The sequence below is a fragment of the Wolbachia endosymbiont (group A) of Pogonocherus hispidulus genome (assembly GCF_964028195.1).
Lineage (GTDB): Bacteria > Pseudomonadota > Alphaproteobacteria > Rickettsiales > Anaplasmataceae > Wolbachia.
Genome location: NZ_OZ034750.1, coordinates 1,210,373 through 1,325,715 on the forward strand (window position 1 = coordinate 1,210,373; position 115,343 = coordinate 1,325,715).

At 35.1% G+C, this 115,343-nt stretch carries 93 protein-coding genes, 2 tRNA genes and 18 pseudogenes (2 of these 113 running past the window's edge); 69 read left to right on the forward strand and 44 right to left on the reverse strand.

Annotated features, from left to right (window positions below; genetic code table 11):
- The 3 genes in view from yidC to nusB are tightly spaced (each overlapping or abutting the next) and all read left to right on the forward strand, a layout consistent with a single transcriptional unit that may run on beyond the window.
- Nucleotides 1–1,611, forward strand: partial view of a membrane protein insertase YidC gene (gene yidC, locus ABWU58_RS05890; protein WP_353282880.1) — the 3' portion only. The gene continues 99 nt to the left of window position 1, outside the view; only the last 1,611 of its 1,710 coding nucleotides appear in the window; its start codon lies off the left edge, out of view; it ends in the stop codon at nucleotides 1,609–1,611.
- Nucleotides 1,589–2,017, forward strand: coding sequence for a 6,7-dimethyl-8-ribityllumazine synthase (locus ABWU58_RS05895; protein ID WP_353282881.1), 429 nt, complete (start codon nucleotides 1,589–1,591; stop codon nucleotides 2,015–2,017). Before yidC ends, ABWU58_RS05895 begins: the two co-directional genes overlap by 23 nt.
- Nucleotides 2,017–2,484 (forward strand): transcription antitermination factor NusB, encoded by a 468-nt coding sequence (nusB, locus tag ABWU58_RS05900; protein ID WP_353282882.1) that lies wholly within the window; start codon nucleotides 2,017–2,019, stop codon nucleotides 2,482–2,484. Before ABWU58_RS05895 ends, nusB begins: the two co-directional genes overlap by 1 nt.
- Nucleotides 2,485–2,545: 61 nt before the next feature.
- On the opposite strand, the pseudogene tnpC (ABWU58_RS05905) reads toward nusB, so the two are convergent.
- The 11 genes and pseudogenes from tnpC (ABWU58_RS05905) to ABWU58_RS05955 all read right to left on the reverse strand — a co-directional run bounded on the left by tnpC (ABWU58_RS05905) (nucleotide 2,546) and on the right by ABWU58_RS05955 (nucleotide 12,907).
- A pseudogene (gene tnpC, locus ABWU58_RS05905) lies at nucleotides 2,546–3,906 on the reverse strand (IS66 family transposase).
- Nucleotides 3,907–4,116: 210 nt separating this feature from the next.
- Nucleotides 4,117–4,189, reverse strand: a tRNA-Met gene (locus ABWU58_RS05910).
- A complete protein-coding gene (gene purB / locus ABWU58_RS05915; protein WP_353282883.1) occupies nucleotides 4,189–5,481 on the reverse strand; it encodes an adenylosuccinate lyase in 1,293 nt (430 codons plus the stop codon). The genes ABWU58_RS05910 and purB overlap by 1 nt, the downstream gene beginning before the upstream one ends.
- Complete coding sequence (locus tag ABWU58_RS05920) at nucleotides 5,478–5,711, reverse strand: hypothetical protein (RefSeq protein ID WP_353282884.1); 234 nt, start codon at nucleotides 5,709–5,711, stop codon at nucleotides 5,478–5,480. The genes purB and ABWU58_RS05920 overlap by 4 nt, the downstream gene beginning before the upstream one ends.
- On the reverse strand, nucleotides 5,708–5,905 hold the full coding sequence (locus ABWU58_RS05925) for a hypothetical protein (protein WP_353282885.1): 198 nt from the start codon (nucleotides 5,903–5,905) through the stop codon (nucleotides 5,708–5,710). The genes ABWU58_RS05920 and ABWU58_RS05925 overlap by 4 nt, the downstream gene beginning before the upstream one ends.
- Nucleotides 5,906–5,943: 38 nt before the next feature.
- Nucleotides 5,944–6,501: a 50S ribosomal protein L9 gene (gene rplI, locus ABWU58_RS05930; RefSeq protein ID WP_353282886.1), complete on the reverse strand. Its 558-nt coding sequence runs from the start codon at nucleotides 6,499–6,501 to the stop codon at nucleotides 5,944–5,946.
- A gap of 7 nt (nucleotides 6,502–6,508) precedes the next feature.
- On the reverse strand, nucleotides 6,509–6,784 hold the full coding sequence (gene rpsR, locus ABWU58_RS05935; protein ID WP_253302586.1) for a 30S ribosomal protein S18: 276 nt from the start codon (nucleotides 6,782–6,784) through the stop codon (nucleotides 6,509–6,511).
- On the reverse strand, nucleotides 6,784–7,566 hold the full coding sequence (gene rpsF / locus ABWU58_RS05940) for a 30S ribosomal protein S6 (protein ID WP_064125329.1): 783 nt from the start codon (nucleotides 7,564–7,566) through the stop codon (nucleotides 6,784–6,786). Before rpsF ends, rpsR begins: the two co-directional genes overlap by 1 nt.
- A gap of 48 nt (nucleotides 7,567–7,614) precedes the next feature.
- Nucleotides 7,615–10,944: a DNA polymerase III subunit alpha gene (dnaE, locus tag ABWU58_RS05945; RefSeq protein WP_353283731.1), complete on the reverse strand. Its 3,330-nt coding sequence runs from the start codon at nucleotides 10,942–10,944 to the stop codon at nucleotides 7,615–7,617.
- 557 nt (nucleotides 10,945–11,501) lie between these two features.
- Nucleotides 11,502–11,702 carry a WPE palindromic element domain-containing protein gene (locus ABWU58_RS05950; RefSeq protein WP_353282887.1) on the reverse strand — a complete coding sequence of 67 codons (201 nt, stop codon included), beginning with the start codon at nucleotides 11,700–11,702 and terminating at the stop codon, nucleotides 11,502–11,504.
- A gap of 38 nt (nucleotides 11,703–11,740) precedes the next feature.
- Nucleotides 11,741–12,907 carry an aspartate kinase gene (locus ABWU58_RS05955; protein WP_353282888.1) on the reverse strand — a complete coding sequence of 389 codons (1,167 nt, stop codon included), beginning with the start codon at nucleotides 12,905–12,907 and terminating at the stop codon, nucleotides 11,741–11,743.
- Nucleotides 12,908–13,020: 113 nt separating this feature from the next.
- On the opposite strand from ABWU58_RS05955, the pseudogene ABWU58_RS05960 reads away from it, so the two are divergent.
- The 3 genes and pseudogenes from ABWU58_RS05960 to ABWU58_RS05970 all read left to right on the forward strand — a co-directional run.
- Nucleotides 13,021–13,247: pseudogene (locus ABWU58_RS05960) on the forward strand (transposase); the annotation flags it as partial.
- Nucleotides 13,204–13,422: a hypothetical protein gene (locus tag ABWU58_RS05965; RefSeq protein WP_353283751.1), complete on the forward strand. Its 219-nt coding sequence runs from the start codon at nucleotides 13,204–13,206 to the stop codon at nucleotides 13,420–13,422. The pseudogene ABWU58_RS05960 and the gene ABWU58_RS05965, both read left to right, overlap by 44 nt.
- 62 nt (nucleotides 13,423–13,484) lie before the next feature.
- Nucleotides 13,485–14,483 carry a pyruvate dehydrogenase complex E1 component subunit beta gene (locus tag ABWU58_RS05970; protein ID WP_353282889.1) on the forward strand — a complete coding sequence of 333 codons (999 nt, stop codon included), beginning with the start codon at nucleotides 13,485–13,487 and terminating at the stop codon, nucleotides 14,481–14,483.
- A 5-nt stretch (nucleotides 14,484–14,488) separates the two neighbouring features.
- On the opposite strand, the gene ABWU58_RS05975 is transcribed toward ABWU58_RS05970, so the two are convergent.
- A complete protein-coding gene (locus tag ABWU58_RS05975) occupies nucleotides 14,489–14,842 on the reverse strand; it encodes a TrbC/VirB2 family protein (RefSeq protein WP_353282890.1) in 354 nt (117 codons plus the stop codon).
- Between the two features lie 299 nt (nucleotides 14,843–15,141).
- Here ABWU58_RS05975 and ABWU58_RS05980 point away from each other — a divergent pair.
- Nucleotides 15,142–15,531: pseudogene (locus ABWU58_RS05980) on the forward strand (transposase DNA-binding-containing protein); the annotation flags it as partial.
- A 212-nt stretch (nucleotides 15,532–15,743) separates the two neighbouring features.
- Nucleotides 15,744–16,715 carry an IS110 family transposase gene (locus ABWU58_RS05985; RefSeq protein ID WP_353282680.1) on the forward strand — a complete coding sequence of 324 codons (972 nt, stop codon included), beginning with the start codon at nucleotides 15,744–15,746 and terminating at the stop codon, nucleotides 16,713–16,715.
- Nucleotides 16,716–16,834: 119 nt separating this feature from the next.
- Here the strand turns inward: ABWU58_RS05985 and ABWU58_RS05990 are convergent, their stop codons facing one another.
- On the reverse strand, nucleotides 16,835–18,259 hold the full coding sequence (locus ABWU58_RS05990) for an SWIM zinc finger family protein (protein ID WP_353282891.1): 1,425 nt from the start codon (nucleotides 18,257–18,259) through the stop codon (nucleotides 16,835–16,837).
- 258 nt (nucleotides 18,260–18,517) lie between these two features.
- On the opposite strand from ABWU58_RS05990, the gene ABWU58_RS05995 reads away from it, so the two are divergent.
- The 9 genes and pseudogenes from ABWU58_RS05995 to ABWU58_RS06035 all read left to right on the forward strand — a co-directional run.
- A complete protein-coding gene (locus tag ABWU58_RS05995) occupies nucleotides 18,518–18,985 on the forward strand; it encodes a crossover junction endodeoxyribonuclease RuvC (RefSeq protein WP_353282892.1) in 468 nt (155 codons plus the stop codon).
- Nucleotides 18,986–19,088: 103 nt separating this feature from the next.
- Nucleotides 19,089–20,309 (forward strand): DNA modification methylase, encoded by a 1,221-nt coding sequence (locus tag ABWU58_RS06000; RefSeq protein WP_353282893.1) that lies wholly within the window; start codon nucleotides 19,089–19,091, stop codon nucleotides 20,307–20,309.
- 35 nt (nucleotides 20,310–20,344) lie between these two features.
- Nucleotides 20,345–20,833, forward strand: coding sequence for a hypothetical protein (locus ABWU58_RS06005; RefSeq protein ID WP_353282894.1), 489 nt, complete (start codon nucleotides 20,345–20,347; stop codon nucleotides 20,831–20,833).
- Nucleotides 20,833–22,314 carry an ankyrin repeat domain-containing protein gene (locus ABWU58_RS06010; protein WP_264336607.1) on the forward strand — a complete coding sequence of 494 codons (1,482 nt, stop codon included), beginning with the start codon at nucleotides 20,833–20,835 and terminating at the stop codon, nucleotides 22,312–22,314. The genes ABWU58_RS06005 and ABWU58_RS06010 overlap by 1 nt, the downstream gene beginning before the upstream one ends.
- Nucleotides 22,311–24,134 (forward strand): phage terminase large subunit family protein, encoded by a 1,824-nt coding sequence (locus ABWU58_RS06015; RefSeq protein ID WP_353282895.1) that lies wholly within the window; start codon nucleotides 22,311–22,313, stop codon nucleotides 24,132–24,134. The genes ABWU58_RS06010 and ABWU58_RS06015 overlap by 4 nt, the downstream gene beginning before the upstream one ends.
- 3 nt (nucleotides 24,135–24,137) lie before the next feature.
- Nucleotides 24,138–24,362, forward strand: a complete 225-nt coding sequence (locus ABWU58_RS06020) for a gpW family head-tail joining protein (protein WP_353282896.1) — start codon at nucleotides 24,138–24,140, stop codon at nucleotides 24,360–24,362.
- 1 nt (nucleotide 24,363) lies between these two features.
- Nucleotides 24,364–25,008 carry a glycoside hydrolase family 25 protein gene (locus ABWU58_RS06025; protein ID WP_019078866.1) on the forward strand — a complete coding sequence of 215 codons (645 nt, stop codon included), beginning with the start codon at nucleotides 24,364–24,366 and terminating at the stop codon, nucleotides 25,006–25,008.
- Nucleotides 25,005–25,586 (forward strand): annotated as a pseudogene (locus tag ABWU58_RS06030) (phage portal protein); the annotation flags it as partial. The gene ABWU58_RS06025 and the pseudogene ABWU58_RS06030, both read left to right, overlap by 4 nt.
- Before the next feature lie 157 nt (nucleotides 25,587–25,743).
- Nucleotides 25,744–26,124 (forward strand): annotated as a pseudogene (locus tag ABWU58_RS06035) (phage portal protein); the annotation flags it as partial.
- 249 nt (nucleotides 26,125–26,373) lie between these two features.
- Here ABWU58_RS06035 and ABWU58_RS06040 read toward each other — a convergent pair.
- Nucleotides 26,374–27,396, reverse strand: coding sequence for an IS110 family transposase (locus ABWU58_RS06040; RefSeq protein ID WP_353282736.1), 1,023 nt, complete (start codon nucleotides 27,394–27,396; stop codon nucleotides 26,374–26,376).
- 217 nt (nucleotides 27,397–27,613) lie between these two features.
- On the opposite strand from ABWU58_RS06040, the pseudogene ABWU58_RS06045 reads away from it, so the two are divergent.
- Nucleotides 27,614–28,657: pseudogene (locus ABWU58_RS06045) on the forward strand (phage portal protein); the annotation flags it as partial.
- 199 nt (nucleotides 28,658–28,856) lie between these two features.
- Here ABWU58_RS06045 and ABWU58_RS06050 read toward each other — a convergent pair.
- A complete protein-coding gene (locus tag ABWU58_RS06050; protein WP_353282897.1) occupies nucleotides 28,857–29,828 on the reverse strand; it encodes an IS110 family transposase in 972 nt (323 codons plus the stop codon).
- Between the two features lie 219 nt (nucleotides 29,829–30,047).
- Here ABWU58_RS06050 and ABWU58_RS06055 point away from each other — a divergent pair.
- The 19 genes and pseudogenes from ABWU58_RS06055 to ABWU58_RS06145 form a co-directional block, all read left to right on the forward strand.
- A pseudogene (locus tag ABWU58_RS06055) lies at nucleotides 30,048–30,878 on the forward strand (phage portal protein); the annotation flags it as partial.
- 14 nt (nucleotides 30,879–30,892) lie between these two features.
- Nucleotides 30,893–31,363 (forward strand): annotated as a pseudogene (locus ABWU58_RS06060) (S49 family peptidase); the annotation flags it as partial.
- 313 nt (nucleotides 31,364–31,676) lie between these two features.
- Nucleotides 31,677–33,350, forward strand: a complete 1,674-nt coding sequence (locus ABWU58_RS06065) for a recombinase family protein (protein WP_353282898.1) — start codon at nucleotides 31,677–31,679, stop codon at nucleotides 33,348–33,350.
- Nucleotides 33,313–33,912 (forward strand): annotated as a pseudogene (locus ABWU58_RS06070) (S49 family peptidase); the annotation flags it as partial. The gene ABWU58_RS06065 and the pseudogene ABWU58_RS06070, both read left to right, overlap by 38 nt.
- A 75-nt stretch (nucleotides 33,913–33,987) precedes the next feature.
- A complete protein-coding gene (locus ABWU58_RS06075) occupies nucleotides 33,988–34,359 on the forward strand; it encodes a head decoration protein (RefSeq protein WP_353282899.1) in 372 nt (123 codons plus the stop codon).
- Nucleotides 34,360–34,384: 25 nt separating this feature from the next.
- Nucleotides 34,385–35,389 carry a major capsid protein gene (locus tag ABWU58_RS06080; RefSeq protein WP_353282900.1) on the forward strand — a complete coding sequence of 335 codons (1,005 nt, stop codon included), beginning with the start codon at nucleotides 34,385–34,387 and terminating at the stop codon, nucleotides 35,387–35,389.
- A 96-nt stretch (nucleotides 35,390–35,485) separates the two neighbouring features.
- Nucleotides 35,486–35,800, forward strand: a complete 315-nt coding sequence (locus tag ABWU58_RS06085; protein WP_353282901.1) for a hypothetical protein — start codon at nucleotides 35,486–35,488, stop codon at nucleotides 35,798–35,800.
- Complete coding sequence (locus ABWU58_RS06090; protein WP_353282902.1) at nucleotides 35,785–36,291, forward strand: phage tail protein; 507 nt, start codon at nucleotides 35,785–35,787, stop codon at nucleotides 36,289–36,291. The genes ABWU58_RS06085 and ABWU58_RS06090 overlap by 16 nt, the downstream gene beginning before the upstream one ends.
- Entirely contained in the window at nucleotides 36,288–36,761 is a 474-nt protein-coding gene (locus ABWU58_RS06095) for a hypothetical protein (protein ID WP_253303090.1), read from the forward strand. The genes ABWU58_RS06090 and ABWU58_RS06095 overlap by 4 nt, the downstream gene beginning before the upstream one ends.
- Nucleotides 36,748–37,212 carry a phage baseplate assembly protein V gene (locus tag ABWU58_RS06100; RefSeq protein WP_353280102.1) on the forward strand — a complete coding sequence of 155 codons (465 nt, stop codon included), beginning with the start codon at nucleotides 36,748–36,750 and terminating at the stop codon, nucleotides 37,210–37,212. The genes ABWU58_RS06095 and ABWU58_RS06100 overlap by 14 nt, the downstream gene beginning before the upstream one ends.
- The gene (locus tag ABWU58_RS06105) at nucleotides 37,212–37,466 is read left to right on the forward strand and encodes a PAAR domain-containing protein (RefSeq protein WP_063630987.1); all 255 of its coding nucleotides are present in this window, start codon (nucleotides 37,212–37,214) and stop codon (nucleotides 37,464–37,466) included. The genes ABWU58_RS06100 and ABWU58_RS06105 overlap by 1 nt, the downstream gene beginning before the upstream one ends.
- On the forward strand, nucleotides 37,450–38,541 hold the full coding sequence (locus tag ABWU58_RS06110; RefSeq protein ID WP_353282903.1) for a YhcG family protein: 1,092 nt from the start codon (nucleotides 37,450–37,452) through the stop codon (nucleotides 38,539–38,541). The genes ABWU58_RS06105 and ABWU58_RS06110 overlap by 17 nt, the downstream gene beginning before the upstream one ends.
- Nucleotides 38,542–38,548: 7 nt before the next feature.
- Complete coding sequence (locus ABWU58_RS06115; RefSeq protein ID WP_353278945.1) at nucleotides 38,549–38,884, forward strand: GPW/gp25 family protein; 336 nt, start codon at nucleotides 38,549–38,551, stop codon at nucleotides 38,882–38,884.
- 2 nt (nucleotides 38,885–38,886) lie between these two features.
- Entirely contained in the window at nucleotides 38,887–39,678 is a 792-nt protein-coding gene (locus tag ABWU58_RS06120; RefSeq protein WP_353282904.1) for a baseplate J/gp47 family protein, read from the forward strand.
- Nucleotides 39,678–40,838, forward strand: a complete 1,161-nt coding sequence (locus tag ABWU58_RS06125; protein WP_353282905.1) for a phage tail protein — start codon at nucleotides 39,678–39,680, stop codon at nucleotides 40,836–40,838. Before ABWU58_RS06120 ends, ABWU58_RS06125 begins: the two co-directional genes overlap by 1 nt.
- 167 nt (nucleotides 40,839–41,005) lie before the next feature.
- A complete protein-coding gene (locus ABWU58_RS06130; RefSeq protein ID WP_353282906.1) occupies nucleotides 41,006–41,719 on the forward strand; it encodes an ankyrin repeat domain-containing protein in 714 nt (237 codons plus the stop codon).
- A 31-nt stretch (nucleotides 41,720–41,750) separates the two neighbouring features.
- Nucleotides 41,751–42,239: an ankyrin repeat domain-containing protein gene (locus ABWU58_RS06135; protein ID WP_353282907.1), complete on the forward strand. Its 489-nt coding sequence runs from the start codon at nucleotides 41,751–41,753 to the stop codon at nucleotides 42,237–42,239.
- Nucleotides 42,240–42,243: 4 nt separating this feature from the next.
- Entirely contained in the window at nucleotides 42,244–42,684 is a 441-nt protein-coding gene (locus ABWU58_RS06140; protein WP_353282908.1) for a DUF2924 domain-containing protein, read from the forward strand.
- The gene (locus ABWU58_RS06145; RefSeq protein WP_353282909.1) at nucleotides 42,677–44,161 is read left to right on the forward strand and encodes a recombinase family protein; all 1,485 of its coding nucleotides are present in this window, start codon (nucleotides 42,677–42,679) and stop codon (nucleotides 44,159–44,161) included. The genes ABWU58_RS06140 and ABWU58_RS06145 overlap by 8 nt, the downstream gene beginning before the upstream one ends.
- A 463-nt stretch (nucleotides 44,162–44,624) precedes the next feature.
- Here ABWU58_RS06145 and ABWU58_RS06150 read toward each other — a convergent pair whose 3' ends face one another.
- Nucleotides 44,625–47,543 carry an ankyrin repeat domain-containing protein gene (locus ABWU58_RS06150; protein ID WP_353282910.1) on the reverse strand — a complete coding sequence of 973 codons (2,919 nt, stop codon included), beginning with the start codon at nucleotides 47,541–47,543 and terminating at the stop codon, nucleotides 44,625–44,627.
- Between the two features lie 949 nt (nucleotides 47,544–48,492).
- Between ABWU58_RS06150 and ABWU58_RS06155 the strand changes: the two genes are divergently transcribed.
- Nucleotides 48,493–49,749 (forward strand): hypothetical protein, encoded by a 1,257-nt coding sequence (locus ABWU58_RS06155; protein WP_353282911.1) that lies wholly within the window; start codon nucleotides 48,493–48,495, stop codon nucleotides 49,747–49,749.
- A gap of 190 nt (nucleotides 49,750–49,939) precedes the next feature.
- Nucleotides 49,940–59,116: an ankyrin repeat domain-containing protein gene (locus tag ABWU58_RS06160; RefSeq protein WP_353282912.1), complete on the forward strand. Its 9,177-nt coding sequence runs from the start codon at nucleotides 49,940–49,942 to the stop codon at nucleotides 59,114–59,116.
- A gap of 361 nt (nucleotides 59,117–59,477) precedes the next feature.
- Here the strand turns inward: ABWU58_RS06160 and ABWU58_RS06165 are convergent, their stop codons facing one another.
- The 3 genes from ABWU58_RS06165 to ABWU58_RS06175 form a co-directional block, all read right to left on the reverse strand.
- Nucleotides 59,478–60,374, reverse strand: coding sequence for an Rpn family recombination-promoting nuclease/putative transposase (locus tag ABWU58_RS06165; RefSeq protein ID WP_353282913.1), 897 nt, complete (start codon nucleotides 60,372–60,374; stop codon nucleotides 59,478–59,480).
- 94 nt (nucleotides 60,375–60,468) lie between these two features.
- Nucleotides 60,469–61,716, reverse strand: a complete 1,248-nt coding sequence (gene ltrA / locus ABWU58_RS06170; RefSeq protein ID WP_353282914.1) for a group II intron reverse transcriptase/maturase — start codon at nucleotides 61,714–61,716, stop codon at nucleotides 60,469–60,471.
- Between the two features lie 43 nt (nucleotides 61,717–61,759).
- A complete protein-coding gene (locus ABWU58_RS06175) occupies nucleotides 61,760–61,909 on the reverse strand; it encodes a hypothetical protein (RefSeq protein ID WP_353282915.1) in 150 nt (49 codons plus the stop codon).
- Between the two features lie 437 nt (nucleotides 61,910–62,346).
- Between ABWU58_RS06175 and ABWU58_RS06180 the strand changes: the two are divergent.
- The 9 genes and pseudogenes from ABWU58_RS06180 to ABWU58_RS06220 all read left to right on the forward strand — a co-directional run.
- Nucleotides 62,347–62,478: pseudogene (locus ABWU58_RS06180) on the forward strand (XRE family transcriptional regulator); the annotation flags it as partial.
- Nucleotides 62,479–62,887: 409 nt separating this feature from the next.
- Nucleotides 62,888–62,941 (forward strand): annotated as a pseudogene (locus tag ABWU58_RS06185) (hypothetical protein); the annotation flags it as partial.
- The gene (locus ABWU58_RS06190; RefSeq protein ID WP_341817122.1) at nucleotides 62,919–63,251 is read left to right on the forward strand and encodes a transcriptional regulator; all 333 of its coding nucleotides are present in this window, start codon (nucleotides 62,919–62,921) and stop codon (nucleotides 63,249–63,251) included. The pseudogene ABWU58_RS06185 and the gene ABWU58_RS06190, both read left to right, overlap by 23 nt.
- A 185-nt stretch (nucleotides 63,252–63,436) precedes the next feature.
- Nucleotides 63,437–63,964 (forward strand): JAB domain-containing protein, encoded by a 528-nt coding sequence (locus ABWU58_RS06195; RefSeq protein ID WP_353282916.1) that lies wholly within the window; start codon nucleotides 63,437–63,439, stop codon nucleotides 63,962–63,964.
- 352 nt (nucleotides 63,965–64,316) lie between these two features.
- Nucleotides 64,317–66,377, forward strand: a complete 2,061-nt coding sequence (locus ABWU58_RS06200; protein ID WP_309165575.1) for a recombinase family protein — start codon at nucleotides 64,317–64,319, stop codon at nucleotides 66,375–66,377.
- A gap of 18 nt (nucleotides 66,378–66,395) precedes the next feature.
- A pseudogene (locus tag ABWU58_RS06205) lies at nucleotides 66,396–66,557 on the forward strand (JAB domain-containing protein); the annotation flags it as partial.
- Between the two features lie 169 nt (nucleotides 66,558–66,726).
- Nucleotides 66,727–67,920, forward strand: a complete 1,194-nt coding sequence (locus tag ABWU58_RS06210) for a hypothetical protein (RefSeq protein ID WP_353282917.1) — start codon at nucleotides 66,727–66,729, stop codon at nucleotides 67,918–67,920.
- Nucleotides 67,921–67,985: 65 nt separating this feature from the next.
- A complete protein-coding gene (locus ABWU58_RS06215) occupies nucleotides 67,986–68,906 on the forward strand; it encodes a helix-turn-helix domain-containing protein (protein ID WP_353282918.1) in 921 nt (306 codons plus the stop codon).
- 46 nt (nucleotides 68,907–68,952) lie between these two features.
- On the forward strand, nucleotides 68,953–69,930 hold the full coding sequence (locus ABWU58_RS06220; RefSeq protein WP_353282919.1) for a helix-turn-helix transcriptional regulator: 978 nt from the start codon (nucleotides 68,953–68,955) through the stop codon (nucleotides 69,928–69,930).
- A gap of 96 nt (nucleotides 69,931–70,026) precedes the next feature.
- On the opposite strand, the pseudogene ABWU58_RS06225 reads toward ABWU58_RS06220, so the two are convergent.
- The 3 genes and pseudogenes from ABWU58_RS06225 to ABWU58_RS06235 all read right to left on the reverse strand — a co-directional run.
- Nucleotides 70,027–70,542 (reverse strand): annotated as a pseudogene (locus ABWU58_RS06225) (patatin); the annotation flags it as partial.
- A gap of 138 nt (nucleotides 70,543–70,680) precedes the next feature.
- Nucleotides 70,681–72,024, reverse strand: a complete 1,344-nt coding sequence (gene ltrA / locus ABWU58_RS06230; RefSeq protein WP_253308914.1) for a group II intron reverse transcriptase/maturase — start codon at nucleotides 72,022–72,024, stop codon at nucleotides 70,681–70,683.
- A 509-nt stretch (nucleotides 72,025–72,533) separates the two neighbouring features.
- A pseudogene (locus tag ABWU58_RS06235) lies at nucleotides 72,534–72,938 on the reverse strand (patatin-like phospholipase family protein); the annotation flags it as partial.
- Here ABWU58_RS06235 and ABWU58_RS06240 point away from each other — a divergent pair.
- The gene (locus ABWU58_RS06240; protein WP_264686998.1) at nucleotides 72,937–73,458 is read left to right on the forward strand and encodes a phospholipase D family protein; all 522 of its coding nucleotides are present in this window, start codon (nucleotides 72,937–72,939) and stop codon (nucleotides 73,456–73,458) included. The pseudogene ABWU58_RS06235 and the gene ABWU58_RS06240 overlap by 2 nt on opposite strands.
- On the opposite strand, the gene ABWU58_RS06245 is transcribed toward ABWU58_RS06240, so the two are convergent.
- The 10 genes and pseudogenes from ABWU58_RS06245 to ABWU58_RS06290 form a co-directional block, all read right to left on the reverse strand.
- A complete protein-coding gene (locus ABWU58_RS06245) occupies nucleotides 73,459–73,677 on the reverse strand; it encodes a hypothetical protein (protein WP_353282920.1) in 219 nt (72 codons plus the stop codon).
- 60 nt (nucleotides 73,678–73,737) lie between these two features.
- Complete coding sequence (locus tag ABWU58_RS06250; protein ID WP_353282921.1) at nucleotides 73,738–74,253, reverse strand: ankyrin repeat domain-containing protein; 516 nt, start codon at nucleotides 74,251–74,253, stop codon at nucleotides 73,738–73,740.
- A gap of 33 nt (nucleotides 74,254–74,286) precedes the next feature.
- Nucleotides 74,287–75,237 carry a phage tail protein gene (locus tag ABWU58_RS06255; protein WP_353282922.1) on the reverse strand — a complete coding sequence of 317 codons (951 nt, stop codon included), beginning with the start codon at nucleotides 75,235–75,237 and terminating at the stop codon, nucleotides 74,287–74,289.
- Entirely contained in the window at nucleotides 75,238–75,447 is a 210-nt protein-coding gene (locus tag ABWU58_RS06260) for a tail protein X (RefSeq protein ID WP_006015620.1), read from the reverse strand.
- Nucleotides 75,444–75,791 carry a phage tail protein gene (locus ABWU58_RS06265; RefSeq protein WP_353283732.1) on the reverse strand — a complete coding sequence of 116 codons (348 nt, stop codon included), beginning with the start codon at nucleotides 75,789–75,791 and terminating at the stop codon, nucleotides 75,444–75,446. Before ABWU58_RS06265 ends, ABWU58_RS06260 begins: the two co-directional genes overlap by 4 nt.
- Nucleotides 75,791–78,073: pseudogene (locus ABWU58_RS06270) on the reverse strand (phage tail tape measure protein). The gene ABWU58_RS06265 and the pseudogene ABWU58_RS06270 overlap by 1 nt, the downstream one beginning before the upstream one ends.
- Nucleotides 78,074–78,182: 109 nt before the next feature.
- Nucleotides 78,183–78,440, reverse strand: coding sequence for a phage tail assembly protein (locus ABWU58_RS06275; RefSeq protein WP_353282923.1), 258 nt, complete (start codon nucleotides 78,438–78,440; stop codon nucleotides 78,183–78,185).
- Between the two features lie 88 nt (nucleotides 78,441–78,528).
- A complete protein-coding gene (locus tag ABWU58_RS06280) occupies nucleotides 78,529–78,810 on the reverse strand; it encodes a type II toxin-antitoxin system RelE family toxin (protein WP_353282924.1) in 282 nt (93 codons plus the stop codon).
- On the reverse strand, nucleotides 78,794–78,994 hold the full coding sequence (locus ABWU58_RS06285; protein ID WP_182319452.1) for a hypothetical protein: 201 nt from the start codon (nucleotides 78,992–78,994) through the stop codon (nucleotides 78,794–78,796). The genes ABWU58_RS06280 and ABWU58_RS06285 overlap by 17 nt, the downstream gene beginning before the upstream one ends.
- 61 nt (nucleotides 78,995–79,055) lie before the next feature.
- Nucleotides 79,056–79,460 (reverse strand): annotated as a pseudogene (locus tag ABWU58_RS06290) (phage major tail tube protein); the annotation flags it as partial.
- A 157-nt stretch (nucleotides 79,461–79,617) separates the two neighbouring features.
- Between ABWU58_RS06290 and ABWU58_RS06295 the strand changes: the two are divergent.
- Complete coding sequence (locus tag ABWU58_RS06295; protein ID WP_353282925.1) at nucleotides 79,618–80,211, forward strand: hypothetical protein; 594 nt, start codon at nucleotides 79,618–79,620, stop codon at nucleotides 80,209–80,211.
- Here ABWU58_RS06295 and ispF read toward each other — a convergent pair.
- Entirely contained in the window at nucleotides 80,141–81,460 is a 1,320-nt protein-coding gene (gene ispF / locus ABWU58_RS06300; protein WP_353282926.1) for a 2-C-methyl-D-erythritol 2,4-cyclodiphosphate synthase, read from the reverse strand. The genes ABWU58_RS06295 and ispF overlap by 71 nt on opposite strands.
- 141 nt (nucleotides 81,461–81,601) lie before the next feature.
- Here ispF and ABWU58_RS06305 point away from each other — a divergent pair, with 141 nt between their 5' ends.
- The 9 genes from ABWU58_RS06305 to ABWU58_RS06345 all read left to right on the forward strand — a co-directional run bounded on the left by ABWU58_RS06305 (nucleotide 81,602) and on the right by ABWU58_RS06345 (nucleotide 92,207).
- Nucleotides 81,602–82,666, forward strand: a complete 1,065-nt coding sequence (locus tag ABWU58_RS06305) for an AI-2E family transporter (protein ID WP_353282927.1) — start codon at nucleotides 81,602–81,604, stop codon at nucleotides 82,664–82,666.
- A gap of 129 nt (nucleotides 82,667–82,795) precedes the next feature.
- Nucleotides 82,796–83,431, forward strand: a complete 636-nt coding sequence (locus ABWU58_RS06310; protein ID WP_353282928.1) for a DnaA ATPase domain-containing protein — start codon at nucleotides 82,796–82,798, stop codon at nucleotides 83,429–83,431.
- Between the two features lie 365 nt (nucleotides 83,432–83,796).
- A complete protein-coding gene (locus ABWU58_RS06315) occupies nucleotides 83,797–84,783 on the forward strand; it encodes a tyrosine recombinase (protein ID WP_353282929.1) in 987 nt (328 codons plus the stop codon).
- Between the two features lie 55 nt (nucleotides 84,784–84,838).
- The gene (locus ABWU58_RS06320; RefSeq protein ID WP_353282930.1) at nucleotides 84,839–85,564 is read left to right on the forward strand and encodes a lysophospholipid acyltransferase family protein; all 726 of its coding nucleotides are present in this window, start codon (nucleotides 84,839–84,841) and stop codon (nucleotides 85,562–85,564) included.
- 51 nt (nucleotides 85,565–85,615) lie between these two features.
- Entirely contained in the window at nucleotides 85,616–85,885 is a 270-nt protein-coding gene (gene rpsT / locus ABWU58_RS06325) for a 30S ribosomal protein S20 (protein ID WP_012673338.1), read from the forward strand.
- Nucleotides 85,886–85,965: 80 nt separating this feature from the next.
- Complete coding sequence (locus ABWU58_RS06330; protein WP_353282931.1) at nucleotides 85,966–87,216, forward strand: citrate synthase; 1,251 nt, start codon at nucleotides 85,966–85,968, stop codon at nucleotides 87,214–87,216.
- 364 nt (nucleotides 87,217–87,580) lie between these two features.
- Nucleotides 87,581–87,784, forward strand: coding sequence for a hypothetical protein (locus tag ABWU58_RS06335; protein WP_353282932.1), 204 nt, complete (start codon nucleotides 87,581–87,583; stop codon nucleotides 87,782–87,784).
- A 648-nt stretch (nucleotides 87,785–88,432) separates the two neighbouring features.
- On the forward strand, nucleotides 88,433–91,006 hold the full coding sequence (gene polA / locus ABWU58_RS06340) for a DNA polymerase I (protein ID WP_353282933.1): 2,574 nt from the start codon (nucleotides 88,433–88,435) through the stop codon (nucleotides 91,004–91,006).
- Nucleotides 91,007–91,055: 49 nt separating this feature from the next.
- Nucleotides 91,056–92,207 carry a hypothetical protein gene (locus ABWU58_RS06345; protein WP_353282934.1) on the forward strand — a complete coding sequence of 384 codons (1,152 nt, stop codon included), beginning with the start codon at nucleotides 91,056–91,058 and terminating at the stop codon, nucleotides 92,205–92,207.
- Between the two features lie 45 nt (nucleotides 92,208–92,252).
- Here the strand turns inward: ABWU58_RS06345 and ABWU58_RS06350 are convergent, their stop codons facing one another.
- The 4 genes from ABWU58_RS06350 to ABWU58_RS06365 form a co-directional block, all read right to left on the reverse strand.
- Entirely contained in the window at nucleotides 92,253–93,032 is a 780-nt protein-coding gene (locus tag ABWU58_RS06350) for an exodeoxyribonuclease III (RefSeq protein ID WP_353282935.1), read from the reverse strand.
- Nucleotides 93,032–93,739 carry a uroporphyrinogen-III synthase gene (locus ABWU58_RS06355; RefSeq protein ID WP_353282936.1) on the reverse strand — a complete coding sequence of 236 codons (708 nt, stop codon included), beginning with the start codon at nucleotides 93,737–93,739 and terminating at the stop codon, nucleotides 93,032–93,034. Before ABWU58_RS06355 ends, ABWU58_RS06350 begins: the two co-directional genes overlap by 1 nt.
- A gap of 268 nt (nucleotides 93,740–94,007) precedes the next feature.
- Complete coding sequence (locus ABWU58_RS06360) at nucleotides 94,008–94,523, reverse strand: hypothetical protein (protein ID WP_353282937.1); 516 nt, start codon at nucleotides 94,521–94,523, stop codon at nucleotides 94,008–94,010.
- 65 nt (nucleotides 94,524–94,588) lie between these two features.
- Nucleotides 94,589–94,673 (reverse strand) — tRNA-Leu (locus tag ABWU58_RS06365).
- Between the two features lie 62 nt (nucleotides 94,674–94,735).
- Between ABWU58_RS06365 and tldD the strand changes: the two genes are divergently transcribed.
- Entirely contained in the window at nucleotides 94,736–96,154 is a 1,419-nt protein-coding gene (gene tldD / locus ABWU58_RS06370; RefSeq protein WP_353282938.1) for a metalloprotease TldD, read from the forward strand.
- An 896-nt stretch (nucleotides 96,155–97,050) separates the two neighbouring features.
- Here tldD and ABWU58_RS06375 read toward each other — a convergent pair.
- On the reverse strand, nucleotides 97,051–97,215 hold the full coding sequence (locus ABWU58_RS06375) for a hypothetical protein (protein WP_353282939.1): 165 nt from the start codon (nucleotides 97,213–97,215) through the stop codon (nucleotides 97,051–97,053).
- A 174-nt stretch (nucleotides 97,216–97,389) separates the two neighbouring features.
- On the opposite strand from ABWU58_RS06375, the gene ABWU58_RS06380 reads away from it, so the two are divergent.
- The 3 genes from ABWU58_RS06380 to ABWU58_RS06390 are packed head-to-tail and all read left to right on the forward strand — an operon-like array spanning nucleotide 97,390 to nucleotide 100,794.
- Nucleotides 97,390–98,499 (forward strand): PQQ-binding-like beta-propeller repeat protein, encoded by a 1,110-nt coding sequence (locus tag ABWU58_RS06380; RefSeq protein ID WP_353282940.1) that lies wholly within the window; start codon nucleotides 97,390–97,392, stop codon nucleotides 98,497–98,499.
- Nucleotides 98,492–99,862 (forward strand): dihydrolipoyl dehydrogenase, encoded by a 1,371-nt coding sequence (gene lpdA / locus ABWU58_RS06385; protein WP_353282941.1) that lies wholly within the window; start codon nucleotides 98,492–98,494, stop codon nucleotides 99,860–99,862. Before ABWU58_RS06380 ends, lpdA begins: the two co-directional genes overlap by 8 nt.
- A gap of 2 nt (nucleotides 99,863–99,864) precedes the next feature.
- Nucleotides 99,865–100,794: a tyrosine recombinase XerC gene (locus ABWU58_RS06390; RefSeq protein WP_353282942.1), complete on the forward strand. Its 930-nt coding sequence runs from the start codon at nucleotides 99,865–99,867 to the stop codon at nucleotides 100,792–100,794.
- On the opposite strand, the gene ABWU58_RS06395 is transcribed toward ABWU58_RS06390, so the two are convergent.
- From ABWU58_RS06395 to ABWU58_RS06410, 4 genes and pseudogenes are all read right to left on the reverse strand, one after another.
- The gene (locus ABWU58_RS06395; RefSeq protein ID WP_353282943.1) at nucleotides 100,791–102,464 is read right to left on the reverse strand and encodes an ankyrin repeat domain-containing protein; all 1,674 of its coding nucleotides are present in this window, start codon (nucleotides 102,462–102,464) and stop codon (nucleotides 100,791–100,793) included. The two genes, ABWU58_RS06390 and ABWU58_RS06395, sit on opposite strands and share 4 nt — an antisense overlap.
- A gap of 67 nt (nucleotides 102,465–102,531) precedes the next feature.
- Entirely contained in the window at nucleotides 102,532–103,485 is a 954-nt protein-coding gene (gene trxB, locus ABWU58_RS06400) for a thioredoxin-disulfide reductase (protein ID WP_353282944.1), read from the reverse strand.
- Complete coding sequence (locus ABWU58_RS06405; RefSeq protein WP_353282945.1) at nucleotides 103,472–104,071, reverse strand: peroxiredoxin; 600 nt, start codon at nucleotides 104,069–104,071, stop codon at nucleotides 103,472–103,474. Before ABWU58_RS06405 ends, trxB begins: the two co-directional genes overlap by 14 nt.
- Before the next feature lie 440 nt (nucleotides 104,072–104,511).
- Nucleotides 104,512–105,249 (reverse strand): annotated as a pseudogene (locus ABWU58_RS06410) (IS110 family transposase); the annotation flags it as partial.
- A 511-nt stretch (nucleotides 105,250–105,760) separates the two neighbouring features.
- On the opposite strand from ABWU58_RS06410, the gene ABWU58_RS06415 reads away from it, so the two are divergent.
- From ABWU58_RS06415 to tnpC (ABWU58_RS06430), 4 genes and pseudogenes are all read left to right on the forward strand, one after another.
- The gene (locus ABWU58_RS06415; protein ID WP_353282946.1) at nucleotides 105,761–106,228 is read left to right on the forward strand and encodes a DUF2924 domain-containing protein; all 468 of its coding nucleotides are present in this window, start codon (nucleotides 105,761–105,763) and stop codon (nucleotides 106,226–106,228) included.
- A 260-nt stretch (nucleotides 106,229–106,488) separates the two neighbouring features.
- Nucleotides 106,489–106,971 carry a hypothetical protein gene (locus tag ABWU58_RS06420; protein ID WP_353282947.1) on the forward strand — a complete coding sequence of 161 codons (483 nt, stop codon included), beginning with the start codon at nucleotides 106,489–106,491 and terminating at the stop codon, nucleotides 106,969–106,971.
- Nucleotides 106,972–107,074: 103 nt separating this feature from the next.
- A complete protein-coding gene (gene guaA / locus ABWU58_RS06425; RefSeq protein WP_353282948.1) occupies nucleotides 107,075–108,637 on the forward strand; it encodes a glutamine-hydrolyzing GMP synthase in 1,563 nt (520 codons plus the stop codon).
- A gap of 467 nt (nucleotides 108,638–109,104) precedes the next feature.
- Nucleotides 109,105–110,187 (forward strand): annotated as a pseudogene (gene tnpC / locus ABWU58_RS06430) (IS66 family transposase).
- Nucleotides 110,188–110,946: 759 nt separating this feature from the next.
- On the opposite strand, the gene gltX reads toward tnpC (ABWU58_RS06430), so the two are convergent.
- On the reverse strand, nucleotides 110,947–112,308 hold the full coding sequence (gltX, locus tag ABWU58_RS06435; RefSeq protein WP_353282949.1) for a glutamate--tRNA ligase: 1,362 nt from the start codon (nucleotides 112,306–112,308) through the stop codon (nucleotides 110,947–110,949).
- A 157-nt stretch (nucleotides 112,309–112,465) separates the two neighbouring features.
- Between gltX and ABWU58_RS06440 the strand changes: the two genes are divergently transcribed.
- Both ABWU58_RS06440 and ABWU58_RS06445 read left to right on the forward strand, forming a co-directional pair.
- Complete coding sequence (locus ABWU58_RS06440; protein ID WP_353282950.1) at nucleotides 112,466–113,185, forward strand: hypothetical protein; 720 nt, start codon at nucleotides 112,466–112,468, stop codon at nucleotides 113,183–113,185.
- Nucleotides 113,186–113,255: 70 nt separating this feature from the next.
- On the forward strand, nucleotides 113,256–115,235 hold the full coding sequence (locus tag ABWU58_RS06445; protein ID WP_353282951.1) for an acetyl-CoA carboxylase biotin carboxylase subunit: 1,980 nt from the start codon (nucleotides 113,256–113,258) through the stop codon (nucleotides 115,233–115,235).
- On the opposite strand, the gene ABWU58_RS06450 is transcribed toward ABWU58_RS06445, so the two are convergent.
- On the reverse strand, nucleotides 115,218–115,343 hold the final stretch of the coding sequence (locus ABWU58_RS06450; RefSeq protein ID WP_353283733.1) for a COX15/CtaA family protein. Its footprint extends 873 nt past the window's final position; only the last 126 of its 999 coding nucleotides appear in the window; its start codon lies off the right edge, out of view; the stop codon is at nucleotides 115,218–115,220. The two genes, ABWU58_RS06445 and ABWU58_RS06450, sit on opposite strands and share 18 nt — an antisense overlap.

Genomic DNA, 115,343 nt, shown 5'->3' on the forward strand with positions numbered 1-115,343 from the left:
AACCAGCCATTGATTGAAAATATTGAACATATCGAATCTTTTAACGACCTTGCTCCTATAATACACCAAAATCGTTCTGAAATTATTAATTCCACTCGAGAACAGAGGGTTAGTTTAACCAATAACATGATTAAAGGATCAATTTCTTTGAAAGGTGCAAGGTTTGATGACTTAATCTTAACTAACTACCACTTAGAACCGAGTTCTTCTTCTCCACAAGTGGTGTTACTGTCACCTGCAGAATCAAAAGATGTATATTTCGCAGAATTTGGGTGGCTCGATCCGAATGAAAAGATTAAAGTTCCAGATTCTAAAACAGTCTGGCAAGCAGATAAACTCAATCAAAAAGAGGTCAATTTATTTTGGGATAATGAAAATGGCATTTTATTTAGAATGAAAATTAGCCTTGACGATAACTACATGTTTAAAGTTGAGCAAATTATTGAAAACAATACAAAAGATAATGTAGTTTTGGTTCCTTATGGTAGAATTAACCGTAAACGTGACAATATCAACGAATCTTATTGGATATCCCATGAAGGAGTACTGGGTGCATTTGATAATAAACTAGAGGAGTGGACATATAAGGATATTTCCAAAAAACATTTAATAAAAGCAAGCACGAGTGAAAAAAATTGGTTTGGTTTTGCTGATAAATACTGGCTTACAGCCATCATACCTGAGAAATCCGATAAAATAAATGTAAGCATTAAACACACGAACGTTAATAATACTGATAAATTCCAAGTAGATTTTGTCAAACCTTACAAGAGCATACTTCCTGGCGCAAGTGTTTCTAATGTGAATTATTTTTTTGCTGGAGCAAAAAAGTTGAATTTACTGGATTCTTATAAGGATACTCTCAATATACCTTTGTTTGATAAAGCTGTAGATTTTGGTGTTCTTTATTTTATAACCAAGCCAGTGTTTTTACTGCTTGAATATTTTAACTTCGTTTTAAAAAATTTTGGCTTAGCAATATTATTGCTGACTTTAGTAATCAAACTTTTGATGCTTCCCTTATCTAATAGATCATATATTTCGATGTTCAAGGTGAAAAGCCTGCAGCCTGAATTAACTCGTATAAAAGAGTTGTATAAAAATGACAGCTTAAAGCAGCATAAAGAGACAATTGCGTTGTTCAAGAGAAACAATGTAAACCCAATGTCGAGCATTTTTCCCATGCTCATACAAATACCGGTATTTTTTGCTCTATATAAAGTATTATTTGTTACTATAGAGATGAGGCATGCTCCTTTTTTTTTATGGATTAAGGATCTTTCAGCTCCTGACCCAACGAACATCTTTACATTATTTGGGTTGTTTAATTATAACTTTCCTATTTCTATAGGCATTTTACCTATAATTTTCGGTGCCACCATGATAATTCAGCAGAAGCTAAGTGAGAAAGATCAAACCAGTAAAGATGATATTCAAGTAAATGTTATGAAGTTTTTACCTTACATTTCTGTCTTTATTTTTTCTTCTTTTCCTGCCGGCCTGGTAATATATTGGATATTTAGTAATATTATAACTCTAATTCAACAATCATTAATAAAGTTGCTTTTAACAAGAAAAGTGGGGATGAATGTCGAAAATACTAATAGTTAATTCAATTTACCACACTGAAATAGCGAACCTTTTGCTTGAAGGTGCAGTCGATAGATTAAAAGAAAGTCATGCAAGCTATGACATAATTGAAGTTCCTGGTGCATTTGAGATACCAGCTACAATTCTCTTTGCAGTAAAAAGCAAGAATGCTAATTATGACGGTTATTTAGCTCTTGGGTGCGTGATTCGCGGTGAAACCGATCACTATCAATATGTTTGTAAAGGAGTAATCGAAGGCTTAAATGAAGTTATTATGCATTATGCAATGCCCCTTGGTATGGGCGTAATTACTGCTGACAGCAAAGATAAAGCACTAGTTAGAGCTGACAAAAACAAAAAGAACGTCGGTGGCCATGCAGCCTCAACTGTTTTACATATGATAGATTTACACAATAAATTAAAATAATGGAGGAAAAACCAGTAGATAAAAAGTGGCGCATAAAAAGAAGTACGGCAAGATTTCTTGCTGTACAAATTGCTTATTCAAATATTTTTGTAGGTTACAACAAAAGCACTTTTAAATTGGAAAATTGTGAACTTAAGGACTACATAAGTAAGTTGAAAGATATATTTGAATGTGAAGAATTTGAACATCAGTTCTTAGAAAACTTGTTATATAAGGTTATAAAAAGCAGTGAAGAATATGATAAAATAATAGAGTCTTACTTACACCCAAGCTGGTCCCTTTCACGGTTAAATCTTATAAGTTTATCTATTTTGCGTGTTGCAATATGTGAGTTAGCTAATTGTGATACGCCAGTTCCAGTTGTCATTAATGAATATACTAACATTGCATCTGATTTACTTGATAAACCAAGCGAAATTGGTTTTATTAATGGGTTATTGGATAAGGCAAAAGATGCAGTTAAATAAAAATCCTTAGCAGCTTCTCACAACTATATAAAAGTTTATTGTATCCGTTCAGGGGAGTGGCTTAGGAGACAATAGACAGAAGATTTTGGAAAGGGTTTAACTTCTTTTGTTTCCAAGTCAAATACAGAGAGATTATCCGCTCAAGTTCCTCGCTCCGATTGTGTAAAATATGAGTTTTTACGGTAAACGACATAATGCCGTATTTGCCGTTCAACATGGTTATTTGTCAGCGGAATATTTTCTGGGTCATCTAAAAATTTCCACATCATTCTTTCAGATTTCAAAATATTTTTGGCAACTCGAGAAGCTCCAATTGCTTCAGGTAGGTGGAATATCTCCTTCAAGTAATACCTCGTACGTTTTCGCAACTTTCTGGCACGTTTGGCAAATCTTTATCTCATTTTTTAGTAAAGCTTTTTTTAGTGCAAATAATTCAGTAGCGACATCTCTTACATAACAGCCAAGAATCTTAACTTCAATGTTCCAGCTATGAGCCAGCCTTTCAAAATCTCTTATCAAATGAGCCCAGCAGATTTGCCTTTTCTTATCATTAAAGTAGTTGTAGGCTGAATATCTATCAGTTACTATCAAACTATTGCGATTGCAAAATGTGCTGTCTTGCAAAACCTTCATTCCTCTTGATTCTGTAAATCTTACAAAACTTGCCGTATTGCTTGCAAACATCCAACACCAAGCGAGTTTACCTTTGTTATAATGGCTCGTTTCATCAATATGTAGAACTTTACTCCTACTTATCTCTTGTTCGATTTGCTCATATGTTTTTTCGCATTTTGATGCAACTCTGTGTTCACTATTTGATATGCTGCCAACACTTATGTTCAAATTAAAAATGTCATTTATGATACTAGCCACTTCACGCTTTGAGTTTTTGTAAAATCCGCTGAGTGCTGCAATTATCGATTTAACTTTTGGACCAAATGTATCTGATGTAACACCTTCTGGTAATTTGCTACTTTTTCTTTTTCCACATTTTCGACAGCGGCCATGTTCCAACTGATATTCCACTACATAAGACCTAATTTCCGGAAGATCAACTTTTTGGTGAACATAAGGTTTTTCGCATATTACAAGCTCTCCTCCGCATTCGCAAGTATCAGGCAACTCTATTTTTACTACTTTATCCGCTTCCATTTTGGCATGAAAATTTCCTTTATGCCCAACCTGACCGCCAACATTCCTTTCGCTTTTTGGCTTGTCCTTTTTTATTTTGTACAGTTCTTTTGAGCTAGGCAGAGATGAGTTTTTTGAATTTACTTTCCTTTAATTCAGCATTCTCTATCTTTAAAGCTTTATTTTCTGCTCTTAAAAGTTTTCTATCTCTGCTTCCAGTTTTTCTATCTTTGCTTCTAACTTTTCTATTTTTTGCTGTAAATTTTTGCAAAGTTCTAAAAGGTTTACCACATTACCTCATATTCACTCTATGATTATCTTTATTATCTTGCTTTGTCTACCTTATTTTGCCGCTCCCCTGAACGGATACCTCTTATCCATTGTCCTCTAAACTGTACACCTAAGTGGATACACAACTGAACGTAACCATTCCAAGTAGCTGACACTGGGTCGCACTACTTCACCAATAGCACTATCTTGCTAAACATAGTTTAGTTCGAGTGGCTGAGGAGGGACTTGAACCCCCGACCAAGAGATTATGATCCTCCTGCTCTACCAACTGAGCTACTCAGCCTAATTGAAAACCTTGCTATATATGTGACCTACATGCTTTGTATAATATTTCAAATCAAACAAAGATTCAAGTTTTTCCGAGTTAATAACCTTAAGTAAGGGTTTATCTTGTTTCAATTCGGCCAGAAAATCACTGTTGTTTTGTTTCACTTTCATTGCATTGCTCTGAACAATTTTATACGCCTCTTCCCTCGCCAAACCACTATTTACTAACTCAAGCAATACACGCTGTGAGAAAACTAAACCTTTTGAAGAATTTAAGTTCTTTTCAATGTTTTCCTTATTGATTACCAATTTATCTATCAAATCTGTTAATCGCACTAAAGCAAAATCCATTGTTATACAAGCATCAGGAGCAATGCATCTTTCCACAGACGAGTGTGATATATCACGTTCGTGCCACAATGCAACATTTTCTAACGCAGGAAAAACATAACTGCGTATTAAACGTGAGAGTCCAGTCAGATTTTCACTTAAAATAGGATTACATTTGTGTGGCATAGCAGAGCTTCCCTTCTGCCCAATGGAAAAATGCTCAGAAATTTCGCCGATTTCAGTTCTTTGCAAATGACGAATTTCAATTGCAATATTTTCTATTGAGCTTGCAATCACTCCCAAAACCAAAAAGAACATGGCATGTCTATCACGAGGAATGACTTGAGACGATATGGTTTCAGGTATGAGTCCCATTTCTTTCGCTACATACTCTTCAACAAACGGATCAACATTTGCAAAATTACCTACTGCACCTGATATTTTACAAATTGAGATCTCTTTTTGCGCGCTAATTAATCTCTGATAATTGCGTTTAAATTCAGCATAAAATCTAGCAAATTTTAATCCAAGAGTTGTTGGTTCTGCATGCATTCCATGACTGCGCCCAACACAAACAATATCTTTATAGTCCTCAGCTTTTTTTTTCAATACTGCAAGTAAATTTTTTAGATTCTCGAGTAAAATATCACATGACTCTTTCAACTGCATCGCAAGGCATGTATCCAAAACATCAGAACTTGTCATTCCATAGTGGAGATAACGAACATCAACTCCCGCTTTTTCAGCAACATATGTCAGAAAAGCTATAACATCATGTTTTACAATGGATTCAATTTCGTTGATACGTTCAATATCAAATTCAATAGCACCAGAGAGCTTCTGAGCAACACTATTTGGAATCACTCCTAACTCTTCTTGAGCTTCACACGCTAATTTTTCTATTTTAAGCCATATATTAAATTTATTATTTTCCTCCCAAATAGAAGACATTTCTTTTCGGCTATAGCGGGGAATCATTTTTGATTTATTCCAATAATGGTGTCATTCCAGTGCGTGACACTGGAATCCAGATATAAAAGTATTTGCAAATTATTCAATGGACAACGGATTCTAGAAGCATAAAATAATGTCCATGATGAAATAAACTGGATCCCAGTGTCACGCACTGGGATGACATGAGGGGAGCACTGGAATGACACCAGCTTAGCCATGGCAGACATTTCTTTACGGCTATAGCGTGGGATCATTTTTGATTTACTCCAATAATGGTGTCATTCCAGTGCGTGACACTGGAATCCAGATATAAAAGTATTTGCAAATTATTCAATGGACAACGGATTCTAGAAGCATAAAATAATGTCCATGATGAAATAAACTGGATCCCAGTGTCACGCACTGGGATGACATGAGGGGAGCACTGGGATGACACCAGCTTAGCCATGGAAGACATTTCTTTTTGGCTATAACGGAAGATCATCTTTAATCAGCTTCATCACCATCAGTAGCTTCTTTATTCGCACCTTGCCCTGCCTCTTGTTGCTCAGACTTCTGATTTTGCAATTTTACTTGCCTTAGCTCATTTGCATCTGTTTCGGATTTCACGACGTATATAGTAATTGGTACTACTACTTCACTATGTAATTCTACGTTTACTTGGTATTCACCCAAGTTTTTGATGCTTATTCCACCAAAAGATAAACTACGATGATTTATCGCACGTCCTTCTTGTAGTAAAACTTTCGCAATTTCACGTGTTGTTACAGAACCAAAAATTTTACCATCCTCTGAAGCTTGCTTTATTAATACCACAAACTTATCATGTAGTGACAATGCAAGCTCTTTTGCTATATTTAATCTTTTTATATTTTCTTTTTCCAGTAATAAACGTTGCTCCTCTAGCTTTGTTAAATTTTCCTTGGTAGCTTTCACCGCTTTTCTTTGTGGAAAAAGAAAATTACGTGCATAACCTGGTTTAACTTTGACAACTTCACCAAGCTTACCTAAAGTCCTTATATTTTCCTTTAAAATTATCAACATAAATTACCTAAACTTTTTTAGTACAGTAAGGAACAAGAGCTAAAAAACGTGCCCTTATGACTGCTAAGCGTAACTTCCTTTGTTTTTTTGCACATACGCCTGTTAATCTTCTAGGTAATATCCTACCATAGTCAGAGGTAAACTTGGATAATAAATCTGTATTCTTATAATCTATGTCTTCATCTTTAGACGTAGCAAGAGGGCAAACTTTAGAACGCCTAAAGCCAGTCCTATTATTTACAGATACGTAAGAATTATTAAAACTATTTCGTCTTTTCATCATTATGCGCTTTGCTCCTCAATTTGTTTATTCATCATATAAGATTTACCTTCAAAAAATTTATCAACCTGCACAGACAAGTGGCGAATAATGTTCTCATTAAGTTTCATTCTACGCACAAACTCATCCAGAATGCTTGCAGTAGAACTTATGCACATTATACAATAATGACCGCTCTTCATCTTATTTATTGGATATGCAAAATCCAAAAGACCCCAATGTTCATACTTGATTAATCCTGATGCTTCAATGTTTTCCAAAAGCATTTCCAATGCTTTGCTCGATTGAGTTGGACCGTTTATTCTAAAATCTTTCAAAATATCTTGAAAAATCTTTATTAGATGTTCTGAAATATTTCTCTTCAAAGCATTTACTGCATTATGGATAAACGCACTTTTAGTAATTTGCTCACTGCCTCCTAGAAATTTTATAAAATCTTGCGTTATTCCTAAATCTTTTAGGTCATCTTTCAACTCTTTATCGATTTTTGACTTCACTTCTTTCAAATTTGAAAGATCTTCTTCCAATTCAACCCATAAAATTTTTGTAAGATCTTCCAAGAAATCAGAGTAAGCAACTAGACCTTCTTTAATGTTTTCAGCACGCGTTTCTAACTCTTGTTTTGTAAGCGTACTATTTTGCCTTTCCATAAGACTCTTAATCTTCTGGAAAATAACATCTGCTTTAATATTTTTCAATGAAACAGCTAGCTCTTGGACCATCTCCTCTACTTCTTGCTGTAACAATCCTTGTTGTGCTATAAAAGTAAATTCATAAAGATTCACTATATCTTCCTTTAATACCGATTAAATATTTCATTATATAAAGCTTTTTTATATAAGCAAGTTATTTGTATTAATTTCTACGCCTTTAATCCAGCTTAAGTTAGATATTTCATAAATAACTTGAGGAGCAATTGAGTATGCACCTGGTAATAAGATGCTCACTTTATGTTTTTCGAGAAGAAGTTTTAGCATTATTTTGGTTCTGCCTTCATCTTTCAATATTGTGTTTAATTCCATAGCGGCTTTTTGCGAATCCGTGCACTCAGTGGTGAGAACTAATTCCTTTATTGTAGAAGCGATTCTTTTTGTAAACTCAGATATATCCTTGCCTGCTAATCTTGTCGTATTTTCCGAAGCTTCAAGATCAATTATCACAAATGTTCCTGGTGAAAATAAATCTCTTTTTCCTTCTATTATTTCATTATTATAAAATGCTATTTCAGAAACGTTATGGGGATCAGAAAGTGTGAGTATAACAAACCTTCCACGCTCTGAAGTTCTCATACGTGCATTTAATATTACCCCAGCAGTTTTTGCTGTTCTATTTTCTCCGATAAACCCAATATTTAACTTTTCCAGAAGAATTCTAAATTTTTCAAGTGGATGATTAGTTAAATAAAATCCTAGTGAAAATAACTCATGCTCTAATTTTTCCTCTTCATCAAAATCTTCCACATTCTCAAATTTTGGTTTGAGGACATCAAGACTACCAAACAAAGCAGCTTGACTTGATTCCCTATCCTGTTTGTTTTTATTTGCAAAGTAAATCAGCATGTCCATTGACTCATATAGCTGCTTTCTGTTCTTATGCACGCTATCGAATGCCCCGGATTTAATTAGGCTTTCTAGCGCCCTCTTATTTATTATATGACCTGAATTTTGAATGAATTCCCATATGTCCTTATAAGCGCTTGAACGTGTGTTCACTATTCCTTCTGCTATAGAAAAACCAACATTCCTCAAGGCAGCAATACCATAACGTATGCACTCACCCTCTATTGAGAATTCAGCTTGAGACTTGTTTATATCAGGTGGAAGAACGGTAACGCCACTAAACTTTGCTGCATGATAAAATAAATTCAGTTTATCTCTATCATCAATATTCAGATTCATCAAGGCTGTGAAAAATTCTAACGGATAATTAGCTTTAAGGTAAGCCGTTTGATAAGATATAACCGCATATGCAGCTGCGTGAGATTTATTAAATCCATAACCAGCAAATTTTGCAACAAGGTCAAAGATATAACTTGCCCTGTCATAATCAACGCCATTCTTCGTTGCCCCTTGGATGAAAAGTTCACGTTGTTTATCCATCTCTTCCTTAATTTTCTTACCCATGGCACGTCTCAGCAGATCTGCTTCTGCGAGGGTATATCCAGAAAGAATACGTGCTATTTCCATCACCTGTTCCTGGTAAATTATCACTCCGAACGTTTCTTTTAACACTCCCTCAAGTAACGGATGAATATAATCTGGCTTTTCAAGTCCATGCTTTCTTGCAACATAAGTTGGAATGTTATCCATTGGACCAGGACGATAAAGGGAAATTAAAGCGATAATATCTTCAATGCAATCTGGCTTTAATTTGATTAAAGCTTCTCTCATTCCCGAACTTTCAAGCTGGAACACTCCAATTGAATCACCGCTTGAGAGTATCTCATAGGTTTTTTGATCATTCAAAGGAACTGAAGAAATATCGATCTTTTTTTCATCACGATTAATTAAACGACATACATGATCTATTAGCGTTAGCGTACCAAGTCCAAGAAAATCAAATTTTATTAGCCCAGCTTTCTCCACATATTTCATGCTGTATTGAGTGATTGGCAGAGCCGAATTTGGATCGTAGTACACAGGAACAAAATTTTCCAACTTTTGATCACATATTACAATTCCAGCAGCATGAGTTGAAACGTGACGATATATTCCTTCGAGCTTTAGTGATATATCAAGAAGCTTTGCAATTACCTCATCACTATCTCGTTCTTTCTGCAGGTTTTGATCAAGCTCTATTGCTTGTGATAAAGTTACAGGATTTACTGGATTAAATGGAACCATTTTAGATATTTTATCCACTTGAGAGTAAGGCATTTGCAATACTCTACCAACATCACGCAATACTGCCCTTGCTTGCAATTTTCCAAAAGTGATTATTTGAGCAACATAACCGTACTTTTTCTGAACATAATCAATAACCAGGTCTCTTTTTTCCTGGCAAAAATCAATATCAAAGTCAGGCATCGATACACGATCAGGATTCAAAAATCTTTCAAATATTAGGCCAAACTTTATTGGATCAAGGTCTGTAATCTGTAAGCCCCAAGCAACAATTGAGCCTGCACCAGAGCCTCTTCCTGGACCAACTGGAATGCCATTTGCTTTGCTCCAACGGATAAAGTCAGAAACTATTAGAAAATACCCGGAATAATTCATTGAAGTTATTACGCTTAGTTCGTAATTTAGCCGATCGTAGTATTGTTTAAGGTCTATATCTGTCTCATTCGCAATGCGGAATTCTAATCCTGCAACTGCCTGCTCCCTCAGTTCTTCATTCTCAGTTTTATTTTCTCGACAAGGAAATTTAGGCAAGATAGGCTGCCTGCTTCTTGGCATGTAAGAGCACCGCTTAGCTATCACTAAAGTGTTATGAATTGCTTCGGGGATATCGCTGAACAGCTCCTCCATTTCTGCCACAGATTTGAAATAATGCTCAGTGGTTAGCTTTTTCCTGTTATTTTCGAGAGCATAACTACCCTCCGATATACACGTTAATATATCATAAGCTTCATAGTCAGATCTATTTGTAAAGAATACATCATTTGTTGCAACCAGTGGTATATTGTGCTGATAAGCAAAGTCTATCAAGGTTTCTTCAAGCTCTAGCTCTTTATTCAACCCATGACGCTGCAATTCAACATATAAATGACCATTGAATGCTGAAAGCAGTTTTTCAATCGTTTCTTTATCTTGCCCCAACAATAGTTGAGCCAAACATCCACCGGTTAAAGCGATCAGACCCGTACTTAAATTCAATAGCTCATCAAAATCAACGTAAGGAATATCGCTGTTATTCTTGCGCTTTCTAAAAGACTCACTCACCAAAGTGACTAAATTAGTGTACCCTTGCTCATTTTTTGCAAGCAATAATATAGGTAAATTTTGTTCTGAATGTTTAACTATAATATTGCATCCTATTATTAGCTGTATTCCTTTGTTAGCTGCATATTCTGAAAATTCGAGCGAGCCAAACAAGTTACCTGAATCAGTAATTGCAACCGCTGGCATTTTATTTCGCAAACAAAGGCCTATCAGCTCCTCAATTTTAACCGAGCTTTCAAGCAGCGAATAAACACTATGAACACGTAAGTGTATGAACATAAAAAACTTTAGATCAACAAAAAAGGATAACATTAATTTACTCATGAGAACATAATTTTCATGAGAACAAAAGCCTATAAGATTTCTCAAATCTAAGGTTAAAATACAAAAAACTTCCTTGACAAACTCCGCCAGCTCCCTTATCATGAGAATGAAGCTATTTATTTATCTTCTCTGTACAGATTAAATGACAAAAAAACTCACGTATCTGGCGTATCATGTTTAATTTTTTGCACTATGTGCACTCTATGTCTTTATAAAATTTCTAGGTTTTTACCTAACATAAGCTGAAATGCGCTTATAAAGCATTTAAAACATCAAAAAACGCCAACTTAAAAAATGGATAGTGAATAATTAGCTACCCTAGGTTTTCTTTGCCTTTTTTTCTGTTTAGTAAATTTCTTAACGTTTATAATTTAGATTAGTTGCGGCTTAAAAGCAGCTAAATCGCGGTTATTAAGTGTTTAGAATAAAAAAACGCCATACTTGAAAGTATAATGTAAGTAACTAGCCAACCACGGGGCTTCTTTTGCCTTTTTTTTCGTTTGGTAAATTTCTTAAACATTTATACTAAAAGAGCCCAAGAGAGGTGTCATGCCAGTGCTTGACACTGGCATCCAGTCTTTATTATGCAGCCACTTATTTAAAGTTAAGTTTTCTGGATCCAAGTAGTCAGGGCACTGGGATGACACCTTCATAAAGGAACCAGTGTCAGCTACTTGAATGACAGGAGAATGACACCCTCCTGGTAGGCCCAAATTGCAATGTTCGTACAGTTGTGGACGTCGAGCCTATCCTAGTGTTGCATATCAAGCTCATACTCAGTATGTAAATCTTTGACCAAAGCTACAACGTATTCTTTTTGAACAATTATACTGATTTTGATTTCGGATGTTGTGATAGCAAGTATTTCTATCTTTTTTTCGCTTAAAACCTTGAGTGTGCGGTGCATCACTTCAGTGTTAGACATAACACCAATACCAATTATTGAAATTTTAGCTACATTATCGTTTATAGCATAATTTTCATTCTTATTCAGTAACTTTTCCATTAAATTAATATCAAATTTGGAGATAACAAAACTTGACCCATGTATCATATCAATTTTAACGTTTGCCCCTACTATATCTCTTAAAGTACGCAAGTTATTTGCAAGGTTAGTGAAAGTTACAAGAGCTTCATTAGTGCTATAAGCTATTCCAGTAATTAAGTATCTCTCTAGTACATCCCTTTTGTGTAGTACTGTGGTGCCTTCTACTTCCTTAAAAGTGGATAGCACTTGCACTTTAATGTTATGCTTCATTGCAAGTTGTACTGAACGATTATGCAGTATTTTAGCACCAGATGACGACATTTCCAACATTTCATCGTAAGAGATAAATTTGAGCTTGCGTGCCTTTGGAACAATTTTCGGGTCTGCTGTATATATTCCATCAATATCAGTAAAAATTTCGCAAATTCTAACACCAAAGGCTACCGTGAAGGCAACTGCTGATATATCAGAGCCTCCTCTTCCAAAAGTAGTGATTCTATCATCATTTATACCCTGAAAACCAGCGATGATCGCAGCAGTATAACCCTCAGCAAAAGATCTTTTCACATGGTCAATCTTTATTGTTTTTATTTTAGACTCAGAATAAAAATCATCAGTTACAATTGGTAACTGCCAGGCAAGCCACGATTTAGCATTAACTCCGATCGATTGGAGAGTGATAGCTAATAGACCGCAAGAAATTTGTTCTCCTGCTGAAAGCATAACGTCATACTCTGATAACTCTTGTCTGCAACTTAAATTTGAGATTTGCCTAGCCTGAAAAGCCATTTGGTCAGTAAATCCTGCAACAGCAGATACAACAACGATTACATTACAACCTTTCTCAATATCGCTTTTTATCAAATTTGCAACTCGGTTTAAATCAGTTAGCGAAGTCCCACCAAATTTTTTTATGATTATTTTGTCCATAGTTACAATATAACTCTCTTCTGAAGAAAAATATAGTTTTTGTAGAGATAGAGGTTGTCCGGAAACTAGAATTAAGGTAGAGTATAAGAAATGTAATAATAATGAGGTAAGGAATGAGAAAGAAGTATCCAACAGATCTAAGTGAAAGGGCGAATAGAAAAATATTTCAGGGTATCATACAAGAAAGGAGGAAGACCGCCAAAGTATAGTAAAAGAGAAATATTAGAGGCAATTTTCTATGTATTGCGTACAGGGTGCCAATGGCGGTATTTACCGAATGCTATGGAAGACTGTGTATGAGCAGTTTAGGCAATGGAAGGAACAGGGAATTTTTGAAAAGTGGCAGAATCTGGGTCACGAGTTCTTCTTCCTACACTCCATGTAAGAGCAGAAAGTGCCTCAAAAGAAGTACCAACCTGCCACCTATCCACTCTGAGAAGTTATTGTCTTCTCTTGCTTTCAACCAAGCAATACTTATTCATATCATCTGGGTAAGGTCAGTTTGTAAAACTTAATTTGTACGCTTCCTAGTAATTCTGATATAGTTACTTTAGTTAAAGTCTATAAAAGTTTATAAATGGCAACCTTAAGTGTAAGAGAAGCTTTATGCACAGCGATCAGAGAAGAAATGCAAAACGACCCTGACGTGTTGATCATCGGTGAAGAAGTTGCAGAGTATGATGGTGCCTATAAAGTAACAAAAGGATTACTGAAAGAGTTTGGAGAAAACAGAGTAGTTGATACGCCTATTACCGAACATGGATTTGCTGGCCTTGCTGTTGGAGCAGCATTCGCTGGATTAAAGCCAATTGTCGAATTTATGACTTTTAATTTTTCTATGCAGGCTATCGACCAAATCGTGAATTCTGCAGCAAAAACAAATTATATGTCAGGTGGACAACTTGGATGCCCCATAGTATTTCGTGGACCAAATGGCGCTGCAGCAAGAGTTGCCGCACAACACTCTCAATGCTTTGCATCTTGGTATTCGCATATACCGGGGTTAAAAGTGATAGCACCTTACTTTGCCTCCGATTGCAGAGGTCTGCTTAAAGCTGCAATTCGCGACCCTAATCCGGTAATATTTCTAGAAAACGAAATAGCTTACGGACATGAACATGAAGTTTCTGACTCTGAGCTGTCAAATAAAGATTATCTACTTGAGATAGGCAAGGCTGCTGTCATACGGGAGGGAAAGGATGTAACTATCACTGCTTTCTCATTAAAATTAATGGACGCTTTAGGTGCAGCAGATTTACTTTCAGGTGGAGGTATAGAAGCTGAAGTTATTGACCTCAGAACCTTAAGACCACTTGACACTCAAACCGTTATTAACTCTATTCAGAAGACTAATAGGTTAGTTAGTGTAGAAGAAGGATGGCCATTTGCAGGAATAGGAGCAGAGCTTTCGGCTGTTGTTATGGAACAAGGATTTGACTACCTTGATGCTCCAGTTATACGCGTAACTGGCAAGGACATCCCCTTACCTTACGCTGCAAATCTGGAAAAAAAAGCATTACCGCAAGTGGAAGATATAGTTGAAGCCGTGTATCAGGTCTGTTTTAGAAAAAAATAACCCTATCAGTTCTTTTTTGTAATATCTCCTATTCCACATCGTTCCATAAAAGAAGCATCTGTAGTGTTTATACTAGCCATTACTTTCGTGACAATAGCTTTAGCACCGAAAAATACAGCACAAAATACGCCTAGCGCAAAAAGAGCTGGCCATGGCATTCTACCAAATATCGCAAGCAAAGCTGCACCTATTATCACTACGGTCATAAGCGGTCCGCCTATTCCCCAAACGTAGCCAATAATATTACATATTACTTGAGCAGTTGTATCAGCATTAGTGTCAGCGGCAGCACTCCCAACATGAGAAAAAGAAATAAATAATACTATAAAAAGAATATTAAAAACTTTCCTAGGGTTCATCCCTATACCTTAAATTTAGATATTGCAATTATACCTAAAATACTATAATTTTTAGTAAAACTAGCATAAAGATTGAATAACAAACGGTGCAACAAAAGTAGTTGACACACAACTGCACGAACATTGTAATATGGTACAACGTTACAACGATGTCATGAAAGTAGCTGACACAGGTGTCTAAGTGAGGAAAGTCACCTCTCCCCACTCGACTTCAAAACCTTACTATTACCCACAAATATAAATGGACATAAAAATAAAGGATTAGAATATTAAAGTATGCAAATATTGAGGGTATAAAAATGGCAAATGAGAGTAATGAATGGGCTAAAAGTGAGTTTGGAAATGCTGTACTAGGAGATAAAAGACTAACTGACAGATTAGTGAATCTTGCTGATAGTTTGGCAAATTTACCTAAAAGTTTAATCAATCAGGCATGTGGAAGTTGGTCAGAAGCAAAAGCAGCATATCGTTTTTTTCAAAATGAAAATATAAAAGAAAGTGATATTTTAGCTTCACATGTTGCTAAAACAGCTGAAAGAATGAAAGCTCACAAAAGAGTTCTTGTAATTCAAGATACAAGTTACATTTCATATACTCACCATAAAAAAACAAGTGGATTAGGAGATATTTCAAGAAAAAGGGGCAATAATCAACCTAAAGGAATTATAATGCATACAGCCTTATATGTTAAAAATAGGTTTTTATAAGTACTACAAAGTAGTAATGTAAAGACATACAGAGAAGAGGAACCGTGTCCAGTCTTGGTCATAAGGACCGTAGTATAGCAAGGTTTTCTTCTCTGGTTTATACTGAAGTTCCGAACAACTGATTGAGTTTTTAGACTCGTATATAAGGGTGGAAAATACAGTATATATTGTTTATCAACATTTACGGAGGAATTATGAATTCATCAAATATTATTGCTGGCATTGATGTTAGCAAAGCTAAACTTGATATTCATATCCATCCACTTGGATATCATAAAGTATTTGAAAATAACGTGCAAGCTATTGATCAAATACTCGACTTTTTACGTTTGCATAATGTAAGCAAAGTTGGTCTTGAAGCAACAGGTGGATATGAAAAATTATGTGCCTATACTTTACTAAGCAATGGTTTTGAGGTATATGTTATTCAACCTAGATGGGTTAGAGATTATGCAAAAAGCCTTGGCGTTGCTACTAAAACCGATAAAATAGACTGTAGTATCATCTCACGTTATATTAATAATACAGATATGCGTGTTACTCCTTTAAAAGTTAGTAATGTTGATTGTTTGAGGCAAAAGCTATCTCGTAGAAATCAACTTGTAGAAATAGCAAAAATACAAAAAACCCAAGCTTACCAGGTAACTGATATATCCATAATAAAACAAATGGAAGAGCTACTTGCCATTTTACAAAATCAAATCCAAGCCTTAGAAGATGAGATGATGGAGTTGATTGATCAAAGTCAAGAGCTTAAAAGAAAATACATATCAATAACTAGTATACCAGGTGCAAGTAAAATCACAGCTATTACTATGATTTGTTATCTACCAGAACTAGGGACGCTTCAAGAAAAGCAAATATCCAGCCTTGCCGGGGTTGCACCTTTTAATCGAGACAGTGGTTTTAGTAAAGGAAAAAGGTGTATTCAAGGCGGTAGGTCACAAATTAGAACAGTTTTGTATATGTGTATTCTTAGTGCGCGGGAATGGAATTCTTACATAAAAACTTTTTTTGATAGGTTGTATAATCAATATAAAAAACCATATAAAGTTGCTTCTACCGCTGCTATGAGAAAGTTACTTTTACTTGCTAACTCCTTGGTAAGAGACGGTAGAGTGTTCACTGAGGAATATAGCCCTAAGTCTACTTCTCTAGTAAGTTAGTGTAGCTGTGGATAAGTACGCCCACATAAACTATAAGTACTTATACACAGCTACATCAATTAAGAGTTATAGCTTATATTATGTAAAAATACATTGAAGAGCACATTATATTTAACGGGCTAAATTTCTTTGATATTTTTCATTTTTCTATTGACTTTTAACACAACTGCTCTGTTGCTAAACTCACTAAACTTGTATGCTGATCCAGTAAAAAATAATGCAAAGATGTGCTTGTCTCTATACTTATCCATTGATGAAGGAAAGGTATTCTTTTCTCTATATTTATCAAGTGCTGCAGGAAAATTATTTGCCATGTATCCCAAAAGGATTAAAGAAACTGCAATATTAACCTGTTCTTCAGGATCTATAGAAGTTTTCTGATATTGAATTAGTAGAGGTGGACACATAGATGATATTTTTCTATGAATTTCTTTGACTGATTCATTAAACAACGCAGGGATCCACCTAATTATAAATTCTCCTCTTTTATTTTGTAGTATTTGTGGTACTAGTGCTGATTTTTCCATGAGCATACGTGCAAACTGTGAAATCATATGCATGAAGCGAAGCTCAGGATTAAGCTTATGCAGTAATGAAATAGGAATATCGTTTAAAAATTGTGCTATATTCCTTGAAACACTTTCGCTGAGCATAAATGAATTAGCTATACCATTGCTTACTTGAATAACTTGGTATTGGTCATTGATAAATAATTGAAATGTTTGCCAGTGTTCAATACTTCCCCATTTGCTAGTAAACAATTCTTCTTCCGATAGCTTTTTCTTGGAAGAGTAGAAAAAATAATCTGATTTCCCCGTAGGATATTTTTGCCAATGCTTGTAAGCTGTTTGCAGAATACTGTGAAAATTTTTTTCAAAAAAGAGTGGATTATTCGTCAAGATATTTTCGATACAGCTGGCAAGGTTAGGAATAGTCGATAGATCAATATCATTTAAGTTTACTTGGTCATATACTTTAACTTTAGAAGACGATTTAAATAGATCATTAATTTTTAGAATACTTTGAATGTTTTCTAATTTTCCATTTCCAAAATCATCAATCAGCGACAACAAGTCACAATTATGAATATTGAAAATTACGAAAGGGTTTTTATCAATTTCTGCAGCAATAAGATAAATTACAGCAGCAATATGTTTACAAGGCATAGCCCAATCAGGACAATTGCAACTTGCGTTCATTTCTTCCCAATTCGAAGGAAATAATTTAATACCTGAGTCGTTAAGCTTATCAAACAAAAGTGTTGGTAATTGTCTATTTATTAATTTAGGCAATATAGAGGGCGAATTTTCAATAATACAACGGATAGCTGATGAATTTAATTCATTGAGTGTTATTTTAACTTTATATGGATGAGGTCTTGAACCACTAACTTTGGCTGTAATTGTATTGCCGTTGATTTGAATACCAAAAGCTCGACCAGTATTAGCATAAGTTCTACCACGTGAAAGGCGGTTATCGTAATCAACTTCACTGAAAGATTGAAGCCATTTCTTACCCCACCATGTTCTCCCGTAAATAGACATTATATATATTTTAGCCTAAATAAACTCAAGTAATCTAACATAAATCACTACAAAATGCCAAGAAAACAACAGAAAAGGCAATATGAACCCCTTTTTTTTCTACAGTCTCTTCATTTTTTGTGATTAAAAATTATTTTAACTTTTTTTTAGAAAATCCCGGAAAAAGTAGTAAGAAATCCGGTATATATATAATAGAAGGGTATTGTTTCAACGAGGTTAGTTTACCTCCATGCGCTTCAACACAAAAGTTTCAAATAAATGTCAATCCTAACACTAGATCTAGGCAAACAAACGGGCTGGGCAATTCTAACAGATGGAATAATTGAAAGTGGGAGCAAAAGTTTTCATGGTAGCCGTTTTAGCGGAGGTGGAATGTGTTTCTTAAACTTTCGTAATTGGCTTAATTCTTTGGAGCATAAGTTCACTGCGGTTTATTTTGAAGAAGTGAGAAGACATCTAGGAACTGATGCAGCGCATTGCTACGGTGGTTTTCTTGCCGTTCTATCTGCTTGGTGTGAAGAGAACAATATTCCCTACCAAGGTGTTAATGTTAAAACTATCAAACGCTTTATAGCAGGCAAAGGTAATGCAAGTAAGAGTGAAGTTATTGAAGCTGTAAAGAGAAAAGGATTTTTACCTAGAGATGATAATGAGGGGGATGCTTTGGCATTAATGTTCTATGTTATGAATTTTAGTAAAGATATTAATAAGACGAAAAATCCATAAAAAGTGGGTCCTTTCGGCCATACTGGCTGGTTTGGTGGGTCAGACCCCAGGCCTTCTTTAGCGTCAGAGATATTTTGAATATTAACTTTTTAATTATTAAGATATGAATTTAGCAATCCACTACTATCCTACTCGAAACCTAGTTGAATATGATCGTAATCCACGTAAAAATGACGATGTGGTCAACAGAATGTGTGCTTCAATCAGGGAATTCGGCTTTCGTATTCCAATAGTTGCAAAAAGTGATGGTACTGTGGTTGATGGTCATTTAAGACTTAAAGCAGCAAGAAAACTTGGTATGGAGAGTATTCCAGTGGTCTTAAGTGATAATTTAAATGAACCACAAACCAAAGCTTTTCGATTACTGGCAAATCAATCAGCTAATTGGGCAAAGTGGGATGATGAGCTTTTGAAAGTAGAAATTCAAGAGTTAGAAGATTTACAGTTTGATCTTAAAATGACTGGATTTGAATTAGAAAAAGTTCAACATTTCCTTGATGATTTAGATAGTGAAAAAGAAGATTTTTCTGACTTGGTTGGTGATGACAAAAAGGTAGAAATAACAAAACCAGGTGATCTATGGATTTTAGGTGATCATCGAATCTATTGTGGTGATAGCTCTGTAGTTGAATCATATAAAGCGCTGTTAGATGATAAAATGGCAGACATTACTGTTTGTGATCCTCCATATAATGTTGATTATGGTAGCAGTCAAGAAAGAGAGGATAAAAAGATACTAAACGATAATCAAGGTGAAAAGTATGAGCTTTTTCTCTATGATATTTGTACTCATATTTTAGCATATACTAAAGGTGCAATTTACATCTGTGCATCATCATCAGAGTTTTCAACGTTGCAAAAAGCATTTGAGGAAGCGGGAGGAAAATGGTCAACTTTTATCATTTGGGCGAAGAATCACTTTACGCTAGGAAGATCAGATTATCAAAGACAATACGAAGCAATGCTTTATGGATGGAAAAGCGGCAATAAACGTGAGTGGCATGGCGGTAGAAATCAAAGTGATCTGTGGTTTTATGATAAGCCAATACATAACTCACTGCACCCAACAATGAAGCCAGTAGAGCTAATGGAGAGAGCAATAGTAAACAGCAGCAGATCAGGAGACATAGTACTTGATCCATTTAGCGGCTCTGGAAGTACACTAATTGCCTGTGAGAGGACAGGAAGAATCTGCAGAACAATAGAGCTAGATCCCAGGTTTGTAGATGTAACGATAAAACGTTGGCAGGTGTATACGGGGAGAGATGCTATTCTTGCTGATACTGGAAAGACTTTTGCACAAATTCAAGAATCAAGACAGTAAGGGGCGAAATAAGGAAAAAAAGAGGGGAAAGAAAGTTGGAAGAAGGGAAAATCACGCAGACGGAATGGGCAAGAGAGATAGGAGTATCAAAGCAATATGTCTGTTATTTAGTAAAAAAAGGAATAGTTGAGTTGGAGGATGGTTTGATCAATAGAGAACAAGCAAATGAAGCGGTGGCAGCAATAAGAGATCCAAGTCAGCCACTTAGGAGGAAAAATCCAGAAAACGAAAATACAAATAACCTTTCTACAATGTTGCTAAAAACGCGAATAAAAAATGAGATGGAACGTGGTAAACTGCTTGAGGCGAAAGCTAAGGCTGAGATTGGTGAACTTGTAGCAGTAGAGGAAGTAAAGCGCGATGCATTTAATGTAGCAAGAGTTGTCCGTAATAATCTGCTTAATATTCCAAATAGAGTTTCAGCGCTGCTTGCATCACTGAGTGACACTGAAAAGATTCATATGGCGCTAACCGAAGAGATTACAAACTCATTACAAGAATTATCTAACGCTAAATTTGAATAATGTCTGCTAAGTTAAGTTTAGAATTAATAAAGTGCCTCATTAATCAACCTGGATTAGATGTTAATGTCAGAGGATCAAACGGAAAGACACCACTGCATTATGCAGTAGAAATTAACGAGCTTAGTATGGTTGCACTCTTACTGAACAGGAAAAATATTAATCCACTGATCGCTGATGATGATGGTAAAAGTGCGCTTTCTTGTGCAAGAGAAGAAATATTACAAGCACTAATCAATCATAAATATGGATCAGAGGGAGATAGCTTGCTTCACTTAGCTGCGATGTTGAATGAAGCAAATGCTGTAAGATTTTTACTTAACAAAGGAGTTAATGTTAATGAGCAGAATGCTTTACTACATACACCATTACACTTAGCGGCAGGAGCTGGACATGAAGAAATAGTAGAAATTTTAATTAGAGAAGGAAACGCGGATAAGGATGTTCTTGACGTGAGAAATCATGCAGCAATTCATTATGCAGTAAACAACAAGAAGCTAGAAGTAGTAAAATTACTTTCAAATCTTGGTGCGAATGTCAATATAGCTGGTAGCGGCAGAAATGCAATGAAATTATCTTCTTTGCACGTAGCTATAAGTAGTAGTAATTACGACGAAAGGGACTTATGTTTAGATATTGTAAGATGCTTAATAAATGTTCCTAATGCTGGGGTTAACTTACAAGATTATGAAAATAAAACGCCACTACATTATGCTGAAAGGCTGAAAACAATAGAAGTTTTACTAACGCGAGAAGATATAGACCCTTTAATTAAGGATGATAATGGCAAGACACCATTTTGTTATGCAAAAGAAGCAAATAGATTAGATATAGTAAAGATTTTAGCAAGTAATAGATACGGAGCTGATAAAAACAGTTTGCTTCATTTAGCTGCCAGAAAAGGATATGAAGACCTAATAGACGGTATTCTTGGTGAAGGAGTTGAAATAGATGCTGTAGATGAGAGTGGAAAAACGGGAATTTATGTTGCTGCAAAGCATGGTCACTTTAACGTAGTAAAGTTGTTGCTAAAGAGAGGAGCAGATGCCACGGATGTTTTTCAGTATGCAATAATAACGAACAACGCAAAATTAATAAAATTACTGAGCAAAGAGAAGGAAATAGTGCTATTTGGAAGACAGAAGAACTTTCCAACATTTCATTTATTGAGCAATAAATATTTTGAAGAAAGGAAAATAGCAGACAAAAAAATAAAGAAATATATCAATATCGTCTGTGTTTCTATAACAGTATGTGCAATAGTGATAGTGGGAATTTACCCTAACATTATAGCTGCGGTAATGGTGGGAATAGTTGCGTTCATAGCTGCAATAACAATGAGTAATTTAACTCAGAAGTACATAGAAGAAGCACTTGAAAAGAAAATGTTTATTGAACTTGAAAGTGAGAAAACAAGTGAGTGCAGTTCTATTTTAAGTGATGTTGAGGTATCATCTAATGATGGTGAAGAGCTAGCGATATGATATATGCTACATCTTTTTCTGAAGGTTTAAAACCAGATCCAGAGCTTAAAGTATCAGAGTGGGCGAATGAGTATCGAGTTCTAGCATCAACTGCAGCATCAGAGCCAGGTAAATGGAGAACAGAAAGAACTCCTTATTTAAAAGAAATAATGGATTCACTATCACCATCTTCACCTGCAGAAAAAGTAGTATTCATGAAAGGAGCGCAGATTGGGGGAACAGAAGCTGGTAACAATTGGATTGGCTACATCATAGATCAGACACCAGGTCCAATGCTGGTAGTACAGCCAACAGTTGAAATGGGAAAGCGTTGGTCAAAAGGAAGATTTGCGCCACTGATTGAAAGTACACCATGTTTAAAAAGTAAAGTAAAAGACCCAAGGTCAAGAGACTCAGGAAATACTGTGCAAAGTAAGGAGTTTCCAGGTGGAATAGTAGTAATAACCGGAGCAAATAGCAGTGTAGGACTTCGTTCTATGCCAGTAAAATATCTCTTTCTTGATGAGATAGATGCATATCCAGGAGATTCAGGAGGAGAAGGAGATCCAGTTTTACTCAGCATAGCTCGTACCAATACATTTGCACGGCGAAAGATTTTTTTAGTATCAACACCAACGATTCATGGAATAAGCAGAATTGAGAAGGAATTTGAAGCAACAGATAAGCAGTACTTTTTTGTACCATGTCCGTATTGTAATTACTATCAAGTTCTAAAATGGTCACAAATAAAATGGGAAAACAACGACTCAAGAACAGCACATTATGTCTGCACTGAATGTAGCGGCAAAATAGAAAATCATCAAAAGACAGAGATGCTTGAACGTGGAGAATGGAGGCCTACTAATAGAGTAAAAGGTGAGAAAAAAGGATTTCATCTTTCAAGTCTTTATAGTCCAGTTGGCTGGTATAGCTGGACTCAAGCAGTAGAAGATTTTCTTCATGCAAAAGAAAGTGAACAATTACTAAAAGTATGGATAAATACTACGCTTGGAGAAACCTGGGTAGACAAAGGAGAAGTACCAGACTGGAAGCAATTATTTAACAGGAGAGAATTTTTTCAGATTGGCACAGTACCAAGGAGAGAAGTGGTGCTTACTGCAGGAGTAGATGTCCAAAAAGATCGTCTAGAGGTGGAAGTTGTAGCATGGGGAAAAAGTCGTGAAAGTTGGTCAATAGACTACCGAGTATTTGAAGGAGATACAGGAGGTGGAGAAGTATGGGGAAAGCTTTCGGAGCTCCTCAATCATCATTTTATCGGTGAAAATGGGCTTGAATATATGATAAGTATGATGGCAGTAGATGCTGGATATGCAACGCAAGAAGTATACAACTGGGTAAGAGGTCATCAAGGATCTGGAAGAGTAATGGCAGTTAAAGGTGTAAATAAAGCCCTAGTGCCACTTAGCAGCCCAAGTAGAGTTGATATAACAGTTGGTGGTCAAAAGCTAAAAAGAGGAATAAAGCTCTGGCCAGTAGGAGTATCGATATTAAAGTCAGAGCTTTTTCAGCTACTTAATATTTTAAAAGAAGAAGAGAAAGTGCCAGCAGGATATTGTCATTTTCCTGAGTATGCACCTGAATATTTTAAGCAGCTAACGGCAGAGCAATTAGTCAGCAAAGTAGTAAAAGGATATACCAAACAAGAGTGGCAAAAGGTAAGAGAAAGAAATGAAGTACTAGATTGCCGGATTTACGCAAGAGCAGCATCTATTGCACTTGGAATTGATCGTTGGCCAGAGAGTAAATGGAATAGTTTAAGTGAAAAACCAGAAAGTAAAAAATCAAAGAAAATAGTGAAAAGCAAATGGATCAGCGAGTAGTAAATGTATAGCGAAGATTATCTAATTCAAGTTGAACAAGCAATAAAGAAGCTTCAGAGTGGCGAAAGAGTAGTATCAATTGCTTATGGTGACCATGTTGTGCGGTACGGGGAAGTTCAAATAAAGGATTTATTGGAGCTCAGGCAACGAATAAAAGCGGGGTTAAAAGTTGCAGGCATGAAGCCAAAGAGGAAAATTGTTTTTGCAACAAATAAAGGAGTGATATGAGATGGTAGAAAGCAAGAGGATTAAAGTGAGCTCAGATATGATTATAAATGCAGTAATAGATTTATCGCACTGGAATGAAAACATAAATTTTAAATTAGCAAGAGAAGATGGAATATTGGGAGTTATTCATAAAGCAACCCAGGGGCTAAAATACATAGATCCAACTTATACAGAAAGAAGGAAAGCCGCTGAAGAGGAAGGACTTTTATGGGGTTCATATCATTTTGGTGTAGGAGAAGATGGAAGAGATCAGGCAAATCACTTTTTGAATATAGTGGGTGAAACTAAAAATACAATTGTTGTGCTTGATATTGAAGAGAACGAAAGTGGAAAAAATATAGAACCAAGACAAGCAGAAGATTTTGTTAAAAAAGTTCAAGAAGAAACAGGGCGTTCACCTTTAGTGTATGGAAGTGCTAATTTTTTGAAAGATTTTGCCACACCAATTTTGACTAAATGTCCATTATGGATAGCAAGATATGGAGATCAACCTGTTTTACCGCAAGGCTGGAATAAGTGGATTTTATGGCAATACACCGACGGTAAAAATGGTCCAGAGCCACATGAAGTAAGTGGAATCGGAAAATGTGACAGAAATAAATTTAACGGCACATTAAAAGAATTAAGAGAATTTTGGTTAGTATGATGCTGAAAAATTTCAAACAACTATTTAGCAAGCCAAAAATCAAAAGTTCAGCATGGGATGCAGCAGGGTCAGGAAGAAGATTTTTTCACTTTCAACCAGAGTTAGGAAGTATAAACAATTTGCTGTCTCAAAACCTTGAAACTTTACGTAGTAGATCACGTGATATGGTGAGAAAAAATCCATATGCAGCAAATATTATTGATACAATAGTAAGTAACTCTATTGGAACAGGAATAAAGCCGCAATCAAAAGCAAGAGATGGAGAATTTCGAAAGAAGGTGCAAGAATTATGGCTAAGATGGACAGATGAAGCAGACAGTAGCGGAGTAAGTGATTTTTATGGATTACAAGCTCTAGTATGCAGAAGTATGATAGAGGGAGGAGAATGTTTTGTACGTTTAAGAACGAGAAAGCTGGAAGATAGATTTTCTGTGCCATTACAACTGCAAGTACTTGAGTCTGAACATTTAGATAATAAAACAAATCAAACTTTAGGAAATGGTAATGTAATAAGAAACGGGATTGAGTTCAATAGACTTGGGCAAAGAGAAGCATATTACTTATTTAGAGAACATCCAGCAGTTGTGTTAAAAGTCAATAAAAAAATTGATGTAGCTGTGAATAAGTACTTAAAGTTTGTGTAGACGTACTTATTCACAGCTACACTAGGAAGCAACAGTCTATTTTATTGTGAGAAAATTTCATTACTTATGAAGCAGTTTTAAGAGAGGCTAAATGTTACTAAAAACCTTCAAACAACTATTCAACAAACCGAAAACAAAGAGTTTTGCATGGGAAGCAGCAGGAACAGGAAGAAGATTGATGTATTGGCAGCCTGAGAAGAGCAGCATAAACAGTTTACTTTCTCATAGCCTGGAACACTTACGCAGTAGATCTCGAGATATGGTGAGAAAAAATCCATATGCTGCAAATATTATCGATACGATAGTAAGTAGTTGTGTTGGTACAGGAATAAAGCCACAATCAAAAGCAAAAGACGCTGAGTTTCGCAAAAAAGTTCAGGAGTTATGGCTACATTGGACAGATGAAGCAGATAGTAATGGAGTTAGTGATTTTTATGGATTACAAGCTCTGGTATGTCGTAGTATGATTGAAGATACCGTCTTGCAAGTCAACAAAAAAATTACAAAAATTGTTCAAGCTGTATCATAAAATCAAAAAATACTTCCAATTCACATTTTGTGTAACGTTACACAGATTATAGTTAGTGAATATGTTGATAAGTAAATTTCCGCTTTTTTGTACGTATAAAATTAATTTACTTATCAACATATTCACTAACCAACTACAAAATTTGTGTAAGATACTATTTCACATAAGATGTGATTGGAGCATTTTTTGATTTTAAAGCACTAAACTTTCAGCCAAACTCCTAGCTCTGTAGTTTTTGATATGATCTGGATCAAAAGCCTTTTTTGACCTTAAAACACCAAAAACAATATGGAGTAACTTACGCATTGCAGCTCCCACAATGGCCATGTTATGCTTGCCTTTCTCTTTTAACCTTTCGCAAAAAGTCATAATAATAGGATTATGATTCTTAGCTACTATAGCAGGAAAGTACATTGCCTTACATAATGTTCGTGAACCAGATTTACTTAATCTGGGCTTGGCATGTACAGATGTACCTGACGTTATATTTTGTGGTATAGTTCCTGCATATGCTGCCAATTGTCTGGCATTTATAAAAGCTTTTATATCAGGAATTTCAGCTAAAATAGCTATTGCTGATTCCTCTCCTATTCCTGGAATAGTTAATAGAAGTTGAAAATCCTCCAACAAATATTTGTGTTGTTTTAATAGTTCACGTATGGAATTTTTTATTGTTTCTATTGATTGTTCTATGTTAATTGCTAAGTTTTCCCAAACATTTACAACTTCTTCAGGCAGTCTCTCTTTCTTTTCTAAATGATTATTTACTAATGTCAATTCATCTTTTAATGCAACTGAGCAGCGATAAAGCTGTTTTAATTGTTTCTTTTCATGAGAAGGTGGTGTCCAACGAGAAGGTTCCTGTCTTTGACAATAATCTGCAATAATCTCTGCATCAGTCTGGTCATTCTTCTGTCGTGCAAGCTTACTTTTTGCATAAAACCTTATGCAAGCTGGATTTACAACACTAACAAAATGTCCAGCGTTGTGGAGGAATTCAGCTAAAGCTTCACTATAACAACCAGTAGCTTCCATGCAGGCTTTTACTTCTTCTAGGTTATGTTTTTGTAGAAAGTTCATCAGACCTTGAAACCCAGTATCATCGTTTTTAAAATTCCTTTTCCTACTTTCACGTTTTCCTTTTTTGCTTATGAATGAGAGAGAAACATCAAAGCGTTCTTTTGAAACATCTATACCTAAAAAGTTGTTGATCATATATAACCCCATATGTTACCATTTTAAATGAAAAGTAAGGCTAACCTTGTGAATACAGAATTAGAACCATTTAGGTTTTTCTAAGATACCGTCCAGCCTTTACTTTTGAGAAGGGAACTCTTATCTTCAGTACAGATTTTATATCTAAGGAGGAGAACAGAGTTCTTCCCTTCTCCACCTAACGCTTAAGCTTAAAACATTAGATGCTTTTTTCAAGATACAAGGAGGTGAATGTTTTATTCGTCTACGTAATCGAAAACTTGAAGATGGATTTTCTGTTCCTCTTCAACTTCAAGTATTGGAATCTGAGCATTTGGATAATAAAACCAATCAAACTTTCGCAAATGGCAATATCATTCGTAATGGTATTGAATTTAACAGACTTGGACAAAGAGAAGCTTATTACCTTTTTAGAGAGCACCCTGGCGAAGGTTCGTTTGGTGAATCTGTCCGTGTTCCTGCAAGTGAAGTTTTGCATATCTATAAATTACAGAGACCTGGGCAAATAAGAGGAGAACCATGGCTTTCTAATGTACTTTTAAAGTTATATGAACTTGATCAATATGATGATGCAGAGCTTGTCAGAAAGAAAACTGCAGCAATGTTTGCTGGGTTTATTACTAGGCTTGACCCTGAGGCAAATATAATGGGAGAAAGTGAAGCAAATGAGCATGGAGTAGCACTTTCAGGTTTAGAGCCAGGAACTATGCAACTGCTTGATCCAGGAGAAGACATAAAATTTTCAGAACCATCAGATGTCGGTGGAAGTTATGAGGCATTCATGAGACAACAACTCAGAGCTATAGCAATCGGTATGGGAATAACCTATGAGCAACTGACAGGAGATTTAACCAATGTAAATTATTCTTCAATTAGAGCTGGATTAATAGAGTTCAGGAGAAGATGCGTGATGCTACAGCATAACATTATGGTATTTCAGTTTTGCAGACCAGTATGGAATAGATGGATAGAGCTAGCTCTCTTATCTGGAAAACTTTCTGCTCCAAAAGATAATGAAACGCTAAAAGAAGTAAAATGGATACCACAGGGGTTTGATTGGGTGGACCCGCTAAAAGATCAACAAGCACAGCAAATGGCAGTAAGAAATGGATTTAAGAGTCGATCAGAAGTAGTTTCAGAATTTGGTTACGATGTTGAAGAGATTGATCAAGAAATTGCAGAAGATCAGAAGCGTGCTGATAGTTTTAACTTGGTTTTTGACACAGATTCTCACAGGACTATACAACACAAACAAATTTAATTATAGAAAAACAAATAATATAATTAAATAGACTAATGATGGTAGAATCAAGAAGTAGTTTTGAGCTACTTATACAGTGAAAAACATAAGAACTTAAAGCATAGTACTATAAAACCAAGAAGTTGTGTTACAAGTCAATAGAAAAATTGATGTAGCTGTGAATTTTGTGTGAGCATACTTATTCACAGCCACACTATTACTAGATAGAAGCAGTCTTAGGACTATATTCATCAGTAAACGTTCTACCGTCTCTTACCAAAGAGTTAGCAAGAATAAGAAATTTTCTCATTGCAGCAGTAGAAGCAACCTTATATGGCTTTTTATATTGATCATACAATCTATCAAAGAAAATTTTTATATAAGAATTCCATTCCCTGGCGCTAAGAATGCACATATGTAAAACTTTCCTAACTTGTGATCTACCACCCTGAATACACCTTTTTCCTTTACTAAAACCACTGTCTCGATTAAAGGGTGCTGTTCCGGCAAGGCTAGATATTTCTTTATGTCGGATACTTCCTAGCTCTGGCATATAACAAATCATAGTAATAGCTGTGATTTTACTTGCACCTGGTATACTAGTTATTGATATGTATTTTCTTTTAAGCTCCTGACTTTGATTAACCAATTCCATCATCTCATCTTCTAAGGCTTGGATTTGATTTTGCAAAACAACGAGTAGCTCTTCCATTTGTTTGATTATGGATATATCAGTTACCTGATGAGCTTGGGTTTTTTGTATTTTTGCTATTTCTACTAGTTGATTTCTGCGAGAGAGCTTTTGCTTCAAGCAATCAATATTATTATTACTAACTTTTAAAGGAGTAACGCGCATATCTGCATTACTAACATAACGTGAGATGATGCTACAGTCTATTTTATCAGTTTTAGTAGTAATACCAAGACTTTTTGCATAGTCTCTAACCCATCTTGGTTGAATGACATATACTTTGAAACTATGGCTTAGTAAAGTATAAGCACATAATTTCTCGTACCCACCAGTTGCTTCAAGTCCAACCTTGGTTACATTATGTAAACGCAAAAAGTCGAGTATTTGATCAGTGGCTTGAGCGTTATTTTCAAATACTTTATGATGTCCAAGTGGATGAATGTGGATGTCTAGTTTATTTTTGCTAACATCAACGCCAGCAATAATATTTGATGAATTCATAATTCCTCCATAAAATAATATGTAATACTGCATTTTCCACCCTTATATACGAGCCTCAAAGCTCAATCAGTTGTTCGGAATTTTCAGTATAAATAATCAGAGAAGAGAACCTTGCTGGATGACGATTCTTATAATCAAGGCGAAAGCCGGTTCCTCTTCTCTATATGTCCTTATATTACCATTTTGTAATGTTTATAAAGACTTGTTTTTAACATATAAGGAGAAGGCTCATTTGGCGAATCAGTTAGAGTACCAGCAAATGATGTTTTACATATTTATAGACCATTAAGACCTGGGCAAATTAGGGGAGAGCCATGGCTTTCTAATATACTGCTAAAGCTTTATGAGCTTGATCAATATGATGATGCAGAGCTGGTGAGAAAGAAAACTGCAGCAATGTTTGCTGGATTTATTACAAGACTCGATCCAGAAGCAAATATCATGGGAGAAGGTGAAGCAAGTGAGCAAGGAGTAGCATTATCTGGCCTAGAACCTGGAACAATGCAGCTTTTAGACCCAGGAGAAGACATAAAATTTTCAGAGCCGTCAGATGTTGGAGGAAGTTATGAAGCATTCATGAGACAGCAACTGAGGGCAATAGCAATAGGTACAGGAATAACATATGAGCAGCTAACAGGAGATTTAACAGGTGTTAATTATTCATCAATCAGAGCTGGATTAATAGAGTTTCGTCGTCGATGCGCTATGCTGCAACATAACATTATGGTATTCCAATTTTGCAGACCAGTATGGAGTAGATGGCTAGAGTTAGCAGTACTTTGTGGAGAACTCTGTATAGATGAAAAAGTAGTAAAAGCAGCGAAAGAAGAAGTAAAATGGATACCACAGGGATTTGATTGGGTGGATCCACTGAAAGACCAGCAAGCACAACAAATGGCAGTAAGAAATGGATTTAAGAGTCGATCGGAAGTAGTATCAGAAATGGGTTACGATGTAGAAGAAATTGACCAAGAAATAGCAGAAGATCAAAAGCGTGCTGATTCTCTCAACCTTTTCTTTGATTCTGATGTCAGGACACAAACAAAATAAATCTCGTTTACTTTATGGAAATTTTACAAACCAACTGGCTATGTAGGCCGATGATGATAGAGCAAAAAAGCTTTGACCTGTTGTCACTATATAACGGAAAACAACCTATCTTTAAAAAGATAAAACATGCAGTAAATCAGAATATAGAAAAAACAGCAGTAATAGAAATACATGGAATTTTGACCAAAAAACCAGGAGCTTTTGACGTCTTTCTGGGAATGACATCATATGAGCAAATAGAAGAACAAATTACACAAGCATTAGCAGATAGTAGCATAGAGACAATTATACTGGAAATAGACAGCCCCGGAGGAGAGGTAAACGGTATATTTGACCTGGCTGATTTTATTTATGAATCAAGAGCAAAAAAGAGAATTGTGGCATTAGCAAATGATGATGCATACTCTGCTGCGTACGCTATAGCCTCTAGCGCTGAAAAGATTTTTCTCACCCGCACTTCAGGAGTTGGGAGTATAGGAGTAATTACCCCGCCAACAATGTTGCAAAAAATTTAAAACTTGAAAAAAGCATTTCTCGAAAACTTCTATGTCCAAAAACAAGAGTGCCATTTATTTATAGTGCCAACAATCAATTAACCATCAGTTTCAATGAATGATATGAACATATTATTTCAAGGAAAGTTCATGGGGAATAAGAGATTAGCTATACGGATTAGCTGTAGCTATGAAACTAACCGGTTGGCAGAAAAGTATTTGTTAGATGCTTATGAAAAAGCCGTGTCAAAGCAAGTAAGCCAAAAAAATTTAAAACATAAAAATGGGATTCAAGGAGGATCAAATGGTAACAGTGAGTTTATATGCAAGAGTTTCTTCAGGGAAACAAGCACAAGAAAATACAATAGCAAGTCAAGTTTCAGCTTTAGAGAAGCAAATTAATACGGATGGGTACAAATTATTAAGTGAGTATAAATTTATTGACAATGGCTACAGTGGATCTAATTTAGTCCGTCCTGATCTAGAAAAATTACGTGATAAAGTAACAGAAGGTAAAATTGATAGGATTTACATTCATTCACCTGATCGCTTATCTAGGAAATATGCATATCAAATGGTATTACTTGAAGAATTTGAGAAAGCAGGAGCAGAAACGGTTTTCTTAAATTATGAGATTAACGATAATCCAGAATCTCAGTTACTGCTACAAATGCAAGGTATGATAGCAGAATATGAACGAGCGAAAATTATGGAACGAAGTCGTCGCGGAAAGATTTACGCAGCTAATAAAGGTTGTGTAAGCGTAATGGGAGGAGCTCCTTATGGTTATCGTTATATAGATAAATATATGGGAGGAGGACAAGCTTTATTTGAAATAAACGAAGAAGAAGCTAATGTTGTTAGGAAAGTATTTTTGTGGGTAGGAAGAGAAAGGACAAGTATTGGGGAAGTGTGTCGTCGGCTAAACACTATGTCTATTATAACACGAACAGGAAAAAAGTGCTGGGATAGAAGTGTGATTTGGGGTATGTTAAAAAATCCTGCTTACAAAGGACAAGCGGCTTTTGGTAAAACAAAAGTAGGTGTAAAGTTACAACATATCAGACCACAGAAACATTCTTGTGAACAACCGAAAGATAATTACTCTACCTATTCTGTTGAAAAAGCAAATTGGATTTATGTTAAAGTGCCAAATATAGTGGACGAAGATGTATTTGATATAGTTCAAGAACAATTAGCTGAAAATAGAAAAATAGCAAGGACAAGAGAAAGAGGAGCAAAACATTTACTACAAGGTTTAATCGTATGTAAGCGTTGTCGTTATGCATATTACGGAAGTCCTGTAAGAAATAAGCGAGGAGAAAAAATTGATCATTATGCTTATTATCGTTGTATAGGTAGAGATTCTTACCGTTTTGGTGGTAATAAAATTTGTGATAATAAACATATTCGTACAGATGCATTAGAAACAGCCGTGTGGGAAGAGGTTAAGCATTTATTGAAAAATCCAAATAGGGTTTTAGAAGAATACAGACGTAGACTTTCAGAGCTTAAAAAATCATCATGGGATCAAAAAAGCGATTTACTAGAGAAACAAGAAAATAAATTAAAACGTGGTATTGCTAGACTTATTGATAGTTATGCTCAAGAATATATTAATCAAGAAGAATTTGAACCACGAATTAAAGCAATGAAACAAAGCTTAAAAACAATTGAAGAGGAGAAGAAAAGGATATTCGATCAAAAGAAATTAAAACAGGAATTAGCTTTGGTTGTAACCAATTTAGAAGACTTTTCTTCCAATATTAGATCAAACCTTGATAATGCAGACTGGCTAACTAAACGTGATATTATCAGAACTTTAGTCAAGAGAATTGAAATTAACCTTGAGGACGTAAATGTGGTATTTCGTGTAAAAGAGCTACCAAACTCTTCTGGACATAGTGGAGAAGAAAAGAAAAATTTGCAACATTGTTGGCGGGGTAATAGCAAGTCATATAGATCAAAGTGGGTTTGATGAAAAACAGGGAATAAAATACACCACAATCTTTGCTGGCAGTCGAAAGAATGATTTAAATCCGCATGAGCCAATGACGTCTGAAAGTCTGGAAAGCTTACAAAAAGAAGTAGACCGACTATATGAAATGTTTTTGCAGCTAATAGCAAGGAACAGAGGTCTTTCAATTGAAAAGATTCGATCAACAGAAGCAGGTCTATATTTTGGCGAGAAAGCAGTAGAAATAGGCCTTGCAGACGGAATGACAATTCTTTCATCTATTAATAAAAACAGGAGTATTACTATGAATGAACGAACTACAACTGACCTAGAAACTGATAATTTAACTAAGTATCGTAATGAAGTTCTTGAATTAATACGTTTATGTAACTTATCACGAATGCCAGAGAAAATAGGAGAATTTATTGAGCAAAGCGTAAGTGTTGAGCAGGCAAGGGAGGTTTTAATGGAGTTACTTGCAGAGAGAACGAAAAAGACAGAGATACTGAGTGCAATACCACAGAATTCAGGAGAGGAGTTGATGATGCAAGTAGCTAAAGCTAGAGCACAATCAAGTATTTAAGTTTTTTTATAACCGCCTGGTACAACAACTACAAACATGGCGGTAAACTAAAGGGAAAAAAGGAGAAAAGAAAATATGACATGTATAACTGAACAAAATAATCTAGGTGACTTATTAAAGTATGAGGCATCAAGTCTATATTCAAGAGATCAAATAACAGTAGCTAAAGGTCAAAATCTTAAGCTTGGTGCAGTAGTTGCCAAAAAGACGGAAGATGGTTTTATTAGAGTACTTAATCCTGCTGGAACAGATGGCACACAAACAGCAATAGGTGCAATAGTAAGTGATGTAAATGCGACAGAAAATGCCAAAGCAGTAATTATTACTCGTGGTGCAATACTAGCAGATCATGCAGTTGTGTGGCCAGCAAATATCACTGAAGAACAGAAAGCTGAAGCAATAAAGCAACTTGAAGGACGAGGGATCATTGTCCGCAAGGGAGTGTAACTTAAATTAATAAGGGGGAAAAAGAATGCAAAATCCATTTACAAATACAGCATTTAGCATGACGGCACTAACAAATGCGATGAATATATTGCCGATAAATTATGGACGAGTTGAAAACTTAAATTTGTTTCCAAGTAGGTCAGTAAGATTTAGACATATTACCATAGAAGAACACAACGGAGTATTAAGTTTATTACCAACACAAATACCAGGAGCACCAGCAACAGTAGGAAAAAGAGGAAAAAGAAAGGTAAGAACATTTACGATTCCGCACATTCCGCATGATGATGTAGTGCTGCCAGAGGAAGTACAAGGAATAAGGGCATTTGGATCAGAGAGTGAACTTAAAGCGCTGGCAGATGTAATAACTGATCATTTGCAGCTAATGAGAAACAAACATGCAATAACATTAGAGCATTTGCGAATGGGAGCGCTAAAAGGAATAATTTTAGATGCTGATGGGTCAGAATTATTAAATCTGTACAACGAATTTGAAATCACACCAAAAGTAGTAAATTTTGCACTAGGAACTGCAACAACTGATGTAAAGCGTAAGTGTATGGAAGTACTCCGGCATATAGAAGATAATCTAAGTGGTGAATATATGACCGGAATTCATGCCTTGGTAAGCCCTGAGTTTTTTGATGCACTAACTTCACATACTAAAGTGAAAGAAGCATACGAGAGATGGCAAGAAGGAGCAGCGCTTCGAAATGATATGAGGTCAGGATTTACGTTTTGTGGTATAACATTTGAGGAATATAGAGGGCAAGCAACTGACCCTGAAGGAACGGTTAGAAGATTTATTGAGAAAGATACAGGGCACTGTTTTCCACTAGGAACAGCAAGCACATTTACGACATATTTTGCACCAGCAGATTTTAATGAAACGGTAAACACACTAGGACAACCACTTTATGCAAAACAAGAGCCAAGAAGATTTGATAGAGGAACAGATTTACATACGCAGTCAAATCCATTGCCAATGTGCCATAGACCTGGCGTATTAGTAAAAGTCGCTATAGCATAACATACTGGTAGAGTAACTACAAGGTGGTGAGGCACAGAACGACTCTACCAGTATGGGCTTTCTTAGCATGTAAAGGTTAGTATATCAAAAAGAAATATGCAAGAGAATATTAAGCGATTATTAGAAGATTGTTTTGCCCATTTAGGAGAAGTGGCTTTGTATAAATCAAAGGATAAGTCATACATGGTACAAGTATTAAAGCAACAGCCAGATAAATTATACGAGATTGGTGAAGGACAATTTGTGGAAGAAACTTTAGCGTTAGAAGTAAGTGCGTTTGATGTGTTAAAGCCAATAGTAGGAGATGTTTTTGTTATAGGTGATCGAAGATATAAAGTACACTCACCGCCACTTAGAGACAAGTCTGGAATAACGTGGAAAATAAAAGCGTCTGAATGTCTGTGCATATAGAAGTTGAGGTAATAGAAAGTGTAAATGCTAAAAGAAGAAAAGTAGAATTAGCAACGGTAAAGGCATTAAACAAAACGGTACTATGGTTAAAAGCGCAAGCAGCTAAGGAAATTAGTGAGGAAAAGAAGATAAAATTGACGTTAATGAGAAGAAGGCTAAGAATTTTTAAGGCGAAAACTAGCAGATTAGAAGTGTTAATTAGAGCAAATCTCTACGACATTAGAGCATCGACAATTGGTAAAATACAAAAAACAAGAAGAGGATCGAAAGTAGGAAAGCATGAGTTTATAGGAGGATTTGCAGCAGTTATGCCAAAAGGAAATAGCGGTATTTTTAAGCGTGAAGGAAGAACAGCATTACCAATAAAGGAAATTAAGTTGCTACTAGAACCAGAGGCTTCAAGGATAATAGGTAATCTTGTTAATTATGAAGTTGAAAAGGTATTTGAAAAATTCTTCCACCGCGAATTAAGTTACATTACATCTATATGAATTGGCAAGATTTACATAAAGCAATTTGCACTAAGTTAAAAGAAGAAATATCAGCAATTCAAACTTGTGATATTTATCCATCGATAAGAAAAGAATTATTAGCGCCAGCGTTATTTGTAGAGCTTGTGAGTTTAGAATCGGGAAAAGATCCAGGAACAGAGGAATTAGCACTGAAAGCAAGATTTGAAGCACGAATTGTGATTGATAGCACAATAGAAAATGCAGCTATTATTGTCAGAACATTAGCAGCAGAAGTAGCAAGAGTAGTAAATAAAAATACTTGGAATGTGGAAAATGTTTCACCAGGAGAATTTATATCTGCGGAAATTGACGGATTTAGACCCGAATTAGATGCGTATTTGGTGTGGTTGGTTGAGTGGAGTCATCAGCTTCATTTAGGTAAATCGATATGGACAGAAAATACGATTAAGCCACATACGATTACAATAGGAGAAAATGTTAGAGAGTAATTTTGCTATTTCAGAGCTGCAAAGAAAGTTAGCAAACATTGTACGAATAGGAATTGTAAAAGAAATAGATTATGAAAAAGCAAAAGTAAGAGTGAAAATAGGAGAATTTTTAACAGATTGGTTGCCGTGGATAACAAGTAAAGCAGGAAAAGATAGAGATTGGTGTCCGCCAGATATTGATGAGCAAGTAGTTATACTTTCCCCGCTGGGAGAATTATCTTTAGGAGTAGTACTTCCTGGAATATATCAACAAAAGTACTCTGCTCCAGAAAATAAAAAAGAGGTGAGTAGCTTAACATTTCAAGATGGAACAAAGTTGTCATACGATAAAGATAAACATCATTTAGAGATTGAAGTAGTAGACAAAATAACACTGAAAGCTGGGGAATCAAGTATAGAAATGACAAAAAGTGGAATAAAATTGAAGGCAGATAAAATAAACCTTAATTGATGAATAAATCGGTTGTGCGAGTAGGAGATCATTGTGCAGAAGCAACACCACATTTTTGCATTAGCGGCAGTAATAATGTTTTTGTGAATGGTAAACCAGTTTGCCGAAAAGGAGATAATTTTACAGAAAGTAGAGTATTAACTGAAGGGTCAAAAACAGTGTTTACAAATGGGTATGGTATAGGAAGAGTTGGAGATTCAATATCTTGTGGTTCTAAAGTAATGAGTGGTAGTAATAATGTTTTTTCAGGATAAAAATAAACCATCTGTTATACTTACAAAAAGTAAGGTTATGAACATGGATATAACTACTAGCCTATTAGGAGACGTTAGTAATTTAATAGATAGAGCAAAGAATCATCTTTCTGTTCAATTCAACTCTACTCTAGTATTGCTAAACTGGCAAATTGGCTCCAGAATTGACCAAGATATTCTAAAGCACAAACGCGCAGATTATGGGAAGCAAATCATCTCCCAACTTGCAAAAGAACTTCAGATTAAATATGGACGTGGGTTTGATAGAGCGTCATTATTTCGTATGGTGCAATTTTCTAAATTCTTTCCTGATCAAGAGATTGTCGCGACACTGTCACAACAATTGAGTTGGTCACATTTTGTAGAAATTATTGCAATTTCTGATGAGCTGAAGCGTAATTATTATATAGAAATGTGTCGTATTGAAAGGTGGAGTGTTAGGGCACTACGTAGTAAAATCGATACTATGTTGTATGAACGTACAGCACTAGCAAAAAAACCTGAAGATTTCATAAGAAGGAGTATAAAAAATTTACGTGAAGAAAATATGTTAGCACCAGAATTCATTTTTCATGACCCATACTTCCTTAGCTTCATGGAATTGCCATCAAGTTATAGTGAGACTGATCTAGAAAATACAATCTTGGATGAATTGACAAAATTTTTACAAGAGTTTGGGAATGATTTTTGTTTTGTAACACGTCAAAAAAGGATGAGTACTAAAACAACTGACAGGTATTTGGACCTGCTATTTTTTCACAGAGGATTAAAACGCCTTATAGCAATAGAGCTAAAAATAGGCCGTTTTGAACCAGCTTATAAAGGACAGATGGAATGGTATTTAAATTGGTTAGATAAAAATGAACGAAAAGCAGGTGAAGAAAAACCGTTAGGGATTATTTTATGTGCTGATAAGGATCAAGAGGATATAGAATATCTTGAACTCGAAGGCTCTAATATTCATGTTGCACAGTATTTAACACAGCTTCCTTCTAAAGAAATTCTTGAAAAGAAGTTGAGAAAGGCTATTTCTATAGCACGTGAAAAACATGCAAGTATTCAGTCAGAGCCATGAAAAATATATGCGAGGAATGGATGCTAAAACAGGAAAAGCATTAGAAGGAATAGAGCACTTAAAGCAGTCGATAATTGATATACTGACCACTCCTATTAACAGTAGAGTAATGAGAAGAGATTATGGTTCTCGATTATTTGAATTAGTAGATAAGCCAATAAATAGAGATTTAACTTTGGAAATCTATGCAGCAACAGCAGAAGCACTGGGGAAATTTGAGAAGAGATTTAAGTTAGAAAAAGTAAAGATTGCTGAAGCTAAAGAAGGAAAAATGACTCTTGTACTTGAAGGTATGTATCTTTCAGAAGGCAAATTCATAGGTATTAGTGGAGTAGTTGTTTAAAAATGCAGCAGCCTGAATCACTGAACTTCGAAGAGATTTTTGCTCGGATGAAAGAAGAATTAATAAGTCGAGATAAAAGTTTTACAGCACTAATTGAAAGTGACCCAGCGATGAAGATTTTAGAAGTAGCAGCATGGCGAGAACTTTTGCTTAGAGAAAGAATAAACGAAGCAATAAAAAGTAATGTACTGAAGTTTGCAAGGGGAGAAGATCTTGATAATTTAGCTGAGTTTTATGTTGTAGAAAGAGAAAAAGGGGAAGATGATGAACGATTTAGAAAAAGAATTAAAGCAAAGATAGCAGGTTGGTCAACAGGAGGAAGTAAGGAATATTATAAATATCATGCACTGTCAGCAGATAGTAGAGTAAAAGATGCACTAGTGGAATCAACTATACCAGGGAAAGTACAAATTTCAATCTTATCAACAACAACTGGCATAGTGTCAGAAGAGCTACTAGAAATTGTAAAAAAGCAGGTTACTAGAGATGATATAAGGGTTTTAACCGATACAGTAACAGTGATAGGTTGCAATATTACGGAAATAGATATTCACAGCAGAGTGAGCGTAAGTCCTGTAATGTCAGAGGAAGAAATCAAGAAGCAGTTCATCAAGAAGTTTGAAGCAAGCAAAAGATTGGGATGGAATGTTACAAAATCTTGGATAATAGCGAATTTGTTTGTGGAAGGAGTAGAAAACGTAGAATTAATCGAGCCAAAAGAGGATGTTGTAATTAGAGGAAATGAATGTCCTATATTGAAAACTTTGAATATTGAATTTATAGGTAAAAACTAATGCTTCTACCACCAAATGCAACAAAACAAGAACGTAGAATAGTTGAAGCAATAGATTATAAAGTAGATTCGAGCTGTATAAGAGGGTTTAAGTTCAACCTGAAAGAAGAAACATTGCCGTGGTTGATTGAGGAATATGAATTGGGGGAAATACTACGTTGGATAAAGGATAAAAGAAAAGCCGTAGTAGAAGGAGTAAAATTTCAAAGACTGCGAGGAACACCTAAATCACTTAAAATAGCACTCAAGTGGGCAAATATAGAAGACATTACAATTATCGAAGAACCACCTGGTAAACATTTTTTTGAACTGCAGATAGGGATAAGGGATGTTCCAAATAACTTTTTTGTGGATGCAGTAGTAGAATTGGCAAAACTATCACTACCAGCAAGGTCAAGGCTAATGAGGATTTTTAACGATTATTATAATGCGCAGAGATTTATATTGGATGAGAGTTTATTTGGAGATCTTCTTTCTGATTATTCAGGGGTAAAAATAGAAAAAAATGGGCCAGTGTTATCGTTTGGAAGAATAAATTTTTTCAGTTCTAGAGGTCCGTTAGTAGAGATTGTAGACAACTATTTAAGAGAGCATTATGAACAAACATTTAGTAATGACATATATCGATTAGATGTAGCAGTACTTGGAGAAACAGAGGCTCATACAAAGGATTACAAAGGCATTTATGAAAGAAGTCATCAGTGGTACAACTTAAAAGCACTATATCCTCTATCACAGAGCTTATTACCAGAAATAAAGTTTGCCAAAGCACAGATTGTACTGTCAGATAGCTGGAAATTAGGAGAAATAAATGGGTGCTTTCCAGTAAGTAGCGTAGAAGAAAAAGGAAATAAATTTGTATTGGGAAACGATAAACTTTCAGGGCAACGTTGGAATTTAAAACACAAGCCAATTTTAGAAAGATTCAGTATTATCCATCGTTACAAAGTAGAAAATTATACAGATCAGAAGGTCAGAAAATATGTTTTAGCAGAACACAATGTTTACTATAAAAATGATTTGGATTCAGAGCAAAAAGACTCAATACACGAATTAGAAAAGCACATTTTAGTATTTTATCCAGGAGTACTGAAGTGGCACGAACATAGACATTTGCACAGAAATTGGAAAAATAGTCAAGTAATATCTCTAATAAGTTAAGTACTTATATTTAGATCCTCATATATTATATTAACAATAGGTAAAAGTGTATGAAATAAAAAGAAAAAGACTTGCTTTTCTATGCTAAAAAGGACATGACTTAAATAGCAGCAGGTAAACATAAGAAATTTATCTGGCGCTAGAAAAGCTAATTTTGTGAGGTAAGTATGAAGTTTAGCGAAGAAAAGAGAGAATCTTTTAGTAAGTTTTTTAAAGAAGTATCAAGTAACGATATTAATAAAAGAAATGAAGAAGGAGAGACGATCTTGCATCAAGCAGTAGAAATCTCCAATTACAAAACAATAAGGTTATTAATAAAAAAAGGGGCAGAGGTTAATGCAAGAGATAAAAATGGTTATACACCACTACACTGTGCAGTATTCGCAAAGAGTTTAGAAAATGTAAAAGTGCTGCTAAGGGAAGGAGCGGAAGTAAATGCCACTCAATATGTCAGTGGATGTACGCCACTCCACTCTGCGTGCAAAATGGGAGGAGTTGAAATAATAAAAGAGCTAGTGAAGGCCGGAGCTGAAGTTAATCAACTGAATAAATATGGTGCAACACCAATGTATTACATCTGGGAAAGTGAAAAGTATCGTCTATGTGATAGCAAAGAAAGTGAAAAGGCAAGTAAATTTTTGAGAGAAAAAGGAGGAGTAACAAAAAGTAGAGAACTGACGTGCTATGGAATAGAGAGGCTAGTGGGAGAAATAGCAGACATGTTGAATGGGAGTTATTTACCAGAGTTAAAAATAATAGAGATAGAAGAAATAAGGAAGAGAGACAAATCGCTAATAAAGAAAGAATGTCAAAATTTAGCAAGCAAGATAATCAGCCAAGTGAATGAAATGATAGATGAGGTGGTGAGAAGGAAAGCTTAAAAAAAAGGTCAAAGAAAAGGTGAGGTAGATTATGTTAAAGTTTGGTAAGAAAGAGGAGTCACTATTAGAGAACTCATATAAAAATATTTATGCAAGAGACAAGAATGGAAGAACAGCTCTACATTATGCAGTAGAGGTAAAAACAGTGGAGTTATTAGTCGAAAAAGGAGCGAATGTGAATGCAACAGATATAGGAGGATATACAGCACTACACCTAGCGGTAACGGAGAAACGCCTAGAAACCGTGAGAGAATTGATAAAGTCAGGAGCAAATATAAATGCGGAAGAATATGGAAATAAATGCACTCCATTGCACCTTGCATGTATGGTGGAGAAAGTGGAAATAGTAGAAGAGTTAGTGAAAGCTGGAGGAGAAATAGAGCAAGCGGATAAATTTGGAATGACAGCGATGGATTATGCGAAAAATAGTAAAGAGATAACCGAGGTATTAAAGAAAGAAACAGACAGAATTGAAAAGTTATTTGAACAGCAAAGTGGGAAATCTTCTATGAGAGGCTAAAAGCATGGAGGAAGAAACAGAAAAGAAAGTAATGAATTTGGAGAAAAAAGCGTTGGTAGAGTTGAGAAGAATATGGAAGAAGGTATATGGGGAAGAGGCGCCTAGATACTCAAAGAAATATCTGATACCGAGACTAGCATATAGAATACAGGAGGAAGCGTATGGAGAAATGTCAAGAAAAGGAACAAAAAGACTAGAGTATCTAGCAGATCGGCTAGAGAAGGGAAAAAGAATAAGTAGTGACAAACTGCCAGTAGCAGGAACAGAGCTAATATTAGAGAGAGGGGAAGAAACGCATGCGGTAATGGTAACAGATAAGGGTTTAATCTACAGAGAAGAATTTTTTACGTCATTGTCAGCAGTAGCCGGAAAAATAATGGGAATGAGTTACAATGGGCCGCTCCTATTTGGTTTGCGTGATCAAAAGGGAAGGGAAAATGTGTAAAGAGATAAGATGTGCAATATATACGAGAAAGTCAAATGAGGATGGTCTAGAACAAAAGTTTAATAGTCTTGATGCGCAACGTGTAGCATGTGAAAAATATATAAAAAGCCGAGAAGGATGGGTAGCATTGGCCAAAAGATACGATGATGGAGGTTTCTCAGGAAAGAATTTAGAAAGACCAGCAATAAAGGAGTTGTTTGAAGATGTAAAGACAGGAGAAGTTGACTGTGTAGTAGTATATACATTAGATAGGCTATCAAGAGAAACAAAAGACAGCATTGAAGTAACGTCATTTTTTAGAAGGCATAGAGTAAATTTTGTAGCAGTAACACAGATATTTGACAATAATACGCCAATGGGAAAGTTCGTGCAAACGGTATTGTCAGGAGCAGCACAGCTAGAAAGAGAAATGATCGTAGAAAGAGTAAAAAACAAAATAGCAACATCAAAAGAGCAAGGGTTATGGATGGGAGGAACTTTACCGCTGGGATATGATGTAAAAGATAAAGAATTAATAATAAATGAAAAAGAAGCAAAAGTGGTAAGGTATATATTTGAAAGATATTTGGAGCTGAAGTCAATGGCAGAGTTGGCAAGGGAATTAAACAGAGAAGGGTACCGGACGAAATCAGATATCTTTAAAAAGGCAATGGTGAGAAGAATAATAACAAATCCAATATATATGGGAAAAATAAGGCATTATGAGAAGCAATATGAGGGAAAGCATGAAGCAATAATAAAAGAGGAAAAATGGCAAAAAGCACAGGAATTGATAAAGAATCAACCATATAGAAAGGTGAAATACGAGGAAGCGCTACTAAAGGGAATAATAAAGTGCAAGGGCTGTGATGTAAATATGACGCTGACCTATGCAAAAAAGGAAAATAAAAGGTACCGATATTATATATGTAATAATCGTTTAGGAGGAAAAGGGTGTGCATCAGTGAGTCGAAGTATAGTAGCAGGAGAAATAGAAAAAGAAGCAATGAAGAAAGCAGAAGATTTATATGAAAAATGGGGAGAAAAAGCAGAAGAGTGGAAAAATTTAAGTTTTGGAAAGCAAAAAGAAGTAGTGAAAAAGTTAATAAAGGGAGTAATGGTTAAGGAAGATGGAATAGAAGTGAGTTCTGAATCAGAGGAAAAGTTTATACCAATAAAGAAGAAAGGAAATAAATGCACGGTAGTAGAACCAGAAGGTAAAACAAACAATGCGCTACTGAAAGCAGTGGTAAGAGCTCACTTGTGGAAACGGCAACTAGAAGAGGGAAAATATAGAAGTGTAAAGGAACTGAGTACTAAAATTAATATAGGTACAAGACGTATACAGCAAATTTTGAGATTAAATTATTTAGCTCCAAAAATAAAGGAAGACATAGTAAATGGGAGACAGCCAAGAGCCTTGAAGCTAGCTGATTTGAGAGAAATACCGATGCTATGGAGTGAGCAAAGGGAGAAATTTTACGGCTCAGCGTCGTAACGTTTATAAAAACAACAATATGAAAAAACATCGAAAAAAGTATGTGACAGAAAATTAAAAAAGGTTATTGCAAAAGGAGCTACTACAAAGGGCCACACAAAAAGATGCTGAAATTGATATAGAAAAGTAAGTCAATGTTACAGAATCAATTATGTGAAAATATCAATATAGATGATGAAGATTTTAGCATATTGGATGCAACAGTGGTATACAATTTTAGCTGCATATTTTAATAGTAGATTTAGAGGAAAATTCTTTAAACATCAAAAAAGGCAATACTCTAAACTTCAGCACACAACTCCAGGAAATAGTACATGTCGAGCAATCTATAGCCCCTTTTGAATCTGAGAGTGTACTTGAAAATCCATAAACATTAAGTAAACTTTTTAAATAAAATAGTTTCTTTTTCAACTTACTAAATAAACTTCTCCCATCATTGCTGTGTAACAAATCATATACAAAGCTATGGTCTACTTACAAGCAGCGCCTTCTGTTGATGAGATGCTTTTTCTATCTTTAACTCATCCATACTACAGCTTGGCAAGCTTGAATAGCATAAGGAATCTTTTTGTTCTTGTGTTTGTTTCGCCAAGACCTTATTTCTATAAAGTAGGGGTTGAAAATGATCATGGCCTCCATTTACCATATGTAAGACACTATTGTGACTATAATCTATCTTACATGCTTTTGATCCTGAGCTATCTATTAACTGATGCAAGAACGGATCTTGTTGCTTATCAATAGTGTGCAATGGATTACTCTCTGCAACATGCAATTTCACACCATACTTACTACAAAGTACTCTGCCCTCGATATCGGAACGTCCCCAAAATTCATTCTTTCCAATGCTATTGATATATTGGTTACACGTAATTCCACGATTTACGAACTCACCTTCAACCTCATCAAAGTCATTGCCAATTTTACTTATAAACCACTCTGGAGGATTGTCTTGCGCAAATCTCTTACACTCATTCCTTAACTGCTCTACAGTAACTTTGATTCCCTTCTGTTGTTCTAGACTTTGCCTGAATGAATCAAAAAAACAGCTTCCATTATTGATTGCGTGCCCTAAATAGAAGTCATCAGGTATGTTTGATTTTTGCTCTTTATCACCTTGTTTTTCTACCTTTTCAATAATTTCTTCCTCTAAACCAAAAATCTTACTCCAGTTGTATTTACCTTCTAACCCCAATTTTTTACTTTCCTTTTCTGCTGCTTTAGCTAAGTCTGTTTTAGAAATATCCCCTTTTTCTTCATAGAACCTAGATAAAGTTTTAAAGATGTCTATCAGGTAAGTTTTTATGTCAAAATTCTTCTCCTTTTTTACAATATTAGACTCAATATTGCGTAAATCTTGTAATAACTTATGCCTTCTAGCAACTTCCTCCATAGAATCCTTTCTTAACTCTTCACGTTCTGTCCATTTGTTGTTAGACTCGCTTATTACTTCAGGATGCATTAATTTTCCAGACCTTTCAAAATATCCCTGTTCAATAGCATTGTAGACCCAGTAGTCACCGAGCGCGCAATCATTGCCTAACTCTTCTTCGCGACCTTTGAATTTTTCTAATATTTCTTCTCTATTGCTCACTTCTACTATAATCTTGCTTTTATCCTGTATGTCAGGATACAGTCTAAGGTCTATATTTCCCAAACTAGTATAGAAAGTTAATACTATATCGCTGCCTTCTGTAAGATCTGTGTAATACCTTATGCCGTTTTCGGTTATAATTTCCACCTCACTTTTGCCAATTTTTATTATATCCCTTCTATATGATTCCTGAATTAATTCCAGATTTCTTGTTCTATCTGTGATTCTTGCAACATCTATTATACTATCCTCTGAGTATTCTAAGTAAGATACATTATTATCGATTTTTCCATCATATAGTTGACCGCTGGTAGCAGCCTTTGCAATTCTAAAAAATTCCTCAGTATTACTAACATACTCTAAATGAGCACTGATCATATTAGCCTTATGAGCTTTGAACTTTAATTCTATTGTATCAATGACTTTTAAACTTTCTGACCTTTTTAACTTTGCTCCTCTTGATATTAATGTACATACTATATCACTGGCAATTCCATAGCTTCCTTCTAGCTGAGCAATTTTTTCTAGTACGTGATCTGCAAAGTAATAATCTTTATCTTTAGCAAAATTTAATCTCATTCCAGAAGCTATAATCTCATTTACAACTTCTTGTAATTCAATCATGCTTTTAGCTTTTACTACCTTACTTAAAAACTCATTGCGTTTAGCAAGGTAATTTATTTGATAAATCTCTGATAAAAAACTATCGCATTTTTCATAATTGTCTTGTTTTTTACCTATAAAATCAGCTGCTCCTGCTTTTAAGAGCAAGGCTTTTACATTAGGAAATTGACGAGATGGCGAATCAAGAAGTACTGAACTATCATCCTTAACATTTAAAACTATCTTTAAGTCGTTGTCATTTTCATATTGATTTAAAAACTTTCTTAGATTTTCAACCTCTGGATCATAAGCATTATCCCAATCTTCATCAGAACTTGTAGCGAGAAGCATTTTACCTAGTTGCTCTCTTAATTTTTTTTGACTATTAGTTAATAAACATCCTATAATGTTGTCATTATCAATTGCAACTTGCAGTGGAGTTTTTCCATCGTTATTTTTTATGCTTAAATCAGCTCCTTTGCTTATGAGTAAATCCATAGTTTTTCTGCTTTGATCACTACACTTAGCAGCATAATAGTGTAAAGGTGTGTTACCTTTTTCATCTTGTATATTTGGATCAGCTTTTGCATCTAAGAGATACCCAAGATCTTCATATCCACTAGAATAAATAGCAGTATCATGCAAAAGTGTTTTACCTTTATTATCCTGCATATTTAGATCAGCACCAGCTTTGAGAAGAGAAGGAATAACTTCGTCGTATTCGAGAAACACGTTCAATATTGTTGTTCCTAGATGCCCTCTTTTGAGATTAAGAACGTACTTCAGGTCTTTATTTTTCTCGTTACTTTCTAAAAACTGCTTAAGATTTGAAAATGAGTCATAATTTCCCATATTAAAATCTTTTATAATACTATTGAGTAATTTTTGATTTAACTTTTTTTGACTCTCTTCCAGTCCTAAGTTAGGTGCATGAATAAGCCACTCATCTATTAAATCCTCTAAGTATTTTTTATCATCTATCAAACTTCTATCAGCCCAAAATAAATCTCGCTTAATGAATTCATAATAACTATCTACTGGTAATTCAGTTGCTTCTGTTTTTGGGCTACCTATTTCTGAACACTCTTGTCCAGCACTTAGGTCACACTTCAGTTTTTGCTCATCAGTGTGTTTACTTTGTTCACTGATAGGTTCTACAATATATTTTACTGACCCCGTACCCATATTACCTGCTAGCTCTAGATATAGAATATATTATATAGAATGTGTAGTATGTGTCAAGCTAATTTCAACATAATCTTTTTACTACTCATATTTTTGTTAAGTTTTTATGGTGAGTACTGCTAGGTTAAAAGTTGTTTATTACTGGAAGTTTTAGCCAATTTTACTATAGATCAACAAAATTGAGAACACCAGCTATATTTAATATATAGGAATATGATGCTTTAAAGGAGTGGAAAAACTGCTGAAGATTATACAGTAACCTGCGGAGCAACTTCAGCAGAATAAACAAACACATGCCAGTATTAGTAGAGAATTATTTATAAGTCAACTAACTTTTTCAAAAAATACTTTAGTAAAAGTACCATGCTAGCTAGTGTTATAAAGAATTGAATTATTGACTCTTCCTAAGATTGCAAAAAAGGTCGTATATTTGTGAGAACAAGCCGCGTAAAAATAGGTTGTGAAAATAAAAGCACAAAATTGTTGCAACGAGAAGCTAGTCAAACTAGTTCATATATAAATGTGGCTAAAACATGCTAACATAGCTGATTTTAGGGTATAGTAAAGTTACTATATAAAAAAGTTCGTATGGTACACTTGGTAGACCATGCCATCCCAAAACAAACTCTTCTCTCATTAGTTGATTTTGAACGCTGGAAGTGGTTATTTTACTTGAGATCTTAATAATATATTTTGCTAAATTAATAGCATTTTACTTGCGGAAGAATTAAGACAAGCTTATGACAAAAATAAAATTTAAAATAAACAAGAGGTCATGTATTTTGACTATTAAGAGGCTTTTGTCGAAAGTTATTCAAGCCTAAAAAATTTTTCAAATTGAGGATTGACAAAACTTAGAAACGGGATATCTTACTTAAACTGGTATCAAGTTACAAGTGTATGTTAGGTGTACCAATTTTCATGTTTTTCCATTCATAGAGGGGTGATTATGCTGCATTCAGATATTCCAAGGGTCCTATTTTCTTGTATTAAAGAAGATGACCCCTATAGAGCGTCTAAGCTTTTTCAAATTGAACGCTGGTGCTATGCAAATTGGCGTTTACACCAAAAAAGTGGCCAGAAAGGACGTAATTTTCTTGCACAAGTGCTATCTAGTGAGGATTGTTGGAAAAAAGTAGATAATTTACACGGAGTTAAGCTTGATAGGCAAGTAGTAGGCAAAAAATTGATTGCGCAAGGTTCAAATAATCCATTTAGCTCTGAAAAGAGATATGAGACAGCTTGTCGTTATTGCCTAGAAGAGGATATTGTTGCTTTGTTTGAAGAGAGGAAAAATAAACTATCAGCTCAAGGTAAGAGCAGTCTATTGGAGTATTCTCACTTAGTTAAGACCTTATCAGGGAACCTTTTAATAGTTTTTTGGTCACATTTTATCAGTGGTTATATCTCTAAATTAAATTTAGATGGCTGCCATCCATATGAGTACGGGCTTAAATGTGCTATGAGTTTTAAGCAAGAGCAGGCAGTGGAATTCTTCTGGAATAAGATAAAGTCATTACCTGAAGATGAAATGAGCAGACAAAAGAAGGATGAGATATTGATGAAAACAGCAGTATATGCAGCAGGTAGTCGTTGTAATAGTTATCCTGAAATATTCGAATTTTGTTTTAGTCAAATAAGTCCTGATAAATATCCGGAACTTCTAAAAAGAGACTTAGCTGAAAATGGTTATTATGGTAGTCTAAACACGCTACAGGGTGCACTTCGCTTTGATCAATTTCAAGCATTGTTTGACTATTTGAAACCAAGTAATGTTTCAGAAGATAAATATCTTGTCTGGCTACACTATATAAAAACAGAGAACAGCTCATATTATGCTGGTGAAGGTGCAAAGCTTTTTATGCATATGTGGAGAAAGGAGGGATTTGATAGCCATCGTACTTATGTGCTGAAGGAAGAAGTTTGTAATAGATCTTGCTTTCTTGTTACAAGTTTATTAGTACCTTGGGTAAATCAAAATTACATGGAACCGGTATGGGCAATATTAGATAAGGCCAATTCTGATCAAATCAAAGAATTTATGGATTCTAGGCAAGCGGAGTATATACGATCTGTGTTAGAGAAAAGAGATGTTGATTCACTAAATAAATTTTCATCATACGGTAAGCCTAGATCTGAAGAGCCTGCTAGCTTAACTGAGGTTAAATTAAGCAAGGCATGTGAGCAATTGGAGTTGGGTAATTAAGAGATATTATAAGGCAATTCTATAAAGCAGGTGGTGGTTTCTTGTTACTACTTTAGCTTCTGTCAAAAAGATGTTGCATTATAATACAAATGTTATATATCCAAGTTAGTATGCAGGTAAAAATAGCTTATATTGTTGATATCTCTGATAATAAATAGTGGGTTTGGTATAATGTAATGAAGGGGGTTTTATGTTTAAGGCACAATATCCAATAGATCATCTAAAAAAAGAAGGCGTTAATTCAAAGATTACCGAATCATCGGATGAGATACAATATATAGAGCAAGCTAAAGAATTTCCCCAATTTAAGCGCTATCGGAGGTCTGATGTTGATTCCGAAAGTGAAAGTAGGTTTAAAAGAATCGATGTTCCAGGAGATGGTAGCTGCTTATTTTGGTCCATTACTATGGCTTACTTAATACCTGTCAGAAACGACAATGCTTTATTTCGACAAAGGTATGAAGTACTATTTGGAAATGAAGGAGCTGTAACCCGAGATTTAGATCATATTAGGAATCTGGTTCAGAATTTAAGTGCTGCGAATTATGATGATACATTTGCAAACTTAGTAAGAAATGTATTTCGCAATCGAGTAGTTGATTATATAGGTTCTCATAGGAATGAGTTCAGAGATTTTGTTGAAGGTGATTTTGAGCGTTACTTGAAAAACATGAGGAACCCTAATACTTGGGGAGGTGAACCTGAAATAAGAGCAATGAGTGGAATACTTAGCGCAACAATTAGTGTTTCTGGTGAAGTTGAAACTCAATATGGTAATGGAGATATTCAAATACAATTATTTCATGTTGGCGCACCGGGTAACCGAAACCATTATAATTTTGGTCTTGAGAGAGGTATTGTTGATAATGATGTAGAGCTTGCGAAAGGTTTAAAAAAAGTCATGGGTAAAGGAAGACCACAAGATTTTGAGTTAATACAGTTATTGATAGAGGAAGCAGATACAGAAGTTGGCACAAGTAAGCAAGGAGAGGATTTTAAATCTTTCGAAACAAGATTTCAATCATTTGTGGATCAGATTCCATCTTATTTACACTCTGTAGAAAAAGCAGGATTTTTTACACATTTCTTCTTAGGGAGCTTTTCTACTTTGCTGGATACAGAAATTGCAGAAAAGTTAAATATTAAAAAGATTTATTTTAGTTTTGATACTTCGAAAACTTTAAAGGTGGCTATTGTTAAAAATGGTCAAATTGGAAATGCTGAAGACGCTATTCATAATATAGATCTATTTTCCATTTCAGAAGGTAAGCGTGGCCATCAGTTTACTGTTAATGAGTTGGAGAACATATTAAGAAATAATATAGATAGGAGTAAGATTAGAAATCGGAACGTTGAGCAAAATATTAAGAATGAAATTCAAGATAGAATAAAATCCAGATTAGTACAGATCTACAAAGAAAAGGATGGAATTTTTGTTAATATGGAAGTTAAAGAGATACTTGATTCCCCTGCTAGTAAAGAATTTCATGAAGTAGAGAAAGGAATATGGAATAATCCCGAAGGTGATATAGCGAAGCTATCTGATTCTGATGCGCAAACAGTTAGCAGGTCTTTAAAAAAAGTTCTTGAAAAAATTAATAACGTTCATTCTGAGTATGTAGGATCAGTAGTCTATGATAATAGTGCACGTGAAGCAGCACATCATGGATTTATGGTTGGCGTTTTCATGAATTTTCACTATAGGTATAATCTTAGAGTTTATCCAGAGCAGTTTGCAGGAAGGGGTTATGCAGATATTATCTTGCTAGCTCGTGGTCCTGATCGTGCATTAGACTCTATTCCTATTATTATTGAGTTAAAAGCAGGAGCAGGTCCTAATGCCACTCCAGATAGGGCTTTACAGCAAGCAGAAAAGTATGCACAAGGGTTTCAACCAAATGTTCAGCGAGTTTTAACTACTGCAGATAACATTTTATGTGTTGGTGTCAATCTTGATAATCCATCTCCTATCTCTGATATTAAAGTATCAAGTCGTAGAGAAGAAATAATTCCTCTTTTTCAAGAAATATTAGAATCTACTAAGGATTGGGACACGCAGACAATTGGTAAAAGGGAATTAAAAGAACAGGTAAAAGATAATTTAGAACGTATTTATCATACCTTTCCTGGTACACCAGAGAAGGGAGATAATCATTATTTCAGTAGGTTTTTACTAGGGCAATCATTATTATTAAGTGAAGATTCAGAAACAAGTTTAAAAAAGTACATTTTTATCTATGAAGATAATATACCTACTGAAGTGCATCCTAATCTTCGTGGGCTTGGACGTCTAGCAGCTCAAAGAAGCAGAGAAGCACTATCAACTAACCTTGATGCAAGCCACGCAGTTGTAACAATGGTGCTTATTCCAGAAAATACAGGGAAGTTAGTTTATGTAATAAATATTGTTGAAGCTAACAGAAAGGATGTACCGAATAAAGCGCTTCCTCTTGATAGATTAGGTAGAGAGATAGGAGATAGGGAAATAGTTGAATTAAGTCTTAATTTTGATACTAGATACAAGTCAGATTTTAAAAGATATCTTACTGTTTGGACTGAAAAATATAATTCTTTACAAGAGTACAACAACGGAGCTGAGAGATTTCAAGGTACTTTCAAAAAAGTTCCTTATCCTAGTGAGTTAAAAGAAACATTCGATAAAGCACTAGATATCCAATCTTTATCAATAGGAGGATATAGTAGATTATTAGAAAAAATTGGAGAAGGAATATTCCCTTTTAAGAGCCTCGTTAATAAAGAAGCTCATTTCCAGGGAATATTGAATGGAGCATTTAGTTATTATAGCGACCTAAAATTACAAGAATCACCAGAAACTAGGGCATTAGTTTTAACTGAGTTTCAAACCGGTAGAGGAGAACGTATTGACATGCTAGTTCATGGTATTAAGTTTGTGGCTCAAGGTGGAAATGCTGAGGAGTACACTCCAATAGGGTTGGAACTTAAGGCATCAAGGCAGGGTAAAGGAGCTCAAGCTTTATTGAGGGAAGCAAATGATCAAATAAATGAAGAATACAAAGAAGGTGTTACCTATAAAACTCTTACAGATGGTGATGAGGTAAAGTTTATCGGTGTTGTTTTCGATAAAGGATCTAATAATCCTAGTAAACTTATTTTAACAAGTAGGACAACTAAAGAAGGATTTATTCCTGTTGAAGTAGTTCATAGTTCAGTTCATATGTTGCCTACTGTAGGGCAGTGTTCTAAAAGAAAATCTTCATCGCCGGAGTATCCACCAAGTAAAAAACCAAGAAGAGAAAGAAGTGTAAGTATGGCCTGCATAGATTCGTTTGATGAAGAAAAGATTACAGAGGAGGAAAAAGAACAACGTATCAAAGAGTTATTCAATGCTGATAAGGTAGCAGAAAGAGTAAAGAATATTGAGTTTTATGATCAGCTTTTCAAGGTTTCTCAGCAGATATCTGAAGGTGAAATTATAGACAAAAATGTTGAAGAAGCATTTGTAGCAAAGATCAAGGATGTAGACCTAAATTCGATAGATCCAGAGATTAGGGATATTGTGAAAGAAATGAAGGATAATATAGAGAACAAAGAAGAAGTGAAAAATATTCTGAGGAGATCCGGAGTAGCAGAAAAAATAGGAAAAGTAGCAGAAGGTGCAGGCCTTGCCTTTACAGTATTTTTAGTTGGTAAACATATAGCAAATGGAGATGTAAAAGGACTAGGTTATGATGCATTAAATCTATGGGTAATGCCAAAGATTGGTGAAAAAATTTCTGGAAAAATGTTAGAGTTAGGAACAAAGCTTGATTCTCAGATGTTGAAGGAGTTTGCTCCAGTTATGGGACGTGCTATAGGTAACTTTGCAGCGTTTTTAGGGTTAGCGGAGTCAATAAAAGCAAGGCAAAGTGCGACAGATCCTGTAGATATAAAGATTGCTGACCTAAACATCGCAACTAATTCTATCTTTATCGCTGCAGATGTACCTGCGGTTGTTACGGAAACAATGTCAGCTATAGGTATGGAAGCAGGAATAATAGGAGAATTTGCAGGTCCAGTTGGTGCTGCTATTTCAGTTGCTGTAATCATTATAGCACAATTTGTAGAAGCAGGACTTGAAGTAGAAAAATTAGGAGAACATATAAAACTTACAGATCAAGAGAAACATGACTTATATTGGGATTTTTTTCTTGGTAAAAAAGTACTAGATTATATAGAACATGATATGGAAGCAGAAGAGATATATAAACAGTATATATCAAGGATCTTAGATCAATTTAAGAGTAACTATGATACAATAGCTATTTCACTGCCTTCCATACTGGTTACAAAAGAAGAATATGCTACTAGTAAACACTCTCGAGATAAAAGACAGGGGCATATGATGCCATCGGATGTTGGTAAAGGAATTGTAGAACTTTTAGGCGGATTTAAGTGTTATACCCAAACTAGGGTGATTAGTAATAGACTTAGTTTTGACTTAGGTACAAATATTACGCACTTTCTTTATGCTGATAATATGAATTACTATTCTAGAATTATTCCCAGTACTGTTGAAAATTATAGTGTCACTTGTGGACCACGTGATGATGATATCGCAATACATGAAAAAAACAGGGAAATTCTGTATACGTTGCCAAGTCAAGCTTCATGTGGAGATTCATCACCACATAGGGGTAGGATATTAAATAGAGTGTTAGAAAAGTGGTTCTTGCAAGAATATTCTGGCGACTGTTATAATGCAGTTATATACAGAAATAAGAATTCACGTGGGTATGGAAGCGTATATTACATACCGGCTCAAAATGCTAATGTTAATATTGTTTTTCAAGAAAAGGATATTTTAAATGGTGATCGAGATAGAAGAGATAATATAGAAAATAGGTACTATTTTGAAAAGTCATTAGATAGTTGTAAGGTATATAGTCCAGCTAAAAATTTCTTTCACATAGCAGGAAAGTTTTCTTGTGATTTAGGAACAGATGGACAAAAGAACATAGTCATAACACAAGGTAATCTTACTACAGATTCAATAAACATACATTCTATTATTGGCAGTAATAGAACTAATTACCTAGAGTTCTTCAATGTAGATTATGTAGATGGTAAGGGTGGAAATGATGTAATAACAGCAAAAAACTTTACTGCAATAAAGGGTTATTTTGGTGATTCCATTCATGGAAAAGGTTTAGTATTATTACCGATAAATTTTAATGATATAGGTAACATAACACACATTAACAATATAACAACCATCTATAATAAAAGTGGAGCTTTTATAGGTGTAGACAAACAAACATCGGTAAAAACAGCAGATGGTTTATTTGTAACACCAACAAAAGTAGATGATAAGACTGGCGTAGTAACAAACTTGCATGTGACAAAAAGCATAGGTAGTAATGTTGTGTTAGATGATGAATTAGATAATTTACGAAAGATAGACAATTCAAACTTTAATATTACAAAGCAATTATCAAGTGCTAATTATCATAGTACTATAGGTAGTTCCAGTAATCATATTTTTTATCCTGATAAAGAACATCATAATTTTTACTGGGAAGCTCCAAGTAATATAAGTCATCTTTATCTTTTCGATAACAGAAACGCTAATATTACAATTGCTCAAGCAAATGGCATATTAGATTTTAGCCAATTAAATAGTACATTAAATGATATGCCATTTATAGAAAATGATAAAGGAGAAATAAAGATTAACAAAAATGGCCTAAATGTAACTCTGCTACCAGATTATAAAGATGTTACAGTTACATTTGACGGAGAAGAATATTACAAACTTCAGGGTGGGGAACTAGAGCGTGATTATTGTTCTCATAGTTTGGAAATAGATGGAAGATTTAGCGTTAATGGTACTGACCTTTTAAATCATCATAATTGTTTCACGTTTGATTCAGATAAAGTACTCTTTTTGAAACTAAATAATGATTTGCTATTGTTGTCAGATAGAGGGGCATTATCAATATCGGATTATTATTCTTCTGTTCACAAAAATTGGGATTTATCTATAGAGCTGAGTAACAAAATTATGGAACCAGGAGAATTTGGAGAAAGAGCTGATGGCTTTAGTTCTTTCAGGTATTATAAACCAGATGAACAAGGGTTACAGATTTATCATAATCAGCCTATTAATAATAATGATATTGGTTTGGTTGATTTGAAAGGTAAGTCTATATTAGATTTCGATATGAAAGTTATGAATGATACCTTATTGCTATCACATAAAAGTAACACTCTTGTAAAAGTAGAGAACTGGAATACTCATCAACCAGCAAGGGAAATGATGTTCGCTTTTAATGATGCAATAGTTTCTAATTCAAGGTGTATAGCTTCTACTTGTAATTCAGAAGATGTTATAGTGGATTTTAACGAAGTTATAGTGAGAATTTTAAAATTGAATAAAGAATTGTTACTTGCTGTAAGAAGTCATGAGCTTAATGAGGTTAAAAATCTGATTAGCCAGGGTGCTAGCTTAGAAGCCAAAGATGGTGATGATAATACTCCTCTACACTGGGCTTCTTGGAATAGTTATTTAGATATAGTAGAGTATCTCATTAAAAGTGATGCTAATTTAGAGGCAAAAAACCGCTATGGCAGAACACCTTTACTTAATGCTTCTTGGAATGGTCATTTGGATGTAGTAAAGTATCTTGTTGAAAATGGTGCTAATTTAGAAGCTAAAGACTATAATGGTAAAACACCTCTACACATGGCTTCTTTAATTGGTCATTTGGATGTAGTAAAGTATCTTATAAGCAAAGGAGCTGACATTAATACTAAAGCCAATGATGGTAAAACACCGCTAGACATTGCTATTGATAAAAAACATGATAATGTTGAACAATATTTAAAACAAGTACAATTAGATAAAAAGTTGTTGACTGCTATGGAAGGTGTTGATCTTAATGAAGTTAGAGGTCTTATTGCCAAGGGTGCTAACATTGATACCAAAGACAAGGATGGCAATACACTACTGTATTCAGCTGCTGAAATGGGTGATTTAGACAGAATAAAATTCCTTCTTGACAATGGCGCTAATATTGAAACTGAAAATGGGGAATATCAAGCAACTCCTTTACATGGAGCAGTTGAAAACTATAGGCTAGATGCAGTCAAATTACTTCTTAGTCGTGGTGCTAATGTTAATGCTGAAGACAAAGGTCATTGGACACCTTTACATTACGCTGCTGATACCAACAGGCTTGATGTAGTGAAGTTTCTTGTAGGTGCTGGTGCTAATCTTGGTGCTACAAGTGATTACGGTAAAACACCGCTAGATATCGCTATTGATAAAAAACATGTTAATGTTGAACAATATTTAAGGCAAGTACAATTAGATAAAAAGTTGTTACTTGCTGTAAGAAGTCATGAGCTTAATGAGGTTAAAAATCTGATTAGCCAGGGTGCTAGCTTAGAAGCCAAAGATGGTGATGATAATACTCCTCTACACTGGGCTTCTTGGAATAGTTATTTAGATATAGTAGAGTATCTCATTAAAAGTGATGCTAATTTAGAGGCAAAAAACCGCTATGGCAGAACACCTTTACTTAATGCTTCTTGGAATGGTCATTTGGATGTAGTAAAGTATCTTGTTGAAAATGGTGCTAATTTAGAAGCTAAAGGCTATAATGGTAAAACACCTCTACACATGGCTTCTTTAATTGGTCATTTGGATGTAGTAAAGTATCTTATAAGTAAAGGGGCCAGCATTAACGCTAAAGACAAGGATGGTAAAACACCGCTCGATATTGCTATTGATAAAAAACTTGATAATGTTGTAGCATATTTACGACAAACACAATTAGGTTTAAATGAACAATTGTTAGCTGTAGTACGGGATGGTGATTTTAATAAAGTTAAAGATCTTGTAGGTAGAGGTGCTAGCTTAGATATTCAAGATAGCAATAATGGTTGGACACCTATAATCTATGCCGCTCAGGGAAGTAAATGGGATATGGTCAAGTTCCTTATAGCTCAGGGTGCCAAGTTTAATAATGAGATTACATATCAAGGAACACCATCGCACTTTGCAGCTCAAGAAGGTAATCCAAATATGGTTCAATTTCTTCTTGATAAAGGTGCTAATATTGAGGCTCAAGATGCATACAATAGGAAACCTTTGCATATTGCTGTTGACGCAAACAGGTTGAATGTAGTAAATCTACTTCTTGACAGGGGTGCTAATTTAAAGGCTACAGACATGTACGGCAAAACACCTTTAGACCTAGCTATTCAAAAGGGTTACGAAGATATAGTAGAAGTTTTGAAACGAAAACAATTGGATCTAGATAAAGAATTATTAATTTCTGCAGAAAAAGGAGATCTTGAGAAAGTCAGAGACAGTATCAGACAAGGTGCTAACGTTAATGTTCAGGGTAGGCAGGGTTGGACTCCTGTGTTCTGGGCCATTCAAAAGAATAATTTTAATATAGTTGAACTTCTTTTAGATAACAGTGCTGATATTAAGGTCAAAGATAATGAAGGTTGGACACCTCTTCATTGGGCTGTTCAATTGGATTTATTAAATATGGTTAAGTATCTTGCTGAAAAAGGTGCTGATATTGATGCTTTAACTGCTGACGGTAGAACACCACTAGATATTGTTAGAGAAAAACTCAGAGTAAATGGTAAAAATGAAGAATGTAGTGATGTTGTGCAGTGCTTAGAAAAACTTAACCAAGAAAGAGAAAAGCCTGTACAACGCAGACGCCGTCATCATCATGGTTACTTATCACGTAAACCTTTTGCTATAGATTCAAGTAATCAACCTGAGATAGTAGCAAGCAGTAGCACAAGACCATCTTCATGGATAAATGATTGTATTTCTTGGGTGAAAAAATTAGCAGCCAGCACTTTCTCTATAATTCCTGCATTACCCTCTCAATACAACATTGCAGACAAGAATAATGTAAAAAGTGATAATAAAAACATACCACAAAGTACATCATCTGTTGGTTGGAATAAATTCCTAAATAATGAAAATATTGCTCTTGCGAGTTGTGTTGCCGATGCATTAGATAATACTCCAAGTAGGCGCTATCAAGGTTTAATGAGTAAAGGAGTAGAAGTTGTGCCAAGCAGCAGAGTTGCAGTTGAATTTGCTCTTAAAAAATTTAATTCATTTGTAGAAGATAAAATAAGAAACCTAGAATCAAAAGAGCAAGCTAGAATACATGTTGAACTTAAAGATGCATATCCAGAAATAATAGCAAGCTTGGAAAGAGGAGTTGAATTTAGTGGTAATGTTGGGTTAGATAATGTTTTAGAAAAGTGCAAGAAGTGCTTTTGTACAAATGTCTTACCAAAGGATAAAGTATCAACTTGTCTTTCTGATGTAGGAGTAACCAAACTTGGAGGTAATCTCAATAGGTAGGTTATAATATAAGAGGTGGAGCTATAATATGCCAAGTAGTGGAAAATTTAAAGTGAAGGTGGCAAAATTAGCCACAAAATAATTAGGTATACCAGTAGCAAGTTTGATGGTTCTAATACTAACATGAATGAAGTAGGAATACAAGACTAGAGTTGGGGAATAAATGGTTAATATACTATCCATATTAAACTTACAGCACGTAGCTTTGATATAGAAGTTTGGGTAACGTTATGATAGTAATTTATATAATTCTATGTGCAATCTTTATAGCCATTTTAGACAGTTCACTAGATTCTTAATTAGGGGATGTTTCTAACTTAGAGAAGGTTTTCATAAATGTTAAAGTGAATAAGTAGGAGTATTATGTTTTTTCTTTGAGTTGTGAAATTTCAGAATGAGAGAGGCCGGTAATTTGAGCTATAACATCTATAGAGACACCGGCCTTAAGTGAGTTTTTGGCTACTTCAACTTTACCTTTTTGATGGCCGATTTGGATGCCTTCTTGTCTACCTTCTTGTTTACCTTCATCTCTAGCATCATCAAGACGTTGTTCCCAAATAGCAGCTTCTTTCTGTACACTCAATACTCTTTCTTCGTATGCTGCAAGATCCTCTTCTTCCCAACTAAACTTGTCTAATGCATCATATGCTAGCTTTATTATTGGTGATTTTTCTGCAATATCTTTTAGGTCTTCATCTGTAGTATCTTCTGCATACCGGAAAAAAAAACACCACCTTTCTACTGTGCTCTCTAGTTGCTCTACTTTATTTTTTGCGAATTTAGGCAACTCAATAAAGACGAATTGAAAATCTTTTAAGTAATGTCCATTAGTCTTTATATCACGTATATTGTGAGTAGAAATATACTCAACCTCTGTAGGAAATAGCGTACTATTGGAAATAGCAATAAAGAACACTTTCTTAAAATCAATGTAATTGCCAGATTGTCTTGAGTAAGCTTTAGCAGCATAAAGTTGGGCACGTTTTTCAAAGCACTTGTCTCTAGCGGGCTGCATCTCTGCAATATATCTATTCCCGAAAGAATCCTTACAGAGGACATCAACAATACTCTGTTTATCAGAAGCAATTTCAGGGTCCATAATAGTGCTAAGAAACTTAACATCTTGAATTGTGTTAACACCAGTAAAGCCTAAGATGTCATTCAAAAAGTGGATAAGAATCTTCTTATTTTTTTCAGTGCCGAACACTCGTTTGAAGGGCAGGTCATATTTAGGATCGAGGAACTTAGAAAAAGTCATAAGAAAGAACCTTGGAGAGTAGACCGGCGGAGCTTCCCCACCAGTCTCTCGCAGAACTGTACGTAAACCTCTCGATTTATACAGCTCCCGTTATTCAGCCTTTTGATCCCAATCCTAGTGTCCAGTGATAGAAAATATTTGGAGACCTCTTTCTCACTTTTGCTAGAAATTGCTTTGCTAGTCTTCCATGATTTCGAAGTTTCTTATATTTGGCTCTGACCCATCCTACTAGGTGCCACTCTACATTTCTGAGAGATGGATACATCTCTGATTTATAAAACCTGCCATAGTACTGATACCAGCCTCGGACTATAGGATTTATTTTCTTTGATATTTTCTCTAGTGTTGTATATGTTTGCCTACGTATTTTCCATGACCTTATGGTTTGGTTGATCTTCTTCTTGGCTTTGTTGCTAATTGCAGGTAGAAATGAGACAAAATAGTTTCCTATTTTATTGTTCTTTGCCAGTCTAGGTCTGAACGTGTAACCCAGAAAGTCAAAGCTCTGTATTGGAAACTCATCTCTCCTATTGTCATCCTTACAGTACACTATTTGTGTCTTTTCAGGATGTAATTTTAGCTTAAACTCAGCCAATCTTTCTTCGATCTTGTCTTTTATGAATTTTGCCTGTTTCTGGGTTTTACAGTGCACCATTGCATCATCTACATATCTCTCAAATGGTATTGTTGGGTAGTTTTGCCTCATCCACATATCAAATGCATGATGCATAAATATGTTAGAAATGATTGGGCTTACAGAACCTCCTTGTGGAACTCCCTTATTCCTAACTACCTTACTGCCATCTGCTAGTTGAATCGGGGCTTTCATCCACCTTTCCACGTACAGTATGACCCACTTGCAATCTGTATGCTTCTTGATAGTTTGCAATGCTAACACATGATCCAGATTGTCGAAAAATCCAGAAATATCAAGATCTATCGTCCAATCACTTCTCCAACATCTCTTACACGCTGTACTTACCGCATCCAGTGCAGACTTGTTTGGTCTATAACCATATGAATCTTCGTGAAATTCCGGCTCTATTAACGGTTCGAGATACATAGTAGCTGCTGTTTGCCCTATCCTGTCGAATACTGAAGGAACACATAAAGTTCTTTGTCCTCCTGTATCTTTTGGTATCGCAACAGCTTTTACTGCTTCTGGAAAATAACTTCCGGATGACATCCGATTCCACAGTTTGTATAGATTATCTTTTAGATTTTCTTCAAACTTTGTTACCGAGACCTCATCTACACCTGCCGCACCTCTGTTTTTGGATACTTGTTTATAAGCTTTCCAAATCAGTTGCTTTGGTATGTCAAAAGATTTTGTTTTATTCATTAACTCTTCCCTTTCGGTTGATAAATAATTAAAACTAAATAACTCAGCCCCTTCGCTCCATTTCCATTACAAAAACTTCTTCACTACTACGAGCTAATCCGCCCCTGTTTTTCGCATCAGTACTCTCTTCCTTAGAGTTCAGCTCCTTGGACTTCTCCCTTATCATCGAAACGACAGGTTCCCGTAGTTCCACACAATAGCCTGAAATAGGTTCATGCCACCTATATGCCGGATGCCACCTACCCAGTAGACAAGTTCCCGATAGGCTTATCCCAAGTTACTTTTTCTCCCCTGGTTTTGACATCATCGCATTACCTTTCGACGTGTAATCAGTGGTTCACTTGCATTCATCTCTCTATTTCACACATGACGCATAATTACGCCTTTTCCATAACGCTCACTACCTTGGCTCTTTACCAAAGCAGCTTATGGTTGTTTGAAGCCTGCTCTTGTAAACCGGCTCCGAGGGGTCCACCCTCATCTATTGTACAGCTTTCGCACTTAGTTTGCTCTTTCCTGAACATTCCTTGTGTCTCTACGGCACACAAAAAGCATTAATAATTATACACAATTCTGAAGAAATGTTCAACAATTAAACGTAGTTGATTTATGTTAACCTGTATAATATTTATGACAAACATCTCGATAAGGTACCAGATAGCACAAAAAGTAAGGAGCTGGAGGTTAAAACAAAAATATACTCTGAAAAACTTAGCAGACAAGGCAGGCATAAACTATCATACACTGATAAGATACGAGCAAGGAACATGTGGCATTCCAACTGAAAAGTTAAAAATCCTAGCAGAGGCGTTATCAATTAATGTTAGAAATCTCTTTCCAAGACGAAAAGTACTAAAAGAAAGTAGTTGTTTCGACAAAGCTAAGATTGAGGAAATGTATAATTTCATAGAAAAAACAGGAGGACACAAAGCAATTTATGCATTAGCCAAATCTGTTCGAGCTGAAGAAGAAAGTAATATAAAAGCAGCAAGAATAAGAATTGCAAAGAATCTAGTTAAGGCGGGGTTTGATACTGAGATTATCTATCGAGCAACGGGCTTATCAATTGAAGAATATGCTGATAGAGAGAGTATCGGTTGTACAAGCCAAAACGGAGGACAAGAGATAAAAAAGTGGAAGAGGATATACTCAAGAAGAATTAGCAAAAAAGCTAGATGTAGGACCCTCGCAGGTACATCATTATGAACAAGACTCTTTTAAGTGAAAGGTTATGGGAAATAGCAAAAGAACTATCAGTAGATGTTGAAGATCTGATAAAGGAATACAAAGAAAATGATTGCGAAGATGGTGAAACAGAAAATGAATTATTAAGTTGGGCAAGAGAATATAGAAAAATTGACAATCAAGAATCACTAGATGAACTGAATATATGGGTAGAATTTTTATTGCAAAGAAAGCAAATTTACAAAGAGAAGATTGATAAAATAGAGGGAATGAAAGTTGCAAATAATTTACTCAAGTTAGGTTTTTCTACTGATGTTATTTCTAAAATAGTAACAACTTCTTTTACATAAAGGGTTAATTTTCAATTAGATAAACAAGCATCTGTTAATATCTTAATTTTTTGATGAAAAAATAAGTAAAAAAGATTGAAAAATTGATTTGACTTCACTCGGAAGCTATGGCTTTATGCCAAGACTGCTAAAAAAGTAGCAGTAAACAATTAAAAACAATTTGTTATTAACGAGGAGTATATTTTATGAATAATAGTGAAAAACTTACAGAAGAAATAGAGAGAGTACTACAAAGCGGAGGAGGAAGTGCTCTATTTGATCGCGAAATAGTGGCAGTGCTTCTAGGAGCAGTTCATGACAGAAAGCAAGCACAAGATGTGACTAAAACTTTAATGGATAATTGCCCAGGAATAGGAGAAATTTTAGGGCGAGAAATCGATGACCTGAAAATGATAGACGGAATGACTGAACATGCAGCCGCAGCAATTGAATGTGTTAAAGAAGCTTACAAGAGGGCACTAAGAGAAGGGTTAAAGAGAGGCCCTGCAATGGATAGCCAAGAAAAGCTCATAGAATATGTAAGGGTAAGTATAGGCTTTTCAGCAAAAGAAGCTGTCCAGATAATATATTTGGATACACAGTACCGTTTGATAAGAGACGAAGTGTATTTTGGTACAATAGATGAGGTGCACCTATCTGAAAGGAAAGTGGTAAAAAAGGCATTATCAATGGAGGCAGCATCGATAATATTAGCACACGATCAACCACCTTAATACCCCATTCAACAACCAAAAAGAGATTACAGTTACAGATCCAACTCATCCGCTATTTGGCAGAACTTTTCCTATATCCTTTATCAGTTCAAGAGCCCATTGTAGTAGTAATGTATTTGTTATTCATCGTAATAACATAATTCTGCGTATCCCGTTTCTTGCTACCAACTTAGCCAGTAAGCAAGATTTTCTCACAAGTAAATTAACATGGGATTCATTATACGAATTTGTTTCTTTAGCAAAGGAGTATAAATTATGCCATGTAAACCAAATAGAGTGTGGAAAAAAATGCCGCAATGTCTCAAATCAGAAATTTTAGAAAACATATTATTAGTGTCCAAAGAGGTCATCCATGAATACATCAGAGCTAATTACAGCACAACATTTAACACGCGAAGCGATAATTTACATAAGACAATCAACACCTCATCAAGCACTGAGCAATCAAGAAAGTTTGGAGTTACAGTATGCGCTGAAACAAAGAGCTATTGATCTTGGGTGGAAAGCTGATAATATTGTTGTTATTGATAATGATCTCGGCTTAACAGGTGCTAGTGCTGAAAAGCGTGAAGGGTATAAAGAGATTCTCGCTAAAGTCACTTTATCAAAGGTAGGGATTATCCTATCCTACGATGTGACTCGTTTGTCACGTAATTGTTCTGATTGGTATCCGTTATTGGATATATGTGGCTATAAACAGTGTTTGATAGCTGATCGGGATGGTGTGTATGACCCTGGTACTATTAATGGTCGGTTGTTACTTGGTCTGAAAGGACAGCTTGCTGAAATGGAGTTATCTACTATAAGAGCCAGACTAAATGCTGGACTAGTAAATAAGGCAACCAGAGGAGATTTAGCCTTATCTCTTCCAGTGGGTTTCGTTCGTAACATTGATGATTCCGTGAGTAAGGATCCTAACCTTGAAGTTCAGCAGCATATTAAGCTTGTTTTTGACACTTTTCTAGAAAAACGAACAGCAGCACAAGTTGTAAGGTATTTTAACAATAACCAACTTACCATTCCTAGGTATGACAATTTTAAAGAAGTGCATTGGAAAAAACCAACTTTTGACGCAATTATCTCAATGCTCAAAAACCCTGCTTATGCTGGAGCATTTGCTTATGGTCGTTCTTGTACTACGCGTCACAAACTATCTTCTGCTAATAAAACAACAAAAAGACTACCAATGGAAGAATGGAAAGTTCTAATTAAAGATAAATACCCAGCTTACATAGATTGGGAAACCTTTACAAAGATTCAGATCATACTTAAAGATAATCATGCGGATTACCGTCGCTGTAGAACACGTGGAATAGCTAGACCAGGTGCAGCATTATTACATGGAATAATCTATTGTGGAGAATGTGGACACAAAATGATAGTACAGTATAAAGGAGGAAATCATTATAAATGCAGTTACCAACATCAACGTGATCTTTCCCCTTCATGTCAGTTTTTACCTGCTGATATTATTGATAATGAAGTAATTCCTAAATTTTTTGCAGCACTTAGTCAAATTGAGCTAGATGCTTATACTAAGGCTATTAACTCGCAGCTACAATCTGAACAAGAAATTAATAAAGCTCATTTACAACAATTAGAACGCTTAAGATACCAAGTAAGATTGGCAGAACGACAATTTAATCAAGTTGATCCTGACAATCGTCTTGTAGCTGCAGAACTTGAAAGACGTTGGGAACAGGCATTGAATGAACTCAAGCAAGCGGAAATTACATTTGAACGTCAGTATCCAAGTAAACCTACTCCTCAATTATCCGAGGAACTGAAAACAATATTTTTAGATGTAGGTAAGAAACTACCAGAAATTTGGCATAAGTCAGTTCTGTCACGTCAGCAAAGAAAATCTTTTGTTCGTTGTCTGATTGATAAGGTAGTAGCACACCGAATCATGCGTGATTGCTTGCAGATACGTATTGTATGGCATGGTAGAGAAACTACCACTTTCCATGCTCCTATTCCAGTAAGCTCCTTTCGTGCATTGACTACTGCAACAGAAATGGAGCAATCGATAATAAAGTCAAGTAAAGAGGGTAAAACGGATATAGAAATTGCCAAGTACTTAGAAACACAAGGGTATCGTTCTCCCTCACAATCAAAGAATATTGTTTTAGAAAATACAGTAAAAAATATTCGGTTAAAAAATAATATTATGCGAAAAAAGGAGCAATCACACCCCATTAAAGTGCCTGGCTACCTTACTATTTCACAAGTTGCAAAAATCCTTGAAGTTTCCAGGCAGTGGCTTTACGATAGAATAAGGAGAGATAAAATAAAAATACAAAAAGACTATAGCAAAACCAGAGGCAAGTATTTATTTGAAGATAGACCAGAAACTGTTAGAACCCTTATGGATTTTAAAAATGGTAAACTCAACAACCCAAATTTTTTATAGGAGTATCAATATGTATAATCGCATAACCACCCAGAAGGAAGGTTAAAGCCATCTGATGAGGATGAAGCTGTAACTAAAGACTTGGCTAAAGCTTGTCAGACTATAGGGATTAGGTTACTGGATCACATTATCATCACAAGTGTTGAGTATTTTAGCTTTAAAGAGCAAGGACTGTTATAAAGCAGATGTTTGAAGATTTTCATGAGTTGTTTAACTACTTGAATGAAAAAGTATTTGCAAGCACATTAATAATTCTCTATAATTAATGAGAAAGTATATATTGAATTAATAATAAAGTAATAAAGTCGGTTGTAGACTTAGTAAAGTATATTGAATAGCGGAGGCTAATATGGTTAATAAAATAATTGTACCTTTTGATGATCAAGAAGGAGGTACTTACGAGTTAAACATTGATCTTGATAGATTATCAAAAGGTGAGGTGTTAAATGCTATTGTAGGAATAGGTCGTACTAAAGAGCAGTCCACCTTTGTAAGCAAAACTAATAAGGCTAAAAAGCTTGGAGAGGTGCCTTTTCCTAGCAGAGACGTTCGCGAAAACAAAATCAACTACGGAAAAGGGCTTGATTATATATATGGCACAAAACCTGTAAGCGATCAAGCAGATTATCAAAATCCATTTTCTTCATCTTTGCAAAAAATAAAGCCAAGCGCAGAAACTTTGAGCTGGTTAAAAAGTGAAGTGGTAGAGGCAAAGAATGTAAATGAATTGCACAAAGTTATAGACAAAGTACTAGCTTCTGGAGGAAGGCTAAATGCATGTAATGATGGAGAATGGAGCTTTGCAGAATATGTAGTATTAGGTACACATTTTCACAGATTAGAAAAAAGTGATCGAAAAAAGATAATGCGTAAGCTAATGCTAAGTGGTGCAGAGTTTCATGATACTTTATTGCAGAATAAACTGATAGGTGAAATCTATAATGAGCTACAACCAGAAGTTCAGCCACAGATAGATGAGAGACTAGAAGAACTAGAGAAAGCTGGCGAAAGTGCTGTGCAAGAAGGAGAATTAATAGATGTTGAGATAGATAATACAACATCGTATATAGAATTTTCTGGGGATAGCAAGGTAGAGGTAGCCAAAATACTGGAAGCAAACAGAGAATTAGGAAGTAATATTTTAAAAATTGGCAATGATGCAGTTGAGGTTAAAAGTGAGAAGGGAGGTATAAGAAACTATATCGATATGTCAGATGGAAGCTCTATTATATTAGAATTTCCTACAAGCATTGGTAAGCTAAATATTGTATTGTACCAGGACGTAAAAAACTGCAGTCAGGTACAAGTAAAAGTAGCGGATAAGGAAATGTGGGCTGAGTTACAAAAAAGAGGCGAAGAAATAGGAAAAAACTGCCTTTTTGGGGGAGTGAAACTTCAAGAAGCAGTAGAGAAAGGTAATTTCACTAGATGTGGCATATGGAGTGAAAAGTATGCTATAAAAGAGATTAGCAATGATGAAGTATTGTCTTCATGGGTAAATAGGGTATGTGGAGGTAGTAAAGAAACCTTTAGGGAACTTTAATTCATTTATTTTAAGGTTCCAGAGTTTACTGGAGCCTTTGAGCTATAGTAGAAAATATTATATATATGGTTTTTTGCGTGGAAAAAAGTCTAGATTATGAAGTAGGACAAAAAGTAAAAAGTTGGAGGTTAGGGCGAGGTTATACTCAGAAGGGTTTAGCTGAGAAAATTGGTGTAAAGTACTGGATAATACTGCAATATGAGAAAGGGAACCGTAAAATTCCAATTAAGAAGTTATATGCCATAGCAGAAGCATTATCAGTGAATGTTAAAGGTCTAGTTTGTGGAGAGACACTACCAAATGAAAAAAGATATTTTGAAGAGGAAGAAATATTAAGTTTAGTAAAGGGATATAAGGATAAAGAATTACGTGAGATATTTTATTTATTAACCAAATTTATCCGTTTGAGCGAGGAAAGAAGTGGAAAAGCGGTAAAAATAGAAGTAGCAAGGGGTTTGATGAAAGTAGGAGTTTCTGCTCATGTTATCTCTCGAACAACTAACTTATCTATTGGTGAGTATGAGGAGAACAAAATTCCGGTTCCATACAAAGTAGGGCAAAGGATAAAAGAGTGGAGATTGATACGAGGATATACACAAAAAGATTTAGCGAATAAAGTTGGCATAACAAATCAAGGAATATACGAGTATGAACAAGGGAGAGCTGCTGTCTCACTTGAAATGTTAGATGAAATAGCAAAGGTATTATCAATCAGTATCATAGATCTACTTCCCGAATCAGATGAGGATAGTGAAGCGGAAGAAAAGCTATCAAACTTGATAGAAGAATACAAAAAGATTGAGAGTCGGGAATTACGCGATATGCTAATCAAGTCTTTATTTGAAGGTATACATGTTTGTAGAGAAAAGGTCAGAGAGGAAAAGAAGATTGAAGTTGCAAGGAATTTAGTGAAAGAAGGAATTTCTGTTGATATTATCTTGCAAACGACAGGCTTATCAAATTATATGATTGAGAAATTTTTGTGATTTCATAAAAACTTAGCCAATAGTGGATTTTTTTGTGATAAAATATATGTTTGCTTCTGTAGGAAAAACAGCTTTTAGAGGATTTATCTATGATAATTCAGAGCATATTGGCTCAGTAAGCTACGAGCTAGGGAAAAAAATAGAAGGTTGTAGGATAATACAAGGGTATACTCAGGCAAAATTAGCAAGCAAAATTGGTTTAACACATAAGGAAATACATAACTTTGAACTAGGGTGCAAGGCTATTACAATCAAAGAATCGTATATAATAGCAGGAGCATTGTCAGTCAATGTTGTAGATCTACTTCCAGGACCAACAGTACTAAGAGAAAACGGTTGGTACGAAGATGAGGATAAAGAAATAGTCTATCTAACAAAAATACATAGAGAAATTAAGGATCAGGAATTACGCAAGAAGCTGTATCCATTAGTAAGGTTTGTATATATTAGCGAGAAAATTAGCCAAGAAGAAGCGAAAATAGAAGTAGCAAAGAATCTAGTGAAAGAAGGAGTTTCAGTTGATATTATTTCCCAAGTGACTCGCTTATCTACTTATGAATATGATGATATAGAGAAAGAAATTTGTACTGATTCTATACTCTACAAAGTGGGAAAAAGGATAAAAGAGCAGAGATTAATACGGGAATACACTCAGGAGGACTTGGCAAATAAAATCGGTTCAACACCTAAAGAAATACACGACTATGAACGAGGATATACAGACATTCCAATTGAAATATTATATAAGATAGCAAAGACATTATCAGTTAACATTAAAGCTCTTGGACTAACAGAATATGAAAATGAGCCAGTTTTTAGGTTTATAGGTAAATGCGAAAAAATTGAGGATCAAGAATTACTGGATACGGTAGCTAGATCTTTATCTGAAGGAATGCAAACTGGTAAAGAAAAGGTTAAAAAAGCAGAGAAAATCAAGATTGCAAAAGATCTAGTTAAGGAAGGTGTTGCTATTGATATTATTGTGCGAGCAAGTGGCCTAACTGCTGATGAGTGTGAAAATTGAATTGTGTTAAACAATATATTAAGATATAAGTAAAAATAGTTATGTGTTTAATATATCTATTCTAAAAACTTGTTTAGCTCTTCAGAATTTGACGTATCAAGATATAACATCACAGAATTTCTCTATCGCTTTCTGATTGTCCTCTATCATTGCATTTGCCTCTTGCTGAAGAGATTTGATATTTTTTGATGTAATATTATCCATGTCAGGTGATGCTATTTTTAATTGCGATTGTATACGTATATATTTATCAGCTATAACTTGATTAAGTTGATAGTTTACTGCATCTAAACTTGAAGAAAACATCACATGTATTAGTGGTTTTATCCAGCCTATTTTTCCAAATCTCTTTGAATTGGCATACTCTATGCTTCTATCTGTTCTGCCAGTACCTACCGATAACAGTAGAATATCATCATTTGGAAATAACCTTTTACCACTAGCATAAGCACAAGCCGCTGGATTATTTGCAAAAACCCCTCCATCCACTAATACCATTTCCTTGTGGTTGATTTTAAGATATTTAGGTGTAAAGTAAGTAGGTGCAGCCGTTGCAGATCTGAGTGCATCTTTCAGCTTAATATTACCTTCTTTCCAGCTTTTAAAGAAAAATGGTAGGGTCGAGAACTGGCGCGCCTCTTTAGGGTTTGGTGGCTGATCCATTATTTTCATGTTGGGCCTCAATCCAAAATTCCCATATTCACGTTTCCAGCTCCCGCCTCATCAAACGCAGCATGCGATTTTCCCGCACTACGCTTTCCTAGTAGTTTCTTTACCAAAATTTATAACATATTGTGCTGGTAAGGCTTTCTGAATGTAATACCTTATTCTATAGTCTGAATAAAGATCTAGAGTTTTATATATCCATTCACTACTCCATCTCTTCCAGCCAAATCCTTTCTTTGCTTTTCTGGCTCTCATTAGATTGCGTCTTATTTTCTTCTCTACCCAATGTTTGACGTAACTAAAGCTTCGATTTGTGTTTCCAATCCTAAAGTAGTTTGTCCACCCTCTCAATATCGGATTAATGATATGAATCACTTTTCCTATTGGTTGCGATTTATAACAGCGGAATACTTCCTTCAATTTTTGAAGTAGGTTTGTTCGTGCTTTCATCTTGGGTGTTATCCTCACATTCCACTTTCCTTGTTTTGTGATGTTCTGTTGAAAATCAAATCCTAGGAAGCTGAATGTCCCTTTTTCTTTAAGATTAATCACTTTTGTCTTTTCTTCGTTTACTTCTACTTCTATTTTTGCTAATTCTTCTTGTAACCTTTTGTGCACTGATTTTTCAAGCCATTCCCATTTCTGGTGTCCATCTATCAGTATCATTAGATCGTCTGCCCATCTAGCGTATTCTATATGTTGATATTTTCCTTCTTTAGTCACCTCTTTTGCCTTCTCTAGCATTTTATCCACCTCATTGAGGTATATATTGCTTAGTAGTGGTGAAAGTGGTGATCCTTGTGCTATTCCTCGTTTCCCTCCTACTTTGAGGATTAGCTTAATCAAGTGCATGATTTCTTTATCGTTTACCCTTTTGGAAATCTTTTCCATAAGAATATGATGTCGCACATTATCAAAGTAGGACTTTAGGTCTACGTCAATAACTTTTGTATTGCCTTTGATTGCTGCTTTCGCTACCCTGCTTATTGCTTCATGCGCTTTTCTCTTAGGTCTATATCCATATGATCCGTCCTGAAAGTCAGATTCGAATATTGGTTCAATTATTAGCTTTAGTGCGCTTTGCACTATTCTATCCCGAATGCAGGGTATGTTCAACGCTCTGAGTTTTCCTCCAGCTTTTGGTATTTCCTTTCTCCGGTTCCTATTTGGGTTATAGGTCTTGGTTATTAGTTCACGTCTGATTTGTTGAAGATGCTTCTCTAAGCCTTCTGCTTCTATCGATTCGAACGTCACCTTATCAATTCCTGGTGCCCCATTACTCTTCTTTGTCAGCTTATATGCTTCTTCTAGCGTCTCCATCTTACATACGTGAACATAGATTCCCCAGAATCGCCATTCCGGTTTTGCCTTCGCTTTGGTATATATCTTCCTTCTCAGGTCTTGTAATTTAATTGGCATTTTTATCATTTTTACCTTTACCTCCCTTTTGTTAAAAGATTCCTACTAGTAGGGTGCCTTTGCTCCATGAGCGTTACCTCACTTCGTCACTACTACACACCCATCCGCCACCCTTTCATCTTCAGTTCATTTCCTGTTTCCAGTTATAGAACCTACCACTCCAAGGTATTTCTCCTTGGGATGAGGAGGGCTTCTCCAGTTGCCTCGTATTCCCTTATTATCATGTCATCACTACCACCCCGCTAAAGTAGATATGCTGTATCATTCGTATTTCAGCTATCTATGTTGCTTTCACCCAACTGCCGTGAGCTCAGCCTTTAGTTTTACACACTTTCGAGGCCACCTATGTGTTCGCTTTCGCTACAACCTGATAATTCGCCATTATCCTTACGATAACGTTGTCGGTAGGCTTCAATATCTTGGTTTCCCTCCATATTGCTACCCTAGCTACAGGACTCCGACTCTTATCCTGGTGGGTCTACCTCCCACTGAACATACTCGCCTTTTCTGGACACACGGCAGTTATTCTGAATATCGTAACTCGTAATCAACACATTACTTAAAGTGTTTTTTAGAATATCCTCTCCAAAATATTTATCCAATACAGATTCAATATTTTTATGTGGGTATTGTGCGCAGTTAAACCAAGATAATATTGATCGCCTGAAGAATGAAGATTTGAAAATATATGATCCATATTCCCGATAGAGCTCAACCAAATCATTGGCTGAATATTGGGGATTTCCTTGATTATCTTTCTTGCATAACCCTGCTACAACAATTCCACCAGTTGAAGTACCTGCCATAAGATCAAAGATTTCAGCTATCGGTTTTCTTGCTCTCTTTTCTATTTCTGCTAGAATGATGGCTGGTATTATGCCCCTTATGCCTCCGCCGTCAACTGAAAGGATGTATTTTTTCATGATTAGATATTTATTAGTTCTATTAACTTGCTCACTTTTATCAGGGTGTGTTTCTTGTCCAAGTACTACTGTATGTTTCACTCCTAGAGAAAATTGCACCAATCTAATAATTGATTCCGTAGAACATGCTAAAAGGTCTGCGTTGGTTCAAGCATATTCATTTACTTCTAAATCTATTGCAAAGTCGCTAATCGAAGCTAAGGAACGTGGTGTTGATATTAAGGTTATCCTAGATGAATCACAAACTAGTTCAAAACATAGTGTAATTAACGAATTATTTGAGCACAAAATCCCGATATGGATTGACTTTAAACCTGCTATTGCTCATAGCAAGGTAATTATTATTGATAATCAAAAAGTCATAACTGGATCATTTAACTTTTCAGATGCCGCTCAGCAAAGAAATGCTGAAAACCTACTGATCATAACAGGAGATCCTCCACTAGTTGAGCAATACGTTGAAAATTGGAAAGATCGTCAATTGCAATCTAGGCCTTATACGCCATTAATAGAAAATTGATTACTCACATTTTAAGTTGCTAGCTTTAAAATCATCCAACTCTTCAGAAAGATTTTTCACCCTTTCCTCAAGTACGAGTACCTTTTCCATTAAACCATATTCAATAAGTTTATCGTGAAATTGTACCCTTGAGTCTAGCTTGGATAGCCACCATATGAATCCTACAGTCTGTACAACTATTGTTATTATTACCGCTATTGGAATTTTTTGATTTTGCATGTTTCTCCTAATTGTGTAATAAAAAATTTTCAACTACTTCTTGTTTCCAGTTACGAAATATTACCGCTCAGACTCGTGTTTCTTTTCAGCATTATAGAGCAAGTGTATAATTTCATCGTACGGTTTATCTTTGTTATGCCGTGATCTTAGTACAGCTACATCTCTTGGGTTTTTCCCATCTGTGTCTCTAATGTTAGGGTTTGCGCCTTTTTCTAACAAAAGTTTAATTATCTCTAAGTTACCTTTGTATGAAGCTGCATGTAATGCTGTCCATTTTTCATATTTTGCTGTGTTTATATCAGCTCCTTCCTCTATTAGAAATTTAACAACTTCCAAACATCCTGCACCTGATGCATAATGTAATGCTGTTAATTCGGGAATCTGTGTATTAATATCTAATAGATTATTTGCTGAAAATTTTACTACTTCTAGGCTACAGTTCTTAGAAGCAATCCGCAATATTGTTTTATAATTGTCTGTAGCTTTTGCCTTCATGTAGCAATAGGTAATAACAACACATATTATCATTGTTATACACCACCAAAAATGTAGCTTATTTCTTGAGTCTCTATTCATATTTAATACTTTTTTCAACATTAAATATTTGTTTTACTTATTTTCTCTTAACGTTGATGCTGATAACACAGTGCGATAACCTGAACTATCTAACACATGTTCTGCTCTGTCAATTATCCACTCACCGTCTATATCTTGATGAAATTCTAATAAGCTAAGTTTCGCCTCTGCAAATAGTTCTGGATTACCAGGCATAGTGATATCCAATACTGCATTATTTCGCTTTAGTTGTTTTAACTTAGCATTTGCTGCACTGATTGCTGATTCTACATTAGAGTAAAGCGTTTGTATAGTATAACTTGGACTACCAGTGCCAGCTGTTTCTGACATAGTTTCACCTTTTTCATAGCTATGCCATTTCGCAATTACCGAGGTGTACCTGCTCACTGTAAAGTGCACTTTCCAATTTATTGTGTCTTGAGGTCTAATAGCTGTTGTTCCTAAAGCTTTTCCAGTTGCCGACTTTGCTTTGCCTTTTGGAATAAAGAGTATATATCCGCCAGCTAGTTTTGCCATTGCTTCGCGTTCTATTGCTATTTTCGTTAGTAAACTTATATCACTTTCTTCTGTTTGGTTAATATGTGGAATCAACACATTTTCAAATTCTTCTGCAACTCTGCACCCATATCCGTGTTTTTCTGCTATTTCATTAACCAAGTTACCTAGAGTAATTTGATGCCATTCTTTAGATACTTTTTCCTTTAATGATAGTCTTAAATTTGTTGCATGAGCCTTTATTAGTAAGGTTTTAGGTGGACTCTGCACCGTAATTTCATTAACCGTATATATACCCATAGGTACTACTCCAGTTTCTTTGTAACCTAAAACGATACTTAATTCATTCGGAATATCTATGTTTTCATCCCTGTAATCAACACACACTTCAACTACATCGTCTATTGTCCCAGATTCATCTGTAAGGCGCAATGATATAACTCTATCTTTAATTGATTCACATTTATCTATTATAAAATCTGGCTGCATTTATTCCCAGACCTTTAATTTTGACTTTTGTACTATTTTCTTAATAGTAGGAAGCTTTATCTTTAATCCTGCAGGCAAAAAGCTTCCGTATTCTGCCAAACCTAAGTTCTCTGCTAGTACTAATTCCACTACTCCATCAGTAAATCCGTAATGTTTCCAGCAAATCAGATCTAACATCTCATTTTCTTTACTCACATAGTATACAGTCATCTATAGCTTTTTAAACTCAAACTAAATTCAACTTTTCTTGGTAGTCCATTAGGTAAAAAATACATCTGCTTTTCTTCTAACCTAGTAATTACGAATTGTCCTAAAATATTACCTAAACTATCTACTAAAATATGTGGTTTTTCAGCTTCTTTCACACTCTTTAATTGATTTAGCCCGTTGAGATTATGTAGATAAATCATTCCTTCTAAATCTATATTTTCTACACCTTGACCGATATTTTGTAATAGTGGCATATTTTCAATACACTCAATCGTGCTCCAACGATTTTCTCCGCTATACTTTAAACTTGTGGGAGCAAACTTATACGGACCAAGAGATAGCATCAATAAAATGTCTCTACCGTATCAAATAAAACATCACGTGACTTTTCTCTTATCCTTTTTATTACTTCATCTGCAAGACTACGAACATCTTGGTTAGGTTCTGCTTTAATGCTGATAGTGTAATTATTAGTGATGTTCTGAATTTTATTTTGTTCTTTATTTTCAAACTTACTCCTTGTAAAATCTGCAAATATCTTATCGCTCTCTGTAAACTTTTTCTCCTCAATAAGGCTTTTGACTCTGAAGCTATTTTTATTTCTCTTGGAAAATTCTTTAATTATACTGTTACCTAGCAAAGGATTTCCACTGTTGAGAATATTACTTTTTAGGGTAGTATGGACTACTTTTATTTCAGTTTTTCTTTTTTCGAATTCTTTCAGTGGGCTATTTTCCAATACTTTTCAAAATACACTTTCCCCTATCCATGAAAAAGCTTTTCCTATAGGTTCAATGAGTGATTTCCACAAGCTAGAGAAAAAGTCTTTCACCTTTTGCCAGTTATCTATAACAAGAGCTGCACCAGTAACAAGTCCAGCAACTAAAAGTCCTATAGGGTTAGCGAGTGTTATTGCTCTTAGTCCTGTTACTACTGCAGGAAAAACTGTAGCTGATAAAAATGAAAATACTCCAAATAGGTTTGCTTTCAGACTAAAAATCGTACTTCCTAGCAATGTAAATCCGTATCCTAGTCCTACTGCTACAATTTTTAAACTTATCAAGGCTGCTACAGTACCCATGATCGCCGTGGTTAAAGTTGGATATTTTTCTGCAAACTCTGCTATATATCTAGTTTTTTCTTGTAAAAATTCAGCTATAGATTTTAAAGTAGGCAGCATCACTGAGCCCAGGTTCATACCAACTTCAGCTATTGCATTTCGAAGGAGTCTTAATTTATTGGCTGTAGTGTCTGCACGATTTTTGAATTCTTTTTGCAGAGAGCTTCCGTACTTTTCTGTATTAGCCAATAACTTTATTGCATCCTCATACTTATTAAAACTTCCAGCTAATAATGCAATATCATCTTGATATTCCTGACCGAAAAGTTTCATAAGGATTGTAGAACGTTCCTGATTATCCATTTTCTTTAGAGTTTGAAAAAAGTGAAGTAGTGCTTCTTCTCCGCTTTCACTGATCCTTTGTACCATTTCTTCCGCGGTTATGCCCATTTCTTCTAGTGCTGCTTTGAATTCTTTTCCTTGACCTTCAGCAGTTTGAAGTTTGCTAAGCAGTGCATTTATAGCAGTTGCAGCTTTTGCTGGTTGTTTACCTAAACTAATAAAAGCATTTACTAAGCTACTTGTTTGTTCAAACTTTAATCCAAACTGCTTTGCAGTACCACCAACTATTGCTAGAGCTTCAACCATATCTTTTGCTTTAGCAGCAGTGTTATCTGATAAGTGGTTGATTACATTACCAACATGCTCCATTTCACTAACATCAATTCCATAAACGTTAGAGAGTTTAGCTATGGAATCACCTGCTTGCTCTGCAGACATATCAAATGCTGTAGACATTTTTGCCACCGTTTCTGTAAATTTGAAAAGATCTTCTTTTTTGATACCAAGTTGACCACCGCTTGCAGCTATTTGTGCTAATTCTGCAGCAGATAATGGTACAGTACGTGACATCTCTTTTAACTTCTTAACAAATTTATCAGCTTCCTTTGTTTCTTTGTTAAACTCAACTACTTTTGCAACATCAGCCATAGCCGATTCAAAATCAACAGCAACTTTAATTGGCGCTGCAAGCGTTAGCCCTAGTCCAATAGTCTCTATAATTTGTGACTTAAAATGTGCTTTGCTTGCTAAAAAACTTTGGTGACTATGTATTGCAGACCCAAGCTTACCATACTTACCTTTTAGCACTTCAATAGAAGAACCAAGTTTATATTGATCACTTACTAATGACTTAATATTTCTTCCACTTTTTCTTACTTCCTCATTGAATGAATGCAAAGCATCTCTCTTCCTTAAGTATGCCTCTTTTGCTTTTGTTGCAGAAAATTTAGCTTTATCAAACTCAGCTTTTAAAGTTTTGCTTGGTTTCTCTACCGCTTTCATTTGTTTAGCTAAAGATTTTACTTGATCTTCAAAGCCCTTCCATGATCTCCTGCTAGTTAAAACATCACTACCCAATTGCTTAAACTTTGATACTGATTTTAAAGATGAATCAAGCTTTCTTATATTCTCACCAAGATTAGAGAGTTGACTACTACTGCCCTTTATTACAGTATTAAAACTGCCATCAAGTACTGCACCTATTTTTATCGATAATACTGACATTTGAACTCCCTAGCTAATTTGCTCCATAAAATAAACTCACTAATCTCCATATCAAGAATGTGCTCAACTCCACCACCTATGATAGAGCCAAGCACTAGTATTTCTAATCTCAAGTTTTTTGGATAATCGGTGAAAAAAAATCCTTTAATACCTCTTGAATTTTCACATAATCAGCAATATCTAACTCTTCAATTGCTTCTTTTGCAACTGATGTCAAATTGGCAGTCAAAGTTACTTCCTTACTTAGATCACTACCACTAAGTCTCTCAATAGCTAGATAATCTCTAACTTTTGGACGTCTAACGGTAAGTTCTGAGACAGAAATACCATCAACTGTTATTTGATTATTAAGTAGTACTGTTTGCATATTTCCCCCTAAAAGTTAATTAAATAAAAGTCTGTTTGGCTTTTACATAACTAATTTCTTTGTTATGATTATGGTGCTATAAACAGGATTAGCTTTGATAAGAATCTTTTCTGTGTTCAATTGAAGTAATAACTACTGTATGCTCTGGCGCATCTATGTAATAAAGTATACGGTAGGTACTTACACGTAGACTACGTTGCCCACTTAAGTTGTGCTTTAATGGCTTTCCAAGTCCAATTGGATCAACTGTTAGACGCTCCATTATTGCCTTTTTAATCATTGACTTTACTTTTACTGGAAGAGCCGGAATGTCTTTCTTTATAACAGATTCTGAATAGTCTATATTGTAAGGTTTAGTCCCAAAAGACATCTTGATGTTTTACTCTCTTTTCTTTATAGCGTTCGTCAGCAATCTTAGACAATTCCATATCTTCAATTTCTTCTTCCATTAATTCAGTTAATAACTTTAAAACGGACTTGTCTTGAGATTGCGCTACACTAACAAGTAAACCAGTTAGCTGCTCTATGGAATTTGTATGAGCTTTAGAATCCATATTAACTATACACCTACAACTTCCTGTATTTTAACATTTTTATGTAATTTTGTCAACTATATTAGATTCCTAAAACCGTTTGTAGCAAGGCCATCTGATCAACACCATTAATCTTGCGGATCATATTCTCAGCATCGATTTCTATCAGCTCATTGCCACCTATGGTAAGTTTATAGTAATGAGCAGCTACAGTGCATTTGAGAGTGGCTTTTTCAGCAGGTTTCCAGTTACCAAAATCAAATTCTTTAAAAATGCCTCTTAAATTGATTATTACTCCTTCAATATCATTGCTTCCGCTGCCTTGTAATCCACCCCTTAGCGTCAAAGAAACTGAATTCCCATTTATCAACCCAAATAGCCGAAAGAGCTCTGTATCGTATTCAGAAAAAGTGAAATCTGCTTCAAGCTTTTCCATGCCCATATCAATATTTACTGGAATATCCATACCACCAGCACGGTACTCCTTATATGTTAAAAACAAGTTCATAAATATTACAAAGTGGTAATACTAAGAACATGCAGAGAAGAGGAACCGTGGTATTCCTTGGTCATAAGGACCGTAACAGAGCAAGGTTCTCTTCTTTGGTTTATTATACTGAAAGTTCCGAACAACTGATTGAGCGTTGAGGCTCGTATATAAGGAATACCAACGTAGAGTATTAGAAAATAAAAATGATGAATCATCAGAGAAAAAGTTTGCAAGAAGAGAAAATCAAATAAAAGAAGGTATCGAAAAATTAATGGAAGATTATTATAGTCAAGAAAATGCAGGAGAGAAAGGATATATAAGCGAGGAAGAATTTAAACAGACAATGAGAAAAATGAAAGAACGCTTACAAGGGATAGAAGAAGAGAAAAAAAAGGTAGTTGATCAGAAGACAGTAGAAAAAGGAATAAGTCTTATTATAAATAGCATAAAAAATTTTTATTCTAGTGTAAAATCGAACCTGGAACAGCTAGATTGGGGAACTAAACGTGGTATTATTAAAGCATTGATAGGACAAATTAAGATAGGTCGTGATCAGGTAGAAGTAGGATTTCAGATCGAAGAACTAGCGCAGGATGGGGGAATTCTTAATTTGTATCATTGTACTACACACCATGATAAGGGGGCTAGCGGAGTTTGTCAAGCAAGTTTTTTCGTTTCTATTCCCAATAAAAGTTTGTATGCAATAACACAGAAGCATGTGCTGCTATTCCTTCATTTCTTCCAATAGAACCTAATTTTTCTGCAGTGGTTGCTTTGATATTTACAAATTCATCATCAATTTCTAATGCTTTTGATATGAATTTCTTCATTTCTACTTTGTAAGGCGATATTTTAGGCTCCTCACAAACTATAGTAATATCTAAATTAGACACGCTGTACCCTTTTTCCTTTGCTTTTTTAGCAGCAAAGTCAAGAAAGTGAGATGAATTGCAATCTTTCCATTCAGAGGAACTAGGAGGAAAGTGCTCTCCTATGTCGCCACATCCCAGTGCTCCGAGTATTGCATCAACGATTGCATGTATTGCAACATCACCATCAGAGTGCGCTTCTATTGCCATGTTGTATTCAATTTTCACACCGCAAATTTTTATAAAGCTCTCAGCACCATTTTGAACTTTAATGAACTTATGTATATCATAACCAGCTCCAACACGAAATTTTGGCTCTTCAAAGAGAAGCTTTGCCATATTGATATCCTCTTTTGTGGTTAACTTAAAATTGCTTTTCTCACCTTTAATAATCGCAACATGTTTTTTGTGCTCTACCATTAGTGATGAATCGTCAGTAAATTCTTTGTCTGATTGATGACACGATAATAATTCTTTGAAATTAAAAATTTGAGGAGTTTGTATGGCTCTGAGTTTTCCTCTTGAAATCGTAGATTCAACGAAATTATTACCCATCAATGACATAGTATCTTCAACTTCTATTGCTGGAACTACTCCTGTATATTGATCATTAATCATGAATTGAGCCAAGTTATCTATCAGAACATTTGACACAAAAGGCCTACAAGCATCGTGTATAACTACAAAATCTGGGTTAACTTTTTGTAAGCTTTCAAGCCCTAGTTTAACTGAACTTTGCCTGCTTTCTCCTCCATATATTGGACTTAGTAATTTAGTGTCTACACCTCCTGTCATCCAAGTAGCTTGACTACTTGGATCCATACTTTCTTTTTTCCTAGATTCCAGCGTCACGCGCTGGAAGGAGTGTACCGCTGATTTTTCACTTAAATAATGATTGTACAAGAGATCCATCGCTTCCCTATAAAAACTTTCATGGTCTCTATTAATTGCTATTCTTATGTAATCTATATATTGGTTAGCCAAAAATCTTTTAATTGTATGAAATAAAACAGATTTACCTGCAAGTTTTGTATACTGCTTAGGAATCGTAGAACTGCATCTACTGCTTACTCCCGCTGCAACTATTAATGCTGCTATTTTGTATTTCTTGAATTTGTTAGCGCACATGTTTATCACTTTTAGCGTAAGTGTATGATAGCAGGCTATCTAAAATTTCAAAATGAATAAATAGTATTACAAATCGCAAAATACTTTCAACATAGGAAAAATAAATTGTATATTTTTCAGTAAATTGACTATGCTAAAAGCATGCAAAAACGTCATATAACTATTTGTTTTATACTGCTTTTTATAATAGGGATGTTATTCCTGATGCGTCCTATGATTTTTCCATGTTTAATATCTATTGTTATTGCATATTTGTTTAATCCGCTAGTAGTCAAGTTTGAAAAGTATAGAATACCGCGTCCATGTTCTGCAATTTTTATAATACTTGTTTTATTAATAGCTTTTATACTAGTTATAACATTTGTTTTGCCTATTATATATGTTCAAATTACTTCAATATTAAATTTCTTAGTGAGTAAAGTGCCTTCATTAAAACTTAAAGTAATCCCCTCTGTATTAGAATTTCTTAATATAAAAATCGAGGATAGCTTATTTGATCACTTATCTAAAAATCTAGCAGAAAATTACAGCGACTATGTATCTTATTTCATGAATGCTCTTGATATTGCTAGTAACTTTATAATCCAAGTGTTAAGTTCAAGCTTTAACACGGTATCATTAATGGTGATTACTCCTGTAGTGTTTTTCTATATATTACGTGATTGGCCTTTAATTATAGAAAAAGCTAGTAAATTAATTCCTATGCCTTATAGAGAAAAAGTTGCAAATTATTTTTCCAAAGTGGATTTCATTATATCTAATTATCTAAAGGGGCAGGTAAATGTATGTATTGTCATGATGGTCTTTTACTCTGTGAGCCTGAGCATAATCGGATTGAAACACTCCATTGTTATTGGAATTTTATCAGGAATGTTAACGTTCATACCTTACGTAGGACCATTATTATATACCATTATTGGGTTTTTGAGCGCTATCACTCAATTTAGTGGATGGTTTGAAAGTGCTGCCGTTTTGCTATTATTTGGTGTTGGACAATTAATAGATTCAAACATATTAGTTCCTTTATTAATAGGAAAAAAAGTTCATATACATCCAACTGTAATTATTCTGGGAATTACTATATGCGCTTCATATTTTGGATTTACAGGTATATTACTTTTTATTCCAATAATAGCAATGTTCAATGTATCAGTAGAATATGCAATCAATAAATATTTTAAAAGTGAGCTTTATAAAAACGGCTAACAGACCTTTTGCATAATCAATTTATGGTAAGAGGAGAAATGAGCCCAGAATACCTGAGATATTTGAGGAGCGTAAGTAAATTTCTGCGCAAAAATTACTACCAGAAAGAGGTTACGTAAGAGGTTCAACGTGCAATTAAATTTATTTAACAACAACCAAGCTGATTATAGTCGGCAAAATTACATCATCTTAGATGAAAATAAGCACATATATAATTCAGTAATTGAGGATTTATCTTGGAAATGTCTCATTCTTTTTGGACCTAAAAGCTCCGGTAAAACTCATCTTGCTCATATTTGGCAATCAATAAACGATGCAATTTTTATCAATGTGAATAACTTCGTAAGCGAGATTAGGTATAGCGATGCTTTTATTTTAGAAGACGTACAAAACATTAAAGATGAAGCAATGTTATTACATTGTTACAATTACATGAAAGAAAGTGACAAGAGGCTGCTAATCACTTCTTCAATTTCACCAAAAAAGCTTAACTTCAAACTAAGAGATTTAAGTTCTCGAATATTATCAACTATCAGCGTAAAAATTTTGTCTGCAAGCGAAGAATTATTAAGAATCATGCTAATAAAACGATTTTCAGATAAACAGTTAAAAATTGATTTAAAAGTGATTAATTATATTTTAGCAAGAATAGAACGTTCTTTCTATAGCATTGATAAAATTATAGAGAAGATAGATAATGAATCTATAGGGTCAAATGTGACCGTCCCTTTTATTAGCACTTTATTAAAAAAAGATGCCATTTGATTTCTTCTTTTGTAAAGGTATATATTAAAAATTTATTAACACCCATAACACTAACGTAATTGAAATCTCTATCTGTCCATGCTAGAATTATAATAAATGTTATGTTATAATAAATATAGATAGATACAGCTAAGAAGTATTCTATATTTATAGTAGAGCTCACTTTATAAGGTGTTTTTTATAGATTTGACGTTATAATTTAACTATGATAAGAGTAAGATTAAATTTAAGAAAAAGGTTAAAGCAAAAGCTTGTGATGTTCACTCTATTGATAAATGCCTTATTTGTCTCATATTTTCTCATAAGAAACACAGGGAACACTTCTAATCAAATTATAGCCAAAGAAATAAATATAGGAGCTGATAATGAAAAATAAACAGTCGCAAAATAAAAAAGAAAATCTTTACATAACATATTACATAGATGCTTTGGCTTCAGAGAGGTCCGCTACGCAAAATACTTTGGAAAGTTATCGTTCGGATTTACACCAGTTTGAAGAATTTTTATTAGAAAGCGGCACTACCTTGGTTAGTGTAAACAAAACCAATATTAAAGATTATGTGAAATCTCTATGTACACAAAAAAAATATAAAAGTAGCTCTATATCAAGAAAAATATCCGCTATGAAAAATTTCTACAAGTGTCTATTTAATGACGGAATAATAGATTTTAATCCAGCACCGGCTAATGATGCTGAATTAAAGAATCCAAAAGTTTCTCGTCCTTTGCCTAAGTATTTAAGTGTCGAAGAAATATTTTTGCTAATGGACACAGTGAGAAAATCAGCAAGCGAATCGAATAAAGAGATAAGCAGTAAAAGGCTATGTGCGATTTTAGATATCCTTTACTCTTCTGGAATGCGTGTTTCTGAACTAATTGATATGAAGTTATGTGAAGTGTCACATTTAATAAACAGTAATAACAAAGAATGCTATATAATAATAAAAGGAAAAAGTGGTAGAGAGAGGCAAATTCTTTTTAATGAACAAGCATTGCAGAGCCTTAGAAATTATTTATCAGTTCGTGACAATCTGATCCCTAACGAAAAGGAATCCGATTGGCTATTCCCAGGTGATAAACCTAATAAACCAATTACAAGGCAGAGGGTCGGTCAATTAATGAAGGAGTTAGCAAGAAAATGCAATATTGATGAAAATAAGATCTCTCCACACGTGATTAGGCATTCTTTTGCTACCCATCTACTGGATAGCGGAGCAAATATTGTGTTGATACAGAAAGTTCTTGGCCATACTAACCTTTCTACAACACAAATATATACTCATATTGCTAACGAAAAGTTAAAGGACAAATTAGCTGATTCGCATCCTATTACTCAGATGATCAATAATTAAACTTATTGCTTTTAATTTGTAGTAAAGTTAAATTCAAATAAGTTTATGTGAGTTTGTGATTTCAAGTTTATTGTTTAATTTCTTCCTTATATTATGGGAAGTATTCTATACTTTAATTGCTTTCCCTGTAATTTTCTTTCCTGAGTATGTAATAACCATTTTCCTCGTCTGTTCGGTGAGAGTTGTATTATTCATGCTGCGTTTATTATGTGGCATTAAATATGAAGTGAGGGGAATGGAAAACATTCCTAAGCAACCTTTTATCATTGCATCTAAACACCAATCTCCATTTGAAACATTTATTTTTATACTACTATTTAGAAAAGCGGTTTTTATTTTAAAACGTGAATTGAAATGGATTCCATTCATTGGTTTACATCTTATAGCGCTGAAAATGATTTTTATTAACCGTTCAGATGGTATCAGTTCTATACGCCATATAATTAAACTAGCAAAAATGCGTATAAAAGAAAATAGAAGCATAATAATATTTCCTGAAGGTACAAGAACGACTATAAACCAAAATATAAAATATCAACCAGGTATTGCTGCTTTATATAGCGTATTATCTGTTCCTGTGTTACCGGTTGCTTTAAACACTGGTTTGTTTTGGCCAAAAAGCATACTTTCTCTGAGAAAGAATCCCGGAAAGGCAGTAATAGAAATATTGCCCCCAATATATCCTGGGTTAAACAAAAATGAATTCTTGCAAAGTTTAGAAAAAATTATTGAAGAGAGAAGCAGTAGATTAACCATAGAAAAAACTGATATTGCAAATTAACAAAAAAACTTTATAATTAAAAAAAAAGTACAGTATTTTAGGTATTAATATATGGCAAATCATAAGAGTGCTAAAAAAATGATAAAGGTAATAGCAAAGCGCACTTTAATAAATAAGATGCGGAAAAGTAAAACTCGCACCTCTATTAGAAAATTGGTTGATATAATCAAGTCTGGCGACAAAGAAAATGTTGTTCTGGCATTTCGGAATGCTGAATCCAATTTACATAAGTGTGTGAATAAAGGTGTTATTCATAGGAATACTGCTGCGCGTAAAATAAGTCGCTTAAATGCAAAAGTAAAAGCATTGATGACCGCTTAATACGGTTAATGTAAAGTTAACTGTATTAATATATACTCTTCAGTTTGTATATTCTGTATAAAATTTAAGTAGCTTAAGTGATGGATAAAAAAGCGCTATTAGAACTAAGTAATGGATTAAAAATTGAGCTACCCATATTAAGTGGAACAATAGGTCCTGACGTGTTAAATATCAAGAATTTATATAAGACGACAGGATTATTCACTTATGATCCGGGATTTGTTTCCACAGCTTCATGCTCTTCCACAATTACATTCATTGATGGAGATGAAGGAGTACTTAAATATAGGGGACATAATATAGCTGATTTAGCAGAAAATAATAATTTTACTGCTGTGATTTATTTATTGCTCTATGGTGAATTACCCAGTTCAGAGCAACACAAAAAATTTCTTCTCAAAATACAAAAATTATCCAAAGTATCAGAGCAAGTTACAAATGTAATCAAAGCATTTCCAAAAACTGCTCACCCTATGTCGATTTTAATTGCATGTTTTGCAAGTTTGTCAGCATCTTACCATGAAAAGCATGGCAACAATATCAATGATGAAGATCTAGATTTTGGAATTTCTGCAATAGCACAAGTTCCTGCAATTGTTGCAATGATTTATAGGCATATCAACAATCAGGAATTCATAAATGCTAACAATGAATTAAGTTACAGTGAAAATTTCTTAAAGATGATATTTGGCGATGCTGTTGATAATGATAAAAGCGCCCTTTTTGCAAAAGCTCTGGATAAAATATTTACTCTCCATGCTGATCATGAACAGAATGCTTCTACGGCGGCTGTCAGATTGGTGGGATCGGCTGGTTCTAATCTGTTTGCAAGCCTCTCTGCAGGAGTTGCTACACTTTGGGGACCAGCACATGGTGGAGCTAATGAGGCAGTTATAAATATGCTAAAAGAGATAGAGCAAAGTGGAGATATAGATAAATTCATCGAAAAAGCTAAAGATGATAAAGATCCATTTAAATTGATGGGATTTGGACATCGTGTTTATAAAAATTATGATCCGCGCGCGCGTATATTGAAAGACGCTTGTCATGAAGTTCTAAGTAAACTAGAACGAAATAATGAATTGCTCAAAATTGCAAAAAAACTTGAAGAAATAGCTTTAAAGGATGAATATTTTATCGTGCGTAAGTTATATCCAAATGTTGATTTTTACTCAGGTATAATAATGAATGCTATCGATATTCCCTCAAATATGTTCACGCCTATTTTTGCACTTGCAAGAACCACTGGTTGGGTTACTCAGTGGTATGAAATGATAAATGATAAAGAAACTAAGATCTGTAGACCAAGGCAACTCTATTTTGGTAAATAAATTTATTTTCACTTCATTAGACTTCTTGTATAACCCAAGCTAAGTAGAAAAAAGGTATAGCTAACACGTCATACCGCGATTCATTCGCGGTATCTCATCCGCTAACACGTAGCGGGATGACGATTGTCAGGGTGTCATCCAAGTAGCCCCTATAATGTCATCCCAGTGCCCAGACACTGGGATCCAGCCTTTCCATAATCATCAAAACATTGTATTTTAACGTAAAACAGCTATTTTTATGCTCACCAACTTAATAAAATTCCTGGATCCCAGTGTCTGGGCACTGGGATGACAAAGGAGAGCAGTGCCCAGCACTGACCATTTGCTGTGCAGTTTACCTTCAAAAATGAATGTTCGTACAGCTATGGATTTATTCTCGGTATCTCATCCGCTAACAAAGCGGGATGACGATTGTCAGGCCAGTGCCCCTATGATGTCATCCCAGTGCCCAGACACTGGGATCCAGAAAAGTTTGCTTGTAAGCAAGCAAACTAGCATAGAAAGTGGTTACAATGTTTTCGATGAGATTATATGGAAAACTAGATTCCAGCGTCACGCGCTGGAATGACACCTTCCATATAAATATTAAAAAATTTACCAAACGAAAAAAAAGGCAAAAGAAGCCCCGTGGTGGTTAGCTATTCACTATGTACTAAAATATCGGCGTTTTTTTTATTCTAAAACGCTTGATTAAGAGCAATTTAGCTGCTTTTAACTTGCAACTAACCTACACCGCAAGTGTTTAAGAAATTTACTAAGCAGGAAAAAAGGCAAAGAAAACCCAGAGTAGCTAGTATTCAAATTCTCCCTTGTCAATTTGACGTTCTTTGCTGTCTTAAACGCTTTGTAAGCGCGTTTCGGCTTATATAGGTAAAAACCTAGAAATTTTTAAAGACATGCGATGCACGTAGTGCGAAAAATTAAACATGAGACGCCAAATACCCTAAGTTTTTTGTCATTAACCTGCACAGATTGCGAAGATAAATAAATAGCTTCAGTATCATGGTAAGGGGACTGGCGGAGTTTGTCAAGTAAGTTTTTCGTTTCTATTCCCAATAAAAGTTCGTCATATGGTTATGCAAGAAGTCTAATTGGTATAACTATGCATGAATGCTATTTTCGGCAAAATCTCTTACAACGCTCAAAAGCAGAAAAACAAAAACTTGATTTTCGCAGCTAAATAGTGGACCATCAAAAGCACGCATAAATATCTACAATGAAAGAAAAAACTTTCACAATCATCGATGGCTATGGTTTTCTTTTCAGAGCTTACTATGTACTACCTCACTTAATTACCACAACAGGAATGCCAATAGGTGGTGTATATGGCTTTCTGAATATGGTTCTTAAGTACATTGCCCATTCGGACTACCTAACTATAGCACTTGATGCAGGAAAAAAGAATTTTAGGCACAATTTATATCCTGAATACAAAGCAAACAGAGTAACGCCTCCTGAGGATCTAATTCCACAGTTCACCATACTGAGGGAAGCTGTAGAAGCTTTTAACCTCAGCTATGAAGAAATTGAAGGTTATGAAGCAGATGACATAATCGCAACACTAGCTGCAAAATACGCCAACCACCAAGACTTTAAAGTGGTAGTCGTTTCATCAGATAAAGATTTGTTTCAACTCTTGAACCACAATATTTTAATATTCGACCCCATTAAAAATATATATATAGATGAAAAACAAATAGTAGAAAAATTTGGTGTAAACTCACACAAGCTTCTTGATTTATTTTCTCTAACTGGTGATGCATCTGACAACATTCCAGGCGTTCCGGGAATAGGTCCGAAGACTGCAGCTAAATTACTAGATGAATTTGATTCATTGAATAATATTATAGAGAACATTGATAACATCGAGCAAACGAGGATTCGTAATATTCTTACCGAACATAAGGAAAAAGCACTAATTTCAAGAGAACTTTTATCACTATGCGAAAAAGTAGACCTTCAACATGATATTGCAAAATATGAAGTCCATTCTCCAAATATGGAGAAATTATTATCCTTTTTAAAGAAGTATGAATTCAATTCCTTAATAGGGAAAGTGGAAAAGCTTTTTTCCTATAGTGGGTCTAGCACAGAAAAGAAAACAGAATATAGTAGTGAAGAGTTAGAGAAATTTTTAGAGCATTGTAGATATGAAGGCAAAATTGCAATTCATTGCCACTTTGAAAACAACTTATTAAATAAAATTTCCTTATCTTATAGCGAAAGTAATATTTTTTATATAGAGCAAGACAGCATACAAGATGCACTCATTACAATCAACTCAACTTTACTCTCAAATGGGGTGCTTAAAATAATACATAACATTAAAGAGATGAGGAAAATCTTCCCTGCAGTGGAGAAGATGCTAGATTCAGTTGATGATTTGATGATAATGTCGTATAGCTTGGATACAGGAAAACATGATCACAGTATTCCAAACATAGTTGCGCATAATTTGAGTGAAAATGCAGAAATTTTCTCGGCAAAAACTTTAATAGCAATTCATGAAAAGCTAAAGCAAAGGTTATTTCAGGAAAAATTGTTCACAATTTACGAGCGCTTCGATAAGCCACTTATGAAAGTAATATTTGATATGGAGAAAAATGGGATATTACTGAACATACAAAAATTACAAGAGCTGTCCGATAAATTTCAGCAGGTAATTGCCGTGCTTGAAGATGAGATATATAACTTAGCAGAGGAAAGATTTAATATTGCGTCACCAAAACAATTAAGTGATGTTTTATTTAATAAAATGGGGCTTAATAAAAAGAAAAAGTCAAAATCTGGATCGTATAGCACCAATTATGAAGTTCTAGAGGCACTCGAAGAAGAAGGGGTAGAAATCGCAAGTAAAATTCTAAATTGGCGACATTTAAGTAAATTAAAAGGCACCTACACTGATGCGCTAATAAAGCAAGTTGATCCCATTGATGGTAGGATACACACAAGCTTTTCAACGACTGCAACTGCAACTGGAAGGCTGAGCTCCAGCAATCCTAATTTACAGAATATTCCTATCAGAAGCGAAGAGGGAAATCTTATCAGACAAGCATTTATTGTGCCAAAAGGGTGCAAGATAATCTCTGCTGACTATTCACAAATAGAATTAAGACTCCTGGCACACGTTGCAAACGTTGCAGCATTTAAAGAAGCTTTTGCAAACGGACAAGATATTCACAATATCACCGCTAGGCAAGTTTTTGGAGTGCAAGAAATAGATGAGCAATTAAGACGCAAAGCAAAATCCATTAATTTTGGAATTATATATGGCATTAGCCCATTTGGTCTTGCAAAGCGGCTTGGAATTACCTTTCAAGAGGCTGCTGAATACATTAATTACTATTTTTCCTGTTACCCAGAAATAAAGGCCTATATGGAAAAAGCAGTGTCTATCGCAAGATTGCATGGTTATATAGAAACTTTGTTTGGCAGGAGATGCTTTGTAAGAGACATAAACAATACAATTCCTTATGTAAGACAATTTGCAGAAAGGGCAGCAATAAACGCACCACTGCAAGGAACCGCTGCTGATATAATAAAACGTGCGATGATTCAGCTTTTTGACCAGTTAAAAGTAGGTAAAATAATCCTCCAAGTTCACGATGAGCTACTGGTCGAGGTAGAGGATGAAAAGGTACAAGAAACGGCAGAACTTATGAAAGATATAATGGAAAATGCAATAGAAATTTCTGTACCACTTGAAGTAGAAATAAAAGTTGGCGACAACTGGGCTCTTAATTATGACTTAAACATGGTGGATTCTAAGAGTATAAATCATTTGAACTAATACGAAAAATATGTTAGAATAGAACATAGCAAATGCAAATAGGTCAGCCATGACAGGCCCACAAGTAAAAAGTTCAAAACCTCCAAAGTTACCTACTCAGGTAACTAACAAAGATGAGAAAACTTTTGAAAAAGAGGAACATCAGGCAATCTATCGTGCTTTCCTAGATACTTTAGAAAATCCAGAAAATCTAGAAAAGCAAACGAAACAGGAAATAGAAAAGAAGAGACAGAAATTGAAAGAAGAACTTTTAGATCAAGAAAAACAAAAATTACAGAGTGATCTGAAGTCATTAGATGAACGATTAGAGCGATTACAGAATGGAAATGAAAAGAAAATTTTTACTTTTATATCAAAAAATCATAAAGGTATATTCAATAATATTAATCAAGAAGATATAAAGTTACTAAGTGAAGAAAATTTTCTTCAGTTTTTACTTTCCGTATCTCAAAAAATTAGAGAAAAAAATTTAGCTAGTGAAGAGAATTTAAAGAATGACAAAATAAAGCAAGAAGTAGCTGAATGTGTAGCTGATATACGCGGTACAGAAGCTAAAGATTCACTCATAAAGCTTCCCGGGTGGCTGTTTGGAATAAAGGTAGACCCGAAAAATATTTCCAGCTCTTTTATGAATGGGGTGAAAGAAAAAATACCATTCTTAGGTAAAGATAAAAAAGAAGAGGATGAACCACCGCTCAGTGATGAAGAGATGGTAACAACGTTCTTAAGTAAATCTTTATTTCCTATTATTGCTCTCACTACTGTAATATTATTAGGCAGCTTAAGCGGTCCAGTGTCAGTACTTGGTCTTTTTACCATCCCTCATGTTATAGTAATAGGATTTGCTGTTTTTGGTCTTGCTGTTGCTGAATATAAGGCGGTAAAAGGTCTTTTTTCAAATGACAAAAAAGGTACTTTGTATAACCCTCATTCACGAGATGAAAAGGAAAGAAAAGAATGGGGTAATGAAATTAGCGATGGCATCAATAAAATTTTAGAAATCTCAGTCGAGAAGGCTAAAGGGAGTGAGCAACCCACTTCTGTTTCTGAACAAATTTCCCAAGGAAAAGAAAAGAGTGAACAACAGCCTGTTCCTGAGCAAATTTCCCAAGGAAAAGAAAAGAGTGAACAACAGCCTAATTCTATGTTTGAAAAAATTAGTGTTGGTCCGCTAGCTAAAAACACAGAGCAGCAAAGGTAAGACTACTCAGGTTTGCCAAAAGTGAATTGTGTAAGAGATCTGCTATTATTCTATAACGCATACAACAGGAGTATGATCAGACGGGTTTTCTAGCTTACGCAATCTATCATCTATGTAGCATGTTTCCAATTTATCTACAGCTTGTGGTGATAATAGCATATAATCTATTCGCATTCCTTGATTATTTCTGAGTGAATTGCCTTGATAATGCCACCAAGTAAATTGTTGCAAATTTGGGTGAGATATTCTAAACGCGTCTTTAAACCCAAGATTCAAGACTGCTCTTAACTTCTCACGTTCTTTTATATGAAAGCACACTTGGCCATTCAATAAATTTGAATCAAAAACATCAATTTCATCTAGTGCAACATTATAATCGCCAGCTATAATAGTTAACTCTTCATTCTTCAACAAAGTGCTCATCCTTTCATATAGGTTATCAAAAAACTTGAGTTTATATTCAAATACATGAGAGTCCGGGCTTTGACCGTTTGGAACGTATACACTTCCTACCCTTACCTTATGATTGGTGTGTTTTATCACACATTCTATATAACGTGCTTCTTGATGACCTTCTACAATGTCAATTTTTAGTTTTTCCAGTATCGGATATTTAGATAAAACACAAACGCCATTTCTTGCAACTTGTCCATAGATAGCATATTCATATCCTAACTTTTCTATCTCTGCATAAGGAAATTGCTCTTCTGTACATTTTATCTCTTGCAGCAAAACTATATCTATCTGACTATCAACTATAAAACTACAAAGTTGGTTAACTCTTTTACGTATGGAGTTTACATTCCAAGTTGCAATCTTTAGCATCAGCAATCCTTATTAATTATATCAATTAAACTCTCCCCAGTAAGCAACCTCGATGTTATAATTCTTTTCCATTTGATTAACTTTAAACTATCAGCAATGTTCTTACTCATAGTATATGCAACTGTATTATTCATCGCATGAGATAGCCCACTTTTTAGAACTAATGAACAAAATACCCTTGCTGTCTGTGAGGAAAAAAAAGCAACACCATCAATTTTACCATCCAACAGCAAATTTTTACACCTATTAGTTAGACTCCTTTTAATAATTGTTTTATAGAGTACAACTTCTCTTACATTAAAATCTTCTTCGGATAATCTCTTTTTTAGGTCACATGATACTTCTTGTCCTCTTATATATAAGAACTTTATTGCACTTGAATAGTGAGCTTTTATAAATGATATTAATCCATCAACATTACTGTCCGCTGATATTATATCAGAGAAACCTAAATCTTTTGCAGTCTGCATGGTTGAATTACCAACTGTAATAATCGGAAAGTCATCCACTTTGCATATTTGACTAAAAGCCTTTACACTGTTTTTACTTGTGGATATTACAACGTCAAATTCGTGCGCAGATATATCAGGATTTAAGTACTTTATTGTGAATACTGGTTCTATATAAACTTTGTATCCATACTTTCTCAATATATTTCTTGTATTGAACGAATCCAATAAAGGCCTCGTTAATAAAATAGACTTCATTCTGATTTATTTCACTACCAGTAAAATAATATCCTTTATACATAAATTACTGAATAAAAACTTTTATTTTGATAGCTTGAGCAACTATTCAAGTAATTGATGTTGAAATGAGGATACTCAGTCCCCTATTTACCACTAAGCTTTAAATTCACTTATACTTTTTCAATGCTAATTACGTTGAACTCTTTTGAATGGCTTCCTTCAGTGGAATTATATAGCTAATATTCCTGTATAAGTCAATATAAGTTAATTTGTTAATATTTAGTAATTAAGTTCTAACTGCCTCAGAATTACCAGGATGACCAGGATGACCACCTTTGACGTTATTATTTTCTTCTATCTGTGGCTTACTAATCATAGTCCGAATGATATTAGTTGCCATAATAGCACAACCTAAAATAAAAAAAGGTGTAGAAACAAAATAGATAACAGAAGACTCAAAAAGCGACATAGATGCAATACCTCCTATTAGAAATGAAACGCTGGATACTATATCAAGATAGATCTTCGTTAATTTTTTTTGTCCAGGAGAGTTTTCTACACCAAGCTGCTTATTAAGCTCGCATTTTCGAAAGTGATCAGTACGTGACCATGAATTTAAGCCAAGTGAAATTGCACTTAGTGTGATACTAAGAGCGGCAGAATGTACACTTAGCCCAGAAATATTAAAGACTAATGTTGCTATATATCCAATAAAAAGGGCAGTAGATAGCGCAGTAACTAAGCGTTTCGAGTAAGTTCGTATTTTCTTTCTGTAAACAAGGCTCTCTTCCTCACAACTCATAAATTTAGACATAGTAAATATATTATAGCATTAATTAATTCAACAAGCAATATAAAAACTAAGAGTGCCCGAGAGAAGACTCGAACTTCCACAACTTAAAAAGTTACTAGCACCTGAAGCTAGCGCGTCTACCAATTCCGCCACCCGGGCTTTTTATAGTTTACTATGTTAAAGTTAAATAATATACTTAAACAATTTTTAGTTCAAAGGTAATGCCAAATCTAGATCAAATATTTTTCGCTCAAAACAATGTTAATATTAATAACGTATATAAAATAGTCAATAGCGCTTTGAGCAATAGCGATGGTGGTGAGCTGTTTCTAGAATTTTGCCAGTCGGAGTCCCTAGTTTTTGATGACAACATATTAAAACACGTGGATTTGAATACCAGAAGGGGGTTTGGTTTAAGGTCTTTTTGTGAGGATAGTACATCTTTCGTTTGTTCTTCTGAGATTAGCGAAAAAGAAATTAGTAATGCTGCTTCTATGGTAAAAAGCTCAGTGTCTTTAAACAAGACAAATTCAATAAATTTAAACGAAGAGACAAAAAGCCTATATTCGAGGATTAACCCTATAAATGAAATGGATCTGAATTCAAAGATTAAACTACTCAATGAGGTTAATGAGTATGTAAGGTCCAAAAATAACTGCGTGAAGCAAGTAAAAATAACTCTAAGTGGAGAATGGCAAGTTGTACAAATAATAAAGGGTGATCACAGATTAAGCGATATTAGGCCTCTGGTACGTTTTAATGTGTTAGTCATCGTAGAGAAAGATGGTCGAACCGAAAGAGGTTCTGCAGGGCATGGTGGAAGGGACCCTTATAGTAAGTTTATTTCTGAGAAAAAGTGGAAAGAAGTTGCAAACCAAGCGTTAGAACAAGCACTGGTAAATCTTGAAGCAATTCCAACTCCAGCTGGAGAAATGACAGTCGTTTTAGGTCCAGGCTGGCCAGGAATATTGCTACACGAAGCCGTGGGTCATGGACTTGAGGGCGACTTCAATCGTAAAAAAGTCTCAGCATTTTCAAATTCTGTGGGTAAACAAGTAGCAGCTAGTGACATCACAGTAGTTGATGACGGAACTCTGCCTAATTTGCGTGGCTCTATCAGTGTAGACGATGAAGGCACTCCACCCAGTTATAATGTACTGATAGAAGATGGGATTCTCAAAGGATATATGCAAGACCATATGAATGCTAAACTCATGGGTGTAAATCCAACTGGTAATGGTAGAAGGGAAAGTTATAAAGAAGTTACTATGCCGCGTATGACAAACACCTATATGCTGCCTGGAAAACATGCACCGGAAGAAATAATATCTAGCGTAAAGAAAGGTCTGTATGCAGTAAATTTCGGTGGTGGGCAAGTTGATATAACGTCAGGGAAATTTGTTTTTTCATCTTCAGAAGCTTACTTAATAGAAAATGGTAAAATTACACAGCCAGTCAAAGGAGCAACACTAATTGGTGATGGGCCAACAGTGCTAAAAAAAGTATCCATGGTTGGCAACGACTTAAAGTTGGACCCCGGTGTTGGCACATGCTCAAAAGATGGACAAAATGTGCCCGTTGGAGTTGGTCAACCAACACTCAAAGTCGACACAATAACTGTTGGTGGAACTGAGATATAGATAAGGGCTAAAACGAATTCCAGCGCATAACGCACAATTGTACAAACATTGTAGCCGTTATTCAAGTAGCCCGCAGAAACAAAAAACTTACTTGACAAACTCCGCCAGCCCCCTTATCATGAAACTGAAGCTATTTATTTATCTTCGCAATCTGTGCAGGTTAATGACAAAAAACTTAGGGTATTTGGCGTCTCATGTTTAATTTTTCGCACTACGTGCATCGCATGTCTTTAAAAATTTCTAGGTTTTTACCTATATAAGCCGAAACGCGCTTACAAAGCGTTTAAGACAGCAAAAAACGTCAAATTGACAAGGGAGAATTTGAATACTAGCTACTCTGGGTTTTCTTTGCCTTTTTTCCTGCTTAGTAAATTTCTTAAACACTTGCGGTGTAGGTTAGTTGCAAGTTAAAAGCAGCTAAATCGCTCTTAATCAAGCGTTTTAGAATAAAAAAAACGCCGATATTTTAGTACATAGTAAATAGCCAACCACCACGGGGCTTCTTTTGCCTTTTTTTTTATTTGGTAAATTTCTTAAATATTTATGGCTAAACGACAACCGTCATCCCTGTAAAGGTCAAGTAATTCGTCATTCCGCTATGTGTTAGCGGATGAGATACCGCGGCGGTATGACGGTTCGCGGTGGTATGACGATAACCTCGTCATCCCGCTGCTTGTTAGCGGGATCTATGCTAAAAGATACCGCGAATGAATCGCGGTATGACGGTCTGCGGCGGTATGACGGTCCACGGTGGCATGACGGTTAAGTAATTCGTCATTCCGCTATGTGTTAGCGGATGAGATACCGCGAATGAATCGCGGTATGACGGTTCGCGGTGGTATAAGGAACCAGTGTCAGCTACTGGGATGACACCGTCATAAAAGAACCAGTGTTAGCTACTGGGATGACAAGAAAGGAGCACTGGGATGACAAAAAAAGGAGCACTGGGATGACAAAAAAAGGAGCACTGGGGTGACAGGAGAAGGGGCTACTCGGATGACAAGAAAGAGGCTACTTGGATGACATCTTTCTTCTTGGTATAAATTACTGTTATATCTCAATGTTCATACAGCTATGCACGTTGCCGCATAGTGGATGAGCTCTAAGAGTATAGTTTTTACATAATAATATAATATTCTGTTCATAAATCAATGTTTCAACGTACAACAAGAACATTTTCATTGTGATTAAGATTTCTAGTATGTATATTAATAAATCTTGTTCTCAACTAAGCAATGAAAGTAATAATTGTCATAATAATGTTATTGTGTAGCAGTTACACAATGGCAAGCGAGCGAATAAGTCTAGTGGATAAAAAACTATCTCAAGGATATGTAGCTCCAGTGCTTACAGAAGATAGCGTTATTTTATCAGACAAGCACGGTGCTTTATATTCCTTTGATATTGATAACTCAAAGGCTATGAATTGGAAATTACACCTCTCACATAGGAAAAAAATTGGTAACATGAGCCTATCGCATTATGAAAAAAATGTTTTCTTTATAGTGGATAACACTTTACACGCAATAGACGCAAAAACTGGCAAGATTGAGTGGGAAAAAGAATTGAGAGCTCCAGTAAGAGGGAAAGCAGCAGTAATAAATAATAAATTGGTAGTATTGACTATTGATAATTATCTGTACGTGTTTGATATAAAAGATGGCAGCTCCGTTTGGGCTTATCAGAACGGTATCAATGAGGTTCGAGGTTTGTATTCCATATCGCCAACAATTTCTAACGATAAAATAATAGCACCATTTTCAAATGGTGAGTTAATAGCTTTTAATGAAGACGGTAAAAAATTGTGGAGCCAAAAATTGGCTACAAACCTTTTGGATACACAGCTCACAGATGTAACTACTACACCGAGAGTGCTTGGCGATACTTTAATAGCTACAAATAATTCTTATATTTATGGTATTAACGTGAGATCAGGAAATATTTTATGGTCAAAGTCACTGCAAGTAAAAAGTGTATCAGACATTGAGTCATATTATAGTCCTCTTATTCCTGCAGAGAAACAAAAAGAAGGCGGAAGAATTTTTATAGTAACTGAAGATAATAAAATAATCGGCCTGGATATAAAAAATGGAGAAACAGTCTGGGCATCTGATTTAATAGAAAATACGCAATTGTTTGCTCCAATTGTGCATGCCCACACACTGTGGGTGACAAGCAATAAAGGTTCAATGCTTGCTTTTCCTGGATCTGAAAGTGCAGGAAAGGTAGTCAAAGTACCTGGTAATGTGTTTCACACTCCAGTGTTTACTCACGATAAAATATATGTAACAACTGAGGGAAATGGTGTTTATTCTTTAGAAAATAGGTTTGTTCTTTATGATTGATTATGACCTGATTGTTATAGGTGGTGGTCCAGGCGGTTATAAGTGTGCTATCGCTGCTGCAAAACTTGGATTGAAAGTTGCCTGCATAGATAAAAATAGCATTTTTGGTGGTACATGCCTCAGAGTTGGGTGCATACCTTCCAAAGCACTACTTCATTCTTCCTATCAGTATGCTCACACGAAAAATGATCTGTCGAAGCTTGGCATAAAAATTAAGGATGCAAGTTTCGATTTAAAAGAAATGCTAAGCTATAAGGACGCCAGAGTTCAGGAACTTGGAAAAGGTATAGAATATCTGTTTAACCTTCACAAAATCACTAAAATCAATGGGCTTGCTTCTTTTGATCAAGGCAATCTTGAAGTTTCAGTTGAAGGTAAGGTACTGAAGGCAAAAAATATAGTAATTGCAACCGGTTCTGACGTTATTTCTTTGCCAGGAATTAATATCGATGAGAAAAGTATTATTTCATCAACAGGTGCATTATCTTTAACTGAAGTACCAAAAAAACTTGTCGTAATTGGAGCCGGGGCAATAGGGCTTGAAATGTCTTCTGTATGGAGGAGGCTAGGGTCTGAAGTCACTGTAGTAGAATTTTTTGACAGAATCGCTGCAGCAATGGATGGAGAATTAAGTAAGTCTCTACTTTCTAGTCTACAAAAACAAGGAATAAAATTTTTACTTAGCACTAAAGTTGAGGAGATAAAACAAAGTGGTAACTCTTTGAATGTGAAAGTTTGCTCTGTAAAAGATAATCAAACAAACACTATAGAGGCGGATAAGGTATTGGTGGCAGCAGGACGCAAACCATGCACTGAGGGTCTTGAAAAAATAGAAAAAGATAATCGCGGTTTCGTTCAAGTTAACAACAGATATGAAACTAATGTGAAAGGAATATTTGCTATTGGTGATGTGATTGGTGGAGCAATGCTTGCTCATAAAGCAGAAGAAGAAGGAGTGGCAGTTGCAGAGATAATAGCAGGACAATTACCTCACGTTGATTATGAAATCATACCATCTGTCATTTACACTCACCCTGCGGTTTCTTCGATCGGTAAAGCCGAAGAGGAACTCAAAAATGCTGGCCATAAGTACAAAGTTGGTAAATGTCAATTTGCTGCAAACGGCAGAGCAAAAATCACTGATGATGCTGAAGGATTCGTGAAAGTGCTGACTTGTAGCAGAGCAGATACAATACTAGGTGTGCATATCATAGGAGCATACGCTGATACGCTAATCAACGAAGCAGCGGTTGCAATGGCATATGGTGCAGCAGCAGAGGATATATACAGAATTTGTCACTCTCATCCTGATATAAATGAAGCCTTTCGAGATGCGTGCATCGATGCTTTCTTTAAAAAATAATTGTGGACCTCGGTTCAATCATTGAAAAATGGTATGAGTGGCTGAGGTGCAACAGATCTTATTCACCAAACACTTTAGAGTCATACATGAGGGACTTGAAGGATCTTATAAGTTTCCTAAATACTCACATTGGTGGAGAAGTAAATGTCGGCACTTTGGAAAAATTGAGCGTACCTGAGTTAAGAAGTTGGCTTACCTCTCGTTACGCAAGAGGTGTAAACGCAAGATCCAACACTCGAGCACTCTCAGTAATCAGAAATTTTTTCAAGTACATAAAAAACAACTACAATATAGACAATGAAGCTGTATTTTCCTTGTCAAGGCCAATTCAGAGAAGAACTCTGCCCAAAGCATTATCAATACCTGATATAAAAACTTTGGTGAAAGAAATGAAATTATCTGACTTGAGCGAACCTTGGGTGGTAAAAAGAGAAATTGCAATTATCGTCCTGCTATATGGTACAGGCTTAAGAATCAGTGAAGCGTTGAACCTTGGGGTTAGTGATATTAACAATGAAAGTTTAATAGTAACAGGTAAGGGAGATAAACAAAGGCAGGTATTCATTCTTCCGGTAGTAAAAAAATGTATACAGGAATATGTAAAAGCCTGTCCTTATCTTGGCATTAATAATGAAACACAATATCTTTTTTTGGGAGTAAGAGGAAAAAAATTGGGAAGAACTTATGTGGCCAATCGTTTGCAGAAAATAAGGAGAATGTTAAATTTACCAGAAATTTTATCTCCACATGCATTTCGTCATAGTTTTGCTACTCATTTGCTTCAGGAAGATATTGACATAAGATCAATACAACAACTGCTTGGCCATTCAAGCCTGGAAACCACCCAGGTTTACACTCACCTCAATTATCAAGATGTTTTTAACATGTATAAGAATTTTCAACAGAGTTTGGAGAAGAAATCAAAACCTTAACTTCGTTCTAAACTGATAACATTACCAAGCTGAGTGCTTTTAACGTTGCTAAGTGCTGTGTTTGCTTTGTATGAACAGTAGCATCCAATTGTAAAAAAGGCAAATGCAGTTACAGCAAGTGGAATACATATTTCCAAATTAGGTATTGTTAAACATGCACCAACAGCAAACGCTCCAGAGAACACAAAAGAAGCAGAAGCGTAGTTGCTTTGTTTTCTACCAGGAGAAATTGCTTGCAAGGGTTTTTCGTTTTTATTACTCAGACTTTTAGTACGGAGCAGTCTATTTTCTGATGAAAGCCTATCTCTTTCTTCCCTTACTTGTTTCAAATCTCTTTCTAATTGTGAAATTTTGCTAGTTTTATTCGCTAGCTCTTGCTTTGTTTCTGTAAGTTGAGTTTTTGTTCTTCCAAGTTCATCTCTAAAGTTTTCGAGTTGCTGCAACTCTTTAGCAATGAATTCGTCGTTTATTACTGGTTGAACATTATGTGTACTTGCTACAGGTTGCTCTGCACTTGTAGGGAATTTTTCACTTAGATAATTTTTAACGGACTCAGTTGGCTCACTAGCATCTCTCAATGCAGCAGTAACAATTGCACGATTTATGAAACAATTATCCTCTACCAATTCTTTTACATCATCTAAATCTTTTCTATTAATAGTATCGGTTAATCGCTCTGTAATAGCTTGTTCAATTATTTGCTTTAATTGTATGTTCTTCTCTATTGCAGGTATTGATCTTATTTGACTAAAATCTAGGTCTTTATGTTTTAAAAGTTTAGTCAATACTTCTTCGTTATCATCTTGTGTTATTCCTTGTAAACATGATTTGAGAATTAAGCTAAGTGGTGTTTCTATTTCTCCATTTTGGTTTCTTTTCCAGCAATTAGGGTTAAGCTCTTGATTTAATAGTCTTTTTGCTTGGTAAATGTCTCCGCTAGAAAGAGCATCTAACAACTCGTTTGCTTTTTGTGCTTTTTTAAATTCTAATTTTATTACGCCCTCAAATCCTCTTGCAATACAATCTTTAGGGCTTTCATATTTATAATTTATAATATCAGTTTTCACATCTGGGTGCGTGAGCAATATTTTTACTATATCTTTAGCTCCAACTTGGCAAGCAATATGTAAGGCTGTATCTTTCTTCATCTTAGAAGTTTTAACGCACTCCATCACACCACCGTAGATTTCACTCAAGCGTATACTATTCTCACCATCTACATGTTGACCATCATCAAGATATACATGATAACCTGATTGCGTTTGTACTACTTCTCGACCGCAAGATAAATATACTAGACGCCCATGTCGATCTCTCTTTTGCCTTTCCTTATAAACATATTCCCTACTTTGAGCGTTAATATCGATACTGCTATTTTGTATAAGCAATTTAGCCATTTTTTCTAACATGGGTTGTCTACCATAAGTGACATCACAGGCTCTAGCAATAGACATCAAAGGTGTCATGCCTTCTTCATCAAACGCATTAACATCCGCACCTTCTTTTAGAGCTTGCTTAAAACCTTCTAGATATCCATTATCAATAGTATTAAATAAGTATTTTGTTGATTCACTTAGCTGTCTTGAAGTTGTCGGATTTCGAGCTTGCGGTGCCGTGTTATCACCACCTCCATAAGCTCCATAATATGTTACACCGTTTCTATAAGGCATACTAAACCCTCTTTATTAATGATTTACTAATATAATTATGTAAAAAAAAAGGAAAATTGCAAGCAATTTATTTAAAAACCTCAGACAACTCTAAAAACTTCTCTGCATCAAGTGCAGCCATGCACCCTGTTCCTGCTGCAACTACTGCCTGACGATATACCTTATCTTGAACATCACCTGCAGCAAACACCCCTGCCCTACTAGTTAAAGTTGTTCCAGGTTTTGTAATTATGTAACCCTGTTCATCCATTTCAACAAAGCCTTTAAAAATACCTGTATTTGGTGCATGCCCAATTGCAATGAACACTCCATCCACTTCTAACTCTTGAGCTTCCGTTGATTTAACTATAATACCAGTAACTTTTTTTGGATTTTCTTCTCCAAGAATTTGCTCTACGGTATGGTTCCACATTATTTTTATCTTATCATTTTTAAAGAGCCTGTCTTGCATTACTTTTTCCGCTCTCAATTTATCACGCCTGTGTATTAATATCACTTCTTTGGCAAATCGAGTTAAAAATATTGCTTCTTCAACAGCGGTATTTCCACCACCAATCACGACTACAACTTTATTCCTAAAAAACGCACCATCACAAGTTGCACAAGCTGAAACTCCGTAGCCTTGAAATTCCTTTTCACTCTCCAAGCCAAGCCATTTTGCTTGCGCACCAGATGCAATTATAATTGCATCTGAATAGTAATCATTAGTATTACCAGAAGATCTAAACCTATACTCATTAGAATCCTCAAGTTGTTCAACGCTTTTTATCTCATCATCTATTATTTTTGCTCCAACCTTTTCTGCATGCAACCTCATCTGCTCCATTAGTTCTGGACCCTGTATTGAAACAAAACCAGGATAGTTTTCAACATCTGTAGTAATTGTAAGCTGACCACCAGGCTGCATTCCCGTTACTACAATTGGCTCTAAGTTTGCACGTGCTGCATATATAGCGGCAGCATAACCCGCTGCCCCAGATCCAATAATAAGAACTTTTGTACTAAATTTATAATTCTTCACTGTATGAGTTTAGATAATCAGCTACTCCTTCATCGCTTGCCTGCATTGCTGGCTTACCTTTCTTCCACCCTGCTGGACACACCTCACCATGCTCCTCATTATGTTTAATTGCATCAACGATTCTAACGAATTCATCGATATTACGCCCTAAAGGCAAATCATTTATCGATTGATGACGTACAATAAATTTATCATCAATAACGAAAGTTGCTCTCAGCGCAATTGAGTCATCATATAAGACCCCATAGTCTTTTGATATAGACTTTTTGATATCAGACACTAAAGTGTAGCTAACCTCTCCAATACCACCATCATTAACTGGAGTGTTTCGCCATTTATAATGTGAAAATTTTGAATCTACACTTATTCCTATCACTTCAATACCATGCTTTGCAAACTCATTTATTCTATTATTGAGCGATATCAATTCAGTTGGGCAAACAAAAGTAAAATTAAGTGGATAGAAAAAAAGGACAGCATACTTATTTTTTATGTGCTCACTCAGACAGAAATCATCAACAATTTCTCCGTCAGAGAGAACAGCTGAAGCAGTAAAATCGATAGCAGATTTTGTTACAAGATTCATAATTGACCTATTCTTTTAAAACAACTCTAATTTTACACTTGATGAACTTATATGCAAGTTTTCTTTAGTTTTAGCCCTATAAAAACTTCCTAAAATAGCTCTTCTTTTTTACCGATAAGATACAATCCAGGAATTTTATTAAGTTGGTAATACCAATTCCCATTACACAGGACAATAACGAAGAAAAAGCCCATACTGAAGCAAATAGAATAGCGGGGTAAAGTGGTATTATCATCTATCTGCTCCCCGTATAATGGGAATTGGTATAAGTATAACAGTATAGCTAACGCGAGCTCTACGTCATATCAACTATGTTTTTTTTAAATTTTTTGAATTTAGTTTTATTACAACTCTTGTTTATAATTTTGTATTTTTATTCAATTAGAAAATGCATTTTTGACAATAAACACCCTAATTTATCATAGAAAAATTTTATATCAAACAACAGATTTGGACTTTGCAGCAGCCATTGCAGCCGTTAGTACGAACATTGCTTCTACCGCCTGTTATTCTTCGATAACCAATAGCTTTTCCACTTTCTTTTGGATGCGCCAGCAAGACTTGCTACTTCTTTTCTGTTTAAGTAGCCAAGCTCTGGCATCAGACACACAAAATCTTGAGATAACTTTGCCTAGCACTGTTCTCAGAATTTTTTGGCGCTTCTGTAACTCTAGATTTTTATCAATGATTTTTTGTATAGTATTATTGAGTTCATCTATTTGACTATTAAAGAATTCTATAGTTTTTTGACAACTTTTCCTTACATGGTCATTTTCCGGTGCTTCCAGTCTACATTTTTCTTGAGCCCTCATTTGTGTAACGACGTTGACAAACAAAGTTGATTGTTCTTTAGAGGTAGGTACAAATAGAGAAAGAGTTCTATGACGCATACTGAGCAAGAGCCATTGCATCTAGACTTTGCTAAAGTTCCGTGAGACAAGATAAAGCTTTTGGGTATTAGCTCAGCGATATTCTTGTCAATAAGAAAATGCGATAAACCAATTCCCTGTATTTTCTAAAGTTACTAAAGAATTAGGTAAGATATCTGAAAACTTTTTAAACAATTGTTGCCAACCAGAAGCATTATTATCAAATTCGACAACACTCTTCTGTGTGTGAACCGCAACAACATTTTTAAATTTTCCGATGTCAATAAAGTTTTGATAAGATGTAACCATATTAATAACCTCGATAGTTTATTGATTTAAGATTGTAAACGGGTGCATACATATGTCCCATGCAACTATTCAAACGTATCGAGGGGCTAGTGTACCTTGATATAAACGGTTGCCAACGCCGCGTCGGTCGCACACGCCCGCTATTCCTATAGTGAGTAGAGTTATCTTCCCTCTTGTTTCTTTTATAACATATTTTTAACTTACAACTGCCGCGGTATCTCTAGATCCCGCTAACAAGTAGCGGGATGACGAATTTGTTGTTTTTCAAATTGTAGGTAAACCTGAGCCACTTTAGCTATAGTTTACTTACTCCATTATTTTCTTTATTATCAGATATTGCTTTAAACAATATGGAGGAGCAAATTGTCAGCAATTGCCATTATTGATTTTGGTTCACGTACGATATCGGTAGCTAACATTAGCTACCTGAGGGTCAGAGTCGCCTTTCTTAAAGATATTTTAAGTATACTAGATATATTATTGATACGTGATAATAAAACTGGGGGGTTTTATGGAAACATCTGAATTAACTTTACTCGACTTGCAGGACTTTTTTGAAAAATTAAAAGGGCATGTACGTAGTGAAGTAGAAAAATATGTAGATGAAAAGGCAAAAGAAATTAAGGACAAGGACAAAGCAGCAACTTATATAACAAACAAAGTGTTAAATAATATGGTGGGTAATAAACCAAATAGATGTAGTAGGACGCAAAATGAAGAGGTTATCAAAGCTCTATTTATAGGTAAAACGCTTATTGGGGAACGTAAAAGAAGAGGGGAAAGGTATGAAGTTGTAGTTAGCAACGAAGGTAAGTTTATCTATAATGGGAAAAAGTATAATGCCCCTTCCACGGTTAGTGAAGAAATTACTGGTAAAAGCTCCGATGGTTGGGAATTTTTCAAGGTATGTCTTGACTCTGAAGAAGGGCTGAGAAAGTTGAGCTACCACCGTGCAAAGTTTCTGTCAGCTAAAAAGTAGATCATAGCTAACGTTTAAGCCATACGTTAAAGCTTTTAAAGAGATCTTAGTTTACTTACTTCATTATTTTCTTTATTATTAGATATTGCTTAAAATAATATGGAGGGGTAAGTTGTCAGCAATTGCCATTATTGATTTTGGTTCACGTACGATATCGGTAGCTAACATTAGCTACCTGAGGGTCAGAGTCGCCTTTCTTAAAGATATTTTAAGTATACTAGATATATTATTGATACGTGATAATAAAACTGGAGGGTTTTATGGAAACATCTGAATTAACTTTACTCGACTTGCAGAACTTTCTTGACAATTTAAAAGGATATGTACGTAGTGAAGTAGAAAAATATGTAGATGAAAAGGCAAAAGAAATTAAGGACAAGGACAAAGCAGCAACATATATAACAAATAAGCCTAAAAAAGTTAGGGTAGCTGGGAATCAATATGGTGGAGCGCAAAATAAAGAGGTCATCAAAGCTCTATTTATAGGGGAAATACTTGTATGGAATCGCCCAGAGAGTGGCCAGAAATACGAAATTAAAGTTAAGGGAGTGGAAGAGTTTGTAGATAACAAAACTGGAAAAGTGATTGAGGCTAAGTCTCTATCCGGAGTGTGTAAAGCATTGGTTGGTGGTGGAAGTTATAGTGGTTGGGAAGAATTGGAAGTATGTCTTAACCCTAAAGAGGGGCTGCAACTTCTGAAGTGCCACCGTAAAAAGTTCTTCTTAGATAAAAATAAATCATAGCAAACGCACGCCATACATTAAAGCTTTTAAGAGGTCTTAGTTTACTTACTCCATTATTTCCTTTATTATCAGATATCACTTTTAAATAATATGGAGGAGCAAATTGTCAGCAATTGCCATTATTGATTTTGGTTCACAGTTTACACAGCTTATCGCAAGACAAGTCAGGGAAATGGGTGTGTATTGCGAAATATTTCCAAGCAACATCAGTTTTGAAACAATATCAAAATTCAATGGGTTTATTCTCTCTGGAGGACCACAATCTGTAAATGATGATTGTTCTGAAACAAGCAGAGTAGTACATGAAATTATAAAACTTAATGAGGCAACAAACGTTCCTATACTTGGAATATGCTATGGACAGCAACTTATTTGTCATTATTTTGGAGCAAAAGTAAAAGAGAGTTTCAAACAGGAGTTTGGCAGAACTAAAATCAAGATACTAAAAGAATCCCCCATTATAAAGGATACCTGGGATGTTAATTCTGAAGTGGATGTATTAATGAACCATGCGGACAGTGTTGATACTATACCACAGGGGTTTACTGTTATCGCATCAGGTGTGATAAATCAAACAATTGCAATAATTGTCAACGAACAGCGGAAGATTTACTGTACTCAATTCCATCCTGAAGTGAGGCCCACAACAAATGGCAGTAAGTTGCTCTCTAACTTCTTGGATATTGCAAATTGTGAAAGAGACTGGACAATGAAGTCGTTTATTGAGGAGCAGAAGGAAAAAATCAAAAGCGCAGTAGGAGAGAAAAAAGTAATCGCTGCAGTAAGTGGTGGGGTTGATTCAAGTGTTGCAGCGGCTCTCACACATAAAGCTATAGGAAAACAATTGAACTGTATTTTTATCGATACTGGGTTGTTACGCAAGAACCAGACCATTGCTATGTTAAAAGAGATTCCGATAAACTACGTTGATAAATCAAATTTATTTTTGAGTAGGTTGAAGGGGATAACTGATCCAGAAGAAAAGCGAAAAATTATCGGTAACGCTTTCATTGAAGTGTTTGAAGAAGAAGCAAAAAAAATAGGTGATGTGGATTTTTTAATGCAAGGTACCATCTACTCTGATGTAGTTGAGTCAGGGCATGCCTCAGACAACACAAGTACAATTAAGTCTCACCATAATGTTGGTGGGTTGCCAGAAAAGATGAACCTGAAGCTAGTAGAGCCTTTACGCTACCTCTTTAAAGATGAGGTAAGGCTACTTGGAAAAGAAATTGGGCTTTCAGACGAGATAATATTTCAACATCCATTTCCAGGACCTGGCCTTGCAGTGAGAATTATAAGTGAAGTCGATGAAGAAAAGGTGCGAATATTGCAAGAAGTAGATGAAATATATATTAATACGATGAAAAATTACGATCTATACGATAAGATATGGCAAGCTTTTGCTGTATTATTACCAATAAAAACTGTAGGCGTCATGGGAGATGGTCGTACGTACGGATATGTTTGTGCTTTGAGGGCTGTAACATCGTCCGATGGTATGACAGCTGATGCATTTCCATTTGAGGATAAGGATCAGCATTCGCTAGTGTTTTGGGACTTTTTACAGAATGTTAGCAGTATAATTGTTAATAACGTTTTCGGGGTAAATAGAGTTGTCTATGACTTAACTTCTAAACCACCAGCAACCATTGAGTGGGAGTAAATCAAAAAGTCTAGTCATCCCGCTGCTTGTTAGCGTCGCAGCAGTTGTAAGTTAAAAATATGTTATAAAAGAAACAAGAGGGAAGATAACTCTACTCACTATAGGAATAGAGCTATCACGGGGTATCCGTTCAGCGGAGTGGCAGAATAAGGCAGACAAGGTGATCTAAAAAGATAATCATAGAGCAAAAGTGGGGTAATATGGTAAACCTTTTAGAACTTTGCAAAAATTTACAGCAAAAAATAGAAAAGTTAGAAGCAAAGATAGAAAAACTGGAAGCAGAGATAGAAAACTTAAGAGCAGAAAATAAAGCTTTAAAGATAGAGAATGCTGAATTAAAGGAAAGTAAATTCAAAAAACTCATCAATTCCCAGTTCAAAAGAATTATACAAAATGAAAAAGGAAAAGCCAAAAGCGAAAGAAAGATTGGTGGTCAAGTTGGGCATAAGGGTAATTATCGTGCTAAAATGGAAGCAGATGAGGTGATAAAGATAGAGTTGTCATCTACTTGCGAATGCGGAGGGAAGATTGCAATATGCGAAAAACCATATATTCATCAGAAAGTTGATCTGCAGGAAATTAAGCCGTATGTAGTAGAGTATCAGCTAGAGCATGGCCGTTGTCGGAAGTGCGGAAAAAGAAGAAGTAGCAAATTACCAGAAGGTGTTACATCAGATACATTTGGTCCAAAAGTTAAATCGATAATTGCGGCACTCAGCGGATTTTACAAAAACTCAAAGCGTGAAGTGGCTAGTATCATAAATGACATTTTTAATTTGAACATAAGTGTTGGCAGCATATCAAATAGTGAACACAGAGTTGCATCAAAATGCGAAAAAACATATGAGCAAATCGAACAAGAGATAAGTAGGAGTAAAGTTCTACATATTGATGAAACGAGCCATTATAACAAAGGTAAACTCGCTTGGTGTTGGATGTTTGCAAGCAATACGGCAAGTTTTGTAAGATTTACAGAATCAAGAGGAATGAAGGTTTTACAAAATAGTAAGTTCTGCAATCGCAATAGCTTGGTAGTAACTGACAGATATGCAGCATACAATTATTTTTCTGATGAAAAGAGGCAAATCTGCTGGATCAAGAGATTTTGAAACATAGTTGGAAATTTGAAGTTAAAGTTCTGGTTAAGAAACGTAGCCACTGAATTATTTGCACTAAAAAAAGCTTTACTAAAAAGTGAGATAGATGTTTTGAGGTTTGTCAGACGTGCCAGAAAGTTGCGAAAACGTACAAGGTATTACTTGAAGGAGATATTCCACCTACCTGAAGCAATTGGAGCTTCTCGAGTTGCCAAAAATATTTTGAAATCTGAAAGAATGATGTGGAAATTTTTAGATGACCCAGAAAATATTCCAATGACAAACAACCATGCTGAGCAACAGATACGACACTATGTCATTTACCGTAAAAACTCATATTTTACACAATCACAGCGAGAAAACACATTCCTTGAGCGGATAATTTCGTTATACTTAACATGGAAACAAAGGGGGTTAAACCCTTTTCACAATCTCCTATCTATCGTTTCTTAAACCACTCTGCTGAACGGATACAACCACTCTGCTGAACGGATACCCAACGCCGCGTCGGTCGCACACGCCCGCTATTCCTATAGTGAGTAGAGTTATCTTCCCTCTTGTTTCTTTTATAACGTATTTTTAACTTACAACCGCCGCGGATAGATCCCGCTAACAAGTAGCGGGATGACGAGGTTATCGTCATACCACTGCGAACCGTCATACCGCGATTCATTCGCGGTATCTCATCCGCTAACACATAGCGGAATGACGAATTACTTGACCTTTACAGGGATGACGGTTGTCGTTTAGCCATAAATATTTAAGAAATTTACCAAGTGAAAAAAAAGGCAAAAGAAGCCCCGTGGTTGGCTAATTACTTACATTATACTTTCAAGTATGGCGTTTTTTTATTCTAAACACTTAATAACCGCGATTCAGCTACTTTTAAATGCAACTAACCTAAATTATAAACGTTAAGAAATTTACTAAACAGAAAAAAAGGCAAAAGAAACCCTAGGGTAGCTAGTTATTCACTATCCATTTTTTAAGTTGGCGTTTTTTTATGTTTTAAACGCTTTATAAGCGCGTTTCAGCTTATGTAGGTAGAAATTTTATAAAGACATAAGGTGCACATAGTGCAAAAAATTAAACATGATACGCCAGATACGTGAGTTTTTTTGTCATTTAATCTGTACAGAGAAGATAAATAAATAGCTTCAGTCTCATGATAAGGGGACTGGCGGAGTTTGTCAAGGAATTTTCTTATTTTATTTAAATTGCTTGTAACCTTCTTATACACTCATCTTTACCAAGAATCACCATTATATCAATGATTCCAGGTGCATCCATTACTCCAGTTATGGGAGCACGTAATGAGTGGTATACACCGCTTATTTTCATATCATGTGATTTTGCAAATTCCTTGATCTGAGAAGATAAAAAACCTTTATTCCAATTTTCATCACCGATCTTTGACAGAAATGATGCGAGTAACTTAATTATATTGAGGTTAGATTTGACAACTTGATGAGCTTCTTCGCTTAAATCAAGCGGTGGGTCTTGAATATAAAATTTTGCTAAATCCAGCAGTTCAGTCAGGTAATTTGCCCTTTTTTTTAGTTCCATTAGTCCTTGCAGTAAATAGCTCTTTTTCCTGTCAGTTAGAGTATTTTCTCCAAGTATTAGAGCCAGAATATCCTCATTGCTCATGTTATTAATATAATGGTTATTCAAATGTTCCAGTTTTTTAAAATCGAGCCGTGCAGGTGAACGACCGATGTTTTCTAAATTAAACCACTCTATTGCTTGCTCATCGCTAATAATCTCATCGTTGCCGTGACTCCAGCCAAGTCTCAGCAAGTAATTACGCATCGCTTTTGGCAATATTCCCATCTTTTCATAATCGCAAACGCTTGTGGCACCATGCCTTTTGGATAGCTTATTCCCATCTTCCCCATGGATAAGCGGCACATGTGCAAAGCGTGGAATGTCAAAATCAAGAGCCTGGTATATTAGCAGCTGTTTAAAGGTATTAGTGAGATGGTCAGAGCCACGTATTACATCAGTTATTCCAGCATCATGATCGTCAACCACTACGGCAAAAATATATGTTGGAGTGTTATCAGAGCGTAAGATCACTATATCATCAAGCTGCTCGCTACTTACTTTGATTTGGCCGTATATTTTATCATCAATGACGATCTCTTGCGAGTCTGGCACTTTAAAGCGGACAACAGGCTTTACGTTTGATGTCACACTAATACATTTGTGCTTATATATTTTTCCTTCTTCTCTCGCTTTTATTTTCTTTTCTGCAACTTTATCCTCAGGGCAATAACAGTGATACGCCCTACCCTTCTCAACTAAAAGGTTTGCTACTTCTTTATGCCGCTCTATTCTTTTTGACTGATATACTATTTCCCCATCATAGCTCACACCGAGCCATTTTAGCCCTTCTATAATTGCATCAATTGCTTCTTGTGTTGAACGTTTTCTGTCGGTGTCTTCAATCCTTAGCAAAAACCTGCCACCATGATGCTTTGCATGGAGCCAATTAAATAAAGCTGTACGAGCCCCACCAATATGCAAAAACCCTGTTGGTGATGGAGCGAATCTAGTGACTACGTCTAGCATGTTATTGTTACAGTAAAGTATAGGCTATGATACCCAAAATCTACGTTTGTAACAATGTAGAATTACTATAAATTATTTATCCTGAGAGATTAAATTTTCTTTATTTTTAATAAATCGTGTTGTATAATTTATTATTGGTTAAGTAGTTAGGTAAGTTATGGGTGAACTTGTAGATATAGCAAAATTGCTTTCAGATAATGAAGCTAATATCAATTGGCATTACACCGGCCCATTTGATAAAACAAAACAAAGAATTAGGGGAGATAATCTCCTGCATTTAGCTGCAAAAACAGGAAACGTTGATAAGTTTTTATCTATTTTCAAGAAAAGTGTTGAAAGTAATGTTCACTTGTTAGAGTACAATAAAGATCATGAAAATCCATTTCATATAGCAGCAGAAATGGGGATATTACCAAGTGTAGTAAAAGGAATATTCAAGCATTTGGAGTCTGAAAAAACTAACCCAAATTGTGATCCGAAAAAATTAGAAAATGTCAAGAATTATGTTAAAGAGGCATTGTGCAATAGATGTGCGCTAGATAAATCTAAAAAGACTCCTCTTGATTGGGTTAGTAAAACAGTTAGGAAAGAAATAAAAGAAATTGCAGGCATAAAGGACAGTCTTATATGTAATCAGAAGTTTCGCCTATGCTTATATATAGTAGGAGCGATAGCATGTATTGCTGCTTTATGTTTGTCTTTATACTTTTTATTTTTAGTTTCTCAGTCTCTTGCATTGGCTTCGATGGCTGGAATAATTTCTGGTGGGGCTGCGTATCTGTCAGGCAAAGTATTTAGTGAGATACATGACTTGCATGACGTGAGCACTCCAATGGACAATATTAGTAATGAAGGTCTTGCAAGGGTGAATGTCTGACATATAACAAAAAGTTGCAGGCAATGATATAGAAATTTACTTTCTCAAGCTAAGAAAGTATACTGATAAGATGACAGAAAAGAAGTACAGTAAGATTTTAATAGCAAACAGAGGGGAGATTGCCTGCAGGATTATCAGGACTGCTCGTAGGATGGGTATATCTTGTGTATGCGTATATTCGGATGCAGATGTAAATTCTGTGCATGTAAGACAAGCAGATGAGTCAAGATATATCGGCCCTTCGCCTTCTTGCCTCAGTTATTTAAATATTGAAAAAATATGCGAGGTAGCAGTTGAAACAGGCGCGCAGGCAGTTCATCCTGGCTATGGTTTTTTAGCAGAAAATCCAGATTTTCCACGTGCTCTTCAAAAACATAATATAGATTTCATCGGTCCCAGTGCAGAAACAATAGAAGTTACAGCTAATAAAATCACAGCAAAAGAAGCGGCAAAAAAAGCTGGAGTGAATGTAGTGCCAGGATATATGGGTAAGATCAGCGATGCTGCCCACGCAGCTCAAGTTGCTGAAGAGGTTGGTTTTCCCGTTATGCTCAAAGCTGCATCAGGCGGTGGTGGCAAAGGAATGCGAATTGTAAATTCCAAAAAAGAAATTGAACTAGCGTTTACATCAGCAACAAATGAGGCAGAAAAAAGTTTCAAGGATGGCAGCATCTTTATAGAGAAATATATAGAGTTACCAAGACATATTGAAATACAAATCATAGCAGATAAATATGGCAATATAGTGTGTCTTGGAGAAAGGGAATGCTCGATACAAAGGAATAATCAGAAAATAATAGAAGAAACTCCAAGTCCATTCATTAGTGAAGAAGTAAGACAAAAAATGTATGTCCAATGTGTTTCTTTAGCAAAACAAGTTGGTTATTTTTCAGCAGGCACTGTTGAGTTTGTTGTAGATAAAGACCAAAACTTCTATTTTCTTGAGGTAAATACGAGATTGCAAGTTGAGCATCCAGTAACAGAATTTATAACTGGAATAGACATAGTAGAAGAAATGATTAGAACTTCCTGTGGAGAGAAATTGAGATTCAATCAGGATGATATTAAACTTACTGGTTCTGCAATAGAAAGTAGAATTTGCGCTGAAGACCCATCAAAGAAATTTTTCCCTTCCAGCGGAAGAATAAAATATTACGATAAACTGGATGAAAATGATTATGTAAGAATAGATGATGGAGTTGCTGCAGGTTCAGAAATTAGCACGTTCTATGACTCAATGATTGCAAAAGTTATAACATATGGAAAAGATAGAGTAGAAGCGATCAGTAGAATGCAAAAAGCATTGTCTGAATGCTATATAGAAGGAGTAACAAATAATATAGAATTTCTAGAATCCATCTTCCATCACCCAAATTTTATTGCAGCAAAGCTCCACACGAGATTCATTCCAGACCATTACCCTAGTGGGTTTCACGACGATTTTGTTACAGAAGAGTATATTAAAATATTTATTTTCACTGCGTTATATGTTCATTTGGAAAATGAAGAAAAGTACCACAATCAACCAGTGAATGAAACGCTTGTAGTTGTAATAAATGACAATGAGTACTCTGTAAACGCAAAGTACCAAGATAATACATTAATAACAATATACAATCATAACACATATTCTGTAGTAGGTAAGTGGAAATCAAGTCATAAGTTACTATATATTACAATTAATGATGATGCTGATATAACATTTAAAGTAGAAAAACAAGGCAGCAAATACTTCATAAGACATGCAGGCATGAAAGCTGAGTGTTGTATATTTAAACCTCATGTAGCTGAATTAAGTAAGTTAATGCTAAACAATGAAACAGAAGGGATTTCAGCAGATGCCGTAAGATCCCCAATATCTGGTTTATTAGTTAAATTACACGTAAATGTAGGAGATCAGGTGGAAATAGGACAACCTTTATTTGTGGTGGAGGCAATGAAAATGGAAAATATTATATGCGCTGAAGCAGCAATGGTGATAAAAAATATTCCCGTTCAAGAAGGAAAAAATGTGCAGATTGGTGATGTAGTATTAGCTCTGCTTTCTTAAATAACACAAGAAGTATAAACTTGACCCAAACAAGATAAATGAAAACACTTGATGAGCTATGGCAATGGCTATTGGTATGTGCAATAATAGAGTAATTACACCCAAAAT

Bases quoted from the DNA above. Each gene is read 5' to 3' on its own strand.
- rplI (WP_353282886.1), bottom strand. From the start codon at position 6,501: ATGTTGATAATTTTAAAGGAAAATATAAGGACTTTAGGTAAGCTTGGT.
- ABWU58_RS06130 (WP_353282906.1), top strand. From the start codon at position 41,006: ATGAAGTTTAGCGAAGAAAAGAGAGAATCTTTTAGTAAGTTTTTTAAA.
- dnaE (WP_353283731.1), bottom strand. From the start codon at position 10,944: ATGTTCATACACTTACGTGTTCATAGTGTTTATTCGCTGCTTGAAAGC.
- ABWU58_RS06105 (WP_063630987.1), top strand. From the start codon at position 37,212: ATGAATAAATCGGTTGTGCGAGTAGGAGATCATTGTGCAGAAGCAACA.
- ABWU58_RS06420 (WP_353282947.1), top strand. From the start codon at position 106,489: ATGGAAACATCTGAATTAACTTTACTCGACTTGCAGAACTTTCTTGAC.
- ABWU58_RS06165 (WP_353282913.1), bottom strand. From the start codon at position 60,374: ATGACTTTTTCTAAGTTCCTCGATCCTAAATATGACCTGCCCTTCAAA.
- purB (WP_353282883.1), bottom strand. From the start codon at position 5,481: ATGATTCCCCGCTATAGCCGAAAAGAAATGTCTTCTATTTGGGAGGAA.
- ABWU58_RS06150 (WP_353282910.1), bottom strand. From the start codon at position 47,543: ATGGGTACGGGGTCAGTAAAATATATTGTAGAACCTATCAGTGAACAA.
- ABWU58_RS05995 (WP_353282892.1), top strand. From the start codon at position 18,518: ATGTCAATCCTAACACTAGATCTAGGCAAACAAACGGGCTGGGCAATT.
- ABWU58_RS06210 (WP_353282917.1), top strand. From the start codon at position 66,727: ATGGTTAATAAAATAATTGTACCTTTTGATGATCAAGAAGGAGGTACT.
- ABWU58_RS05925 (WP_353282885.1), bottom strand. From the start codon at position 5,905: ATGGCTAAGCTGGTGTCATCCCAGTGCTCCCCTCATGTCATCCCAGTG.
- ABWU58_RS06215 (WP_353282918.1), top strand. From the start codon at position 67,986: ATGGTTTTTTGCGTGGAAAAAAGTCTAGATTATGAAGTAGGACAAAAA.
- ABWU58_RS06240 (WP_264686998.1), top strand. From the start codon at position 72,937: ATGATTAGATATTTATTAGTTCTATTAACTTGCTCACTTTTATCAGGG.
- ABWU58_RS06095 (WP_253303090.1), top strand. From the start codon at position 36,288: ATGAATTGGCAAGATTTACATAAAGCAATTTGCACTAAGTTAAAAGAA.
- lpdA (WP_353282941.1), top strand. From the start codon at position 98,492: ATGATTGATTATGACCTGATTGTTATAGGTGGTGGTCCAGGCGGTTAT.
- ABWU58_RS06350 (WP_353282935.1), bottom strand. From the start codon at position 93,032: ATGCTAAAGATTGCAACTTGGAATGTAAACTCCATACGTAAAAGAGTT.
- ABWU58_RS06020 (WP_353282896.1), top strand. From the start codon at position 24,138: ATGTATAGCGAAGATTATCTAATTCAAGTTGAACAAGCAATAAAGAAG.
- ABWU58_RS06330 (WP_353282931.1), top strand. From the start codon at position 85,966: ATGGATAAAAAAGCGCTATTAGAACTAAGTAATGGATTAAAAATTGAG.
- ABWU58_RS05895 (WP_353282881.1), top strand. From the start codon at position 1,589: ATGTCGAAAATACTAATAGTTAATTCAATTTACCACACTGAAATAGCG.
- ABWU58_RS06010 (WP_264336607.1), top strand. From the start codon at position 20,833: ATGTCTGCTAAGTTAAGTTTAGAATTAATAAAGTGCCTCATTAATCAA.
- ABWU58_RS06190 (WP_341817122.1), top strand. From the start codon at position 62,919: ATGAACAAGACTCTTTTAAGTGAAAGGTTATGGGAAATAGCAAAAGAA.
- ltrA (WP_253308914.1), bottom strand. From the start codon at position 72,024: ATGATAAAAATGCCAATTAAATTACAAGACCTGAGAAGGAAGATATAT.
- ABWU58_RS06100 (WP_353280102.1), top strand. From the start codon at position 36,748: ATGTTAGAGAGTAATTTTGCTATTTCAGAGCTGCAAAGAAAGTTAGCA.
- tldD (WP_353282938.1), top strand. From the start codon at position 94,736: ATGCCAAATCTAGATCAAATATTTTTCGCTCAAAACAATGTTAATATT.
- ABWU58_RS06015 (WP_353282895.1), top strand. From the start codon at position 22,311: ATGATATATGCTACATCTTTTTCTGAAGGTTTAAAACCAGATCCAGAG.
- ABWU58_RS05975 (WP_353282890.1), bottom strand. From the start codon at position 14,842: ATGAACCCTAGGAAAGTTTTTAATATTCTTTTTATAGTATTATTTATT.
- ABWU58_RS06125 (WP_353282905.1), top strand. From the start codon at position 39,678: ATGCTTCTACCACCAAATGCAACAAAACAAGAACGTAGAATAGTTGAA.
- ABWU58_RS06075 (WP_353282899.1), top strand. From the start codon at position 33,988: ATGACATGTATAACTGAACAAAATAATCTAGGTGACTTATTAAAGTAT.
- ABWU58_RS06345 (WP_353282934.1), top strand. From the start codon at position 91,056: ATGACAGGCCCACAAGTAAAAAGTTCAAAACCTCCAAAGTTACCTACT.
- ABWU58_RS06440 (WP_353282950.1), top strand. From the start codon at position 112,466: ATGGGTGAACTTGTAGATATAGCAAAATTGCTTTCAGATAATGAAGCT.
- rpsT (WP_012673338.1), top strand. From the start codon at position 85,616: ATGGCAAATCATAAGAGTGCTAAAAAAATGATAAAGGTAATAGCAAAG.
- ABWU58_RS06280 (WP_353282924.1), bottom strand. From the start codon at position 78,810: ATGTCTTTTGGGACTAAACCTTACAATATAGACTATTCAGAATCTGTT.
- ABWU58_RS06135 (WP_353282907.1), top strand. From the start codon at position 41,751: ATGTTAAAGTTTGGTAAGAAAGAGGAGTCACTATTAGAGAACTCATAT.
- ABWU58_RS06380 (WP_353282940.1), top strand. From the start codon at position 97,390: ATGAAAGTAATAATTGTCATAATAATGTTATTGTGTAGCAGTTACACA.
- ABWU58_RS06110 (WP_353282903.1), top strand. From the start codon at position 37,450: ATGTTTTTTCAGGATAAAAATAAACCATCTGTTATACTTACAAAAAGT.
- ABWU58_RS06335 (WP_353282932.1), top strand. From the start codon at position 87,581: ATGGATTTATTCTCGGTATCTCATCCGCTAACAAAGCGGGATGACGAT.
- ABWU58_RS06245 (WP_353282920.1), bottom strand. From the start codon at position 73,677: ATGCAAAATCAAAAAATTCCAATAGCGGTAATAATAACAATAGTTGTA.
- ABWU58_RS06085 (WP_353282901.1), top strand. From the start codon at position 35,486: ATGCAAGAGAATATTAAGCGATTATTAGAAGATTGTTTTGCCCATTTA.
- ABWU58_RS06265 (WP_353283732.1), bottom strand. From the start codon at position 75,791: ATGCTATCTCTTGGTCCGTATAAGTTTGCTCCCACAAGTTTAAAGTAT.
- ispF (WP_353282926.1), bottom strand. From the start codon at position 81,460: ATGTGCGCTAACAAATTCAAGAAATACAAAATAGCAGCATTAATAGTT.
- ltrA (WP_353282914.1), bottom strand. From the start codon at position 61,716: ATGAATAAAACAAAATCTTTTGACATACCAAAGCAACTGATTTGGAAA.
- polA (WP_353282933.1), top strand. From the start codon at position 88,433: ATGAAAGAAAAAACTTTCACAATCATCGATGGCTATGGTTTTCTTTTC.
- ABWU58_RS06415 (WP_353282946.1), top strand. From the start codon at position 105,761: ATGGAAACATCTGAATTAACTTTACTCGACTTGCAGGACTTTTTTGAA.
- ABWU58_RS06140 (WP_353282908.1), top strand. From the start codon at position 42,244: ATGGAGGAAGAAACAGAAAAGAAAGTAATGAATTTGGAGAAAAAAGCG.
- ABWU58_RS06360 (WP_353282937.1), bottom strand. From the start codon at position 94,523: ATGAGTTGTGAGGAAGAGAGCCTTGTTTACAGAAAGAAAATACGAACT.
- nusB (WP_353282882.1), top strand. From the start codon at position 2,017: ATGGAGGAAAAACCAGTAGATAAAAAGTGGCGCATAAAAAGAAGTACG.
- ABWU58_RS06305 (WP_353282927.1), top strand. From the start codon at position 81,602: ATGCAAAAACGTCATATAACTATTTGTTTTATACTGCTTTTTATAATA.
- ABWU58_RS06315 (WP_353282929.1), top strand. From the start codon at position 83,797: ATGAAAAATAAACAGTCGCAAAATAAAAAAGAAAATCTTTACATAACA.
- ABWU58_RS06275 (WP_353282923.1), bottom strand. From the start codon at position 78,440: ATGCAAACAGTACTACTTAATAATCAAATAACAGTTGATGGTATTTCT.
- ABWU58_RS06090 (WP_353282902.1), top strand. From the start codon at position 35,785: ATGTCTGTGCATATAGAAGTTGAGGTAATAGAAAGTGTAAATGCTAAA.
- ABWU58_RS06040 (WP_353282736.1), bottom strand. From the start codon at position 27,396: ATGATCAACAACTTTTTAGGTATAGATGTTTCAAAAGAACGCTTTGAT.
- rpsR (WP_253302586.1), bottom strand. From the start codon at position 6,784: ATGATGAAAAGACGAAATAGTTTTAATAATTCTTACGTATCTGTAAAT.
- ABWU58_RS06145 (WP_353282909.1), top strand. From the start codon at position 42,677: ATGTGTAAAGAGATAAGATGTGCAATATATACGAGAAAGTCAAATGAG.
- ABWU58_RS06250 (WP_353282921.1), bottom strand. From the start codon at position 74,253: ATGAATAGAGACTCAAGAAATAAGCTACATTTTTGGTGGTGTATAACA.
- ABWU58_RS06025 (WP_019078866.1), top strand. From the start codon at position 24,364: ATGGTAGAAAGCAAGAGGATTAAAGTGAGCTCAGATATGATTATAAAT.
- ABWU58_RS06285 (WP_182319452.1), bottom strand. From the start codon at position 78,994: ATGGATTCTAAAGCTCATACAAATTCCATAGAGCAGCTAACTGGTTTA.
- ABWU58_RS06355 (WP_353282936.1), bottom strand. From the start codon at position 93,739: ATGAAGTCTATTTTATTAACGAGGCCTTTATTGGATTCGTTCAATACA.
- ABWU58_RS06160 (WP_353282912.1), top strand. From the start codon at position 49,940: ATGTTTAAGGCACAATATCCAATAGATCATCTAAAAAAAGAAGGCGTT.
- ABWU58_RS06260 (WP_006015620.1), bottom strand. From the start codon at position 75,447: ATGACTGTATACTATGTGAGTAAAGAAAATGAGATGTTAGATCTGATT.
- ABWU58_RS06195 (WP_353282916.1), top strand. From the start codon at position 63,437: ATGAATAATAGTGAAAAACTTACAGAAGAAATAGAGAGAGTACTACAA.
- ABWU58_RS05985 (WP_353282680.1), top strand. From the start codon at position 15,744: ATGAATTCATCAAATATTATTGCTGGCATTGATGTTAGCAAAGCTAAA.
- ABWU58_RS06220 (WP_353282919.1), top strand. From the start codon at position 68,953: ATGTTTGCTTCTGTAGGAAAAACAGCTTTTAGAGGATTTATCTATGAT.
- ABWU58_RS06115 (WP_353278945.1), top strand. From the start codon at position 38,549: ATGCGAGGAATGGATGCTAAAACAGGAAAAGCATTAGAAGGAATAGAG.
- ABWU58_RS06000 (WP_353282893.1), top strand. From the start codon at position 19,089: ATGAATTTAGCAATCCACTACTATCCTACTCGAAACCTAGTTGAATAT.
- ABWU58_RS05955 (WP_353282888.1), bottom strand. From the start codon at position 12,907: ATGGACAAAATAATCATAAAAAAATTTGGTGGGACTTCGCTAACTGAT.
- ABWU58_RS06395 (WP_353282943.1), bottom strand. From the start codon at position 102,464: ATGCCTTATAGAAACGGTGTAACATATTATGGAGCTTATGGAGGTGGT.
- ABWU58_RS06445 (WP_353282951.1), top strand. From the start codon at position 113,256: ATGACAGAAAAGAAGTACAGTAAGATTTTAATAGCAAACAGAGGGGAG.
- ABWU58_RS06050 (WP_353282897.1), bottom strand. From the start codon at position 29,828: ATGAATTCATCAAATATTATTGCTGGCGTTGATGTTAGCAAAAATAAA.
- ABWU58_RS06255 (WP_353282922.1), bottom strand. From the start codon at position 75,237: ATGCAGCCAGATTTTATAATAGATAAATGTGAATCAATTAAAGATAGA.
- ABWU58_RS06200 (WP_309165575.1), top strand. From the start codon at position 64,317: ATGAATACATCAGAGCTAATTACAGCACAACATTTAACACGCGAAGCG.
- ABWU58_RS06155 (WP_353282911.1), top strand. From the start codon at position 48,493: ATGCTGCATTCAGATATTCCAAGGGTCCTATTTTCTTGTATTAAAGAA.
- ABWU58_RS06120 (WP_353282904.1), top strand. From the start codon at position 38,887: ATGCAGCAGCCTGAATCACTGAACTTCGAAGAGATTTTTGCTCGGATG.
- ABWU58_RS05970 (WP_353282889.1), top strand. From the start codon at position 13,485: ATGGCAACCTTAAGTGTAAGAGAAGCTTTATGCACAGCGATCAGAGAA.
- gltX (WP_353282949.1), bottom strand. From the start codon at position 112,308: ATGCTAGACGTAGTCACTAGATTCGCTCCATCACCAACAGGGTTTTTG.
- ABWU58_RS06065 (WP_353282898.1), top strand. From the start codon at position 31,677: ATGGTAACAGTGAGTTTATATGCAAGAGTTTCTTCAGGGAAACAAGCA.
- ABWU58_RS05920 (WP_353282884.1), bottom strand. From the start codon at position 5,711: ATGATCCCACGCTATAGCCGTAAAGAAATGTCTGCCATGGCTAAGCTG.
- ABWU58_RS05965 (WP_353283751.1), top strand. From the start codon at position 13,204: ATGAGCAGTTTAGGCAATGGAAGGAACAGGGAATTTTTGAAAAGTGGC.
- ABWU58_RS06080 (WP_353282900.1), top strand. From the start codon at position 34,385: ATGCAAAATCCATTTACAAATACAGCATTTAGCATGACGGCACTAACA.
- ABWU58_RS05990 (WP_353282891.1), bottom strand. From the start codon at position 18,259: ATGTCTATTTACGGGAGAACATGGTGGGGTAAGAAATGGCTTCAATCT.
- ABWU58_RS06405 (WP_353282945.1), bottom strand. From the start codon at position 104,071: ATGAATCTTGTAACAAAATCTGCTATCGATTTTACTGCTTCAGCTGTT.